98 protein-coding genes (2 of these 98 only partly in view) are annotated in these 115343 nt (G+C 35.6%); 54 read left to right on the top strand and 44 right to left on the bottom strand.

Annotated elements, in window-relative coordinates:
- Positions 1–473 carry the end of a zinc-dependent metalloprotease gene (locus tag ACZ1AQ_RS03410; protein WP_489631543.1) on the top strand. 2083 nt of this gene lie to the left of the window's left edge, so 473 of the gene's 2556 nt are visible here — the last part of the coding sequence; its start codon lies beyond the left edge, outside the window; the stop codon is at positions 471–473.
- A 478-nt stretch (positions 474–951) separates the two neighbouring features.
- Here ACZ1AQ_RS03410 and dnaK read toward each other — a convergent pair whose 3' ends face one another.
- Complete coding sequence (dnaK, locus tag ACZ1AQ_RS03415; RefSeq protein ID WP_489631544.1) at positions 952–2835, bottom strand: molecular chaperone DnaK; 1884 nt, start codon at positions 2833–2835, stop codon at positions 952–954.
- 761 nt (positions 2836–3596) lie between these two features.
- On the opposite strand from dnaK, the gene ACZ1AQ_RS03420 reads away from it, so the two are divergent.
- From ACZ1AQ_RS03420 to ACZ1AQ_RS03440, 5 genes are all read left to right on the top strand, one after another.
- Positions 3597–4205, top strand: coding sequence for a hypothetical protein (locus ACZ1AQ_RS03420; RefSeq protein ID WP_489631545.1), 609 nt, complete (start codon positions 3597–3599; stop codon positions 4203–4205).
- A 134-nt stretch (positions 4206–4339) separates the two neighbouring features.
- Positions 4340–4888, top strand: coding sequence for a hypothetical protein (locus ACZ1AQ_RS03425; protein WP_489631546.1), 549 nt, complete (start codon positions 4340–4342; stop codon positions 4886–4888).
- Positions 4889–5265: 377 nt separating this feature from the next.
- On the top strand, positions 5266–5928 hold the full coding sequence (locus ACZ1AQ_RS03430; RefSeq protein ID WP_489631547.1) for a DUF1349 domain-containing protein: 663 nt from the start codon (positions 5266–5268) through the stop codon (positions 5926–5928).
- Between the two features lie 493 nt (positions 5929–6421).
- The gene (locus tag ACZ1AQ_RS03435; RefSeq protein WP_489631548.1) at positions 6422–10897 is read left to right on the top strand and encodes a starch-binding protein; all 4476 of its coding nucleotides are present in this window, start codon (positions 6422–6424) and stop codon (positions 10895–10897) included.
- A gap of 202 nt (positions 10898–11099) precedes the next feature.
- Complete coding sequence (locus ACZ1AQ_RS03440) at positions 11100–11558, top strand: nuclear transport factor 2 family protein (RefSeq protein ID WP_489631549.1); 459 nt, start codon at positions 11100–11102, stop codon at positions 11556–11558.
- A 4-nt stretch (positions 11559–11562) separates the two neighbouring features.
- Here the strand turns inward: ACZ1AQ_RS03440 and ACZ1AQ_RS03445 are convergent, their stop codons facing one another.
- Positions 11563–11940 (bottom strand): winged helix-turn-helix transcriptional regulator, encoded by a 378-nt coding sequence (locus tag ACZ1AQ_RS03445; RefSeq protein WP_489631550.1) that lies wholly within the window; start codon positions 11938–11940, stop codon positions 11563–11565.
- A gap of 130 nt (positions 11941–12070) precedes the next feature.
- On the opposite strand from ACZ1AQ_RS03445, the gene ACZ1AQ_RS03450 reads away from it, so the two are divergent.
- From ACZ1AQ_RS03450 to mgtE, 3 genes are all read left to right on the top strand, one after another.
- Positions 12071–12940 (top strand): SDR family oxidoreductase, encoded by an 870-nt coding sequence (locus ACZ1AQ_RS03450; RefSeq protein WP_489631551.1) that lies wholly within the window; start codon positions 12071–12073, stop codon positions 12938–12940.
- A 168-nt stretch (positions 12941–13108) separates the two neighbouring features.
- Positions 13109–13897, top strand: coding sequence for a PhzF family phenazine biosynthesis protein (locus tag ACZ1AQ_RS03455; RefSeq protein WP_489631552.1), 789 nt, complete (start codon positions 13109–13111; stop codon positions 13895–13897).
- A 75-nt stretch (positions 13898–13972) separates the two neighbouring features.
- Entirely contained in the window at positions 13973–15289 is a 1317-nt protein-coding gene (gene mgtE / locus ACZ1AQ_RS03460; RefSeq protein ID WP_489631553.1) for a magnesium transporter, read from the top strand.
- 165 nt (positions 15290–15454) lie between these two features.
- On the opposite strand, the gene ACZ1AQ_RS03465 is transcribed toward mgtE, so the two are convergent.
- Positions 15455–17047 (bottom strand): L,D-transpeptidase family protein, encoded by a 1593-nt coding sequence (locus ACZ1AQ_RS03465; protein ID WP_489631554.1) that lies wholly within the window; start codon positions 17045–17047, stop codon positions 15455–15457.
- 74 nt (positions 17048–17121) lie between these two features.
- Positions 17122–17964: an AraC family transcriptional regulator gene (locus ACZ1AQ_RS03470; protein WP_489631555.1), complete on the bottom strand. Its 843-nt coding sequence runs from the start codon at positions 17962–17964 to the stop codon at positions 17122–17124.
- 91 nt (positions 17965–18055) lie between these two features.
- Here ACZ1AQ_RS03470 and ACZ1AQ_RS03475 point away from each other — a divergent pair, with 91 nt between their 5' ends.
- From ACZ1AQ_RS03475 to ACZ1AQ_RS03495, 5 genes are all read left to right on the top strand, one after another.
- Positions 18056–19006, top strand: coding sequence for a polysaccharide deacetylase family protein (locus ACZ1AQ_RS03475; RefSeq protein WP_489631556.1), 951 nt, complete (start codon positions 18056–18058; stop codon positions 19004–19006).
- A 10-nt stretch (positions 19007–19016) separates the two neighbouring features.
- A complete protein-coding gene (locus ACZ1AQ_RS03480) occupies positions 19017–19445 on the top strand; it encodes a cupin domain-containing protein (RefSeq protein WP_489631557.1) in 429 nt (142 codons plus the stop codon).
- Between the two features lie 46 nt (positions 19446–19491).
- Entirely contained in the window at positions 19492–20148 is a 657-nt protein-coding gene (locus ACZ1AQ_RS03485; protein WP_489631558.1) for an NAD(P)H-dependent oxidoreductase, read from the top strand.
- Between the two features lie 264 nt (positions 20149–20412).
- On the top strand, positions 20413–20676 hold the full coding sequence (locus ACZ1AQ_RS03490; RefSeq protein WP_489631559.1) for a hypothetical protein: 264 nt from the start codon (positions 20413–20415) through the stop codon (positions 20674–20676).
- A gap of 69 nt (positions 20677–20745) precedes the next feature.
- The gene (locus ACZ1AQ_RS03495) at positions 20746–21861 is read left to right on the top strand and encodes an alkene reductase (RefSeq protein WP_489631560.1); all 1116 of its coding nucleotides are present in this window, start codon (positions 20746–20748) and stop codon (positions 21859–21861) included.
- Positions 21862–22037: 176 nt separating this feature from the next.
- On the opposite strand, the gene ACZ1AQ_RS03500 is transcribed toward ACZ1AQ_RS03495, so the two are convergent.
- The 5 genes from ACZ1AQ_RS03500 to ACZ1AQ_RS03520 are packed head-to-tail and all read right to left on the bottom strand — an operon-like array spanning position 22038 to position 28985.
- Entirely contained in the window at positions 22038–24398 is a 2361-nt protein-coding gene (locus tag ACZ1AQ_RS03500; protein ID WP_489631561.1) for a DUF2357 domain-containing protein, read from the bottom strand.
- Between the two features lie 6 nt (positions 24399–24404).
- A complete protein-coding gene (locus ACZ1AQ_RS03505) occupies positions 24405–26351 on the bottom strand; it encodes an McrB family protein (RefSeq protein ID WP_489631562.1) in 1947 nt (648 codons plus the stop codon).
- Positions 26352–26362: 11 nt separating this feature from the next.
- Positions 26363–27529, bottom strand: a complete 1167-nt coding sequence (locus ACZ1AQ_RS03510) for a phospholipase D-like domain-containing protein (protein WP_489631563.1) — start codon at positions 27527–27529, stop codon at positions 26363–26365.
- A gap of 2 nt (positions 27530–27531) precedes the next feature.
- Complete coding sequence (locus ACZ1AQ_RS03515; RefSeq protein ID WP_489631564.1) at positions 27532–28767, bottom strand: DNA cytosine methyltransferase; 1236 nt, start codon at positions 28765–28767, stop codon at positions 27532–27534.
- Positions 28764–28985: a helix-turn-helix domain-containing protein gene (locus tag ACZ1AQ_RS03520; protein WP_064714879.1), complete on the bottom strand. Its 222-nt coding sequence runs from the start codon at positions 28983–28985 to the stop codon at positions 28764–28766. Before ACZ1AQ_RS03520 ends, ACZ1AQ_RS03515 begins: the two co-directional genes overlap by 4 nt.
- Positions 28986–29153: 168 nt before the next feature.
- On the opposite strand from ACZ1AQ_RS03520, the gene ACZ1AQ_RS03525 reads away from it, so the two are divergent.
- Both ACZ1AQ_RS03525 and tamL read left to right on the top strand, forming a co-directional pair.
- A complete protein-coding gene (locus ACZ1AQ_RS03525; protein ID WP_489631565.1) occupies positions 29154–34100 on the top strand; it encodes a translocation/assembly module TamB domain-containing protein in 4947 nt (1648 codons plus the stop codon).
- A gap of 26 nt (positions 34101–34126) precedes the next feature.
- Positions 34127–36415, top strand: a complete 2289-nt coding sequence (gene tamL / locus ACZ1AQ_RS03530) for a translocation and assembly module lipoprotein TamL (protein ID WP_489631566.1) — start codon at positions 34127–34129, stop codon at positions 36413–36415.
- A 223-nt stretch (positions 36416–36638) separates the two neighbouring features.
- On the opposite strand, the gene ACZ1AQ_RS03535 is transcribed toward tamL, so the two are convergent.
- Positions 36639–39140 carry a M14 family zinc carboxypeptidase gene (locus ACZ1AQ_RS03535; protein WP_489631567.1) on the bottom strand — a complete coding sequence of 834 codons (2502 nt, stop codon included), beginning with the start codon at positions 39138–39140 and terminating at the stop codon, positions 36639–36641.
- 257 nt (positions 39141–39397) lie between these two features.
- Between ACZ1AQ_RS03535 and ACZ1AQ_RS03540 the strand changes: the two genes are divergently transcribed.
- The gene (locus tag ACZ1AQ_RS03540; RefSeq protein ID WP_489631568.1) at positions 39398–40339 is read left to right on the top strand and encodes a polyphosphate kinase 2 family protein; all 942 of its coding nucleotides are present in this window, start codon (positions 39398–39400) and stop codon (positions 40337–40339) included.
- A 56-nt stretch (positions 40340–40395) separates the two neighbouring features.
- Here the strand turns inward: ACZ1AQ_RS03540 and ACZ1AQ_RS03545 are convergent, their stop codons facing one another.
- Positions 40396–41466: an AI-2E family transporter gene (locus ACZ1AQ_RS03545; RefSeq protein WP_489631569.1), complete on the bottom strand. Its 1071-nt coding sequence runs from the start codon at positions 41464–41466 to the stop codon at positions 40396–40398.
- 282 nt (positions 41467–41748) lie between these two features.
- Between ACZ1AQ_RS03545 and ACZ1AQ_RS03550 the strand changes: the two genes are divergently transcribed.
- Positions 41749–43176, top strand: a complete 1428-nt coding sequence (locus tag ACZ1AQ_RS03550; RefSeq protein WP_489631570.1) for an L-serine ammonia-lyase — start codon at positions 41749–41751, stop codon at positions 43174–43176.
- A gap of 5 nt (positions 43177–43181) precedes the next feature.
- Positions 43182–43553 carry a ribosomal maturation YjgA family protein gene (locus ACZ1AQ_RS03555; RefSeq protein ID WP_489631571.1) on the top strand — a complete coding sequence of 124 codons (372 nt, stop codon included), beginning with the start codon at positions 43182–43184 and terminating at the stop codon, positions 43551–43553.
- Positions 43554–43683: 130 nt separating this feature from the next.
- Here the strand turns inward: ACZ1AQ_RS03555 and ACZ1AQ_RS03560 are convergent, their stop codons facing one another.
- The 11 genes from ACZ1AQ_RS03560 to ACZ1AQ_RS03610 all read right to left on the bottom strand — a co-directional run bounded on the left by ACZ1AQ_RS03560 (position 43684) and on the right by ACZ1AQ_RS03610 (position 55418).
- Positions 43684–45402: an ATP-binding protein gene (locus ACZ1AQ_RS03560; RefSeq protein WP_489631572.1), complete on the bottom strand. Its 1719-nt coding sequence runs from the start codon at positions 45400–45402 to the stop codon at positions 43684–43686.
- Between the two features lie 19 nt (positions 45403–45421).
- Positions 45422–46549: a sensor protein KdpD gene (locus ACZ1AQ_RS03565; protein WP_489631573.1), complete on the bottom strand. Its 1128-nt coding sequence runs from the start codon at positions 46547–46549 to the stop codon at positions 45422–45424.
- A 93-nt stretch (positions 46550–46642) separates the two neighbouring features.
- Positions 46643–47713, bottom strand: coding sequence for a porin (locus tag ACZ1AQ_RS03570; RefSeq protein WP_489631574.1), 1071 nt, complete (start codon positions 47711–47713; stop codon positions 46643–46645).
- Positions 47714–47834: 121 nt separating this feature from the next.
- On the bottom strand, positions 47835–48389 hold the full coding sequence (locus ACZ1AQ_RS03575; protein WP_489631575.1) for a K(+)-transporting ATPase subunit C: 555 nt from the start codon (positions 48387–48389) through the stop codon (positions 47835–47837).
- 54 nt (positions 48390–48443) lie between these two features.
- A complete protein-coding gene (kdpB, locus tag ACZ1AQ_RS03580) occupies positions 48444–50492 on the bottom strand; it encodes a potassium-transporting ATPase subunit KdpB (RefSeq protein WP_489631576.1) in 2049 nt (682 codons plus the stop codon).
- Between the two features lie 96 nt (positions 50493–50588).
- Positions 50589–52310 carry a potassium-transporting ATPase subunit KdpA gene (gene kdpA, locus ACZ1AQ_RS03585; protein ID WP_489631577.1) on the bottom strand — a complete coding sequence of 574 codons (1722 nt, stop codon included), beginning with the start codon at positions 52308–52310 and terminating at the stop codon, positions 50589–50591.
- A 128-nt stretch (positions 52311–52438) separates the two neighbouring features.
- A complete protein-coding gene (gene kdpF / locus ACZ1AQ_RS03590; RefSeq protein WP_111410498.1) occupies positions 52439–52516 on the bottom strand; it encodes a K(+)-transporting ATPase subunit F in 78 nt (25 codons plus the stop codon).
- Between the two features lie 113 nt (positions 52517–52629).
- Positions 52630–52911: a DUF7674 family protein gene (locus ACZ1AQ_RS03595; protein WP_489631578.1), complete on the bottom strand. Its 282-nt coding sequence runs from the start codon at positions 52909–52911 to the stop codon at positions 52630–52632.
- 195 nt (positions 52912–53106) lie between these two features.
- Complete coding sequence (locus ACZ1AQ_RS03600) at positions 53107–54447, bottom strand: sigma-54-dependent transcriptional regulator (RefSeq protein WP_489631737.1); 1341 nt, start codon at positions 54445–54447, stop codon at positions 53107–53109.
- A gap of 33 nt (positions 54448–54480) precedes the next feature.
- Positions 54481–54912: a nuclear transport factor 2 family protein gene (locus tag ACZ1AQ_RS03605; RefSeq protein WP_489631579.1), complete on the bottom strand. Its 432-nt coding sequence runs from the start codon at positions 54910–54912 to the stop codon at positions 54481–54483.
- A 2-nt stretch (positions 54913–54914) separates the two neighbouring features.
- Positions 54915–55418, bottom strand: coding sequence for a hypothetical protein (locus ACZ1AQ_RS03610; RefSeq protein ID WP_489631580.1), 504 nt, complete (start codon positions 55416–55418; stop codon positions 54915–54917).
- A gap of 151 nt (positions 55419–55569) precedes the next feature.
- Here ACZ1AQ_RS03610 and panB point away from each other — a divergent pair, with 151 nt between their 5' ends.
- The 7 genes from panB to ypfJ all read left to right on the top strand — a co-directional run bounded on the left by panB (position 55570) and on the right by ypfJ (position 65035).
- Positions 55570–56388, top strand: a complete 819-nt coding sequence (gene panB / locus ACZ1AQ_RS03615) for a 3-methyl-2-oxobutanoate hydroxymethyltransferase (protein ID WP_489631581.1) — start codon at positions 55570–55572, stop codon at positions 56386–56388.
- Between the two features lie 6 nt (positions 56389–56394).
- Positions 56395–57084: an RluA family pseudouridine synthase gene (locus ACZ1AQ_RS03620; protein ID WP_489631582.1), complete on the top strand. Its 690-nt coding sequence runs from the start codon at positions 56395–56397 to the stop codon at positions 57082–57084.
- Between the two features lie 71 nt (positions 57085–57155).
- On the top strand, positions 57156–58484 hold the full coding sequence (locus ACZ1AQ_RS03625; protein WP_489631583.1) for an aldehyde dehydrogenase: 1329 nt from the start codon (positions 57156–57158) through the stop codon (positions 58482–58484).
- Positions 58475–59206 carry a nitroreductase family protein gene (locus tag ACZ1AQ_RS03630; RefSeq protein WP_489631584.1) on the top strand — a complete coding sequence of 244 codons (732 nt, stop codon included), beginning with the start codon at positions 58475–58477 and terminating at the stop codon, positions 59204–59206. The genes ACZ1AQ_RS03625 and ACZ1AQ_RS03630 overlap by 10 nt, the downstream gene beginning before the upstream one ends.
- A 24-nt stretch (positions 59207–59230) precedes the next feature.
- Complete coding sequence (locus tag ACZ1AQ_RS03635; protein ID WP_489631585.1) at positions 59231–59983, top strand: hypothetical protein; 753 nt, start codon at positions 59231–59233, stop codon at positions 59981–59983.
- A 131-nt stretch (positions 59984–60114) separates the two neighbouring features.
- Positions 60115–64134 carry a PAS domain S-box protein gene (locus tag ACZ1AQ_RS03640; RefSeq protein ID WP_489631586.1) on the top strand — a complete coding sequence of 1340 codons (4020 nt, stop codon included), beginning with the start codon at positions 60115–60117 and terminating at the stop codon, positions 64132–64134.
- 37 nt (positions 64135–64171) lie between these two features.
- Positions 64172–65035, top strand: coding sequence for a KPN_02809 family neutral zinc metallopeptidase (ypfJ, locus tag ACZ1AQ_RS03645; protein ID WP_438060211.1), 864 nt, complete (start codon positions 64172–64174; stop codon positions 65033–65035).
- A 192-nt stretch (positions 65036–65227) separates the two neighbouring features.
- On the opposite strand, the gene ACZ1AQ_RS03650 is transcribed toward ypfJ, so the two are convergent.
- The gene (locus tag ACZ1AQ_RS03650; RefSeq protein ID WP_489631587.1) at positions 65228–66763 is read right to left on the bottom strand and encodes a YifB family Mg chelatase-like AAA ATPase; all 1536 of its coding nucleotides are present in this window, start codon (positions 66761–66763) and stop codon (positions 65228–65230) included.
- Between the two features lie 221 nt (positions 66764–66984).
- Here ACZ1AQ_RS03650 and ACZ1AQ_RS03655 point away from each other — a divergent pair, with 221 nt between their 5' ends.
- The 4 genes from ACZ1AQ_RS03655 (at position 66985) to ACZ1AQ_RS03670 (ending at position 73338) form a co-directional block, all read left to right on the top strand.
- Positions 66985–69984, top strand: coding sequence for an amidohydrolase family protein (locus ACZ1AQ_RS03655; RefSeq protein ID WP_489631588.1), 3000 nt, complete (start codon positions 66985–66987; stop codon positions 69982–69984).
- Positions 69985–70025: 41 nt separating this feature from the next.
- Positions 70026–71330, top strand: a complete 1305-nt coding sequence (locus ACZ1AQ_RS03660) for an amidohydrolase family protein (RefSeq protein ID WP_489631589.1) — start codon at positions 70026–70028, stop codon at positions 71328–71330.
- Between the two features lie 5 nt (positions 71331–71335).
- Positions 71336–71710 (top strand): PH domain-containing protein, encoded by a 375-nt coding sequence (locus tag ACZ1AQ_RS03665; protein ID WP_489631590.1) that lies wholly within the window; start codon positions 71336–71338, stop codon positions 71708–71710.
- A gap of 302 nt (positions 71711–72012) precedes the next feature.
- Positions 72013–73338, top strand: coding sequence for an ammonium transporter (locus ACZ1AQ_RS03670; protein ID WP_489631591.1), 1326 nt, complete (start codon positions 72013–72015; stop codon positions 73336–73338).
- Between the two features lie 274 nt (positions 73339–73612).
- Here ACZ1AQ_RS03670 and ACZ1AQ_RS03675 read toward each other — a convergent pair whose 3' ends face one another.
- From ACZ1AQ_RS03675 to ACZ1AQ_RS03690, 4 genes are all read right to left on the bottom strand, one after another.
- Complete coding sequence (locus ACZ1AQ_RS03675) at positions 73613–75460, bottom strand: CocE/NonD family hydrolase (RefSeq protein WP_489631592.1); 1848 nt, start codon at positions 75458–75460, stop codon at positions 73613–73615.
- An 84-nt stretch (positions 75461–75544) separates the two neighbouring features.
- Positions 75545–77581 carry a protein-disulfide reductase DsbD family protein gene (locus tag ACZ1AQ_RS03680; protein WP_489631593.1) on the bottom strand — a complete coding sequence of 679 codons (2037 nt, stop codon included), beginning with the start codon at positions 77579–77581 and terminating at the stop codon, positions 75545–75547.
- Between the two features lie 8 nt (positions 77582–77589).
- Positions 77590–78897 carry a tRNA lysidine(34) synthetase TilS gene (gene tilS / locus ACZ1AQ_RS03685; protein WP_489631594.1) on the bottom strand — a complete coding sequence of 436 codons (1308 nt, stop codon included), beginning with the start codon at positions 78895–78897 and terminating at the stop codon, positions 77590–77592.
- A gap of 191 nt (positions 78898–79088) precedes the next feature.
- Entirely contained in the window at positions 79089–80375 is a 1287-nt protein-coding gene (locus ACZ1AQ_RS03690) for an anthranilate synthase component I family protein (RefSeq protein WP_489631595.1), read from the bottom strand.
- 204 nt (positions 80376–80579) lie between these two features.
- Between ACZ1AQ_RS03690 and ACZ1AQ_RS03695 the strand changes: the two genes are divergently transcribed.
- Together ACZ1AQ_RS03695 and ACZ1AQ_RS03700 are read left to right on the top strand one after the other, a co-directional pair.
- Complete coding sequence (locus tag ACZ1AQ_RS03695; protein WP_489631596.1) at positions 80580–81500, top strand: DUF4349 domain-containing protein; 921 nt, start codon at positions 80580–80582, stop codon at positions 81498–81500.
- Between the two features lie 195 nt (positions 81501–81695).
- Positions 81696–82070, top strand: coding sequence for a DoxX family membrane protein (locus ACZ1AQ_RS03700; protein ID WP_489631597.1), 375 nt, complete (start codon positions 81696–81698; stop codon positions 82068–82070).
- A gap of 63 nt (positions 82071–82133) precedes the next feature.
- Here ACZ1AQ_RS03700 and lpdA read toward each other — a convergent pair whose 3' ends face one another.
- The 4 genes from lpdA to ACZ1AQ_RS03720 all read right to left on the bottom strand — a co-directional run bounded on the left by lpdA (position 82134) and on the right by ACZ1AQ_RS03720 (position 85587).
- Positions 82134–83537: a dihydrolipoyl dehydrogenase gene (gene lpdA / locus ACZ1AQ_RS03705; protein WP_489631598.1), complete on the bottom strand. Its 1404-nt coding sequence runs from the start codon at positions 83535–83537 to the stop codon at positions 82134–82136.
- A 158-nt stretch (positions 83538–83695) separates the two neighbouring features.
- The gene (locus ACZ1AQ_RS03710; RefSeq protein ID WP_489631599.1) at positions 83696–84511 is read right to left on the bottom strand and encodes an SDR family oxidoreductase; all 816 of its coding nucleotides are present in this window, start codon (positions 84509–84511) and stop codon (positions 83696–83698) included.
- Between the two features lie 45 nt (positions 84512–84556).
- The gene (locus ACZ1AQ_RS03715; protein ID WP_489631600.1) at positions 84557–85003 is read right to left on the bottom strand and encodes a hypothetical protein; all 447 of its coding nucleotides are present in this window, start codon (positions 85001–85003) and stop codon (positions 84557–84559) included.
- Positions 85004–85125: 122 nt separating this feature from the next.
- The gene (locus ACZ1AQ_RS03720) at positions 85126–85587 is read right to left on the bottom strand and encodes an Lrp/AsnC family transcriptional regulator (RefSeq protein ID WP_489631601.1); all 462 of its coding nucleotides are present in this window, start codon (positions 85585–85587) and stop codon (positions 85126–85128) included.
- A gap of 364 nt (positions 85588–85951) precedes the next feature.
- Here ACZ1AQ_RS03720 and ACZ1AQ_RS03725 point away from each other — a divergent pair, with 364 nt between their 5' ends.
- Complete coding sequence (locus ACZ1AQ_RS03725) at positions 85952–87160, top strand: aminotransferase class I/II-fold pyridoxal phosphate-dependent enzyme (RefSeq protein WP_489631602.1); 1209 nt, start codon at positions 85952–85954, stop codon at positions 87158–87160.
- A gap of 149 nt (positions 87161–87309) precedes the next feature.
- The gene (locus ACZ1AQ_RS03730) at positions 87310–87870 is read left to right on the top strand and encodes a DUF6642 family protein (protein ID WP_489631738.1); all 561 of its coding nucleotides are present in this window, start codon (positions 87310–87312) and stop codon (positions 87868–87870) included.
- Here ACZ1AQ_RS03730 and ACZ1AQ_RS03735 read toward each other — a convergent pair.
- Positions 87854–88396, bottom strand: coding sequence for a DUF4442 domain-containing protein (locus ACZ1AQ_RS03735; RefSeq protein ID WP_489631603.1), 543 nt, complete (start codon positions 88394–88396; stop codon positions 87854–87856). The two genes, ACZ1AQ_RS03730 and ACZ1AQ_RS03735, sit on opposite strands and share 17 nt — an antisense overlap.
- A gap of 1 nt (position 88397) precedes the next feature.
- On the bottom strand, positions 88398–89348 hold the full coding sequence (locus ACZ1AQ_RS03740; protein ID WP_489631604.1) for an NAD(P)H-dependent flavin oxidoreductase: 951 nt from the start codon (positions 89346–89348) through the stop codon (positions 88398–88400).
- A 370-nt stretch (positions 89349–89718) separates the two neighbouring features.
- Between ACZ1AQ_RS03740 and ACZ1AQ_RS03745 the strand changes: the two genes are divergently transcribed.
- Complete coding sequence (locus tag ACZ1AQ_RS03745) at positions 89719–90438, top strand: DUF547 domain-containing protein (RefSeq protein ID WP_489631605.1); 720 nt, start codon at positions 89719–89721, stop codon at positions 90436–90438.
- Between the two features lie 70 nt (positions 90439–90508).
- On the opposite strand, the gene ACZ1AQ_RS03750 is transcribed toward ACZ1AQ_RS03745, so the two are convergent.
- Positions 90509–92089: an amidase gene (locus ACZ1AQ_RS03750; RefSeq protein WP_489631606.1), complete on the bottom strand. Its 1581-nt coding sequence runs from the start codon at positions 92087–92089 to the stop codon at positions 90509–90511.
- Between the two features lie 152 nt (positions 92090–92241).
- On the opposite strand from ACZ1AQ_RS03750, the gene ACZ1AQ_RS03755 reads away from it, so the two are divergent.
- From ACZ1AQ_RS03755 to arsB, 4 genes are read left to right on the top strand one after another with little or no spacing between them, the layout of a single operon-like run.
- Positions 92242–92595 carry an ArsR/SmtB family transcription factor gene (locus tag ACZ1AQ_RS03755; RefSeq protein ID WP_489631607.1) on the top strand — a complete coding sequence of 118 codons (354 nt, stop codon included), beginning with the start codon at positions 92242–92244 and terminating at the stop codon, positions 92593–92595.
- 19 nt (positions 92596–92614) lie between these two features.
- A complete protein-coding gene (locus ACZ1AQ_RS03760; RefSeq protein WP_489631608.1) occupies positions 92615–93085 on the top strand; it encodes a DUF6428 family protein in 471 nt (156 codons plus the stop codon).
- A gap of 27 nt (positions 93086–93112) precedes the next feature.
- The gene (locus ACZ1AQ_RS03765; protein WP_489631609.1) at positions 93113–93727 is read left to right on the top strand and encodes an arsenate-mycothiol transferase ArsC; all 615 of its coding nucleotides are present in this window, start codon (positions 93113–93115) and stop codon (positions 93725–93727) included.
- Positions 93728–93730: 3 nt separating this feature from the next.
- Entirely contained in the window at positions 93731–94798 is a 1068-nt protein-coding gene (arsB, locus tag ACZ1AQ_RS03770; protein WP_489631610.1) for an ACR3 family arsenite efflux transporter, read from the top strand.
- A 114-nt stretch (positions 94799–94912) separates the two neighbouring features.
- Here the strand turns inward: arsB and ACZ1AQ_RS03775 are convergent, their stop codons facing one another.
- Positions 94913–95977, bottom strand: a complete 1065-nt coding sequence (locus tag ACZ1AQ_RS03775; RefSeq protein WP_489631611.1) for an outer membrane beta-barrel protein — start codon at positions 95975–95977, stop codon at positions 94913–94915.
- 565 nt (positions 95978–96542) lie between these two features.
- Between ACZ1AQ_RS03775 and ACZ1AQ_RS03780 the strand changes: the two genes are divergently transcribed.
- The 4 genes from ACZ1AQ_RS03780 to ACZ1AQ_RS03795 all read left to right on the top strand — a co-directional run bounded on the left by ACZ1AQ_RS03780 (position 96543) and on the right by ACZ1AQ_RS03795 (position 99755).
- The gene (locus tag ACZ1AQ_RS03780; protein ID WP_489631612.1) at positions 96543–96827 is read left to right on the top strand and encodes a hypothetical protein; all 285 of its coding nucleotides are present in this window, start codon (positions 96543–96545) and stop codon (positions 96825–96827) included.
- A gap of 66 nt (positions 96828–96893) precedes the next feature.
- Entirely contained in the window at positions 96894–98528 is a 1635-nt protein-coding gene (locus ACZ1AQ_RS03785) for a SulP family inorganic anion transporter (RefSeq protein ID WP_489631613.1), read from the top strand.
- 14 nt (positions 98529–98542) lie between these two features.
- Positions 98543–99178, top strand: coding sequence for a carbonate dehydratase (gene can, locus ACZ1AQ_RS03790; protein WP_489631614.1), 636 nt, complete (start codon positions 98543–98545; stop codon positions 99176–99178).
- 130 nt (positions 99179–99308) lie between these two features.
- A complete protein-coding gene (locus tag ACZ1AQ_RS03795) occupies positions 99309–99755 on the top strand; it encodes a GNAT family N-acetyltransferase (RefSeq protein ID WP_489631615.1) in 447 nt (148 codons plus the stop codon).
- 66 nt (positions 99756–99821) lie between these two features.
- Here ACZ1AQ_RS03795 and ACZ1AQ_RS03800 read toward each other — a convergent pair whose 3' ends face one another.
- The 4 genes from ACZ1AQ_RS03800 to ACZ1AQ_RS03815 are packed head-to-tail and all read right to left on the bottom strand — an operon-like array spanning position 99822 to position 102393.
- Entirely contained in the window at positions 99822–100295 is a 474-nt protein-coding gene (locus ACZ1AQ_RS03800; protein WP_489631616.1) for a copper resistance protein NlpE, read from the bottom strand.
- Between the two features lie 32 nt (positions 100296–100327).
- On the bottom strand, positions 100328–101416 hold the full coding sequence (locus tag ACZ1AQ_RS03805; RefSeq protein WP_489631617.1) for a calcium:cation antiporter: 1089 nt from the start codon (positions 101414–101416) through the stop codon (positions 100328–100330).
- A gap of 14 nt (positions 101417–101430) precedes the next feature.
- Positions 101431–101943, bottom strand: coding sequence for a DUF4251 domain-containing protein (locus ACZ1AQ_RS03810; RefSeq protein WP_489631618.1), 513 nt, complete (start codon positions 101941–101943; stop codon positions 101431–101433).
- 18 nt (positions 101944–101961) lie between these two features.
- Complete coding sequence (locus ACZ1AQ_RS03815; RefSeq protein ID WP_489631619.1) at positions 101962–102393, bottom strand: META domain-containing protein; 432 nt, start codon at positions 102391–102393, stop codon at positions 101962–101964.
- Between the two features lie 115 nt (positions 102394–102508).
- Here ACZ1AQ_RS03815 and ACZ1AQ_RS03820 point away from each other — a divergent pair, with 115 nt between their 5' ends.
- The 4 genes from ACZ1AQ_RS03820 to ACZ1AQ_RS03835 all read left to right on the top strand — a co-directional run bounded on the left by ACZ1AQ_RS03820 (position 102509) and on the right by ACZ1AQ_RS03835 (position 105710).
- On the top strand, positions 102509–103033 hold the full coding sequence (locus tag ACZ1AQ_RS03820) for a DUF8685 domain-containing protein (protein WP_489631620.1): 525 nt from the start codon (positions 102509–102511) through the stop codon (positions 103031–103033).
- 36 nt (positions 103034–103069) lie between these two features.
- Positions 103070–103846 (top strand): superoxide dismutase, encoded by a 777-nt coding sequence (locus tag ACZ1AQ_RS03825; RefSeq protein ID WP_489631621.1) that lies wholly within the window; start codon positions 103070–103072, stop codon positions 103844–103846.
- An 11-nt stretch (positions 103847–103857) separates the two neighbouring features.
- Entirely contained in the window at positions 103858–104433 is a 576-nt protein-coding gene (locus tag ACZ1AQ_RS03830; protein WP_489631622.1) for a YdeI/OmpD-associated family protein, read from the top strand.
- Positions 104434–104510: 77 nt separating this feature from the next.
- Positions 104511–105710: an LETM1-related biofilm-associated protein gene (locus tag ACZ1AQ_RS03835; RefSeq protein ID WP_489631623.1), complete on the top strand. Its 1200-nt coding sequence runs from the start codon at positions 104511–104513 to the stop codon at positions 105708–105710.
- Positions 105711–105776: 66 nt separating this feature from the next.
- Here ACZ1AQ_RS03835 and ACZ1AQ_RS03840 read toward each other — a convergent pair whose 3' ends face one another.
- Positions 105777–106247, bottom strand: a complete 471-nt coding sequence (locus ACZ1AQ_RS03840) for a Dps family protein (RefSeq protein ID WP_489631624.1) — start codon at positions 106245–106247, stop codon at positions 105777–105779.
- Positions 106248–106350: 103 nt separating this feature from the next.
- Here ACZ1AQ_RS03840 and ACZ1AQ_RS03845 point away from each other — a divergent pair, with 103 nt between their 5' ends.
- A complete protein-coding gene (locus ACZ1AQ_RS03845; RefSeq protein WP_489631625.1) occupies positions 106351–107298 on the top strand; it encodes a hydrogen peroxide-inducible genes activator in 948 nt (315 codons plus the stop codon).
- A 29-nt stretch (positions 107299–107327) separates the two neighbouring features.
- Here ACZ1AQ_RS03845 and ACZ1AQ_RS03850 read toward each other — a convergent pair whose 3' ends face one another.
- Both ACZ1AQ_RS03850 and mnmC2 read right to left on the bottom strand, forming a co-directional pair.
- Entirely contained in the window at positions 107328–107525 is a 198-nt protein-coding gene (locus ACZ1AQ_RS03850) for a hypothetical protein (RefSeq protein WP_489631626.1), read from the bottom strand.
- A gap of 131 nt (positions 107526–107656) precedes the next feature.
- Positions 107657–108325 carry a tRNA (5-methylaminomethyl-2-thiouridine)(34)-methyltransferase MnmC2 gene (gene mnmC2 / locus ACZ1AQ_RS03855; protein ID WP_489631627.1) on the bottom strand — a complete coding sequence of 223 codons (669 nt, stop codon included), beginning with the start codon at positions 108323–108325 and terminating at the stop codon, positions 107657–107659.
- Between the two features lie 378 nt (positions 108326–108703).
- Here mnmC2 and ACZ1AQ_RS03860 point away from each other — a divergent pair, with 378 nt between their 5' ends.
- Positions 108704–109771, top strand: a complete 1068-nt coding sequence (locus ACZ1AQ_RS03860) for a branched-chain amino acid aminotransferase (RefSeq protein ID WP_489631628.1) — start codon at positions 108704–108706, stop codon at positions 109769–109771.
- Positions 109772–109823: 52 nt separating this feature from the next.
- Here ACZ1AQ_RS03860 and ACZ1AQ_RS03865 read toward each other — a convergent pair whose 3' ends face one another.
- Entirely contained in the window at positions 109824–110225 is a 402-nt protein-coding gene (locus ACZ1AQ_RS03865; RefSeq protein WP_489631629.1) for a pyrophosphohydrolase domain-containing protein, read from the bottom strand.
- Positions 110226–110610: 385 nt separating this feature from the next.
- Here ACZ1AQ_RS03865 and ACZ1AQ_RS03870 point away from each other — a divergent pair, with 385 nt between their 5' ends.
- The 4 genes from ACZ1AQ_RS03870 to ACZ1AQ_RS03885 all read left to right on the top strand — a co-directional run bounded on the left by ACZ1AQ_RS03870 (position 110611) and on the right by ACZ1AQ_RS03885 (position 113253).
- Entirely contained in the window at positions 110611–111717 is a 1107-nt protein-coding gene (locus ACZ1AQ_RS03870) for an SRPBCC family protein (RefSeq protein WP_489631630.1), read from the top strand.
- Positions 111718–111782: 65 nt separating this feature from the next.
- The gene (locus ACZ1AQ_RS03875; RefSeq protein WP_489631631.1) at positions 111783–112325 is read left to right on the top strand and encodes an RNA polymerase sigma factor; all 543 of its coding nucleotides are present in this window, start codon (positions 111783–111785) and stop codon (positions 112323–112325) included.
- A gap of 32 nt (positions 112326–112357) precedes the next feature.
- Positions 112358–112771 carry a hypothetical protein gene (locus ACZ1AQ_RS03880; RefSeq protein WP_489631632.1) on the top strand — a complete coding sequence of 138 codons (414 nt, stop codon included), beginning with the start codon at positions 112358–112360 and terminating at the stop codon, positions 112769–112771.
- 29 nt (positions 112772–112800) lie between these two features.
- Complete coding sequence (locus tag ACZ1AQ_RS03885; RefSeq protein WP_489631633.1) at positions 112801–113253, top strand: sensor of ECF-type sigma factor; 453 nt, start codon at positions 112801–112803, stop codon at positions 113251–113253.
- A 51-nt stretch (positions 113254–113304) separates the two neighbouring features.
- On the opposite strand, the gene ACZ1AQ_RS03890 is transcribed toward ACZ1AQ_RS03885, so the two are convergent.
- Complete coding sequence (locus ACZ1AQ_RS03890; RefSeq protein ID WP_489631634.1) at positions 113305–114363, bottom strand: WD40/YVTN/BNR-like repeat-containing protein; 1059 nt, start codon at positions 114361–114363, stop codon at positions 113305–113307.
- Between the two features lie 119 nt (positions 114364–114482).
- Between ACZ1AQ_RS03890 and ACZ1AQ_RS03895 the strand changes: the two genes are divergently transcribed.
- On the top strand, positions 114483–115343 hold the 5' portion of the coding sequence (locus ACZ1AQ_RS03895; RefSeq protein WP_489631635.1) for a hypothetical protein. 315 nt of this gene lie beyond the right edge of the window; 861 of the gene's 1176 nt are visible here — the first part of the coding sequence; it begins with the start codon at positions 114483–114485; its stop codon lies beyond the right edge, outside the window.

Genomic DNA, 115343 nt, shown 5'->3' on the forward strand with positions numbered 1-115343 from the left:
GTCCAGAAAGTGGTGTAGAAGCCATCAAAGCGATGCAAGACGGAACCCTTTCTAACTTATTAGCTGGAGACAGAATGGTACGTTTGATGGAAAGCGCAAGTAATAGTCCTGAAAACTATTCTGTAGACGAGTTAATGACCGACTTGAAAAAAGGCATCTTCTCAGAATTAGCAGGTGGAGCCAAAATAGACATTTACCGCAGAAACATCCAAAAACTGTATGTGGATAAAGTAATTGCTATGCTAAAACCAGGTAATGCAGTAGTACGTTCTAACAGTGTAGGTGCGGCTTACGGTATGAATTCAAGAACTGTAAATTTAGCCCAAACCGATTTACCTTCTATCGCTAGAGGACAATTGGTAGGATTGAAAAACGAAATGAAAGTCGCTGCAGCGAGAATGGACCGTTTGAGTAAATTTCACTTATTGGATTTAGTAGCTCGAATCGATGCTGCTTTGAATCCAAAATCATAAGCAACCCTTTCGTGCAATATCAAAAGGTCTCGTTACAAGCGAGACCTTTTTTTTGTATGAATAAATATCTTTTATTTAACCTGCAAGGTTTTCAAAACCTTGTAGGTTTGCATGCTGAAGCCCCTTCAACCCAAAAAAAAAAACTAATAGGAAAACCATAAAATAGTCCATCTTGTCAGTTCGAGCGCAGTCGAGAACCCTCTTTAAATCTCTACTGCGATACCATTGACGTTTTTTGTTTTAAGAAGGGTTTCGACTGCGCTCAACCTGACAAAGTTAATATCATTTTATAGCATAAAAACACCTCGATATGACAAAAAAACGATAAGACTATATTCAAATAACAGTTGTATTACTTCTCCTTTTTCTACATCATCAAAAGCAAAACATTGGTATCAAAATTTGAGACTATAACACAAAAAAACCGAGCCATTACTGACTCGGTTTATCTTACTACCTAGTACTAGGTACTAAATACTTACTTTACTTCTTCGAATTCAACGTCTTCAACATTGTCTCCTTGTGCTTGAGCTTGTGGCTCAGCAGCAGCTTGACCTTGTTCACCTTGAGCATACATCGCTTCAGTTGCTTTTTTCCAAGCAGCGTTGATGTTATCCAAAGCTGTTTGAATAGCTGGAAGATCTTGAGATTGGTGTGCCATTCTCAATTCAGTTAAAGCGTACTCTACAGCCACTTTGTTATCGTCAGATAATTTATCACCAAGCTCTTTCAATTGAGATTCTGTTTGGAAAATCATCGCGTCAGCTTCGTTCAATTTTTCTGCTTTTTCTCTTGCTTGTTTATCAGCTTCAGCATTTGCTTCAGCATCTTTTTTCATTTTCTCGATTTCTTCAGCAGTTAAACCAGAAGAAGCCTCGATACGAATATCGTGAGATTTACCAGTTCCTTTGTCAGTAGCCGATACTTTGATGATACCGTTAGCATCAATGTCAAAAGTAACTTCAATTTGAGGAACACCTCTTGGGGCTGGTGGAATTCCGTCTAAGTGGAAACGACCAATAGTTTTGTTATCCGCAGCCATTGCTCTAGCTCCTTGCAATACGTGGATTTCAACAGATGGTTGAGAATCAGCAGCCGTAGAGAAAACTTGAGATTTTTTAGTTGGGATAGTCGTATTAGCTTCGATCAAAGTAGTCATTACACCACCCATAGTTTCGATACCTAAAGCCAAAGGTGTAACGTCAAGCAACAATACATCTTTTACATCTCCAGACAATACACCACCTTGGATAGCAGCACCAATAGCTACAACCTCATCAGGGTTAACACCTTTTGACGCTTTTTTACCGAAGAATTTTTCAACTTCTTCAACGATTCTTGGGATACGAGTAGAACCACCCACCAAGATAACTTCGTCAATGTCAGAAGTAGACAAACCTGCATCTTTCAAAGCTTGTGCTACTGGAGCCATAGAACGTTTTACCAAACTGTCAGACAATTTTTCGAATTGTGATCTAGTTAATTTTTTCACTAAGTGTTTTGGTCCTGAAGCCGTAGCTGTAACGTATGGCAAGTTGATTTCAGTTTCTGCAGAAGAAGACAATTCAATTTTTGCTTTCTCAGCAGCTTCTTTGATACGTTGTAAAGACATTGGGTCTAAACGCAAATCAATACCTTCTTCAGCTTTGAATTCGTCTGCCAACCAATCAATGATTACTTGGTCAAAGTCATCACCACCTAAGTGAGTATCACCATTAGTAGACAATACTTCGAAAACTCCGTCTCCTAATTCCAATACAGAGATATCAAAAGTACCTCCACCTAAATCGTAAACAGCAATTTTTTGATCTGTTCCTTTTTTATCCAATCCGTAAGCCAAAGCCGCAGCAGTTGGTTCGTTGATGATACGCATTACTTTCAAACCAGCGATTTCACCAGCCTCTTTTGTAGCCTGACGTTGTGCATCGTTGAAGTAAGCAGGAACAGTAATAACTGCTTCAGTTACTGTTTGACCTAAATAGTCTTCAGCAGTTTTTTTCATTTTTTGAAGTGTCATAGCTGACAATTCTTGTGCAGTGTATAAACGACCATCAATATCCACACGTGGCGTATTGTTGTCTCCTTTTACTACTGTGTAAGGAACTCTTTTTGCCTCTTCTTCAGTTTCAGCAAAAGTGTGTCCCATAAAACGTTTGATAGAAGCAATAGTCTTAGTTGGATTAGTTACTGCTTGTCTTTTTGCAGGATCACCCACTTTAATTTCTCCACCTTCTACAAAAGCGATGATAGATGGCGTTGTTCTTTTTCCCTCTGCGTTAGGAATAACAACTGCTTCATTACCTTCCATTACAGAAACACAAGAGTTGGTCGTACCTAAATCAATTCCGATTATTTTACCCATTTTTAATATATTTAATTTTTATTGTATACTCGTTTTAACAACTCGAGGTCGGTAAGTCAAGGACTGTGCCAAGCCGATGTCAGTCTATAAATTGTCAGTTTACCCCAAAAATGGCGGAAAAAAATATGACAAGATGACATTTTTAATTTCAAAAATCAAAAAGCAAAAGGCAAAAGGCAAAAAGCAAAAAGCAAAAGGCAAAAAGCAAAAAGCAAATTACAAAATTTCAAAAACGTCACCCTGAGCGCAGTCGAAGGGCAAATCCTAAATCCTAATTCTTAAATCCCAAATCCCAAAAACGTCACCCTGAGCGCAGTCGAAGGGCAAATTCCTCCATTACACTATTTTTTAGGAGCTAATCCTGCTGTCCGCTATATCTGTGGCTCTGAACCCCAGAGCCACAGGATGCCGCTCCCATCAGGGCTAGAAACGTTATGCGAAGAAATTCCAATTTATAAATTCCAAATCCCTTTTTTAGCAGTTACTACTCCCCACTTGAAATCGAAGATTCAACGACTCCAAAGCAAATAAACAAATGGAGTTATAGGGGCTGGGGGTGTGTTTTTTTTTAACAACAACCATAAACTCCAAACCATAAACCAATAACAACAAACCCTAAATAATCAAAAAATTTGTAATGAAAATTCTATATATTTGAAAAAACAATAAAACGAGATAAAACTGTGATTATCTACCCAAGTTTGGCCGTATAGTAGCGACTATACACTAGTTAGCTGTAATGTTAAAGAAAGAAACTTAAATTGAAGCATTTTAATATTTTCGAGGAAAAATTTGTTTGGACTAGAACAAGAATAATTAATTACACAATCTTAATTATTTTTCTGGGTGTTGCTTCTATTGCTCTAATATTTAAAATTGAAAAATCCCCAATATTTAATTTTCTACTTATACTCTGCTTTTTTTTGTATTTAATCGGAGGATTTTTAAAATTTAAAGGAATTAATCAAAATGAGCAGTTGAAAGGCAAACTAAATGGGAAGATTATTTTTGAGAAAGAATACATTGTTATCAACGACCAAAAAATTAATCTAAGTGATATAAAGAAGATTGAAATAGAGGGCGTAGATTGGTTAGATTTAAGAAAAACTAATTACTTAATGGGTTTTAATTACGAAAATGGATTATCTAACGGGACTAAAAATTATCTGATAATTAAATTTAATGATAATAAAAAACAAAAAATACAATTTCAAAAAAATAATGCTTGTGAATTTAAAGAAATTGAAGAAGTAATAAAACACTATTATGTAAATAACAAAATAGGATACTTGAATTGTGTTGATATTCTTTGCTTATCTGAACAAAAAGAATGGAACGAATTTAAAAACCTGAATAAACACCACAGCTAACACACGCTACAAGCAAGCTGGGCAATGGGCTTAATTTGAAAATAGTTTATATTTAAAACATTTGTTTTTAACCGAAAGAATACGCATCTTTAATCCCAGCCTGCGTGTAGCGCTGGAACGTTACCACCAATATTATGAAACACTCTACAAAAATTCTAGTTTTTATATTTTTAACGCTAATAGGGTGTAAAAACACTGAGCCAGATAAGGAAATATCTGCCGATGAGTTTGAACAAAATGTATTTAAACAAGTTTTTATAAATATTGTTGACTCAACTTATCTTGACAGACGAATTTATGCAAGTCCACCAACAAAAGAAGAAGCAAAAGACCCGAATTGGATAGCAAAAAATGAAGCGATAAAAAAAGATACCTTCAATATAGTTATTGCAGTAGACAAGAGATTTAGAGATGTAAAACAACTTAAATTCACAAAGTTTATTTTCAAAGATTTTAAAGAACTTCCAGAAATAGAAGATTATAGAAACTGGTCAGAAAAATATAAAAAGTTTGCCGCTGTAATGTCGTTTGCTTACATAACATTTGATAAAGCCAAAGAAAATGGAAGAATAGAAGTTTCTTGTCGTTGTGGTTGGAAAGCTGGAATTGGATATATAGTATATTTGAAAAAAGTAAATGGAAAATGGAAAGTGGTAAAGAAAGAAGAAACGTGGATGTCGTAAAATACTGCTGTAACTCAAGCTACAAACAATTTGAGCATTTAGCTTAAATGGTAAAAAAACCAAACCTCCTCGCCTAGCCCTGATGGTAGTGGCATCCTTGCTGGGCGGGGTTCGCACAGCAAGATATAACGGACAGCAGGACGACTCGTGTGGTACGCAAGAATGTGGTGCTCCTAAAACAAATTGGGATGGTAAACTGCTGTAGTTGTTATCCGTTCAAAAACTGTTTCCTATTCTTTTTATTGCGCAATTTTGATTATTTTTGAGAGACGACGGTGGTGCACAACGGACCAATTGTGGTTCTTTGAATGGGATTTAGCGCTTTTTTACCGCTAGCATTTTACACGAACGAAATAAACTTTTTAATGCATATACCTATGAAAAGACTTTTTATTTTCTCAGCTTTTTGTTTTTTTGGTGTTGTAGCTTTTGGGCAGCCTAAGGACAAACTAAAAATTTCGACTATTCCTCATGATTTGCATTGGGACAATACGCCAGTGTCGTTTTCGATAAAAAATAACGAACTCGTGATGCTCGCAGGTGAAAAGACAGATATGTTTCGGGACCCCAATGTGACGTACAACACAGACAATGCTCCAAAATTACTATTCAAAGCGGATGAAAATTTTGTACTGACGGCTGGTATAGAGCATTCTTTTTCTAACAAATGGGACGGTGGCGCCTTGGTTATAAAAAGCGACAATGTAAACTGGATTAAGTTTTGTTTTGAAAAAGATTATACCGGAGCCAAAAGAGTGGTTAGTGTGGTCACAAAAAACATATCTGATGATTGTAATTCTGTCGAACTTACTACCAATAAAGTGTTTTACAAAATAGCAAAAGCGGACAATGTGATTACCTTGTATTATTCAACCGATGGTGAGCATTGGTTTTTGGTGAGACATCTACAATTTGATGCCAAAGCTGGCTTTGAAGTTGGATTTTTGGCACAATCGCCTGTAGGTTCAAAATGCGAAGTGAAATTTTCAAATATTCAGTACCAAGCTAAAAAGATAAAAGACCCTTATTTGGGCGAATGATTCTTCACAACAGTTCAAAATAAAACTTTTTAAACAGCACTATTCACTAAAGAATGTTGCTGTTTTTTTTTATGTTATGAAAACCAAAACCTCCTTGCCTAGCCGCGATGGTAGTGGCATCCTTGCTGGGCGGGGTTCGCACAGCAAGATATAACGGACAGCAGGACGACTCGTGTGGTGCGCAAGAATGTGGTGCTCCTAAAGCCTATTTTAATTCGAAATATCATGTTGAGTTTCGTTTATAGATTTTCTAGAAAAAACGTGATTTTAGCTTTAAAAACAGATGCAACTATTAAAAAATTAGCACATTCTTATTATGATGTTAATTTTTTAAGAATCTGCAAATCCATTTGTTATAAAAAATGTTTTTAAAATAAAGTTGTAAACACTAAAACGTTGTAGTAAAAACACCAACTATGACATTCATAATTTGGACTGTATTTTTTGATAAATTTAACAAAATTTTAATGTTTTAATTACCAAAAACTAAATTATGAAAAAACTAGTACTATGGCTTTTACCCCTACTCGTCTATGGTTTGGGAGCGCAAGCACAAATAAGCACTTCTTATTTGTGGCATTTGCACCAACCTACTTATTGGGGTGATGTCAGCAAGAAAAACCCCAATCGCTACCAGATGGTCAAAGAATCACAAGATTTGAAAACATCGGGAGCTAACAACGACAAGAACGGACTAGCCCATCCTACTAATAACTTAGTGGAGATTTTTAGTACCGGTGACCGTGTAGCCGCCTACCAATTTGCCCCAAAAAACGCCATTTCCTCGATAGCTGATTTGCCCAAAGCAGGGGCTCAAATCACTTACGGAGGTTCGTTGATGGAAAACGTACAGGAATTAGCCCAAGCCAACCAATGGGGCTATTCGACCTCTTGGACGCAAAACATCAAGGATGCCAAAAGCTGGAAAACTTCGGGTGGATTCCCAAGAATGGAAGTGGTTTCTTTTACAATGCATCACGCCTTATCGCCTTTGCTGAGCGACGAAGCCTTGACCAAAGAAATCAAAGCACACCAATACTACAGTGCTCAATTGTTTGGCACCCACGATTCTAAAGGCTATTGGCCAGCAGAATGCGCTTTCTCAGAAAGAATCATCAAAACCTTAAAAGAGTGTGGCATTGAGTGGTCTGTGATTGCGAATAGCCATCTTTCAAGAACCTTATCCGACTATCCTCTAAAATACGGTTCTGGTGGAACGATGTGTGATGTTCCCAACAAAGCCGACCAAGTAGACACGAAAGGGAATACGTGGTTTTCTGCGCAAAAAGATGCCCGAGGAGGACAATTCGCTATTCCTTACTCCTATTTGCCCTACAAAGCCAAATACATCGATCCTGAAACCGCTCAGGAATACAAAATCACCGTGGTTCCTATGGCGGATTACGAAAGTTATGAAGATGGCTATTCTGCCATTGGCACTACTCTAATTGACCCTATTGCAGCCAAAGCTTCAACCTCTCCAAGACAACCTTTGGTTTTATTTGCTCATGATGGTGATAATGCTTGGGGTGGCGGTTCTTCTTATTATAACGAATCGGTTACTGGTTTTTCGCATGCTTCGGCTGCCAAAGGAAATAACGCTACAACTATTCCACAATATTTACAAGATCATCCTGTCCCAGAATCTGAAGTAGTACACGTAGAAGACGGTGCATGGGTGAATGCCGATGGTGATTTTGGTCATCCACAATTTACAAACTGGCTTTGGCCTTTTTTTGATCCTGTTACCAAAAAATTCAATCCTAATGGCTGGACAGAAGATATGATGAACCAAGCCATAACTACCGCAGGTGAAAACCACGCCATTATGGCCGAACAACTCGAAGGAAGCAATCTCCGCATTAGCGAAATCGTTAATCCAACAGCAGCCATAAGTCCAGCTGAAAAAGCATGGCATTTTTTGATGGCTGGATACGACAGTGGTAATGCGTATTATGGATTAGCCGAGGATTTAGAAATCAAAACCACCTTGGCTGTAAACCGCTGTGTAGAATTTGCACAACCTACCCTTAACGCACACCCAGGCGTTGACAACACCAAACCTTCTGTTTTTATTCCACAGCGATGGCCTTATAATCCTGGAGAAAAAGGATACGGAGCTCCGTATGCTTACAAAGAATTTTTAAATTCTGCCGACTTTACGGTGTACACTTTTGCTTATGATGTAAGCGGTATTGAAAGAGCTGAGCTAAAATACCGTATCGATAATGACGGAAAAAACAATCCGAACTCAAATCATAACGATACATACGCCGGTGGAACCGAAGTGGGTTCTTGGGTAAGTTTACCCATGACCGAAAGAGTTTTCCCTAAGGGCAATGTAACCAATAGTACCCAAGCCGATTTGTACATGCTGCCTACCGTAATTGCCAATCAATACCATGCAGAAATTGCAGGACTTTCAGAAAAATTAGTGGATTATTATGTAGAAGTAACTGATAAAAAAGGCAATGTCACCAAATCGAAAATTCAACACGTTTGGGTTGGAAAAAATCTAGATGTGGCTCCAAAACTTACGTTTACACCAGACATTACAAATTCACCAACAACGGTAGACGTAACCATAAAAGCAACCGATAGTACCGATCCTTCACCAAAAATCTACTACACCACTGATGGTAGTGTTCCAACCACTGCATCGGCTAGCGCTATTAGCAGTAAAACCATTAGCATCACCGAGACAACAACTATAAAAGTGTTTGCCGTGGATAATGAAGGTAACATTTCAGAAACTATCACCAAAACTGTCTCAATTGGGGCCTTACCAGAATTTACGGTGTATTTCAAAAAACCAAGCAATTGGAATGCAGCTGTAAAAATCTATTATTGGTCACCAACAGGAACAGCTCCAGTTGCAGCCTATCCCGGAGTAGCTATGACAAATGATTGTGGCGATTGGTATAAATACACCTTCCCAAGTACAGTATCTGCTTCGAACTTACTTTTTAACGACGGAACTTTAAAAACTGCTGACTTATCGGCAACCGCAGGAATTAAATTTTATGATGGCGCTTGGCTAGCTAGCGAACCAGCTAATCGTTGCAACGTCACTCCTATTGCACCTGATTTGACCATTGCACCAGTGGGCGGTAATTTTACTACAGGCGCCACAGTGTATGCAACACTTACAGCAAATGATGCAACTTCTACCATTTACTATACTTTAGATGGTACAACACCAACCACCGCTTCGCCATCAGCCTTAGGCAGTAAAAGCATAGCCATTACTGCAAGTACAGTACTTAAAGCCTTCGTGAAAAACACCGCTGGAACTAGCTCTGCTGTCAAAACAGAAACCTACACTTTTAGCACGCCTAGTACCTTTACGGTCTATTTCAAAAAACCAGCCAATTGGAATGCTGCAGTAAAAATTTACTATTGGTCACCAACAGGGACAGCCCCAGTAGTAACTTGGCCTGGAATTGCAATGACTAAAGATTGTGGGGATTGGTACAGTTATACTTTCCCATCAACAGTTAGTGCTTCAAATCTATTGTTCAACGATGGGACTTTAAAAACCGCCGATTTATCTGCTACAGCGGGAATCAAATATTATGATGGGGCTTGGTTAGCTGGAGAACCTGCCAACAGATGCCCTGTTATCTTACCTGATGTAACTATTGCGCCAGTAGGTGGCAACTTTACGACTGGAACTACAGTAAATGTAACCTTTACAGCCAACGAAGCTACATCAACCATCTATTACACCATCGATGGAACAACGCCAACAACAGCTTCACCTTCAGCAGTTGGTACTAAAAGTATTGCCATTACCAACACTACAACGCTTAAAGTTTTTGTAAAAAACACCGCTGGAACTAGCTCTGCTATCAAAACAGAAACGTATACGTTTAGCACTCCCTCAACTTTTACAGTATATTTCAAAAAACCAGCCAATTGGAATGCTGCAGTAAAAATCTACTATTGGTCGCCAACAGGAACTGCTCCAGTTGTAACTTGGCCGGGAATTGCGATGACCAAAGATTGTGGCGATTGGTATCAATACACTTTCCCGAGTACGGTTTCGGCTTCCAATTTACTGTTCAATGATGGGACCTTAAAAACTGCCGATTTATCTGCTACAGCGGGAATCAAATACTACGATGGGGCTTGGTTGAATGGTGAACCTGCCAACAGATGTCCTGTCATCGCTCCTGATTTGACCTTTTCGAAACCTGGAGGCAATTTTACTACAGGGACTACAGTAAATGTAACCTTAACGGCCAACGAAACCACTTCGACCATTTACTACACCCTCGATGGAACAACGCCAACTACAGCTTCGCTATCAGCAGTGGGAAGCAAATCTTTTGCAATTACTTCAACCACCGTATTGAAAGCTTTTGTTAGAAACACAGCTGGAACCAACTCAGCCATCAAAACAGAAAGCTATACCTTTAGTGCCGTACCAACAATTACTGTATATTTTAAGCCACCAACAAACTGGACCGTAACTCCAAAAGTATACTATTGGGGTGCTACACCGACTGGCAGTGTGGCCAATGCCGTTTGGCCTGGGGTAAATATGACAGCTGACGCCAATGGTTTTTATAAATATACGATTACAGGCCCTACAGCTATAAATGTAATTTTTAATAATGGCTCAGGTGGAAGCACAAATCAAACCCCAGATTTAATGAATAAAACAGATGGTTTTACTTATACTTGGGGCGATCCAGCTAACAAAACTTTGGGAGTAACAACTAATAAAGTAGAAACAACCAATGTAATTCGTGTCTATCCGAATCCAGTGAGTCAAACTTTGCAAATAGAATCTACCTCAGCGGTATCGAGTTTTAGCATCTTTTCTCCACAAGGTAATACTGTTTTGGAAAGCAACACAAACGCTAACACTATTGATGTCAGCCGATTGAGCAGTGGTTTATATTTTGTTCTGATTCGCTTTGAAAACGGACAAGAAACTATGCAAAAAATTATCAAGAAGTAATTCAATTGAATTCCATGTAAAGCTGTCCTTATAAAAGGGCAGCTTTTTTTTGGTCTAAATATTTCTCAAAAATTACCCAAAGCCATACAACTTAAAGTCATACTATACTAAAAAAACACAAAAAAAAGTATGAGTTAAAGTCGGAATAATTTATTCATTACTTTTACAAATAATTGAAAAACAAAACACTAAATATCCACTTATGAAAAAACTAATAGCACTTGGTTTCGCAATTTTGGTATTCTCTTCTTGTCTTAATTCCAATTCATCAGCTATCGATAATGAGAAAATAGTACAACAATACTATGTGTATTTCAATCAACACCAATGGCAAAAAATGGCACAAATGTATCGTGAAAAAGCGCTATTCAAGGATCCGAGTTTGGGTTCAGGAACGGTAGTTCAAACAAGACAACAAATTGCTCAAAAATATACAGAATTGGCATCGCTTTTTCCAGATGTACACGACTCCATCGTAGCCATTTATCCTTCGAGTGACAAACATATCGTAGTGGAGTTCATATCAACTGGTACTGCGCCAGATCAATCTAAATTTAGCCTGCCCATTTGCACTATTTTCACGATCGAAAACGGGCAAATCACCAAAGATTTTACATACTACGACAATTTTGAAGCACCTGCTGCAAACGAAAAACAATAGTATTTTAACTATTTTTAAATCGTTCTCGGGAAGTTTTAATCTTTTGCATGTTTACTGCTGCCCATTGTGCTAGATTATCAATGTGTGGTACTAAAGACGCCCCCAAAGGTGTAATTTCGTACTCTACTCTTGGCGGTACTTCAGGATAAACAGTACGGAGTACCAAACCATCAGCTTCAAGAGTTCGCAAGGTAACCGTCAGCATTTTTTGCGAAATATCGGTTCCAATTTCTTTATTAATGGCATTAAAACGAAGCTTCTTCTTTTCGCCTAAAATTAACAAGACCAAAACCGACCATTTATCTCCAAAACGATCTAAAATCGTTCGTATAGGACAATTCAATAAATTAAAATCTTCTTTTTTTATTTTTTTTTCTTCCATAAACCATTGAATTTCAACAAAAGTAACTTTAAAGTAAGTTATGCACTAAAAAGTACCGTCTTGCATCATAACACTAACTAAAAGATATTTGCTATACAAAAGTAAGTATTAATATTAAAAGAAGTAACAAATGAATAAATTATTAATTACAGGAGCCACTGGCCAACTTGGCAGTCAAATCGTTTCAGAACTAACGAAAACTTATCCTATTGCTCAACTTTCGGTACTCGCAAGAAGTATCGAAAAAGGTCTTCCCTTTTCTGAAAAAGGAATAACCGTAAAAATCGGGAACTATCAAGATCCATCAAGTCTTGTAGAAGCCATGCAGGGAATCGACAGCGTTCTTTTAATCTCATCAAGTGATTTTAATGATCGAATTGGTCAACACAAAAATGTGATTGATGCCGCAAAAGCTGCTGGAGTACAACATATTTATTACACTGGAGTTGCAATAAAAAATATCGAAACTTCTCCCTTAAAACCGTTACTAGGAGATCATTTTGAAACTGAAGAACACATCAAACAAAGCGGACTAACCTATACTTTTTTACGCAATAGCTTGTATGCCGATGTGGTACCAATGTTTATTGGAGCCAACGTACTCGAAACAGGAGTCTTTTTCCCTGCTGGGGAAGGGAAAGTAGCTTTCGCAACCCGAAACGATTTGGCCAAAGCTATTGCCCAAATTATAGCAAGCAATGGACACGAAAATAAAACGTACCATCTTACTGGAAGCCAAGCACATTCTTTTTCAGAAATTGCTAGCTTTTTATCGGAACTCTCAGGAAAGGAAGTACCCTACATCAGCCCTTCCACGGCCGATTTCGAAAACGCTCTGAAAGGATTTGGACTTCCAGAACCCATCATTACCATGTCGGTACTTTTTGCAGCAGGAATAAAAAACAATGACTTTGAAAAAGTAGATGGCAGTCTAAAAACGTTCATTGATCAAGAACCAACTTCTTTAAAAACATTTTTGAAAGAAGCGTACCAATTATAAACTATCCCGCCCAAAGAAAATGAAACCTGATCCTCAAAACGTCAGGTTTTTTTTATGGAAATAAATAGCATTAGAAAGTCATCCATCGGTAAGAATAGTAACCATAAAAACCACAGAAATCCTTATTTTTGATAAATTTTAAAATACTACCCAACAAATTGTATCCCTATGAAATTAGACTTTTATCAAATTGATGCTTTTACCGATACTTTATTTGGAGGAAATCCAGCAGTAGTCGTTCCTTTGAAAGAGTGGTTACCCGATGCCCTTTTATTAAAAATCACCCAAGAAAATGCCGTTGCCGAAACCGCTTTTTTTGTGGACAAAGGCGAAAAAATTCACCTTCGTTGGTTTACTCCCGAAATCGAAATGGATTTGTGTGGTCATGCTACTTTGGCTACTGTTCATGCCTTAAAAACAATTTTGAATGACACGAGAAACACATTTGTCTTCGAAACCTTGAGCGGAGATCTCACTGTTTTAGTAGAAGGCGAATACTACTTCTTGAATTTCCCCTCTAGAATGCCTGTTCCTTCCACTCTTCCTGACACCCTACAAGCTGCATTGAGCGTCACTCCAAAAGAAGTTCTAAAATCTAGAGACTATGTTTTAATATATGAGAATGAAGAAAGTGTTAGAAACATTCAAATTGATCGCAATTTATTCGACCAAATCAATATGGAAACTGGAGGGGTAATTGTAACCGCACCTGGTAAAAACAGTGATTTTGTCTCTCGCTTTTTTACACCGCAAGCTTCGATACTTGAGGATCCTGTAACTGGTTCAGCACATTGCTCTTTGATTCCGCTTTGGGCAGAAAGATTGGGTAAAAATAAACTTTATGCGCTTCAAGTTTCTGAAAGAGTTGGTAAACTTAACTGTGAATTACGCGGCGATCGCGTTATCATTAGCGGTCAAGCCAAGACCTATGCGATAGGCTCTTTTTGGACAGAATAACAACATTCTTTTCAATCCTCTATATTGCTTGTTGTTGTAACACGAGCTTTTCAAAAACGATTAAATTCTATACAAATGGATCACATCACCTCCAAACATCCAGCCGATATAGCCGACCAATTGACACAACAAAGCAGCAAAGATCGCTTGCTTTCCTTTTTACTCTTGGCAGGTGAAGCCAAAGCCGAAGTGTTTCCGTATTTTGACAGTGAAATTCAACAAGAGCTCATTTTGAATTTGGGAGATGAAGCCACAAAGGAACTGTTTAACGAATTAGCTCCCGATGACAGAACGCTTCTTTTGACGGATTTCCCAGATAGCATCATCAAGGAAATTATCAATTTGTTGGACCAAAAAGAAAGAGAACAAGCGCTGAATTTATTGGGTTACGAAAGTGATAGTATTGCCCGATTGATGACGCCTCATTATATTCAGGCGAAAAAAGATTGGACGGTAAAACGAGTACTTGAATCGATTAAGATTTATGGCAAAAAAGCCGAAACACTCAATTTTGTGTATGTAGTGAATGACAAAAATAAGTTGATTGACGATTTACGTATTGGTCAGTTGCTTATGGCAGAAGACTCGACTTTGATTGAGGAGTTGATGGATAAAAATTTTATTGCCATTCGCACTACCGAAAAAATTGAAGAAAGCTTGGCTATTTTTGACAAATACGACCGTGAAGCCTTGCCTATTGTGACCGAAAAAGGCATTTTGGTGGGCATAGTGACTTTTGACGATTTATTAGAACAAATCGAGCAACGAGATACCGAGGACATGCAGAAATTTGGGGGTATGGAAGAATTGGATGTTTCGTACACCAAAACTACACTCTCCGATTTGGTAAAAAAACGTGCGGGTTGGTTGGTCGTTTTGTTTTTAGGCGAACTACTCACCGCCTCGGCTATGGGACATTATGATGACGAAATCGCCAAAGCCGTAGTTTTGGCCTTGTTCGTTCCGTTGATTATTTCTAGTGGAGGAAATTCGGGGTCGCAAGCGGCATCTTTGATAATTCGTGCTATGGCGCTAAAAGAATTGCAATTGCGTGATTGGTGGTATGTGATGAAAAAAGAGTTTGTTTCTGGACTGTTATTGGGAGGTATTCTTGGACTCCTAGGCTTTATCCGAATTGTGATTTGGCAAGAAGCAGGAATTTATGATTACGGTCCGTATTGGTTGTGGGTTGCGCTAAGTGTATCTACTTCGCTCCTATTTATCGTTTTATGGGGAACGCTTTCGGGCTCTTTGATTCCGTTTTTGTTACGCAAAATGAAACTTGACCCGGCAGCAGCTTCGGCTCCGTTTGTGGCTACCTTGGTGGATGTTACGGGATTGATTATTTACTTCTCGGTTTCGGCATTTTTCTTGGCGGGAAAACTGTTGTAATTTTTTTTAATCTCTTTTTTAATAACTATTTCCAAAAAAGCAACCCTATAACCTTATAGCCCCGGCAGCAATGGCATCCTTTGCCTTTTTCCTTTAAAAAGGCAAAGATATAATGGATGACGGGACGATGTTGCCAAAAAAGCCCCATTGCTCCCGCTCCAAAAACTACTCTTCTTTGAATAGTAAATTAGCCAATCGCTGGTCTCTTTCGTAGACGTCTTTGTAGAAGTAGATTTGCCCATCGTCTTTGACTACAGCGGTGAAATAGCCAATGTAAACTGGGATTTTGTTCTTCAAAACATAGCTATTTTCTTTGCCTTTGTGCATAGCGGCATCTATTTTTTCGGGTGTCCACGCTTTGTCGTTTTCGAGGATTTTGATGGCCAATTCACGAGGTTTTCCCACGCGGATGCAACCGTGACTGTAAGCGCGCTCTTCGTTGGCAAACAAGCCTTTGGATGGGGTATCGTGCAAATAAATATTGTTGGAATTGGGAAAAATAAACTTAACCAATCCCAAAGAATTGCTGTTTCCAGGCTTTTGACGCACGCGACCACCATTCCATTCCATATTGTGGCTGGCTAAATAATTGGGATTTTTGGCCATTCCGGGTTTTACCTCTTTGTTGATGATGCTGGTAGGAACATTCCAATACGGACTAAAGACGATATAACTCATTTTACCGCTAAAAATTACGGTTTTATTCATAGCTTTACCTACTACAACTGGCGAATCGAAGATTTTTTTGCCTCCGCGACTCAGGAACATATAGTATGACGGAATATTGACTACGATGAATTCGTTGGCCTTTTCTAAGTCGGGTGAAATCCAGCGACAACGCTCCATATTGACCATAATTTGCTCGATACGTTCTTCAATAGGTACGTTCATCGCCTGAATGTGTTTGGGCAACAAAACCACATCTTCTTTGAATCCGTTTCTGACCAAATAATTGGCCACACCTTTTTGAAGTTCTTCGTCGTAAATCGCGCTTTTAGAATCGGATGCAAGATCTTGCGAAAGGAACAAACGGCTTCGAATTTGCTGGATGGCTTGTGCGCTATCGCCGGGCTTGAAGGACTTGAAATCGGGGGCAACGGTAATCGTACCCCAGCCGCCTTTTTTCTCGATGTCACGGTATTTTTGCAAAAAATTACGCAGTTTTCCGTATTGACTGAACATGAGTTTTTCCTCTTTTAAAGCCTTCTTAGGATGCAACAAAATGGAATCCAATAATTGGGTATAACCAATTTCTTTTCGGGGTAAAAGCCAACCTATATTCTCTGTTATTTTTTGGTCGATGCCATTATACACTTTGTTTGCATAAAACAAATACAAGTGACTAAGCAATAAATCATTGGTCTCATTGGACAAATTGGTTTCGGAATGACCGTCAAAAATAGTATTCAATTCCTTTTCGTAAGGGAATTTGGTTTTGACACCTTCTTGTTCTCTATTTTCGTACTTAGAGTATAAGGTGTTGCCAAACTCTACTAACCCTTTTTTGTCATACCAAATCGAAGTAAATTGTTGCCTAGCATACAAGGATTTGATGGCCTCTTGATACGTTTGAAGTTTGGGGAATTTTTGATAAAATGCAGCAATGACTACCGAATCAATAGACAATTTTGCATACAACAAAGTGCCAGTTGCGCTTTTTGGTGCAGCAAATTCGGCTTCTTTCTTAGAATTGCAAGCAACTAGTGTAAAGCAAATGCTAAAGGCAAAAAACACGAGGATAAGGAGCTGTTTTTTCATAGGAGCTTTTTTTGTTAAATATATAGAAATCAAGGCAATTAGAAAACAGTTCGAAAAAGAAAGACTAAAAAAAGCTATTGTTTATCCGACTTTCGAAAGACAGTAGGTGCCACACCTTTGTATTTTTTGAATAATTTATTAAAATGACTCGCATCATTAAATCCCAAACGGCTGGCAATTTCGCCCACAGTAAAATTATTTTGCTGTAACAGTTGCTCGGCTTGTTTGAGTTTAATTTGAATCACATACTGTTGCAACGAAAGTCCCGTATGCTTTTTGATGTAAGCACTAATGTAATACTCGGATAAATGAAAAGTAGCAGCCAGGTCGTTAATTTTCATCTTTTCAGCATCGAGCGCATGTAGTCGGATATAAGATAATAGGGCTTGGAGACGATCATTTCCACGAGTAGGCATAGTCTCTGAGTCGTTACGGTGGCGCGCCAAATACAACATTATCGCTTTGAAAATAGTCAAAACAATGGTGTATTGGTAGGGTTCATCATTGCGAAACTCGTGCTGAATCACTTTGAGCAAATGAAATAAATGTGCTTTATCGGTAGAACTTGTAACTAAAGAACCTGCAAGATTATTAGTATTCAAAATAGCATTCTTGATACTGCTCACTGCTTCTTTGGAATTTGGATTCTCAATCAAATCAAAAAACACCTGTTCTGTAAATTTTATAAAAGAGAAAATAGTAGTTGATTGAATTTCAAAAGCGTGAGCATCTTCAGGGGTTAGCAAAAAGATATCGCCAGCGGTGTACGCAAAACGTAACCCATTGAGCAAATGCATACCCGTTCCTTGCTCAATGAAAATAATTTCGTAAAAATTATGCGTATGCCATTCGTATTCCCAAACATCCAAATGAAGAGAAAAAACATTGAGGGTATGAAAATTGGTAAAGCGTCTCATAATACCATTGATTTTTACAAATATACCCTTGTTTTTTACAAAACAAAACGGTTCAACGCAGATTAATTTTGTCTAAACTAAATGTTCTATCATGAAAACAAAAACAATCTCACTACTTTGTTCTTTATTTAGCTTATTCATTTTTTCGAATTGTCAAAAAAGAACAGCAGAGAAGGCAACCAAATCCTATTGGCCTAATGGTGCACAATTAGTGATTTCGGTATCGATGCAATTTGAAACAGGTGGTCAACCCGAAGGCGCCGAGAGTCCATTTTCAGGCAATCCGCTTCCCAAAGGAAATCCAGATTTGGCAGCCGATAGTTGGTACCGCTATGGAGCGAATGAAGGTATATATAGAATGCTCGATTTATGGAAAAAACACGATATCAAAGTAACATCGCATGTGGTAGGTGCCGCCGCAATACGATACCCTGAAGTAGCCATTGCCATTGCCAATCAAGGTCACGAAATTGCGGCACATGGCATCGCCTGGGACAATCAATGGAATAAAAGCTACGCCGATGAATTGGATTTTGTCAAAAAAGGAGTTGATACTGTAGCTGCCATCACAGGACAAAAAGCGGTGGGTTACAATGCCAATTGGTTGCGTAGAAGTCCTAATACACTCAAAGTGTTACAAGAATTAGGCTTTTTATACCACATTGATGATTTAAGTAGAGACGAGCCCTTTATTACCAAAGTCAATGGTAAAAACTTTGTCGTGATGCCGTATACCCTTCGCAACAACGACATCGTGAATATTGAAGGTAAAAAATGGAGTCCAGATCAATTTTTAGCACAATTGAAACTCGAATTCGACCAACTCTATGCCGAAGGCGCTACCAAAAGACGCATGATGTCTGTGAGTTTGCACGACAGAATTGGCGGAAGTCCAGCCATTGTAAAAGCAATGGATGAATTCATCGTTTATGCCAAATCAAAACCAGGTGTAGTCTTTATGCGCAAAGATGCCATAGCCAAAATGGTGCAAAATGACCCTAATACACCAATTGACAATGCCGAAGCAAAGTACAACAACTAATAAAGCAATCATGAATAAAACAACAATAATCGGAATCACTCTCTTTCTAATAGGTTGGGGAGCAAAGGCACAAAAAGGCAACGAAGTCAATCATTTTTCGATGGACACTTTAAAGTATGAAAAAATGATGGACAAGGTAGAACGCAAATATGCTTATGGAAGTGGCGGGATGATAGCGTATTTAAAACTAGAAAAAGGAGCTCATATTCAGCAACACCAGCATCCCAATGAACAAATCACTCATATACTTGAAGGAAAGGTAAAAGTTAGAATAAACAATAAAGAATACATCGTAAAAAAAGGTGATGTTTTAATCATTCCACCTAATGTACCTCACGAATTTTGGGCCTTAGAAAATACACTAGATTTAGATATTTTCACCCCCATTCGTATGGATTGGATTACTAAAACCGAAAACTATTTGACTCCCAAAAAATAATTGCAAAAAAATATTTTATCTTTATAATTCTCAAAATCAGAATACTATGAATAAACAAGAAATATTGTCCGCTTTTCAATTCCGTCATGCTTGCAAAGAATTCGATACCAACAAAATCATCCCGAAAGAAGATTTTGATTTTATTTTAGAAACGGCCCGTTTATCGCCTAGTTCATTTGGATTTGAACCTTGGCATTTTGTGGTGGTACAAGACAAAAATTTGAGAGAGTTACTCAAACAAAATGCTTGGGGCGCTCCTAAAAAATTAGAAACAGCAAGTCATTTTGTATTGGGACTAACCATGAAAGCGCCTTTGACCAAATGGGATAGCGAGTACATTGCAAATTTCATGAAAAACGTACAACAACTCCCAGAAGAGACCATCAAAGGAAAAAGCAAATTCTTTGAGGACTTCCAAAAATCAGATTTTGACCTCAACAACGAACGTCACTTATTCGACTGGGCCACCAAACAAAACTATATTGCCTTGGGAAATATGATGACAGCTGCCGCTATGATTGGCATTGACTCCTGTCCTATCGAAGGCTTCAACCAAAAAATATCCGAAGGCATCTTAGCCGAACATTTTGGCATCGACACCACGCAATATGGTTTAGCTTATATGGTCGCTTTTGGCTACCGAGTAATCGACCCTCGCCCAAAAACCAGAAGACCCATCGAAGAAGTCGTAACGTGGAAATAGATTGAAGGCAGAAATTAGAAGTTAGAGGTTAGAAGAAAGAAAATAAAAAATAGAACACAGATTAAACCTTAAACTTTTAACAATTCCCCACAAACAACAAACCATAAACAACAAACCATAAACAACAAACCATAAACAATTAAACAATTAACCATAAACAATTAACCGATTAAACAAGTACCAAACAACCATAAACAATTAACCATAAACAACAAACCATAAACAATTAACCGATTAAACAGCAAACCATAAACCACACCCCTCATGACGTTCAAAAAAATCCTCTTAAGTGCTTGCCTCACCGTTTTAGTCATTTACCTTGTATCCTTGGTGGTCTTGCTGCTATCGAGTGGCGGTCCTACAAATTATTGGGAAGCATTTAATCCCATATACCAACACGAAACCTGGTTGTTTGTCTTTGGTTGGTCGCTCGGCAATTGGGGCTATGCTTTGATGGCGGTATTGTGGTTGTTGTTGTTTACGGTTGTGTATCAATTGGTAAACAAACCCTCTTACTCCAATAAATAACGCCAGTTGCTAGTAATGGTCAAATGCGAAAAACTGCAAAGTTACCGCTGAACAATTAAATATAAACACATGAAATTACCTCATCTATTCTCCAAATATTCCCTTGGTAACATCGTACTCAACAATCGTTTCCTAATGGCACCCATGACCCGTTCTAGAGCATCACAACCTGGAGACATTCCCAATGCATTGATGGCCGAATACTATGCCCAACGCGCCTCGGCTGGCATTATCATCACCGAAGCAACACAGGTTTCGTTGCAAGGTATGGGCTACGCCAAAACTCCCGGCATTTACTCGCCCGAACAAATCGAAGGTTGGAAACTAACCACCCAAGCCGTGCACCAAGCCGGAAGCACCATTTTCCTCCAATTGTGGCACGTAGGTCGTGTGAGTAGTGCGCAAGTCAACGGATTGCAACCCCTCGCCCCCTCGGCGATAACCGCTCAAAAAACCAACGTATACATTTTTGATGGCGCACCCAATGGCGATGCTACTTTTGTACCCGTAGACGAACCCAAAGCCATGTCGCAAGCCGATATCGACCAAGCAATTGCCGAATTCGTACAAGGCGCCAAAAATGCCATAGCAGCCGGTTTTGATGGCGTAGAAATTCACGCCGCCAATGGCTACCTCATCGACCAGTTTCTTAGAAGCAACAGCAACCAACGCACCGATGCATACGGCGGAAGCCAAGAAAACCGCATCCGATTCTTGATAGAAACCACCACAGCCGTTGCCCAAGCCATTGGGAAAGAAAAAACAGGCGTTCGCTTGTCACCTTTCATCAGTTTCAAGGACATGAACGACCCCGAAATCCTCGAAACCATTGCCCTAGCCGCCGCCCAACTCAACAAGCTTGACATTGCCTATATCCATTTGTCAGAAGCTGATTGGGACGATGCACCGCAAATTCCAATGGACTTCAGAATCCAACTCCGAAACGATTTCAACAACACCATCATCGCCACCGGCAACAAAACTCCCGAAGAAGGAGAGCAATTACTAGCTGCACAACTTGTGGACTTAATTGGTTTTGGTCGCAACTTCTTAACCAATCCCGATTATCCCCAACGCCTACTCCTAGACGCCCCACTCAATCCCATCAGCGACACCCACACGCTTTTTGGAGGAGGCAGCAGCCGTGGCTATACCGATTATCCTTTTTGGGAGCAGCCCGCCTAAGGACCGCAAGTACGTCCCCTCCCGTGATACGTTCTATCTTTGTAGCCTCGTTCAAAAAAACGAGGCCACAAAGGATGCCACTACTCCCGGGGCTAGCCAGAACGAATAAGGTTTCGAACAACTTCAAATAAATAACGCTTCTCTGGGAATGGAGAAGCGTTGTTGTTTTTATGACTTTAGCTTTTGTTTTTTTTATTCATTAACTCAGTAAGTGTTACTGTAAAAGGTAAACCTACTTTTGAATAAATATTTTTTTCTGTTTTCTGAATCTCGATATACTTATCTAACTCTTTAAAATTCCAACTTACGTTTTCAAACTCTGGTGCTGTTACCTTTTCAATTTCGATTGATAAATAATACTCTTTTGGATTACTAGATGCTGGATAATTTAAAGAAGCTAAATGTAAATTAGAAAATACTTTTAGACCTTTACTTTTAATCTCATATAAATCGGAAGCAAACTCTTCACCATTTCTCCTTAACAACAAATACTTAGCATTTACTACTTCATTATTTAACTCTAAAGAACCTTTTTCTTCATCCATACGGAAAATATATTTTCCCTTTTCTTCATACCATTTGAATCTTTGTGGAGTTCTTGAATATCCAACTAACACAAAAGTGTCATCTGGAATTAGCTTCTTCCCATTCAAATATTCAGGAATTGGTTCATGAAGAATATTTTTGTCATGCTTATCAATTTGATAAATTTGATGCGCTTTATGAGTAACATTCTCTCTTTGAGATGCTCTGTCTAATAAGTGGTCAATCACTAAATCAATAAATTTGGACAATTCTGATATGTCATCATTATTACCCGTGGGATTAATAGAAAAAGCTCCTAAACCTGGTATAATCTCATGAAATCCTCTAATTTCTTTTTTCTCTGTACCTGGATATAAAACATAAGCACCGCCTGATCTTCTTATGGCATCTTTATAAGCGTGCATTTTAAGTAAATCGGCATTTTTGTATATTCCTTTTCGCTCATTGTTTTCTTCTTGTTCTATTAAATCATTATCAACAGAAGTTTCAATTTGGAATTGGTTTACTTTATATTTTGCATCAAAATGAATATGTACAATTAATTCATCTCTTTCTGCATCTTTCTCACTTAAAAATGCTGGCCAAACTGATAATGTATAATCTGGACGTAGTGTTGTGGTATAACTACCCGCGAGCCCATCAGTATATTTTGTTCCTCCTTTAAAAGAACGATTGTATGAAAACTTAACTGTCAACTCTCTGTTTTGTGTAATGAAATCTCCATACAAAGCCGTATGTTTTCCTTGTTTCACCATTACATTCAAACCATCTTTGGTTGGTTCGAGTAAATGACTAGAAGATTGTCCTTCGTGCTCTATATCTTTTATTTTAAATTTAGCTTTGAATAAATCATACAAGGTAAAAAACAACCAATACTCGTACAAAGTAGCAATATCTCTTTTACCCGCTTTATAAACATCATCGCCACCTTTCCAAACTAATTTAGCGGCTAAGTCAAATTGTAACCAAGTACTTAAAACTTCACGATAACCACTTTTTCTCTGTAAAACAGGACTGTTTAACTTTAAAGAGGTTGGTCTAGAAATATCCTTAAAAAAAGATTGATTCAAATAACCATCCAATTTCGAAACTAAATTGAACGCTTCAATTGAAGGTCTGGCGTATCCTTTATCTTTGAAGTACTGTTGGCAATCTTCTGCTAATCTTATAAAAACATCTAAAGCATGTTTTATAAATCGATTTTCCGATGTGTCTGCATGTTCAACCTTTCTAAAACTATTTATCTTATTAGGTATCGATTGAATACCCGCTTTGTATAATGAATGTGATGTTTGTAAAGGCATTCGATTATAACCCGATGAAATTTGTTTAGAAGCCGCATTATTGAATCTTTTTATCCTCCGAATATCTACCACTTCTTCCTCCGTATCCCAATTGGTTTTCGGAGAAGCTATAATTTTTAGTACTGCTTCTTCAAATTCTTTGTTTTGAATGATGGCACTAATAAAACTAAACCGTTGGTAAATGGTTTCGTTGTCTCTTGAAAAGTCTGGTTCAAAATTTTGTTCTACTGGAGAATTGATTTGCATTAAAAGTTCAGTACACTTATCGGTTATGTCTTTTAACATAAAACGGTAGTTTTCACGGTAACTTTTATCGAGTTCTGTATCGAACTTTGTGGCTAAAACTTCAATAGTAATTACAAATTCTTTGCCCACTTGCGTACTATCAGAAACAAATAATGTAAGTGTTCCTACATAAATATTGGGTACAATTCTTCCCTGAGATGGCTCTCGCTTTGATGACGAAACTACCCCATCAATACTACAATTTAAGCGGTATTTTTTATTGGTAAAAGCATACTCATAACTATTTCCTTCCAAAATTTGAAAGACACTTTCACCATTTTCATTGGCTTCATCTTCTGAAATTTCAAAAAGTTTTGCCGAGTTTTCGGGATAGATCTCTAAATAGTCCGTCTCGCTAAAGCCTATTAACGGTACCTTAATATGTTGTTTGATTCCCTCCATATTTCTCTATGCTTCAGCATAACTAGTAAAACCATTAGCCAACACATTTTTGTACATTCTGATTAGTTTTTCGAAGGAAATAGGATATTTTTTTGCTATACCATCAAAGTTATTTTTACATAAATCATCAAATTGCTTTTCGAAATCTTCTTTTTTTATACCCTCAATACATAATCCCGCTAAGGAAATTAATATTTTCACCAATTTGCTTCTAGAACCATGTAATTTTGGCAACAATTTTTGCATAATCGCTATATCTAAACAATCGGCATCTGTAACTGATGGCTCTAGCATTTTTAATTTTGCTGCAAGTTGCATTATCTCCGTAGCAGAACGGTAACCGAACTCGGCACCTACTTTCTTAAGCTCGTTAAAAAAATAAACTAACTCTTTTGTTAATGATTCATTTTTCTCTATTTCTCCTTTTTCGGCGATTGACAAAAAACTTTCTGCCATTGCAATTCCTTGTCCTTTTAGTTTTTTTAAATCTGGAATACCTGGACTTGCTAAAAAACCATTGATTTCATCTTCTGTTATTCTGAATTCTATTACGTTTGCTCTATCAAGTACTTTTGGACTGAACATATATGTTGTTTCATCAATATTAACAGTGCCAATAATAAATACATTTTTAGGCCAGCCAATTTCAAATGGAACTTGTAAACCATCTAAACTTTGTCTTCTATTACCCGAATATAATTTTATGGTATCGTTAGATTCCATAATACTCAAAAAGTCTGCAAAATAACGCTCTACATGACTTAAGTTCATTTCATCCAAAATCAAAAAGTAAGGTTTACTTAGATCATTATTAGCCTTAATAAGTAAGTTTAACACTCCACTATCAGGTGTGATGTATTCTTCTGCCACTAAACCATTTGGATAACCTACTAAAGGTTCCCGATTGGTCCAATCAGCTCCTACTGGAACAATTTTATATTGATTATCGCTTTCACAAATCCATTGCACAAAGCTTTGTGCTATTTTGGTTTTTCCTGAACCTGATAAGCCACTAAGAATAACGAATGGTTTAGAAGTTAGGGATGCTATGAAACGAAGAACAAGTATTTTCGAAATATTTAAATTTGATTCTAATACTTTATTAAAAAAAGAATCTACACTAAATATTTCTTTTTCCTCAATAAATAAATCTATTTTGCTACCTGAATTATATGCATTCCAAGCGTTCCATGGAGAACTAAACCAATTTTTAATAGGTTTGTTTGTTGATGTCCAAAGTGATTTTAAATCGTTATTCAATTTTTTATCAATAAGCTCAATTTGATTAATATCCAACCAAATATTAAAACCTGGTTCTGTAATTTTGTTTTCAATAAACCAATTACCAACTTCTGTTAATTTTGAGATATACTGTTTTGCAGTTGTTTCAATTCTTCCATTTGATTTAAGGAAATTAAAAAAATCTTTTTTAACATCATCCTCATTCTTAGAATTTAATTTCAACTTGGCAATATTATAATCATTATCAACAATTGAATCATAATTAGACATGTTAAAATTGTTGGGTAAAATATCAAACAATGCTCTAATTATTGATTTACCAATAATTGGATCAATCTTGCGAAAAGCTTGATTTGGTGCTTGTTTAGTTTCAGGACCAATATTAGGTGCGTCTTTTAAAGATGGATAAATATAGAAATCTTCTTTCATAAGTGTTTTAGGAAGAAATTCAAATATTTCAACTTCCAAATTAAAGTGTTTTTCTCCTTCCTCATCTTTAGGCAGGTTTGCAACTTTACCAATTGCCCTGAGTCCATTATCATAAGTATGAATTTTTTTTGAGCTATCGCCACTAATAACAATGAAAACTATATCGCCTATGGAAATCTCATCTTTATGCCAAGACAATCTATCAAAAACAATTTTTTCAGTTCTTTTTAATATTTGACCAATTGTGTTTTGATCATTTGTTCTAATTGAGTAAAAATTCATTACTTAATATTTTAATTTTCTAATTGATCAATAAAGTCATAATATGAGTTTAATTTTTTAAAATCAATTTCATAATTTTCATTATCAATTTTCCTTACTTCTACGGAATCAATACCTGCCTCTTCTAGTATATTATATGTTACTAATTCCCCTTCAGGAACTTTAAGAATATCCCTTAAAATCCATTCACCTAACACTTTATTTGGATTACTCATTAAACCCTTTCCTTTATTTACAATCTTTCCTCCGATATTAGTCTTGTATTTTTGACACATACTTGCGACTAATACTTTTCCATTTGGTAGATGTAGATTAAAATAAATGCCTTTTTCATTAAGTGGAAAAAAAAATGGAAACTTTTGATGAATAATTGCTGGCACTGGAATATATACTTCATCTTGGTGTCTAGTTCGTCCATTTGCATTCCATTGATTTAATCCGCTACCTTCTGCTACATCATCATATTTTGTAGAAAATAAAGGAAGTATAACAAATTCTTTCTCCTTTTCATTTTTAACAAAATCTAGTTTGTATTTATCAAATACATTTTTTAAAATTTCATAAGGATCATTTAAAATATCAACTTTTAATTCAGTGACATTTGTAGTATTGAATCTTTTATATAAAGTACTTTTGCTTAGATTAAAATTATATTCATTTATTTTATCATTAAAATAAATCGAATTTGCCTTAAGTTTTATATCACGGATAGCTTCCAAATTAATTAAATCCATTTGCTCTTCAAATATCAAAAATCTATTTGCTTCTCTTGTTACACAGTGATAAACTAAATTGTCGAGAGAATGAATAACTTTTGTTGATTCGATTCTTTTATTTCTTAAATATGAAATATAGTTAATAAATTCCTCTGGTTTTTTTACAAGTTCATGATAATCAGACCTATCTTTGTTGAATTCAGCAACTTTCTGTAATGATTTACCGTTATAATTTAGAAATGTTTTAAGACCAATACCGGTAGAATTTTTTGAAGCATCTGCTGAACTATCTCCTCTAGATAAATTGTTAGCATCAAAAGCTTTGCAAAAAATATTTTCAGCTGCTCTGTAATATAAATACGGTACATCACTATCAGAAAAAAGATTTGAAATACCACCAACTATTTTCAGTAAATTATAATATTCGTTAATGTTGTCTTTTGGTTGATTTTCTAAGAACATATTTAATGATTTATTACTTTAATTATTTCTATGGAAATTCTTTCAATTAAAGTTGTTGTTACAGAATTACCAGCTTGCATATATAATTTACTATTAGCTATATTTGGTAATAAATACTTGTCCATTGGATAACCTTGAAAAGCGAAACATTCTTTTGGTGTTAATTTTCTTATTCCATAATCATCTAAAACCAAAGGAACATTGTGTCCACCAGCACCCATATTTGCTGTTAAAGTTGGGCATACATTACTTTTGTTTTCTCTAACATAAACTCTTCTCCATTGATATATTGTTTCCTTAGAAGTCATTGTTTTTTCTAACTCAGGATAATATTGATGATTCTTTTTATAATAAAGATTATCAGCTTGTTTCCCTTTTTCTAAAATATCATGGATTGTCTTAGTCAAAGGAATTGGCTCAGGAAATTTAAAATCACTATGATTCTCAACTTGTGACTCATCAAAAGCAACAATAAAAATTCTTTCCCTATTTTGGGGAACATTTGCATGAGTAGCTGAATTTAATACTTTAGTATATGCTTTATATCCTAATTTTTGTTCTAAAATTTCAAGAATAATTTTGAATGTATTTCCTTTATCATGAGAGACCAAATTTTTCACATTTTCTAGAAAAACTACTTTAGGTCTTTTCGTTTCAATAATCTTTTCTATATCAAAAAACAATGTTCCTCTAGTATCGTGGAATCCTTTTCGATAACCAGCAATGGAAAAAGCCTGACAAGGAAACCCTGCACACAAAACATCAAAATCATTAGGTATGTAATTTTTAGTATATTCTTTTGTGATATCGCCAAAGGGTACTTCACCAAAATTAGCTTTATATGTAGTTTTAGCACCATCATTCCATTCTGATGTAAAAACACATTTACCTCCTACATTTTGTAATGCCAATCTAAAACCTCCAATACCTGCAAATAAATCGATAAATTTGAATTTATAGTTTTTAGGATTTGGAAAAGGTACATTTTCAACTTCAAAAAGTAATTGTTGCAAAGCAACTTCATTTAGTAGACCTAAATCAGTTTGTTCATTTTTATATTCAACGATTTGATTCAAGTATTTCTTTGCTTCTTTCTCATAATGTTTTTTTACTCCATTATGATAATTATGCAAATAATGAGTGAGAACAGCTTTACGATTGTCCTCCTCTTCTATAAAGCGAATTTTGAATTTTTTACCATCAAATTCATCAATTGATATTGTCTCTTTCATTTTCATCTTTTAAACTTTTTATCATTGAAGAATGTTGCTAAATCCGTTTCAAGTGCAACAACTATTTTTTCTAAAATCTCTACAGAAACATTTCGTTTCCCTTTTTCTATATCTGAGATATAATTTCTATCCACATCAGAAATGTTGGCTAAATACTCAATGGTAATATCCTTTTCTAGCCTGAGAATCTTGACTTTGTCTCCTATTTTTTCTTTTATATTCATGTTTTTAAAAATACTTTTACGCCTACAATTGTACCGCCTACAATCGTAAGCAAGATTAGGTTAGTTGTTAACAAATTATACTTAATAAAGTAACCCCAATCCCTCCACCCCAACCCACCACTTGCTACTTTGTTTTAAAAAAGCTACTTTTATGCTAAAATCGAACGTTTGAAACCTAATATCCAAAAAAGTATTTCGGTGGTACGCAAAATAGTCTTGGGGGCTGTCCTCTTGCTATTGGTTTTGGGTACAGCGTTGCATTTGCCTTTTGTACAACGTTTCGCTAAAGACCAAGCGGTCGATTACCTACAAGAAAAAATCAAAACCAAAGTACACATCGACTCGCTTTCGTTTGGGATTTTTCAACCCCTACAACTGCACGGCTTGTATTTATCCGACCAAAAGAAAGACACTTTACTGGCAGGACAACACCTTGCTGTCGATTTTAGTCTAGTCGATTTGATGGGCAACCAACTAACGTTAAACAGCATTACACTAGAAGGCATCACGGCCAAAATAGACCGCAACCGTCAAGGTACTTTCAATTTTGATTACATCACCCAAGCGTTTGCTTCTCCAGAAAAACCAGAAGAAGAGCCTTCAAAACCTATGGCTATTGTGCTGCGTAAAATCAATCTGAAACAAATACGCTTCGTATACAATGATGCTAAAGAGCCCATCAAGGCCACGCTAAAACTCAAACATTTCGACACCGAATTCCAAACCTTCGACATAGAAAAACAAGAAATCGATCTGCCAAAAATCAAAGCCACTGGACTCACGGCAGACGTAACCCAAGCCCTAAAAGCAACTCCCAAAACGGTAGTATCCAACAAAATAGTTAGCGCCCCAACGCCAGTTTGGAAAATCAACCTTGGCGAGATTGATATTCGCAAAGTACAAGTCGATTACTTAGAATCGGTTCAAAAAACCAAAGCCCACGTTTCCTTCAAACGCTGGTACACCAAAATAGATTTGATTGATTTGGCCAACGAACTCGTGGTCATCAACACCCTGAATTTCGAAAACCTAAGAGGTGCTGTAGCTTTGGGTAAAGTGAATAAGATTGCAGCTCCCAAGCTCGCCAACCCTGCCGAAAAACCGAACCAATGGGAAGTAAAAATCAATCAAACCGATGTCGCTCAACTGTTTTTTCAGTTTGACAACAACAACTTTAACCATTTGGCCAAAGGAATTGATTACAACCATATCCAACTCAAAAAAGCCCATCTCAAAGCGAATAATTTTCATTACAAACCCGAATCGATTGCGGTCAACGTAGCCTCTTTTGCCGGAAAAGAACAAAGTGGTTTGGTTATAGACTCCCTTTCCACCGACTTTTTCTTTGGTCCCAAAAACAGCTATTTGAAAAAGTTGTACCTCAAAACACCTCAAACCCTTTTGCGCAACCAAGTGCTTTTGGGTTATCCTTCTATAGCGGCTCTAAGCAAAAATCCGGGTGAGATATCCGTAAAAGCGAATCTCAAAAAGAGTCAGTTGGGTTTCAAAGATGTGCTTTTGTTAGCGCCACAACTCGCCAACACCAATCCGTTTGCAAGTAATCCAAAAGGAATTTTGCTGATTAACAGTACCGTTTCGGGCAAACTCAATCGCATCGAAATTCCCAACCTTGAAGTGAGCGGCATTGGTAAAACCAAATTACAAGCGAGTGGTTCTATCGTCGGCTTACCCAATGTAGACCAAGCCCGATTCGATATCGCCATTCAAAATTTTGAATCATCGGCACAAGATATAAAGCAATTCGCCCCAAAAGGAAGTTTGCCTTCCAACCTTAGCTTACCCAATCAATTGAGCGGAAAAGGAAGTTTCAAAGGAACGATTCACTCCTTTTTTACCGATGTGGTACTGAATAGTAGTTTTGGCAAAGCCAAAGTAAAAGCCACCTTCGACCAACGCCAAAAAAACAAAGAACGTTACGACGCCCAAGCCGAATTGACGAATTTTGATATCGGTCGTTTGATTCAGAACAAAGATTTAGGAAAAATAAGTAGCCGCATCCGAATAAAAGGAACAGGATTGGACCCCAAAACAGCAACAATTGCTAGTACAGGAACCGTATCTAAACTGATGTACAACAAATACACCTATCAAAATTTGAGTTGGAATGGTGCAATGAAACAAGGGGTTTGTGAAGCCACAATGGATGCGAACGACCCCAATTTGACCTTTAATCTAACTGGTACTGGAGGTATGAGCGGTAATACTCCAAAAGGAAACGTAAAACTTCATTTGGACATCGCCGATTTAGAAAAACTAAACCTTCACGCAGGCCCTTTAAAACTAAAAGGCGAAGTGGACGCCAATATGCTTTCCGCCGATTTGGACAGACTCAACGGAACGGTAGTCGCACACCAACTCGTAATCACCAATGAAAAAGGAGCTTTCCCAGTAGATTCTGTTCAATTTAAAGCGGTATCGAATAAAGAAAAAACCGAATTGGTTTTGCATTCTAGCCTAATGGATGCGACTATGGAAGGACAATTTAAAATTAGCCAATTAGCAACGGCTTTACAAAACTCAATAGCGCATTATTACAATACGACACCAAAAGCCAAAAGAAAAACAACGGCTCCGCAACAATTCAGCTTTACACTCAATACCAAAGAAAGTCCTTTGTTTGCACAGTTATTACCCGACGTAAAGGAATTGGCTCCTCTTCAGTTTTCGGGACGTTACAATTCGGTAAACGACTCGATTGCAGTCACAGGAAAGATACCAAAATTGGTCTACGGCGACCAAACCCTAACCGATGCTAATCTCAACATTACTACTAATGACAATGCGCTGAACTATAGCATTACCATTGACGACATACAAAATCCACAAATGCAATTGCCTTTTACTTTACTGTCTGGAAAAGTAGCCAACAATCAAATCGATTATGCCTTGCAGCTTAAAGATAATAAAGACAAAGAGCGTTATTTCCTTTCAGGAAATGTAACAAGCAGTCAAGGTAATACTTTGCTACATTTGGATAAAAATGCCTTGCTGAATTACGAAAATTGGCAAATTCCAGAAAACAATCAAATCGTTTCTACGCCCAAAGGATTGATTATCTCGGATTTCAAATTAGAACACGAAGGGAGCAGTATAAGTGTGCAATCGCAAACGCCAAACGCCAATGCCCCTATCGCTTTGGCATTTGAAAATTTCGACATCCAAACGCTAAGTAGTATGGTCGAAAAAGATGACTGGCAAATGAGCGGAAAAATCAACGGAACGGCTGTGGTCAAAAACATAGCAACACAACCACTTTTCACCTCGGACATAAAAATCAACGCCTTTACTTTCAAAAAAGAAGCCGTGGGCGATTTTGTGATTCAAATTAAAAACGAAAAACAAAACCAATACGATGCGCACGTAGCACTTACCGGACAAGAAAATGATGTTCAACTAAACGGGACATACAGTAGCCAAAATGATAGTTTCGATTTGAAATTGGCCATAGCAAAACTCAATATGAAAAGTATACAAGGCTTTTCAATGGGACAATTAACAAAAAGCACTGGATTTTTATCCGGTAGTTTCGATATCTCTGGAACCACAGCAACTCCCAATCTGACTGGGCAAGTGCAGTTTAACAACGTTGGCTTCAATGTAAAGCAGCTCAATGCCAATTTTAATTCCATAAACGATGCCATCACTTTTGAAGATCAAAAAATCATCTTTAAAAAGTTTACGATAAAAGATGAAAAAGGCAACGATTTGAGTATTGATGGTAATCTCGATATGGCTACTCTTAACAACCTAGGGTTTGATATGACCATTGATGCCGAAAATTTCAAAGCCATTAATTCAAAGGCCAAAGACAACGAATTGTTCTATGGCGAATTATTCCTAGACAATCACATAGTCATTAAAGGAACCATGAAAAATCCAAACATCACTGGAAAAATAAAAGTCAATAAAGCTACTAAGTTTACCATTGTTGTCCCGCAATCCGACCCTTCGATAGCAGACAGAGAAGGCATTGTTGAGTTTATCGACCAAGACCATCCTGTTTTGGTGGCGACTTTAAATGGAGACAAAAAAGCCAGTCAAAGCGACATTATGGGCATCAATGCATCAGTAGATATTACGGTAGATAAAGAAGCCGAACTAACCATGATTATTGATAAAACAACTGGTGATTTTGTAAAAGCAAAAGGTACTGCCAACTTAAACGGTGGCATTGACGCCTCCGGAAAAACTAATCTCACCGGAAAATATGAGCTAGAAGAAGGTGAGTATGAAATGACGTTCAGTTCCTTGAAAAGAAAATTCGACATCAAAAAAGGAAGCTACATTTTATGGAAAGGCGAACCTATGGAAGCCGATATCAATATTACCGCAATATACAAAGTGACCACGGCGCCTATCGACTTGGTACTAAACCAAATTGGTAGTGTTTCAGAGGCAGAAAAAAACACCTATAAAGAGAAAATTCCGTTTGAAACCGAGCTGAAAATGACAGGAGAAATTATGAAGCCCGAAATTGCATTTGATATCGTAGTCCCAGAAAACAGTTCCGTTTCGTCAAAGGTGATAAGTACTACAAAATCAAAATTAGACCAACTGAGACAAGACCCGAACGAAATGAACAAACAAGTATTTGCATTATTGGTTTTGGGCAATTTTATGGGTGAAAATCCATTGTCGAGCGAATCAGGTTTCTCGGCCGAATCGATGGCAAGAGGAAGTGTAAGTAAAATTTTATCCAATCAGTTGAACAATTTTGCAGGCAATTTAATAAAAGGTGTTGAATTGAATTTTGATTTGCAATCCACCGAAGATTACTCTACAGGCAAAAAAGAAGAAAAAACAGATTTGAATGTAGCCGTATCCAAAAAACTATTCAAAGACCGAGTAAAAGTTACGGTGGGCAGTAGTTTCGAATTGGAAGGCAACCAACAAACCAATGAAAAAGCCACCAACATTGCAGGCGATGTCACCATCGATTACCAAATCACAAAAGACGGTCGTTACAAAATAAGAGGATATCGCGTAAATAAATACCAAGTGGCGCTTCAAGGAGAAGTGGTCGAAACTGGAGTTTCTTTCATCATTACGATGGATTACAATAAATTTAAGGAGTTGTTTCGGAGAAGTAAATAAGGAATCAAAACCAAAGTACAGTGAAAATGTATCACAAAATAGTATTCATTTTACTTGTCGCCATAGGGCTTCAAAGCTGTTCTTCTACTAAAAATCTAGCAGAAGGCGAATTGCTGTATACGGGTGCCAAAGTAAGGGTTGAAGGACCAACCAGCTCAAAAGAAAAAAAAGCATTGGCTACAGAATTGAGTACTTTAGTACGTCCGATTCCCAATCAATCTTTCTTAGGCATTTATCCAAAACTATCCATTTACAATCTGGCAGGAACACCCAAAACCGAAAAAGGATGGCGGAATTGGTTGCGTACCAAAGTAGGCGAAGCACCCGTTTTGAACACCAAACTAGATCCCGAATACAATCGATTAGTGCTCCAAAATTATTTGGAAAACAAAGGTTTTTTCAATGCAAAAACCAAAGCAGATACGATTATAAAAGGCAAAACGATTCAAGCGATATACACCGTCTCACCTTCCAAACAGTACCGCATCAAAAAAGTGGTGTTCCCGAAAGATTCCTCAGATCTGTCCAAAGCCATTAGCAGTACCGAAAGAAGAAGCTTGCTCAAAATCGGCAATACCTACAGCCTAGAAACCATAAAAGAAGAGCGCATTCGCATTGACGAACGCTTGAAAGAATTAGGGTTTTATTACTTCAGTCCCGAATATTTAAAAATTCAAGTAGAATCAACCGTTGCACAACAAGAAGTCGATTTGATTGTAAAAGTAAAAGAGGAAACACCCGCTCGCGCCCGTTTCATTTATAAAATCAACCAAATTGTAATTTATCCCAATTACACCTTGGGAGCCGATACCATCAGCGCCTCCAAAAAAGCGGTAACCCAATACAAAGATTTTACAATCGTTGATCGTGATTCTTTGTTCAAACCCAAAATTTTTGATCGTGCATTGTACTTCAAAAAAGGAGATGTGTACAACCGAAACAATCACAATTTATCTTTAAATCGCTTGGTGAATTTGGGCGTTTTTAAATTGGTCAAAAATGAATTTCAACCTTCGTTGATAGAAGGCAATTACTTAGATGCCTTTTACTACTTATCGCCTTTAGAACGAAAAGCCTTGCGATTTGAAGTTTTGGCTAAAACCAATTCGGCCAATTATCACGGAACAGAATTGAATGCCAATTGGATCCATCGCAATACGTTTAGAGGAGCTGAACTACTTTCGATTTCGGTATTTGGTGGATATGAAGTACAAATCTCTGGTCAAAACAATGGCTTTAATGTATACCGATTAGGAACCGAAGCCAATTTGATTTGGCCACGAATGATTTCCCCAATTCGCTTCAAAATGAGCAATCGCTTTACGCCAAAAACCAAGGCGACTTTGGGCTATGAATTTCAAGATCGCCAGCAATTGTACAGATTACAAACCTTTAAAGCGCTGTTTGGGTACAACTGGAAAGAAAATGCTAGAAGAGAACATACACTAAACATAGGTGAGGTCATTTTTGCGCGACCTCAAAACGTAACGCAATTGTACCTCGATGAAGTAGAACTAAATCCCTCACTAGGTAAAGTGATTGAGCGCCAGCTTATTTTTGGCCCCACTTACTCTTACACCTACTCCAACACGGCACAAAGAAGAAAGAAAAACACCATCTATTACAAAGGTACGGTTGACTTATCGGCTGCGGTTACAGGTTTGATTGCTGGTGCCAACATCGATAAAAAAGACACGCTAAAAGTATTTGGAGTACCCTTCAGCCAATATGTGAAATTCGAAAATGAATTCCGCCATTTTTTAAAACTAGGAAAGGAAGGCCAATTGGCGAGTCGGATTATAGTTGGTACCGCTTTGCCTTTTGGGAATTCAAAAGAAATGCCTTTTATCAAGCAGTTTTTTATTGGAGGAACCAACAGTATTCGTGCCTTTAGAGCGCGTTCTATTGGACCCGGAAGTTACTTAGATCAAGCAATAAATACCAACGGTTTTTTGGCGGATCAATCAGGAGATATCAAAATCGAGCTCAATACCGAATATCGCACTACCTTGTTTAGTTTTGTAAAAGGAGCTGCTTTTATCGATGCGGGAAATATTTGGTTACTCAATGAAAATAAAAACAAACCTGGAGCTAAATTTTCTAAAAACTTTATGAAAGAAATGGCAGTCGGCGCTGGACTTGGATTGCGTTTTGATTTGTCTTTCCTTATCCTCCGAACGGATTTTGCTTTCCCGCTTCGTAAGCCTTACCTGCCTGAAGGCAATCGTTGGGTCATTGACCAAATCAATTTGGGAAATGGCGCATGGAGAAAAGAGAACTTGATTTTTAACTTGGCAATTGGGTATCCGTTTTAGTGTGTTTGTTTGAAAGCAAAAAAAACTTAACCACAAAGAACACCAAGAAGGCTCAAAGCACACAAAAAAATTACCGCAATGAGCACAAAGGGTTATAAAAGGAGCAGAGAATAAACAATTAAACAGTTAAACAATTAAACAGTTAACCGATTAAACAGTTAAACAATCAACAAAAAAAGCGCGACCCTAAGAATCGCGCTTTGTTGTTTAAGATAAATAAAGGCTAGTTCACCAAGAACAAAGCATTGCTAAAGAGTAAATTTCCGTTTTCCCAGAACGCTCTAAATAATGGATTATCCACCATATAAATTACTTTTCCAGAACCTTTATAGTCTATGGCGAAATTTACCGTTTCTGGTAATTCTTTTCCAATTTCGTGACCTACGAAACCATAACTTTTGTAGCCTTTAGGAACATAAGCAATATTTGAAGCATTTTTCAATAAAGCATAATGACGGCTATCGGTTTTTAAACTGAAATATTTTTTACCTAAACCAAATGCCATCGGATGAGTAACATCCAAAACATTCTCGATAATCGCACCTGGTATAGCATCCGACATCGCGCGACGCTCTTCGTTGGCCGAATCTAAGAAACGTTTTTTCAATTCTTTTTCTTTGGCTGTTTTTTCTGCTTTTTGCTTGTCATCATCGGTCGCGTGCGCATTTAATGCAAAACCATCTTTTCCGTCAAAAATATCCAAAGCTCCGTTCATAGCAATAACTTTTCCACCGCTACTCACCCATTCGTTGATGCGTTTTTGTTCTCCATCAGAAAAATCATAATTACCATCTGCCAAAATCAAGGTGTTGAATTCGTGCAATCTTACTCTACGAAAACGATCTACATCTACAATACTTACAGGATAACCAACAGTTTCTTCTAAATAAAACCAAACCGAACCAAAATCAGTAGAACTTACTCCTCTTCCTGATAAGAACAAGATTTTCGGAGCCGTCAACAACGGAAAATTTTCTCCTCCTAAATCTCTTGCGTTTTTCGAGAATCCAGAAGATATAACAGAGAAATCTGATTTCTTTTTCACGATTTCACCCACTACTTTTTCAAAATCAACCACCTTTGGATTATCGCCTTTGCTCACGATTAATCCACCAGGTTCTACAGTCGTACTTCCAAAAACAGCTTGTTTCATTGCTGAACGTACTTTGATACCTTTTTGGTGCAATAATGCTACCACTTGAGCCGAAGTACGATTGTTCCAAGGAATATGAAACGCATACACTGAACTTGGTATAGAAGATGAAGTCGTTTCAATCGTAGGTTTTGTTTTGATATTAATAGCATTTTTTAAAGCATAGCCTTCAACACCATAAGCCAGTGGCAACGCCCAAGCCGTAATGTCATAAGACAAACTATCATTCAATTTGTGATTAGGTTCGAACAAAATTTGAGCAAAAACGGCTTTTTGTTGGTCCACTTTCACAATCATATCATTGGGTTCGATGGTAAAGCTGTTCTCTTTTTTCGTTTGGTAATTAAAACCACTTGCTGATTGTTTGGCATCGGCATAAGAAAATTCGATTTTGTTTTTTTGTAACAAATCGGCCAATTGCTCTAATTTAGGATTGCTTTTCATTACATAAGTTGCATACTTCCCTTTCATTGTTTTCCTAGAAGTATTCATAAACCCTCTAAATCCTTTCAACAAAGGCTCTACTTGAGAAGCAGCCGATTCCACTATCGTTAAAACAGTAGTAGCGTGATGTGTCAAACGGTCTTTGATAGTAACACTCGCTCCGTTTTCCATCGTTACTTCTCTACCTGCGCCAATACCTCCTTGTTCTACTGTCATACCTACAGCACCGTTATAGGTTGGATAGGTATCTCCATAACTTGGGTAAAACAAATCGAAACGCTCACTAGTGTTGTATAACCAATTTTGAGCATCGAATTTGGCAGCTATATTTTTTCCTAACAAAGCGTGAAAATTTCTTTGATACGGCTCAATAAACTCGTGCAAAGGTTCTGCCGAAGGTGGGAAAAAGTAAGGCGAATTATACCCTTGTTCGTGAACATCTGTATGCACTTGCGGCATCCATTGGTTGTACAAAGCAATACGTTGTTGGCTTTCTTTTTGGGTTTGCCAAGCCCAGTCTCTATTCAAATCAAAAATGTAGTGATTGTAGCGTCCGCCTGGCCATTCTTCCATGTGCTCTCTATCGGTAAGACCTGGATGCGTGTTTTTTCCGGCGATTTCATGCAACCAATTTCCGTATCTTGAATACCCATCAGGATTCACACAAGGGTCAAGAATTACCACGATATTTTTCAACCATTCTTTGGTCGTTTTATTTTCTGGATTAGTCAATTCATAAGCAACAGTCAAAGCGCTCTCGGTTCCAGACCATTCGTTTCCGTGAACGTTGAAACTCAACCAAACAATTAGCTTATCGCCTACCGTTTTGGATTGATTGGGTGCCATACCAATTGATGCCAAATTGTTCAAACGAATTTGCTCCAAATTGGCTAAATTCTCAGGAGTAGAAATATAATACACATTCAAGTTGCGGTGCTCTGCCGTTTGTCCGTATCTAAACGGTTTGATGTAGGACGTTTGTGCAACCAAATGTTCAAAATAATCTTCAACTTGATGATAAAAAGTAATGTGTTTACCATAATCAGGAATGAACTGAGAAGGGCTTTTTACTTGAGCCGAAACCCAAGCAGTAGTGGCTAAAAATAAAGATAGAATTAGTTTCTTCATACTGTTTTTGGTTTATTAGAACCCAAAAATAAGGAAACCATAGGTATTGACCTAAATAAATTACAAACTATCTCGAAGGTCGAATTTGAACCTCTTTTTTACCAAAAACAACAAGTAGACTGACACACAATAATTTAAGAAAACAACATCAAAATCAATCAACATAAATTTATTTTCATAGCACAAATAAAAAAAGTAAATTTGAGTGAAGCTATTGAAAAACAAATACTTAAAACCAATCCTAAAACTTGATATCCATGAGCAAAGAAGAAAAACCAAAGAAAAAAAAACTCCTTTTTGAAAAATTAAATCCAAAAGAACGAATCGAAAGAGCGAAGCAATTTTCGGCACAATTTAAAGTACCCGAAGAAGGTTCTTTTCAATTATCGGATTATAAAACCGATATGGAAGTTGAAATTAGCAACAAAAAATTAGCTAAAATTTTAGCCTTAGGTGTCGATGCCTTGGCTGATATGCAAGAAATTCTATATGCTCAGGACAAATGGTCATTATTACTCATTTTTCAAGCGATGGATGCTGCTGGAAAAGATGGCGCTATCAAACACGTGCTTTCGGGCGTCAATCCACAAGGGTGTCAAGTCTCTTCTTTCAAATCACCGAGTTCCGAAGAATTGGATCACGATTTTCTTTGGCGTTGCCAAAAACATTTACCCGAACGTGGTCGCATAGGTATTTTCAATCGTTCGTATTATGAAGAAGTATTGGTTGTTCGGGTGCACGAACAAATTCTGAAAGCCCAAAAACTTCCGCAAGAATTAATAACCGAATCAATTTGGGAGGAACGCTTTGAAGACATTCGCAATTTCGAAAAATACCTAAATCGCAATGGAACTATCGTGATTAAATTTTTCTTGAATGTATCCAAAGATGAACAAAAAAAACGTTTCATAGAGCGCATTGACGACCAAGATAAAAACTGGAAATTCAGCGCTTCCGATGCTAAAGAAAGAGCTTTTTGGGACGATTATATGAATGCTTATCAAGATTTAATTCAAAAAACCACCACTACACACTCACCTTGGTATGTGGTGCCTGCAGATAATAAATCGTATGCACGTATTGTTATTGCTTCAGCCATCATCAATGCTTTGGATGAAATGGGATTAGAATACCCAAAAGTAAGCCCAGAAAAAGTAGCCGAATTACAAGAAATTAGAAAGGCTTTACTAGAAGAATAAATCGAAGTTTCTTTGCCAAGTAATCAGACTTGGCAAAGATTTTCTTTTTTCTTGGGTTACTGATTATCGGTTTCTAGCCAAGCTAAAAATAATTTATATCCAATGGTCAAAATTACAGCCCCTAAAAACAGACCTAAAAACCCACTCAGCATAAAACCACCAATTGCACCTAAAAAAACCACTGGCATAGGAACAGGAGCGTTTTTACCCAACAAAATAGGTTTTAGAATATTGTCAGCCAAAAGGGTAATCAACAACCAAATCGTAAGTAATGTAGCCGTTGTTGTATCTGAAACCGAAAACATATAAATAGCAACCGGAATTGCAATAGGTCCTATTCCAATTTGAACCACCGCCAAAACCAAGCAAGCTACAGACCACAATCCTGCAAATGGTACCCCTGCACTAAAAAAACCAATTCCTGCCATAACCGCCTGAATAACGGCTACTCCTAAAAATCCTTTAACTACATTTTGAATGGTTGTTACTGTGATTGAGGCATAATGATCTCCTTTGTTGCCCGCTAACTTGATAAATATTTTACTAGAAATTACTTTTAAGTTTTCTGAAAAAGCTAATAAAAATCCCGCAATGATAATGGATAAATTAAATTGCAAAATTCCTTTTCCTATTCCTGCAAAGGCCGATAATATCCATGAACCAACCGTCGTGACTTCTTCAGAATATTTCAATACTGTTTCTTGAAGGTTGTCCGAAGCGTGTTGCCAAATGTCGATAATTGGTCTAGTAAAAGAAGGCCAATTGGCGGTAGCTTCATTTGGTGGTGGAATGATGGGCTCTCCAGCTTGATAACTTATGGTTAGATAACGAATGCCTTCATAGAGTGATTCTGTTACCAAAAAACTAGGTATGATAATCAAACTCAACAATACAAGTGTCAAAAGTATAATAGGCGTTTTGGTTCTACCTCTAAACAATTTTACTGCCGATAAATATATGGGATACATTGCAATAGCAATAACTACGGCCCAAATTAACATTAGTATGAAAGGTTTTAAGATAGAAAAACACCAAAATACAATTAAAAAAAGCATTCCTAGTCGAATAATAATATCAGTAATTTTTTCAAATTGATTTTCTTCTGGATTGGATTGTTGCTCTTCCATAGTTTTTGATTTATAAAAGTAAATATATCAATTTTATAACATTTTTCCTTTCAAAGCTATGGTAAAAATACCCCCAAAGCGCACAAGATAAGTAACAAGGAACACAAAAGTTGGTTCTGTTAAACAAATAAACAGCTACCCAATCTAATAGAATATTAAAAAATATTCAATATGAATCCTATATAAAAAGAATTCCACAATTGAACACTTATTTTGATATAAAATTATGCAGATTTAGCATTGATTCGTTTATCTTTGTTTTACAAATTTTACTTTAGAATCATGGAAGAATGCATTTCTGTTTTCGATATGTTAAAGATTGGCGTAGGGCCATCTAGTTCTCATACCTTAGGTCCGTGGCGTGCTGCCGAACGTTTCCTCGAAGAATTACGCCAGGATTTTGATTTGGAAAGAATCACTAGAGTAAAAGTAGATTTGTACGGTTCGTTGTCTTTGACAGGAAAAGGACACGCTACTGATTTGGCCGTGATGCTAGGTTTAAGTGGTCAAGACCCAGAGTACATTCCGGTGCAGGATATTGACGGCATCATCAAAGCTATTGAAAACAATCATTTGATTCAATTAGGCAACGAGAAAGCGCTACCTTTTTATATTTTACAAGACATTGTCTTTCATAAAGAGTTTCTTCCTTTCCATGCTAATGGATTAACCTTTACTGCTTTTTTTGAAAATGAAACCGAATATGCTTCCACTTTTTATTCCATTGGAGGCGGATTTGTAGTAAAAGAAGAACGTAGCAATGCCAAAAAGAAAGTCGCAATAAAATGTGCTTTCCCCTTCCCTATTAATAATGCCGCAGATTTACTAGACTATACTCAAAAAGAAAACAAAAGTATCTCTGAAATTGTCTATGCCAACGAGATTTCTATGCGACCAGAAGCCGAGGTGCATAGTGAGCTATTGCGCATTTGGCACACGATGTTAGAATGTATGTACATAGGTTGCCATTCCGAGGGTATATTACCTGGCGGACTTAATGTTCGCCGAAGAGCCTTTGATTTGCATCAAAATTTGATTGGTTTATCCAATTATGATTCGCCACAATCTTGGCTAGAAGTCATTCGTAAAACCGAAGTAAAGTTTCGTCAAATTCTGAAATGGGTAAGCTGTTTTGCCTTGGCGGTAAACGAAGTAAATGCCGCTTTGGGACGCGTAGTAACCGCGCCAACCAACGGAAGTGCTGGCGTTATTCCTGCCGTATTGATGTATTATATGGTGATTGAAAACCATCAAGCCGACGAAAAACAAATCAAACAATTCTTGATGGTAGCGGGCGAAATTGGAAGTATTTTCAAAAAAGGAGCCACGATCTCGGCCGCGATGGGTGGTTGTCAAGCCGAAATTGGTGTGTCATCAGCTATGGCTGCGGGCGCTTTATGCGAAGTAATGGGCGGAACCCCAGCACAAGTATTGATGGCTGCCGAAATTGCCATGGAGCACCACTTGGGCTTAACTTGTGACCCAATTGGCGGTTTGGTTCAAATTCCGTGTATCGAACGCAATACGATGGGCGCTATAAAAGCCATCAACGCAGCAGAATTGGCTCTCGAAACCGATTCGAAAAACGCCAAAGTGCCCTTGGATAAAGTAATTGATACCATGTGGCAAACCGCAAAAGATATGAACTCTAAGTACAAAGAAACCTCAGAAGGTGGTTTGGCGGTAGCGGTTAATATGGCCGATTGTTAATACAAATGAAACCTCGTTTCGTATACTTTATTCTTGCCCTTCTTACGATTGTATTAGGAATTGCTTCCCGAAAAATAGTGGGTATTCCCTTGTTTGTGGGTGATATCTTGTATGCCGCAATGGTCTATTTTGGTTTTCGGTGGGTGTTTCTGAAAAGCAAAAGACCTTGGCACATTGGACTTCCTTTACTATTTTGCTTCGCGATAGAAATCCAACAACTTAGTACAGCCGCAGCACTAGTGGCGATTAGAGAAACCACGTTAGGACATTATGTTTTGGGACAAGGTTTTTTGTGGAGTGATTTGTTGTGCTACTTAATTGGTATAGGTTTAGCCTATGTTGTAGACCAATTTTATATCCAACGAATTGTGTCTTAATCCTAAACTTTCTCGAAATAAAGACTGCCCTAGCCCTGATGGACACGAGCATAGCGAACTGACGAAGTAAACGGCATCCTGTGGCGCTGGGGTTCAGCGACACAGATACAGTGGACAGCAGGATTAGCTCCTAAACACTTCCTAATTTGAAATAAAACGTACAACCCAATCCGAGTTCACTTTTTACACCAATGGTTCCGTTTTGCGCCTCGATGAACTCCTTTGAAATGGCCAAACCTAGTCCTGTTCCTGTTTTATGGCTTCCTGGAATTTGGAAATATTTATCGAAAACTTTGTTTTTGTATCGAACATCTATTCCTTTTCCTTTATCGATTACCGAAAAAACAACTTGATGATTTTCGTTTTTTAACTGTATGGTAATCGTGCTTTTCTCGGAGGAATATCGTATGGCATTGGTCAAAAAATTAATCAAGACCCAAACGGTTTTTTCGCTGTCTGCTTTGATGCTTGGCAGATTTTCCTCTGCTTCAATAACTATTTCAATTTGCTTTTGTTCTGCTTGTACTTTTACGGCTTCTGTGGCATACTGAGCCATTTCGTATGGATTGCTTTTTTCGATATTCAACTGAATGTTTCCTGTTTCTACTTGTGAAAGTTCCAACAATTCTCCAGTAATTTTCAACAAACGCTCGCTGTCTTCTTTGATGCTGTCCACCAAATGTTTTTGTTCTTCGTTAATAGCACCTGTTCTTTCATTTTCAAGCAATTGCAAACTCATTTTTATCGAGGCAATAGGCGTTTTCAATTCGTGGGAAACGGTGGCAATAAAATTGGTTTTGGCAAAATCTAATTCTTTGAAAAAAGTAATATTTCTCAAAATGATTACATTTCCGATGGCTATCGCTTGGTCTTCGCCTGTTGGTTTTATGGTGATTTTTACAATTTCTTTTTCAAAATAGCTTTCCTTATCATCAGCGAAAATTTTCATTATTTGCGCTTTTTCATTTTCTGATTTCTCTACAAGCAAAGATTGCATCAAATCATTCGTCAAGCCCAATTTTTCAGCCGACTTTCCGACAACCTCCTCTTGTTTCAAGCCCATAATTTTGATGGCTTCATCATTGATAAACAAAATCACTCCATCATTATCTAGCCCTATAATTGGGTCGTGCATATTGTTGATTAAGGTCTCTAAACGCTTTTTCTCAAAAGACAATTTGTACAAATTGCTATTGTGGTATTCTTGCAATTTTTCAGCCATTGTATTAAAGGAATTGGCTAGGTCTCCAAATTCGTTATGGTGTCTAAAATGAACCCTTTCCGAATAATTTTTATTGGCAATTTGCTTGATACTTTCCGTCAATTCTTTGATGGGATTTGCAATATTGTTGGGCATATTGACCAATAAATTAAAAGCAATCAAAAAGCATAAGGTTCCCACTACAGCTATCCATAAATTGGCGGTTTCCGCAGTATGTTTGGCAATGTCACTTTTGATTTTTATGGCGTTCATATTGAGCTTCATTATCTCAAAAATGTTTTGTCGAATTTGTGCTTTTACCTTTTCATTATTACTGTCATTCTTTAAAAAATTGAAATTATCTTTCAACTTATGAGTAGCAATATCTTCATTCTTCTCAGTAATATTGGAAACTTGTTTATTGAGGTTAATTTCAAAAAGAGCAATAGCTTTATCTTTATTAACCATCATTTCATCGAGCGAAAGCAACATATTACGCGAATATTCTAAAGTATTATAATTTGCATTTAGAATATTACCAGTATCCTTTTTAATTGAAAAAACAGAATATGCACTTACCAATGAAAGGATAAATATTAAGCAAAATAGCAATCCTACGCCTAGATTTAATTTGGTTTTGATTCTCATTTTAGGATAGTATTATAAATTATGATAAAATTACTAAATCAACATTCGATAACGAAAGCGTATTCAATAATCGTCTGAAAAGTGAGGTTGATAAAATAGCGTTTAGTAAACTATAGTGTGGTTTTCCAATGCAAACAGTTGTAATTTGTTTTTGTTCGACTATGGCCAAAATAGCATCAGTGATTTTCTTGTTTTCTACTTTAATTACTTCCGCGCCTAGTTCTGTGGCTAACTTAAAATTATTAATCAAGCGTCTTTGTTTGTCTAAAGCAATTTTGTCGCTACTTTCTTTTGGCGTTTCAACATACAAAACATACCAATCGCTATTGTAATAAGTAGCCAAACGAGCCGTTTTTCGAATCACTATTTTGGCAGTTGCATCATTAGTACTGATGCAAGCCAATAATTTTTCGTGACGCAATGCGGTTTTTTTAGGAATTTCATTTTCCACTTTTCGAACGACTTGGCTCGCCACTTCCTTCAATGCTAACTCACGTAATTGCAAAATTTGGTCAGCTTTGAAAAAATTATTCAAAGCCGTTTGAATTTTATCCGCAGTGTAGATTTTACCTTCTTTTAATCTGGCAATCAAATCCTCCGAAGTCAAATCGATATTCACCACCTCATCGGCCATTCGGAGCACATTATCTGGCACTCTTTCTTTGACATCTATATTGGTAATCTGCTTTACATTTTCGTTCAAACTCTCAATATGTTGGATATTTACCGCCGAAATCACATTAATCCCTGCTTCGAGAATTTCCAAAACATCCTGCCAGCGTTTTTCGTTTTTACTTCCCTCAATATTGGTGTGCGCCAATTCATCTACAATCACCACTTCGGGACGCAAATTGATAATGGCTTGCACATCCATTTCTTCAAGCTGCTTTCCTTTATAAAAAATACTTCGACGCGGTATAATTGGCAAACCGCCCAGTAACTCGTGGGTTTCTTTGCGATTATGCGTTTCGATATAGCCAATCTTAACGTCAATTCCTTTCTTCAACAACGTATGCGCTTCTTGCAACATTCGGTACGTTTTGCCAACACCCGCACTCATTCCAATGTAAACCTTGAACTTTCCTCTACGCGATTTTTGGATTAAATCGAGAAAGTGCTTAACGTTATTTTCTTTTTCATTGTCCATACAAAACAATTTGGTTCTTAGTATTTAAACCATTAAGATGTTAAAACAAGTAACATCTTAATGGCAAATAAATAATTCATAGCAACTTCTCTTTTACAAAGAAATGGCAAGAGAAGAAGTCAAGAATACATTACTATTGGTTGGAGTATTGCTCTTTAAAAAGATATCGTCTTTGCTATTTAATGAACGTGCTTCCAATCGAAACATAATGTTATTGGCTACCAAATAATCAAAATTTGCAGAGAAACCATAGGTCTTAAACCCATTTGGCGTTCCCGTTGCAATGATTACACCATTTTTATCCTGATAATATTCTCCTCTAGCGGCCAACTGAATTTTGTCTGTTGGTTTGTATTGAACGATTACTGACGGATTGTACCAAACATCATAATCGCTACTTCCTTTTGCGGATTGCTGCGCTCCTATATCAAAACCTGCAACTAGACTTGTTTTTTCGGTCACTTTAAATGTTGCGAAAAAATCGTTGAAATAACGCCATTTTTTATCGACATCAGGTTGTTCGTTTCCAACATAAGTACTCCAATTTAAGGATAGACTTGCTGATGGTTTAAAAGTCACTTGAGTTCCAAAAGCAGGCGTTTGATTGCCATCAATTTTTTGAATACGTTGCCAACCATTCAAATACATTGCTGCCAAATACCATTTCTCTGATTTCGAAGTGTACCCTATTTTTACACCCGCTTCATAATAAGGCGTATTATCAGCACCCAAACTTCGGGTCAAAGTCATACAATCTTTCCCAATCGCACTCTCAAATCCAATATGCGAAGGCATAACTCCAGCATCAATCCAAAGATTGTGTTCTTTTGAAATTTTCACGCCTACATTCGCTTCAAACACATTTTGCAACAAGTCTTGCTCAGCCGCCATATTGTACTGAGCATAAGTTCCCGCCATTAAGGCAAAATTGGCACGAACATTCTCTTTCGAATAATTCACTTTGGCGATTCCCAAATTCAAATTCACTTCATTTGACCTATTATAATTGTAAATAAATTCCGATTTGGTATGATTCTCGGGTTTCCCAAAATCATAACTATAATATCCTTCTACATAACCCGAAAAGGTAAACGGACTTTTTTCTATATCTTGAGCTGTAGCAAAACCAAAAGCTAACAAAGCTGTAACTAGTATTTTATTCACTTGATTCTTATTTTTAATTAGGAGCTAATCCAGCTATTCACTGCAATCTTTAGTGCCAAACCCTGGCACTAAAGGATTTACGTTGCTATCTGGGCTAGGGCATTTCGTTTTTATAGACGTTTTATTTTAATTTATCTAAGGCTACATTCAACTCTAAAACATTTACCGTTGAAGTTCCCATTACAGATGGTTTATTGATGTTAGATTCCACCAAAGCTTTTACCTTTTCTTCAGACAATTTTCTTACTTGGGCAACTCTTTTAACCTGAATCAAAGCGCCTTCTGGTGAAATATTGGGGTCCAAACCACTTCCCGAAGCCGTTACCAAATCCGATGGAATATCCGCTTTTTTCAAATACGGATGCACGATTAAAAACGTGTCGATTCTTTTTTGAACCAAAGCAAGATATTCTGGGTTACTTGGTCCTTTGTTGCTTCCCGCACTTCCTGCAGCATTATAATCTACTGCCGATGGTCGCCCCCAAAAATAGTTGGCTTTGTCGAATTTTTGACCTATTTTTTGATACCCTATTACTTTTCCATCAACAGTAATAGTTTCTCCCTTTCCGTTATTGGGAGCAAATTGTGCAATGCCATAAATAGCCAATGGATAAATTACAGCGAATAAAATTACCATTAATACGGTGAATTTTAGTATTGAAAATATGTTTTTCATTTTGTTTTTGTTTTTTTAAACCTGACAGGTTTCAAAAACCTGTCAAGTTTGATTTTACATAAATAACGTCACCACCAAATCGATTAGTTTAATTCCTATAAAAGGCACAATTATCCCGCCCAAACCGTAAATCAACAGGTTTCTTCTTAAAATAGCTTCTGCACCAATTGGTTTGTAATCCACTCCTCTTAAGGCTAACGGAATCAAAATCGGAATGATGATGGCATTGAAAATCACCGCTGATAAAATAGCACTTTCAGGGCTATGCAATTGCATAATATTCAACCCTTGCAAGGCTGGAATTGCAGTGATGAACAAAGCAGGAACAATGGCAAAATATTTGGCCACGTCATTCGCAATGGAGAAAGTAGTAAGCGTTCCTCTAGTCATCAATAGTTGTTTTCCAATTTCTATAATTTCGATTAACTTGGTTGGGTCATTGTCTAAATCCACCATATTACCCGCTTCTTTAGCAGCTTGAGTTCCGCTGTTCATCGCTACACCAACATTGGCTTGAGCCAAAGCAGGTGCATCATTGGTACCATCACCCATCATCGCTACAAGCTTGCCTTGTTCTTGTTCGTTTTTGATGTAATTCATTTTATCCTCAGGCTTAGCCTCGGCAATAAAATCATCTACACCCGCAGCTTCTGCAATAAATTTGGCGGTCAAAGGATTATCTCCTGTTACCATCACGGTTTTCACACCCATTTTTCTTAAACGCTCAAAACGTTCTTTCATTCCCGTTTTGATAATATCTTGCAACTCAATTACCCCTTGAACAGCGTTATTTTTGATAACTACCAAGGGCGTTCCTCCATTAGAAGAAATCGAAATAACCGTATGGGCAATATCTTCTGGAAATACATTTCCTGCTTGCTGAACGATATTTTTTGCTGCATCTTGAGCCCCTTTTCTGATGTTGGTTCCGTCTCTTAAAACTACGCCACTAGTTCTTGTCTCGGCAGTAAATTTGATTAAAGTAGCCCCTTCAATAGATAATTTTTGTGCCACTTCATTTCCAGCCAATTCCACAATACTCTTTCCTTCTGGAGTATCATCTGCCAAAGAACTTAAAACAGCCGATTGAATAAATTCGTCTTGCGAAACTCCTTTTGCAGGATAAAAATTCGTTGCTTTTCTGTTTCCAATGGTGATGGTTCCTGTTTTATCCAAAAGCAATACATCAATATCTCCCGCAGTTTCTACTGCTTTACCTGATTTGGTAATCACATTGGCACGCAAAGCTCTATCCATACCCGCAATTCCAATAGCAGAAAGTAATCCACCAATAGTCGTTGGAATCAAACAAACGAAAAGTGAGATGAAAGCTGCGATTGTAATAGGTGCATTCGCATAATCAGCAAAAGGTTTCAAGGTCACACAAACAATCACGAAGATTAAGGTAAATGCTGCCAAAAGAATGGTCAAAGCAATTTCGTTTGGTGTTTTCTGACGGCTCGCTCCTTCTACCAAAGCAATCATTTTGTCCAAGAAACTTTCTCCTGGATTGGTTGTAACTCTTACCGTAATTCTGTCACTTAATACTTTTGTTCCTCCTGTTACCGATGATTTGTCACCACCTGCTTCTCTTATAACTGGTGCACTCTCTCCAGTTATAGCACTTTCATCAATAGTAGCTAATCCTTCAATGATTTCACCATCAATAGGGATTATATCACCAGCTTCACAGAAAAACAAATCGTCCATTTTTAGTTGTGAAGAAGGAATCATTTCAATTTCGTGTGAATAGATTTTACCAACTTCTGAAACTTTTTTAGCAGGTGTTTCTTCACGTGTTTTTCGCAAACTGTCTGCTTGAGCTTTCCCTCTGGCTTCAGCAATCGCTTCAGCAAAATTGGCAAACAAAAGTGTTGCAAATAAAATCAAGAATACTATGAGATTGTAAGCAAAACTACCTTGATTGGATGCGCCAAATAAAATGGCAAGACACACAACAAACATAATAGCAGTACCAATTTCAACAGTAAACATTACCGGGTTTCTGAACATTGTTTTTGGGTTAAGCTTTACAAAAGACTGCACTAATGCTTCTTTTACTTGCTTACTTTCAAACAATGATTTGGAATTATTTTTTGTCATTTTAAAACGAGTTAAATATTTAAATGTTATTCGATTATGGTTAGTGGTCTTCGTTTAATTACTTCTAACCGCTAACTTCTAACCTCTAACTTTTTTCTATTTTAATGTAAAATATTCTGCCAATGGTCCTAAAGCCAATGCTGGGAAGAAAGATAAGGCTGCAATAATCGCGATAACGGCAAAAATCATCACACCAAAAATGGTAGTATCAGTTTTTAAAGTTCCCGCGCTTTCTGGAATGTATTTTTTATTAGCCAATAATCCTGCGATAGCCAAAGGTCCAATTATGGGAAGAAAACGACTTAACAACAACACTATTCCTGTAGCAATATTCCAAAACGGATTGTTATCACCTAACCCTTCAAAACCAGAACCATTATTGGCCGCACTTGAAGTGAATTCATAAAGCATTTCTGAAAATCCGTGATGACCAGGATTATTCAACCAACCAGTAGCATTACCGCTAAACCAATAGCCCATTGCGGTATCATTCGCCGCAAAATAAGTAGCCAAAGCAGTGCCTGCTAAGATTAATAAAGGATGAAGTATCGCTATAAAAGCAGCGATTTTTACCTCTCTTGCTTCGATTTTCTTTCCTAAGAATTCAGGAGTTCGACCTACCATTAATCCAGAAATAAATACAGCCAAGATGATAAAGATGTAAAAATTCAACCAACCTACTCCACAACCGCCATAAAAAGCATTGACCATCATAGCCAACAATTGCATCGTTCCTGAAACTGGCATCGAACTATCGTGCATACAGTTCACAGAACCTGTAGAAATTACGGTCGTAGCAATACTCCAAAAACCAGAAATAGCAGCACCAAAACGCACTTCCTTACCTTCCATCGCGCCGGTTGTTTGGGCAATTCCCATTTTTTCGATAGCTGGATTTCCGTTAATTTCGCTTATCACTGTTGGAATAACGAGTAGTAAGAAACCTACTGTCATTACTCCAAAAACGATATAAGAAAACTTTCTCTTATTAAGGAAAAAACCTAATGCAAAAATCATTGCAAACGGGATAATTAACTGCGACCACAATTCAACCCCATTGGTTAAATACGTAGGATTTTCTAATGGATGAGCCGAATTCGCTCCAAAAAAACCACCACCATTTGTACCAATATGTTTGATACCAATAAATGCGGCGGCTGGACCACGAGAAACTTCAACAGTATCTCCTTGCAAGGTCATTATTTTATCTTTTCCTTCAAATGTCATTGGAGTTCCACTAAATACTAGAACTACAGCAACAATAGCAGAAAGAGGCAATAAGATACGAGTACAACTTTTGATGAAAAAATTGTAAAAATTCCCAAGTTTATCTGTGCTTTTCTCTCTCATAGCTACAAAAACCATAGCAGCTGCCGCTATTCCTGTTCCCGCAGAAACAAATTGCAAGAACATTAAAAATAGTTGACCTAAATAAGAAAGACCAGATTCGCCTGAATAATGCTGTAAATTACAGTTCACTACAAATGAAATGGCGGTATTAAAGGCCAAATCTGGAGACATAGATGGGTTTCCGTCTGGGTTTAATGGTAAACTACCTTGGAAAAGTAGCACAAAAAAGCAAAGGAAAAACCAAACCATATTCACACTCAAAAGCGCTTTTAAATGTTGCTTCCAATTCATTTCTTCGGTAGCATTGATGCCACTTATTTTGAAAATAAAGTTTTCAATAGGATTAAAAATGGCATCAAGCATTGTTTTATCTCCCAAAAAAACTTTAGCTATATATCTTCCAACAGGAATTGCCAAAACGATAGAGAGGATAAAAATACTGATGACGCCAAAAAATTCTGTGTTCATATTTTATTGATTAGAAATTAAATAAATTTTTAGCTTTTATAAAAAAACTACAAGCACAATAAAAGCGAAAGTCCAAGTCAAAATGGCTACTACTAAGGGTCTATTATTCGTTTTTATCTTTTTCATTTTTAAAATTTTTCGGGTTTGATTAGTACATAAACCAAATAGCCAAATACGGCAAGTGCGACAATAAATAGTGCGGTCATAATTTTAGATTTTTTCAAAGAATTCGACGGATTTAAAACAAATCGCAAAGAGCAAGGCGCCTAAAGCGAGTAAAAGAATAGTGGTTATCATTTTATTAAAATTTAGATTAGATTTAAACTCCTGAAGTATTGATTTGTTTAACGTATTCCGCTTTTAACAAGGGAGGAAAAAAGTTCGCTATACTACAATGACGCAGTTCCATAAACTGAGAAATAGAAAACACATAGACATTTGTAATGGCATTTTGGGTTTCTTTCGTTCCTGAAACAATAAGAGATTCTGCCACTGAAAGGCATTTTTTAGCCCTTGAAATATTTCCTAAAATGATAGCCGTTTTGGTAATCGCTGCGAAACGTTCGGCTTGTTTGTATACATTGGTAATCTGATTTTTCATAACAATGATTTTAATGTTGTGCTGTGCTTATGCCAAAAGTTATTCCGAAAAAACAACAAACACACTAAAGCATTGTTAACAAAAGGATTGGGATGTATCGCTCAAAATAAAGCATAAAAAAAGCCTATCAAAATGATAAGCTTTTATTGAAATGATAGGATTGCATGGTAGTAACTACACTAAATAAAGGCAGTTTTACAGCTTGTATTCTTCAATCTTTCGGTACAAAGTGGCAATTCCAATTTCGAGTAATCGGGCTGCTTCCGCTTTGTTGCCTTTGGTATAAACCAATACTTTTTGAATATGTCCTTTCTCGATGGTTTGCATCGCCAAAGCCGAAGTACTTTTATTAGAATGTTCTTGCTGGTGCTGAATCTCATAAGGTAAAACGTCTTGGGTCAAGGTATCGCCATTGACCAAAATCACCGAACGTTCAATCACGTTTTTCAATTCGCGTATATTTCCAGGCCATTGGTATTCCTCTAATTTTTGGATAAAATCGGCACCAATATGTAGCTTTTTCTTATTGGTTTTTTCGGCAAACTGCGCCACAAAAAAGGAAGTTAAAACAGCGATATCTTTTACTCTCTCTCGCAATGGTGGAAGGTGAATTTCAAAAATATTCAAACGGAAATACAAATCCGAACGAAAATGATGCGCTTCACTTTCTTGTTTCAAATCACGATTGGTCGCCGCAATCAACCTGAAATTCGATTTTCTTGGAGTAGTGTCTCCCAAAGGAATGTATTCATTGGTTTCTAAAACCCGCAATAATTTGGCTTGCAACTCGAGTGGCATTTCGCCTATTTCGTCCAAAAATAGTGTCCCACCGTTGGCTTCTTCAATGAATCCTTTTTTGTCTTTTAGCGCCCCAGTAAAAGCCCCTTGTTTGTGACCGAACAACTCACTTTCTAAAATTTCTTTACCAAAAGTACTGCAATTCAACGCCACAAAGGATTTACCTACGCGCTTGCTATTTTCGTGAATGGCTTGCGCAAAAACTTCTTTCCCTGTTCCCGTTTCACCAGTTAACAAAACGGTAGAATCGGTTTGAGCTACTTTCTTGGCCAAGTCAATTACTTGTTCCAGAGCTTTGGATTTTCCAATAATCGATTCAAAAGAAAATTGTGCTCCAATACGTTGCTCTAGTTGTTGGACTTTTTTCTGTAGCTGTACTTTTTCTAGCGCTTTGTACAATAGCGGAATAATTTTGTCATTGTCATCTCCTTTGACAATATAATCAAAAGCACCGTTTTTCATAGCTTGCACACCATCGGCAATATTGCCATATGCGGTTAGCAAAATAACTTCGATTAATGGGTCTGCTTTTTTTAATTGAGGAACAAAATCGACTCCACTCCCATCGGGTAATTTGACATCGCACAGCACCACATCGATGGCATTTTGCTCTAGTTTTTTCAAACCAGATTTTAAATCACCTGCTTCAAGAACGTCAAAATTTTCAGCTTTTATGATGCGAGCAAGTAAACCACGTAGTTTTTCTTCGTCGTCTATAATTAGTATTTTTTTCAAAATAGGTAGTGAATTAAAAAAGCAAAATTACTGTATTTACTTTCGTCTTGTATCGATAATCGCTACAATTTTCCATTGGCCATTGTCTTTATATAATGTAAAAACATTGACGCCCGAATGGCTTTTTTTCCCATTGACGTAAAATTCATAAGGCGTCCAATCGATAGCCATAGCGCCATCTATATGAATGGTATGACCTAATAATCGCTCTTCAAACTGCATTGTATTGGGTATTGAAGCAATGGATTTATAAAATTTTGATGCCGTGTCTGTTGAAAATTGACTGCCTTTCGCATTCTCTGCTATAGATTGCAAACCCATTTTATCGGAACACACTTTTTGAATCGCAAGTGAATCTCTAGAATGAAATCCCTTGAAAAAAATTTCTATGGTTTGTTGTACTTCCTGATTTTGAGCCTGGGTAGTCATTCCGAACAACACCAACATTCCTACAATAAATTTTCGCATAATTAAGTCATTAATAAGGTTAGAAAAACAAAAGAATCTCCCATATTTTCTTGGGCAATAGGCAAAAATGAATACCAAAGTAAAAAATCGAAAAGATAATCTATGTCACCATTAGAATGTATAGCAACTTTGCATTGATGATTTTCTACTTTCAGACCATACGTCAAGAGTTCGTTTTGATTTTTATCAAAAATAACATATTCTGCCAAAGGATTGTTCCTAATTTTCAATCTAAATTTTTGCCCTTTATATTCCAAAATAGAAGAGTTGGCATACCACTTTTCGGTGTACGAACCCAAAACTATCGCCTCGTTTTCATCTTTTACAGTAATCGACGAGCTCCAAAAGCCGTTATACTCTAGTGTGTATTTTTTGTCTTCGATTTCAAAAAAAGCTTTTCTTTCAAAATTGGCATAGCTAATAGTAAGATTTCCAATGACTTTGCCCGCAACTTCAAAAGAGTACTTTAGTTCCTCCTGTTTTATCCATTTTTTATCTAGTTTCATAGCGCTCAAATTTTAGATACAATTACATTTTAATCAATCGGTTAGTAATTAAAAAACACCGAACGTTACAAGAAAAAATATAAAAAGAAGATAGTGCTGAGAAACCTACACAATTTTAGTACTTTTGCACCCAAAATTAAACACACAAGGTATGTCAGTAGCCAAAAAAGATTACAAAAGAATTACGACCAAATCCTTAATAGAGATGAAAGCCAATGGCGAAAAAATCTCAATGCTTACGGCTTATGATTACACTATGGCCAAAATAGTTGATACCGCTGGTATCGATGTTATTTTAGTAGGCGACTCTGCTTCCAATGTGATGGCAGGTCACGAAACCACTTTGCCTATTACTCTAGACCAAATGATTTATCACGCTTCTTCTGTTGTTAGAGCAGTAGAACGAGCTTTGGTTGTAGTTGATTTACCATTTGGTAGCTACCAATCCGACCCAAAAGAAGCCTTACGTTCTTCTATCCGAATTATGAAAGAAAGTGGCGGACACGCTGTAAAATTAGAAGGAGGAAAAGAAATAAAAGAATCGATTAAGAAAATATTGAATGCTGGTATTCCTGTAATGGGACACTTGGGTTTAACTCCACAATCCATCTATAAATTTGGAACTTATACAGTAAGAGCCAAAGAAGAAGCTGAAGCTGAAAAATTAATCGAAGATGCTCAAATGCTTGAAAAATTAGGCTGTTTTGCTTTGGTACTTGAAAAAATACCCGCACACCTAGCTGAAAAAGTAGCCAAAAGTATTGCTATTCCTGTCATTGGGATTGGTGCTGGTGGTGGTGTTGACGGACAAGTATTGGTCATTCACGATATGCTGGGAATGAACAACGAATTCAGCCCTAGATTCTTACGTCGTTATTTGAATTTATATGAGCAAATGACTACTGCAATTAGTCGCTATGTAAACGATGTAAAATCGCAAGATTTCCCTAACGCAAACGAACAGTACTAAATCCAAATGAAAATTATCTCTACCAAAAACAATCTTCAAATCCTTCACGAAGACAATCATTTGATTGTAGTGAACAAACGAGTGGGCGATTTGGTTCAAGGAGATAAAACAGGCGACAAACCGCTTTCGGAAGTAGTCAAAGAATACCTTAAAGAAAAATACAACAAACCAGGAGAAGTTTTTCTAGGTATTGTGCATCGGTTAGACAGACCTACTACGGGAATTGTAGTTTTTGCTAGAACCAGCAAAGCGTTGACCCGAATGAATGAACTGTTTAGCAACCGAGAGACAAAAAAAACCTATTGGGCTGTGGTTAAAAACAAACCCGAAAAACCGCAAGCCCAATTGGTTCATTACCTCAAAAGAAACGAAAAAAACAACACTTCGAAAGCACATAGCAAAGAAGTTCCTGATAGCAAATTGGCCAGTTTGGACTATACCATTATCAAAGAACTTACCAACTATTTCGCTTTAGAAATCAATCTACACACTGGAAGACATCATCAAATTAGAGCGCAATTAGCCGCTATTGGCTGTCCGATCAAAGGCGATTTGAAATATGGTTTTGACCGAAGCAATCCTGATGGAGGCATTCATTTGCACGCGCGACAATTAGTTTTTGTACATCCAGTTTCAAAGGAACCACTATCTATTATAGCGCCAGTTCCAGAGGATGTTATTTGGAAAGCCATTTGATTTTAATAAAAAAAATTCTTTTTTTAGTTTTTAAAAATTAACTTGCATTACCTAATTTCATCGTAATAGAAATGAATTACAAAACTAGTTTAGCTTTTAGAAAAGAAACCTTAGTAAAGCTCCTCAATGCCATTGTCTTGCTAGAAGACGAAATCGTAGACGCATTGTATAAAGATTTCAAAAAACCCGCTTTTGAAGCCGTATTGACCGAAACGAATTATGTCATTACTGAACTAAAAGACACTATAAAAAATCTCAATAAATGGGCTAAACCGGAAAGGATATGGCCTTCTATTTTAAATTTTCCTTCAACGGATTACATTTTAAGAGAGCCCTACGGAAAAGTTTTAATTATTGCTCCTTGGAACTATCCCTTTCAGTTGGCTCTTTGTCCATTAGTAGCAGCAGTAGCCGCAGGAAATCAGGTCGTTCTAAAACCCTCAGAACTAACACCAAATACAGCTGCAATAATTGAAAAAATAATTGAAAAAGTTTTTCACGTAAGTCACGTAAAAATAGAGAATGGTGGCGTAGATGTCGCACAAAAACTCTTGTCACAACGATGGGATTATATCTTTTTTACTGGAAGTGTACCTGTAGGCAAGGTAGTAGCCAAAGCTGCCGCAGAACATTTAACACCAGTAACACTAGAACTAGGCGGAAAAAATCCATGTATTATTGATGAAACTGCCAATTTAAAGCTTGCTGCAAGGCGAATTGTTTGGGGTAAATTCATCAATGCAGGACAAACTTGTATTGCTCCCGATTATATCCTGATACAAAAAGACATGAAGAGTCATTTTGTAGATTACATGAAAGTAGAATTGCAAAAAGCTTACGGAGAAGATCCAAAAAAATCACCCGATTTTGCTCGAATTGTAAATGAAAAAAACTGGCTTCGATTGGTGAACATGATCGAACCACAAAAAGTTCTTATTGGTGGAGAATCAGACATTGAAGATTGTTACATTGCTCCTACCCTCATCGAAGAAACTACATTGGATAGTTTGGTCATGCAAGATGAAATATTTGGTCCATTACTTCCGCTATTAACCTATGACAATCCCAAAGAAATTGAGGCGATTATTGCAAAATATGAAAAACCTCTAGCACTGTATGTCTTTAGTGAAGACAAATCATTTGGAAAAGAAATTATGAAAAAATATTCATTTGGTGGCGGATGTATCAATGATACCGTGGTACATTTTTCTAACCAAAGACTTCCTTTCGGTGGTGTGGGGCACAGCGGAATAGGAGCCTATCATGGAAGATTAAGTTTTGATGTTTTTTCACATAAAAAAGGAATTGTCAAAAAAGCGAATTGGCTAGATTTACCCATGCGTTACGCCCCTTACAAAGACAAATTACAATCTATAAAAAAACTATTACAATGGCTTTAGAAAAAACAGTAAGTGAGGCAATTCACTACCGTAGATCAGTTCGCGTTTTTAAAAAAGAAGCTATTGATGAAGAAAAAGTTAAGCAATGTATTGCTCAAGCTACTTTAGCTCCCACAAGCAGTAACATGCAACTATGGGAGTTTTATCATGTTGTAAATCCCGAAAAAATACAGGAAATAGCCAAAGCAAGTTTTGACCAAAATGCAGCAAAAACAGCCAATCAATTGGTAATTGTTGTAGCGCGAAAAGATTTATGGCGAAAAAGAAAAGAAGCCAATATCTCCTTTTTAAAAACACAATTCGGTAATAAAAAAGAATCTGAGTACTCCAAAAGAGAAAAATTTGCTTTGAACTACTATCAAAAAATTATCCCGACCATTTATACAGATTTTTGGGGTATTCTTGGTCGTATAAAATATGTAGCTTTTCAGTGTATTGGTATATTTCAACCCATTTACAGACAAGCAAGACAAAGCGATATGCGAATCGTAGCACACAAAAGCGCCGCGCTTGCAGCTCAAAACTTTATGATTAGTATGGCGGCCATTAACTATGACACTTGTCCTATGGAAGGATTTGACTCTTTGCGTGTAAAACAAAGCTTAGGATTACCAAATAGCAGTGAGATTAATATGATTATTGGTTGTGGAATTCGTGATGAAAACGGTATATACGGAGAACGTTTTAGAGTGCCCTTAGAACAAATCTATTTTAAACTATAAATAATCAACATAAAAACTAAAATTATGCTTACCCATAAACCAACTGAACCTAATAAATATAACAACACCTTAGATTTCGAAACCGTTTTGAATCATTCTTTTACCAATTATAAAAAAATAGCTTTGTATGCTGGATTAGCGCTTTTCGTTTTTCTCTTTTTCTTTGTTATTTTTTTTAGTGCAGTATCTATAAGCCTAATTGGTGAAGAAAATATCAACGAAAGAGCCATTCAAAATTTTCAGAAATTATTAATGACCAAGCCTTATATTTGGTACTATACAGGATTTTCAGTTCTTATATCCTGCCTATTGAGTCCATTTATGGCTGGTTTTTACAAAATGGCCGATGCTGCTGAAAAAGACATCTCTTTTGGTGTGTCTGGTTTATTTTCAGTATACAGTTCTCCTCAATTTATACCTGTATTTTCCGTGACCTTTCTCATAAGCTTAGCAACAAATGGTTTAAGTCTCGTTTTTGAGGAAATCGGACTTTCATTTGTTGGAATAATGTTTACAATCATTATTAGTTTCTTCACCATATTGACAATTCCATTAATTGTTTTAGGAAATTGTTCTACCATCGAATCCATAAAAACAAGTACAGCAATCGTAGCCAAACAACCCATCGTAATTTTAATGTTACTAATTATTGCCATTCTGGGCGCTTGCCTCGGCGTATTTGCTTTTTGTATTGGAGCATTTTTCACCTATCCCTTTTTAATTTCGGTTATTTACACTATTTACAATCAACTTATTGATTCTGAAAAAACTGAGTAATAATTAAAAAAAATATTTTTAAACATATTTTTAACTATTTTAGTAAACATATATGGCATAATATCCTATTTTTAGCATCTTTTTTTTAGGCAAAAACAAAGTACCACAACCCCAAAACCAAAGTGATAGCATTGTATACCAACACTTTATATACTATCATACAAAAACTAACCTTCAACAGTTGGTCTTTATTGCTATGGGGAAGAGACGTGCAATCTATATTGAATTCTATCAATCATTCAGATTTTCAGTTATTAGTATTTATTTTTTTTCTGATACTACTTCTATGTATCTATTTCTCCTATAGAAAGATTAATAACAACAGTGATTTACGCGCTAACGATTTATTAAAATCAGAGTTTCAGTTGTATTTACTACTTTTCGGCACCTTCGTGATTGCCTTAGAGTTATTTTTTGACTACTTCCAAATCCGCCCAAAAAGCTTACTATATCAAAATACAGCAGTAGCTTTAATCATACTACTTACCTACTTTTTTTCAAAAAAAATCCCCTATTTCTATAAAAATAGTAAAACCGTTTTCATTGCAATTTTTATCTTTTATTTCATCTATGTAACTAAAAATGTTATTGAACATCGAACCGATTTTATTCCAAAAGTTGCTTATACCATACTGTTTTTTTTATCATTTGACATTTTAAAAAACACCAAACTCTACACGTATTTTGTTGGTATAACAATAATTACATTGAGTATATGTACTTTCTCAGAAATAATTCCAAAAATAGCAGGTATAAATTTGTTGAGTAACTCATTTATAGTAATAACGGTAAACTTTATCAGAAAAAAAATAGATAATGCACAATCCAAAGAGAGCAATTTCATCAAAGAAATCATCAACAAAGGAAACTCACTTACCATAGCTTGTAATCATAATGGCGAATTGATTTATTGTAGTGAAACTATTGCCTCAATTCTAGGCTATACTCATGAAGAGGTAATGGGTTACGAATTTTGGAGATTAACAGAAGATCCCGATTTTATTGGATTGCCCTATCACGATGTATTTGTTGATGGTCAAATTTATATTCGAAAATTAAAATGCAAAGATGGCTCATACAAGTTCATACAATGGACGGACAAAAAGTTTGCAGATAACATCATAGTAGGCATCGGACAAGATGTAACAGAACAAAGAAACTTAAACAACAAATACAAAGACATCATTCAAAATGCGAATGATTTAATTTTTGAAGCAAGTCCAAGAGGAAACTTCACTTTTATCAATGATTTTTCGGTAAAAACTCTGCAATACGATAAAGATGAACTTTTAGGGAAAAATTTCATTTCAATAATTCGCGATGATTATTTTGAAGAAATCAAAACGCTTTTTATTAGAAATACAGATTACCCATTGGTTGAATTTCCAATCAAGACCAAATTTGACGAAAGTATTTGGATTTCTCTTAAAGTAATTGTTAGAAAAGATGAAAACGGTCAAATTATAGGCTATTCTGGAATTGGCCGTGATATTACCAAACTAAAAACCAATGAAATAAAAAACAACAGAAGACAACAAAAGATTGAGCTATATAACTCGACCATAAAGAATTTATTCACCATTAATTTTAGAGACTTTGAACATATTGACAGTATCATAAAACTAATCATTGAAAATGCAGCAACTATTTCAAAGTGTGACCGAGTAAGTTATTGGAAATACAGAGAAAAAACCATCATTTGTGAATGCATTTATTTTCTTAACTCCAATTCTTTTGGAAAAAAAATTATTCTAAAAAAAGAAGATTACCCAATACACACACAAAAGATAAAGCAAGGCATTCAATTATACAAAAATGATATCAATACAAATATTGAAAACAACGAGTTTTACGAATCGTACTATCGAGTATATAACATTAAATCTGCAATAGACACGCCCATTCTTCTCAATGGTGAATTACTTGGTGTGCTCTCGTTTGAAACCACCACTTCGCAACGAAATTGGGATCAGGAAGACCTTACTTTTGCCAGAACAATAGCCGATATACTCTCGCTTGCTATCGCAACACAAAAACAATTTGAAGCCGAAAAAAAATTGCAAAAGAAAAGCGATCTTCTTGCAGAAATGTCACTTTGTACCGAAAAATTCTTATTAAGCAAAAGCTTAAACGAAATGTTTACGGATACATTTGAAATCATGGGAAATGCTACACAAGTAGATCATTTGTTTTATTATGAAAAAGACAACAACACACAATTGATCAGTCAAAAATTCAAATGGGCCAGAAAAGGCGTTCCCTTACAAATAACCAAATTACAAGAATTTACAGAAGAACATTTAGACGAAATTGTTAGTAAAGCTAACAAGAAAAAAATATTCAAAAACAAAACAAGTAAACTAAAAAATTCCTTTCTAAAACGATTACTCATTGCCAACGAAATCAAATCTATTTTGATTGTACCAATTTATTACAATGACGAATTCAGCGGGTTCATTGGAATGGATGATTGTACTTTTGAAAGAAACTGGTCCAAAGAAGAAAGTTTTATCCTAAAAACATTGGCTAGTAATATTTCTTATGCATTAGAGCGTGATAAAAACGAAAAGCTAATTCACAAAAGCGAGGAAAAATTTAAACTCATCGCTAATAATATTCCGGGAACAGTTTATCTCTCAAAGTTTGATGAATATGCCTCCAAAGTATATTTGAACGATTCCATACAAAAACTAACAGGCTATTCAAAAACTGATTTTTTAAACCAAAAAATCTCTTTAATCGATTTGCTACATCCTGAAGATAAAGATCTTGTTATTGAACAACAAAACCGAAATTTCAACAGTGGCAAACCCTATCATGATAGGTACAGAATAAAGAAAAAATCAGGGCAATATGTGTGGATTGAAGAGTTTAGCGATGCTATTAAAAAAGACAATACTATAGAATACATTGGTGGAATTTTATTTGATATTACTAATCAAATCGAAACAGAAGCCATACTCAAAGAAAAAGAATTGGCTGAGGCTGCTAATAAAGCCAAATCTGATTTCTTGGCCAATATGAGTCACGAAATCAGAACTCCACTAAATGGAATAATAGGATTCACAGATTTACTGATGAAAACCCACCTCAATCGCACACAAGAAAAATACATGACGACGATTAACCAATCGGCACTCTCACTACTTGACATCATCAACGATATCTTGGATTTTTCAAAAATTGAAGCTGGCAAACTTGATCTTTTTATTGAAAAACAAGAATTAGTAGACATTTTAAATCAAACCATAGATCTAATATTTTACGAATCAAGTCAAAAAAAATTAGATTTATTCCTAAAAATTGCTCCAGAAGTACCCAAATTTGTATGGGTAGATGCCGTTCGACTAAAACAAATTCTAATTAATCTTTTGGCCAATGCCGTAAAATTTACAGAAAAAGGAAGCATCACGCTTGAGGTTCATGTAATGTCCAAAAATAGTGACTCACAACAAACCCTTCGTTTTGCGATTATTGATACTGGTATTGGAATTCTAGAAAAAAATAAGAAAAAAATATTCTATGCCTTCTCACAAGAAGACAGCTCAACCTCCAAAAAATTCGGAGGAACAGGACTTGGACTCACTATTTCGAATCAGTTGTTGAGTTTAATGAATAGTAAACTTCAATTAGAAAGCCAAATCAACAAAGGAAGTACTTTTTACTTTGATATAGATTTAGAAACTTCTAACGAAATTGCTTCTTCTGAAACTGAAACCAATACCAAATCTCAACTCCTTACAAATACCTCAAACAAAGTAAAACACGAGTTTCCTAATCTCAAGATAATGATTGTCGAAGACAACAAAATCAACATGTTGTTGCTCAAAACAATCATCAAAAACCTATTTCAAGATGTAGAAATCTTTGAATTCCTAAATGGAAAAGAAGCCATTGAACAATTTGAATTCCTAAAGCCAACACTTGTATTTATGGACATTCAAATGCCAATCATGAATGGATACGAAACCACAAAAGCTATTAGAAATCTAACAAATGGAAAAAATACACCCATTATAGCCATTACTGCGGGAACTGAAAAAGAAGAACGCAAAAAATGTCTAAAGGTAGGAATGAATGATTACATCCCAAAACCTATCATAAAAGGAGTTATTGAAGAAGTAATCTTGAAATGGATTAAAAAAAATTAACTAACTTTATTCCTAAACAAATAAAAATCAACACACTATGAAATGGCAAGGTAGAAGACAAAGTGATAACGTAGAGGATCGCCGTGGCATGTCTACTGGTGGAAAATCAATCTTAGGAGGTGGAATTATCGGTATAATCATTTTACTAGTCAATATTTTTGGTGGCGAGAATGCTCAGATGATAACTCCTGTTTTAGAGCAATTCAATAACCAATCACAAAGTGCTCCCACAGAGCAAAGAGCATTAACGCCAAGTGAACTAGAAGAAGGAAAATTTGTAAAAACTATTGTAGCTGATAATGAAGAAGTTTGGAACAAAATTTTTCAAGAAAACAACCTAAGGTTCGAACCTGCACGATTAGTACTCTTTAGTGGGCAAGTTAATACCGCTTGTGGTGGAGCCAGCTCAGCCTCTGGACCTTTTTATTGCCCCGGCGACAAAAAAATCTATATGGACATGTCATTTTTCGAAGAATTAAGAACCAAATTTGGTGCACAAGGTGGCGACTTTGCTGTGGCTTATGTTATAGGCCATGAATACGGGCACCACATTCAGAATCTTTTAGGGACTTCAACTAAAATGCGGCAACTCCAACAAGGAAAAAGCGAAGCCGAAGCCAACAAACTCTCTGTCGCTCTAGAACTTCAAGCCGATTTCTATGCTGGTCTTTGGACACATTATAACGAAAAACAAAACGCAGTGCTAGAACCCGGGGATATAGAAGAAGCACTAAGTGCCGCAAATGCTGTTGGTGACGATGCCATCCAAAAGAAAATGCAAGGGCAAGTCATACCCGATTCCTTTACTCACGGCACCTCTGAGCAACGTATGTATTGGTTTCAAAAAGGATTGCAATCCGGAGACATCAAGCAAGGCAATACCTTCAATTACATTCAGTAACACATAAAAAATCAAAAAGAGCTATTTATTCAATAAGTAGCTCTTTTTTTGAAGCGGCATCAATAGGCATTCTTGTAAAGAGGGTACCCGCTCTCCGCTGTAATCTTTGCTGCCGAACACCGGCAACAAAGGATTTCCTCTACGATCGGGACTAAAAGAAAACAATTTACCTTATCAGTAATCATTCAAAAATTACCCCAACCAACCTTCTCTATCCAAACTTCGATACTGTATAGCTTCGGCTATATGCGAGGACATTACATTAGGAGATGCTTCAAGGTCAGCGATAGTCCTAGAAACTTTCAAAATACGATCATAAGCTCTAGCCGAGAGATTTAAGCGCTCCATAGCCGTTTTCAACAACTCTTTTGAAGTAGCATCCAAAGCACAAAACTCTCGAATATGCTTCGTGTTCATTTGAGCATTGTAATGAATATGCTCTAACGATGCAAAACGTTGACTTTGCAATTCTCTGGCAGCTGTTACACGTTTTCGTATATCCACACTACTTTCTGCTTTTCGATCATCCGACAATTTCTCAAAAGGCACCGGAGTTACTTCTATATGAATATCAATTCTATCCAAAAGCGGTCCCGAAATCTTACTCAAATAGCGTTGCATTTCGTGTGGAGAAGACGTTTGTGGTGCACTAGGATCATTAAAAAACCCACTTGGACTCGGATTCATACTCGCTACCAACATAAACGAGGAAGGATAAGTCACCGTAAACTTCGCTCTAGAAATGGTTACTTCTCTATCTTCCAAAGGTTGTCGCATCACTTCCAAAACATCTCGCTTAAACTCTGGTAATTCATCCAAAAACAACACCCCATTATGCGCCATCGAAATCTCTCCCGGCTGAGGATAACTGCCCCCACCTACCAAAGCCACATTAGAAATAGTATGATGAGGACTCCTAAAAGGCCTTTGGTTCATCAATCCTACTTCTTTCAATTTCCCTGCAACACTATGAATTTTGGTAGTTTCAAGAGCTTCGCGTAAAGTCATCGGAGGCAAAATACTAGGTAAGCGTTTCGCTAGCATTGTTTTTCCCGCACCTGGAGGTCCAATCAAAATAATATTATGTCCACCCGCAGCAGCGATTTCCATACAACGCTTAATACTCTCTTGCCCCTTCACATCCGAAAAATCAAATTCGGGAAAATCTAAGGTTTTATAAAACTCTGCTCTTGTATCAATTCTAGTGGGTTCAAGCGTTCCTTTTCCTTCCAAAAAATCAATAACTTCTTGAACATTTTCAACACCATACACATCCAATCCAGCAACTATAGCGGCTTCTTTTACATTTTGCTTTGGCAGAAAAAAACCTTTAAATCCTTCTTCTTTGGCTTTTATAGCAATGGGTAAGGCACCTTTTATGGGTTGTAAACTTCCATCCAAAGACAATTCACCCATTATAATGTATTCATCTAAAACTGCCGTCGATATCTGCGAGGAAGCTACTAAAATACCCACTGCCAAGGTCAAATCATAAGCTGAACCTTCTTTTCGTAAATCGGCAGGAGCCATATTGATGGTAATCTTTTTTCCGGGCAAGGCATACCCATTATTTTTGAGCGCTGCCGCAATGCGATAACTACTTTCTTTGATCGCATTATCTGGCAAACCCACCAAATGATATCCTACCCCATTATCAATATTAACTTCTACTGTAATAGTGGTAGCTTCCACCCCAAATACAGCACTTCCAAAAACTTTAACGAGCATATAAATAATCTTTTAAATAAAAGTAAAATAATTCGTAAAACTATAACAGTATTCAACTTGTTAAATTTAAAAAGTATTCTCAAAAACTTAAAAAAAATAATTACAAAAAAATAAAATTTTAGCAAAAAATAATCCCCCATACTAAAACCAACGTTAAAATCAACATTGCAATACAAAGTGTGATTAATTTTAGTATTTTTAAAAAAATTAACTAACCCATTATGAAAAAACTTCTAATCCTACTCTTTTTTAGTGTTTTTATAGCGAAAACACAAGCACAAGAGTACTTTCCGAATAACGAAAGTATTCCAAACAAAAACAACTATTACACTGCATTTACCAACGCAAAAATCTACATCACCCCTACTCAAATCATTGAAAAAGGGACTTTACTCATTCAAAATGGCAAAGTAGTAGCATCTGGTACTACAGTAGCTATTCCTAAAAATGCCATGATCATAGATGCAGAAGGAAAATCAATTTACCCTTCATTTATTGATATGTATACAAGTTTTGGTGCCGAAAAACCCAAAAGAGCGGCATCGGCAGAAAGAGGCTCTTCCTATGATACCAAACGCACAGGCTATTATTGGAACGAAAACATTCGCTCAGAAATCAATGCTTACGAAACTTTTGCTTATGACGAGACTAAAGCAGAGGAATTATTAAAAGCCGGATTTGGAGTAGTAGGTACTCATATTCAAGATGGAATTGCCAGAGGAACTGGAGCCATAGTTGCTTTGAATAACAGCGATAAAACGAATCGTATCTTGAGTAACAAAGCTACTCAACACTTCGGCTTTACTCGTAGTGTAACCACTAATCAGTCCTACCCTTCTTCTTTGATGGGTATGATGGCTTTGCTTCGTCAAATGTATCACGACAAAGAATGGTATAAAAACGGTAACGCCTCAAACAAAGACTTATCTTTAGAAGCTTTGATTGCTAACGAAAAACTGGTTCAAATTTTTGCAGCAGAAGACAAACTGAATAGTTTAAGAGCCTCAAAAATCGCAAAAGAATTTGGATTGAATTACATCCTAAAAGGAGCTGGAAACGAATTTGAGCGCATTCAAGAAATTAAAAAAACAAATGCTAGTTTTATCATCCCAATTAACTTCCCAGAAGCTTACGATGTTTCAAATCCGTTCAATGCCAACCAAATGGAATTGGCCGACTTACGCTTTTGGAATCAAGCACCAAGTAACCTAAAAGTTCTAGCTGAAAACGGCATTACATTCGCTTTAACTACAGACAAATTAAAAAAAGTAGAAGACTTTAGAGGAAATTTATTAAAAGCCATTCAATTTGGTTTTGATCCAACCAAAGCACTAGAAGCATTAACTACAGTACCCGCAGCTCTACTTGGAAAAAGCAATGAAATTGGAAGCTTAAAAACAGGAAGTTATGCCAATTTCATCATTACTTCAGGTGCTATTTTTGACAAAAAAACCATCGTTTTCGAAAACTGGGTACAAGGCAATAAGTATGTAATTAACGATTGGACCGTAAAAGACATTCGAGGAGAATATGATTTGACCGTTAGCAACGAAACGTACAAATTAAAAATTGAAGGAGAAGTTGCTAAACCAAAATCAGATATTACTACTTCTGATAAAAAGAAAGTAAAATCAAATATAAGCTATGCTAATCAATGGGTTACCCTACTAATCAAACCTAATGATGATACAAAAACAAGTTTCACAAGATTGAATGGTTTGGTAGACAATACAGAAAACCTTTCAGGTAAAGCTATTTTAAACAATGGATCAGAAGTGACTTGGTACGCTAAGAAAACGGCACCATTCAAAATTGCAAAAGACTCAAGCGCCGTTGAAAAGCCATTCGCTGTTCAGCCTGTTACCTACCCTAACATCGCTTACGGAAATACTGAATTACCAAAAGCTCAAACACTATTATTCAAAAATGCAACCGTTTGGACCAACGAAAAAGAAGGAATTTTGGAACAAACCGATGTCTTGATCAAAAACGGAAAAATTGCTGCTATCGGAAAAAACCTTTCTGATGGTGGAGCTACTATAATTGATGCCAAAGGAAAACATTTAACCAGCGGTATCATTGACGAGCATTCTCACATTGCTATTTCAAATGGTGTAAATGAAGGCGGACACAACTCTAGTGCCGAGGTAACTATCGAAGACGTAGTTAACTCCGAAGACATCAATATTTACAGAGATTTAGCGGGAGGTGTTACTACATCACAATTACTTCACGGTTCTGCTAATCCAATCGGTGGACGTTCTGCTATAGTAAAATGGAAATGGGGAATGGAACCAGAAGAATTGTTATACAAAAACCAACCCAAATTCATCAAGTTTGCCTTAGGTGAAAACGTAAAACAATCTAATTGGGGCAATGTAAATCCAACACGTTTTCCACAAACTCGTATGGGAGTAGAACAAGTATTTACAGATTACTTTCAAAGAGCTAAAGAATATGACTTAGCTTGGAAAAAATTCAATGCAAGCGGAAAAAAAGACAAAGCAAAAGCACCAAGAACCGATTTGGAATTACAGACTTTAGCAGAAATTTTGAACAACAAACGATTCATAACTTGTCATTCATACGTACAATCGGAAATCTTAATGTTATTAAATGTAGCAGACAAAATGGGTTTCAAAGTAAATACGTACACCCACATTCTTGAAGGATACAAAGTGGCTGACAAAATGAAAGAGCACGGTGTTGGAGCCTCAACTTTCTCTGACTGGTGGGCTTATAAATTCGAAGTAAACGATGCTATTCCACAAAACGGGCCAATCATGCACAACCACGGATTAGTAGTAGCCTACAATTCAGATGATGCCGAAATGTCAAGAAGATTGAACCAAGAAGCTGCAAAAGCGGTGAAATATGGTAATATCTCCGAAGAAGAAGCTTGGAAATTCGTGACTTTAAATCCTGCAAAATTATTACACATTGACGACAAAGTAGGAAGTATTAAAGTAGGAAAAGATGCCGATGTAGTACTTTGGAACAACAATCCTTTGTCTATTTATGCTAAAGCAGAAAAAACGTTAATCGAAGGTGTGGTTTATTTTGATAGCCAAGTTGACGAAGTTAAGAGAGCTGCAAATGCTAAAGAAAGAGCCGAATTAATTGGTCAGTTATTGTTAGAAAAAAACAAAGGGATGGCCACACAAGCTCCTAAAAAATCAATCAAACCAGAGTACGAATGCGATACTATGGAAGAATTGTAATTCAATTTAGTATGCACTACAAACACCAAATTTTAAAGAAAATGAATATAAAAATAGCACTTTTATTGGCCACTGTGGGTTTTTCAACACTTAGTCAGGCCCAACAAATACCTGCACCACCTCAATCTCAATCAATACTTATCCTTAATGCAACAGCACATTTAGGAACAGGTGAAGTGATAGAAAACGCAGCCATTGGTTTTAAAGACGGAAAAATTACTTTGGTAGCCAATGCCCAACAAATAAAATTAGCCAAAGATGCCTACAACACAACAATAGATGCCACGGGAAAACACGTATATCCTGGATTTATTGTACCCAATTCTACTTTAGGATTAGTAGAAATTGACGCGGTAAAATCGTCGGATGATGAAGAAGAAATTGGAACCTACAACCCAAACGTAAGAAGTATTGTTGCCTATACAGCCGATTCAAAAGTGATTGAAACCGTACGCCCTAACGGAATTTTGATGGCTCAAATCACTCCTAGAGGAGGAAGAGTTTCTGGTACTTCTTCTATAGTTCAATTGGATGCATGGCATTGGAAAGATGCTCTAATAAAAGAAAGTGATGGTATCCATATCAATCTTCCTGCTACCTTCAGAAGAGGTGGATGGTGGGCTGAGCCAGGTTCAATCGAACCCAACAAAGAGTACAACAAACAACTACAAGAATTAAATACTTTTTTCAAAAGTGCCAAAGCGTATTTAGGCGGTACCTCTGATAATAGAAATTTAGTCACTGAAGCTACGAAAGGTTTATTTGATGGCACACAAACATTGTTTATCCATGCTGACGAGGAAAAACAAATTGTAGATGGTATTCAATTGGCCTTAGAAAACGGAATCAAAAAAATAGTAATTGTTGGTGGGTTCGAAGCCTATAAAGCAGCTCCACTTTTGCTTAAAAATAATATTGGTGTACTTTTAAGAAGAATTCACGACCTTCCTACAAACGAAGACCAGGATATTGATTTGCCCTATAAAATGGCAAAAATCTTAAGCGATAAAGGAATTTTAGTAGGTTTAGAAAATAGCGGCAGCAAAGAGCGAATGAGCTCACGAAACCTTCCTTTTTTGGCAGGAACTTGCGTGGCTTATGGCTTAGACAAAGAAAAAGCGTTACAATTAATCACCTTGAATACCGCAAAGTTATTAGGAATTGACCAACAATGTGGTTCTCTAGAAGAAGGAAAAGATGCCACTCTTTTTATCTCAGAAGGTGACGCTTTGGATATGAGAACCAATAAATTAACACATGCCTTTATACAAGGTAGAATGATTAGTTTAGCTACACATCAAACAAAACTTAGCGATAAATACAAAGCTAAATACAATCAAAAATAATCAATATGGGACTATTCAATGCCATTTTAGGAAACGCCTCTGAAGTAACTATCGAAAGTGCTTCTAAAGAGTTTGAACCAATACTAATTGAAGGCGAAGTAATCGAAAAAGCCTTTCGATTAGTAAAAGATATGTTTGTTTTTACGAACAAAAGATTAATTCTTGTCGAAAAACAATTAGTGGGCTCAAAAGTGGATTACTTATCCATTCCCTACAAAAACATCAAAAAATTCTCAAAAGAAAGTGCTGGGATACTTGATTTGGATGCCGATTTAAAAATTTGGTTAAACAATGATAGCGAACCTATTTCAAAACAATTTGGAAAAGGAAGTAATAATATCAATGAAGTATATCGAATTTTGAGTAAACATACTTTGTAGTAAATCGAATACTTTAATTTAAAAAGGAGACATTTCTTAAAATGTCTCCTTTTCTTTTTTTAAATCAAAACAAAGAGCGTATCAAGACATAAAACGGCTCAAAATTTTACTTTTTTTATACATACAGACAGAAAAGCACATTAACAAAATGAAAAATAAACAACAATATTTGAGACATACCCTCAAAATTGATGGGGGTAAAATATCAAATTAATAAAAATTAATTTTTAATTATGATTTTTTATAGGGGTTAGAAATGATTTTATATTTTTAACCCATAATTAACAAAAAAACTATAAACTATGCGAAAGATTATTTTGAGTGTGATACTGATCACAATTTTGGTATTATCCGTTTTTTCAATTTATTTCCAAAGCGAAGCTGCTACTCTTGGTGCTCATGTTGTAGCCTTAAAACTAGACACAGGTGACACTGCTTGGATGATTGTAGCTTCTGCCCTAGTATTAATTATGACACCAGGTCTTGGTTTTTTCTATGGAGGTATGGTTGGAAAAAAGAATGTAATTAGTACCATGTTACAAAGTTTTATGGCTATGGTCATTGTAACTGTATTATGGGTATTAGTTGGATTCGGATTATGCTTCGGACCTTCTGTAGGAGGAATTATTGGAGATCCATCAAGCAACTTTATGTTTCAAGGGGTAAATGCAACAACTGCTTGGGAATTAGCACCAACTATCCCATTCATTTTATTTGCCTTCTTTCAAGCAAAATTTGCAATTATCACACCCGCTTTAATCACTGGTGCATTTGCAGAACGCGTTCGTTTCTGGGCTTACTTATTATTCATGGTTTTATTCATATTAGTTATCTACGCACCATTATGTCACATGACTTGGCATCCTGATGGATTATTCTTCGGATGGGGAGTATTAGACTTTGCAGGAGGAACTGTAGTACATATGAGTGCAGGTTGGGCTGCTTTAGCTGGAGCTATATTCTTAGGTAAAAGAAAAGTACAAAAAGTTAACCCAGCTCGTATTACTTATGTATTATTAGGAACTGGTTTATTATGGTTCGGATGGTTTGGATTCAATGCAGGTTCTGCTGTTGGAGCTAGCGGTTTAGCTGCTCAAGCTCTAGGAACAACTACTGTAGCTGCTGCCGCTGCTGCAATGGCTTGGGTTTTCTTAGACAAAATATTAGGACACAAATTATCAGCAATGGGTGCTTGTATTGGTGCAGTTGTTGGACTAGTTGCTATCACACCAGCTGCAGGTTTCGTAACTATTCCTAGCGCTATCGCTATCGGTATTATTGCTAGTATTATCAGTAATTTCGTTTGCAGCAAATTCCCTAAAGGAAAAATTGATGATGCATTAGACGTTTTTGCTTGTCACGGTGTTGGTGGTATGGTAGGAATGCTTTTAACTGGTGTTTTTGCTTCAAAATCTGTTAACTCAATTGTTGGTGACAACCAAGGATTAATCTACGGTGATGCCACCCTATTCTTAATCCAATTAAAAGCTTTAGTATTGGTTTCTATCTTTGCCTTTGCTGCTTCTTATGCTTTATTCTTTATTGTAAACAAAATCACTCCTTTACGTGTAAGTGAAGATAAAGAAGAATTAGGATTAGACATTACACAACACGGAGAATACCTATAAAAAAAACTGCCCCAAAATCAAAAAATGGTTGTTTCAGATGAAACAACCATTTTTTTTTTACACATTAAATTAATTTTGTAATTATTCATTATCCAAACTTAAGTCAACTTCTAACTACTTCCCCAACCAATCTAAAGATTCCGCAAAGTGCTTTTACAGAAAAAAAAAAAAAAACAATTAACCAGTTAATAAAAACCAAAAGCAAACATTGGTTTTAACCACAAAAAAACCTCCAAAACTAGTTGGAGGTAATTACAAACAAAAGAATCAATATTTATTTCAAAACGGTGAATTCAATAGCTGAGTCTGAATATACACGATGGGTTTGTTTTTTGAAATCCTCTGGCTTAGCATAAAATATGTTTGGCACAAAAGTTTGAGGATTCAAATCTATCAGAGGAAACCAAGTACTCTGCACTTGAATTTGAATTTTATGTCCTTTTTTGAAGGTGTGAAAAACATCTTGTAATTTTACATTTACTGGAGTTTTCTCATTGGCCACAAAAGGCTCAGGCTTTATAAAACTATTGCGAAAACGTCCTCTCATCACCTCACTGCGCACCATCATATGATAATTACTCATTTTTAAATACGGCTGCACTTCTTTTGTTTCAGGTTCATCATTCGGGAAAACATCAACTACTTTAACTACCCAATCCGCATCGGTTCCAGTGGTAGCTACTTGCAATTTGGCTAAAATATCTCCAGCCAAAGTAACATCTTCTGCTAAAACATCGGTTTCAAAAACCAAAACATCAGGTCTCCTAGCCGCAAATCGTTGGTCATCGGTCATATATTTTCTTGGCGTCAAACCTTGCTGTTTGATATCTTCAGAATGTGGTACTGGCTTCTTTGGGTCGCTGATAAATTCCTCAAAAGAAACTGCTCCAGCATTTTTAGTTAACTTCTGTTGCGGTTGCAAATAGAACTGTTGTTTTTCTGTATTTTTTGGAGGCCAAGCATCATAGGTTTTCCATTCTTTTCTTCCCGTATCAAAAACGTAAGCTTCGGGCAATTTGTTCTCCCCTTTCCCATTATTTTTCAAGAAATGACGGAAAAAATTAGCCTCAATATTCTTTTGATAAAAACCAGAAATACTGTCACCAAAATTAATATTACCTATAATTTGTTTTTCTGAATTTCTAGCCCAATCGCCGTGGCTCCAAGGCCCCATAACAATAGTGTTATAATTCTTACTACTTTTTTCTATGGTTGAATACGTATTCAATGGACCATACAAATCTTCAGCATCGAACCAACCGCCAACAATCATTACAGCTGGTTTGATATTTTTTAAATGCTGCAACAAGCCTCTTTTTTGCCAGAATTCATCATAGCTAGAATGTTCCTTAAGTTGTTGCCAAAATTCATTGGAAGAATCGTAATATTTGTCCAAATTCACTAAAGGCCCAGCATTCAAAAAGAACTGATAATCATCATTGGTACCAACATTTGGAAACTTAAACCAAGCTTCTGTAGTTGGCTTTGTTTTTTGAGGGCCAAAAAGTGGCGTCACCTTCCAATAACTCAACAAATAAGCCCCATTATGATGAAAGTCATCAAAGAAAAAATCACTAATACAAGCCTGAGGAGAAACCGCTTTTAAAGCAGGATGTCCGCTCAACAAAGAATAAGAAGCATAATAACCTGGATATGAAATTCCCCAAGTTCCAACATTTCCGTTGTTATTGGCTACATTCTTAACTAACCAATCAATAGTATCATAAGTATCTGAAGCCTCGTCAACCTCTGTTTTTACTTTTTTATTTGGAATATAGCCTCTCATATTGTCGTATAAGCCATCGCTCATATAGCGACCTCTCACATCTTGATACACTACGATGTATCCTTCTTTCATCATCGTTTCGTTGGGGCCAATGCTTCTTTTAAATTGGTCTGGTCCGTAAGGCGCGCAATTATAGGGAGTACGTTGCATTACTATAGGATACTTTTTAGAAGTATCTTTTGGGGAATAAATAGCTGTAAATAATTCTAAGCCATCGCGCATTTTAATTCGCACTTCCTGCTTGGTATAATTTTCAGCTACATAGTTGGGTTTCTTTTCTTGCCCTAATGCCGAAAGACACAATAACAAAAAAGGGAGCATCAGTAATTTTTTCATGTTAGTTTAGTTTATTGGATAATTCGTAAAAATATAAAATCCCATCTGTTTTCACAGATGGGATAACAAAAAATATAGTCTTTCTTAAAACTTAGCGATACCAGACTTCAACCATGATTCATACTCATGAACACCCACATAACTTATAGTTGGTTGTGCAGTATTCAAACTTTTTCCTTCTAAATCTGTTAGTACATACAAAGGTTGTGTGTTTGTTTTATATCGAGTAATCATAAAATCCGTCCATTTATCGCCAATAGTGACAATTTCAGAATCAGTTGCTTTGGAGAAAAATTGTTCGTTTTTTGGCAATTCTCTCTTGTCATCCACGTATAATGAAATTACGACCACTTTTTCTTTTAAAATAGATAAGACGTTAGGATTCGACCAAACATTGTTTTCCATTTTACGGCAATTAACACAAGCAAAACCTGTAAAATCGAGCATAATGGGTTTATTTACTTTTTTGGCATAAGCCAATCCTTTATCATAATCGTCAAAAACTACAATTCCGTGAGGGCCTATTTTAGCTCCATCAGGCAACTCTTTTGTAGCTACACTTGTAGATGAACCACCAAATCCCATTGGACTCTCACTATATTCCATCGGTGGAGGGAATGCACTAATAAATTTCAATGGAGCACCCCATAATCCAGGAATTAAATAAAAAGTAAAAACTAAAGAAAGTAAACCCATATACAATCTACCCACAGAAATATGCCCTACTGGACTATCGTGTGGCAGCGTAATTTTTCCAAAAAGATACAACGATAACGCTCCAAAAATAGCAATCCAAATGGCGATAAAGACTTCGCGTTCTAGCAAATGCAATTGCAAAACCAAATCTGCATTGGATAAAAATTTGAAAGCCAAAGCCAATTCTAAAAATCCAAGAACAACCTTTACAGTATTCAACCAACCTCCAGATTTGGGTAAAGAATTTAACCATCCCGGGAACATCGCAAACAACATAAAAGGTAAGGCTAATGCCAATGAAAAGCCTAACATTCCTACTACTGGTGCAATTCCACCCTTAGAAGCTGCTTCTACTAATAAAGTTCCAACAATAGGACCCGTACAAGAAAATGACACAATGGCCAATGCCAATGCCATAAACAAAATACCTATGATTCCACCGCGGTCGGCTTGACTGTCTACTTTGTTTGCCCACGAATTCGGTAACATAATTTCGAAAGCACCTAAAAAAGATGTGGCGAAAATGATCAACAAAATAAAGAAAATAAGGTTAAACCAAACATTTGTAGATAAAGCATTCAACGCATCGGCACCGAAAATCCAAGTAACCAATAAGCCCAAGCCTACATAAATAACGATAATTGAAATTCCGTAGATAATGGCGTTTCTGATACCTGCTGCTTTATTTTTACTTTGCTTAGTAAAGAAACTTACCGTCATTGGAATCATTGGGAAAACACAAGGCGTTAACAATGCTGCAAAACCAGATAAAAAAGCAATAAAGAAAATTGCCCACAACCCGTGTTCTGTAGCTGTTGTTTTGGCAGCAACTGTTTTAGAGTCAGCAGTAGCAAGAGACTCTTTTTCTGTAGAAGAAGAAACCACTTTTGAAGTATCTATAGCAGCCGACATGGTAGTATCTTTTGCAGTTGCAGTCAAGTCTGTTGCTACAGGCGCAGTAGCAGTAGCGCTTTTCAACTCAGGAATGGCAATGCTAAATTTCTTTTCGAGATTGATACAAACTTCTTTGCAAGCTTGAAAATTCAATTCTACTTCTATGGTCTTAACACCTTTATTTACTAGACTTATCTCTTGTGTAATTTGCGCTTTCTTCTCAAAAAAAGTTTCATTTACCTCAAAAACATCATTATAAGCGGTTCTTGTTTTACTCTCTTTGGCTTTGCCTACTAAAGTGTAATTCCCTTTTTGATTCTTGAAATTAACTTCTAAAGGTAGTGGTCCTCCATCTGGAGTAAACTGTGAATATACATGCCACTCGTTTTCGATAGTCGCATTAAATGTTACAATAAAATTGGTTGCTGATTTTTGTTCGATTTTGGTTGTCCATTTTACTGGGTCCAAAATTTGGGCGTTACCCAAACTACAAAAGAAAACTAAAAGTCCTAAAAGAAGGTGTTTTTTCATTACTAAACTTATATTATTGCTATTTTTAAAATTGTGTTGGTAGTATTTTCTACTTTAAATCGTTCGTCAGCTCTCATTCCTATTAGCCAAACAATGGCATCATTGGAACACAAAAGCCAAGTGTTTTCTTTGTCTAAAAGTGAGATTTTTTCATCTTTAAAAAACTTGCTCACTTTCTTGCTTTTGCCATTCATTCCCAAAGGATAAAAGACGTCGCCTTCTTGCCATTTTCTGAGCACCAAAGGATAGGCTAACTTTGATTCATCGACAAAGATAGTACTTGAATCTGCTTTGTTAATGTCTGCTACTTTACAAAACTGGAGTTTTAAGGGAATCTTAACTTTGTCTTGATTTTTTTCGATGAAATATAGCTCCTTTTCAGATTCTTGTATTGGACTCAAAATAAAAAAATCGCGGTCTTTTAGCAATCGGTATTCTGATGAAAAAACTTGTTTTCCTGATTGACTATCAACCAAATTATAAATATCATCCCAAGCCGAAAAGCCATATTCTTTAAGCCATTGATACAAATAAGAGGCATAATTAGGCAAGCGCAATAATTGCTTTAAATCAAAATAAATGGTGTCCCCGTCTTCTCTTGCTACTTGTTGATAAACCATACTAGCCGCATCTGCAACCAATTCTTGTGCTTGTTGCAAATACTCTTGCGTCATTCCAAAAGCTTTTAAAAAATCAGGATTTAGTTCTTTGAGTATGGGCACCAAATGATGACGAATTTGGTTACGTAAATATTTATCCGAAGCATTGCTACTGTCTTCGCGCCACTGTAAATTATTAACTTTGGCATATTCCTCAATAGCTGCTCTGGAAAAAGGCAACAATGGCCGAAGTACCGCATCATTTTGAGCAGGTATACCCGATAAACCATCTAAACCTGTGCCTCTTGAAAGGTTGATTAAAAAAGTTTCCAGATTATCATCGGCGTGATGGGCTGTTAAAACAAAATCGAATTGATGGAGCTCTAGTTGTTCGTAGAACCAATCGTATCGCAGTTCTCTTGCGGCTACTTGTGTCGAAAGTTTATAATCATTGGCAAATGCCTGAGTATCGAATTGAGTGTAATAAAAGGGAATTTGATGTTGAAGCGCATAATTTTGCACAAAACTTTGGTCTTCAAAACTTTCAATACCACGGAGTTGAAAATTACAATGAGCAATAGCAATGGTGTAAGGCAATTGCTGCAACAAATGCAAAAGTACCATACTGTCTAAACCACCGCTTACGGCCAACAATAATTTTTTGTTTTCGAGAAACGGAAATTGCGTTTGTAGATGTTGGTAAAAGAGGTTTTGCATACTCAAATTTACTTTTTTTTAATTAGATGCTTTTTTTGTCTCCAAAAATAGACAATTGTTACTCATTAGCCCAGATAGTAGCGGCATCCTCTTGTATGGCGGAAGCCAATACAAGAGATATAGCGGATAGCTGGAAACCCTCTTGCCCAAAAAAGCCTATTGTTAGCGCTCCTAAATCGTTCAAAACTTTTTTATTCTAATACGCTTTTCATTGCTTTGGCTTTGAGCAAACATTCTTCGTATTCTTGCTCTGGTACCGATAAGGCTGTGATGGCACTTCCGACCGAAAAAGAAAGGTATTGCTTCTTTTGGTTGTACAAAATACTGCGAATCACAACATTGAAATCGAAATCGCCTTCGGGAGTGAAATAACCTACTGCCCCGCTGTACAAGCCTCTTTTGGTCGCTTCTAATTCTTCGATAATTTTCATTGCCGAAATTTTGGGAGCTCCCGTCATACTTCCCATTGGAAAAGTAAGGCGCAATACATCAATCACAGCATATTTTTCGTCCATTTTTGAGGTGATGGTTGAAATCATTTGATGGACTTGCATAAAAGAATAAATGCCACAAAGTTCTTCTACTTGCACCGAACCTTTTTGGGCGGTTCGCGATAAATCATTGCGAACCAAATCGGTAATCATTATATTTTCAGCACGCTCTTTTGGATTGGTAGCCAAATCTTCTTTTGCTTTTTCGTCAGCCACAGGGTCTTCATAGCGTTTTGCGGTTCCTTTTATGGGTTGCGAAATCAAATCTTCTCCTTCTTTTCTCAAATAGCGTTCTGGTGTGGCAGACAACAAATACTGTTGGTTATTTTTTAGGAAAACTGCAAAAGGTGGTTGCGAAATGGCATTTAACTTTTGAAACTTTTCGAGCGGTTGAATGGTTGCGTTTTCTGCATAAAATTCCATACAAAAATTGGCTTCATAAATATCGCCTTTATGAATGTATTCCTGCATTTTTTGTACTTGCTCGAGGTATTTTTTTTGGTCTATTCTAGCTTGTACCACAACAGAATCCGAAGCGGTACTTTGTTGAGGAACAATAGTCGTGATATCTTGATAATCTTCTTGCAACTCGTCATCACATAAATGCAAATACCTTGTTTCAAGTTGATTCCCTTTTAGCAAAAAAATCTTTTTGGGCTGAAAAAAGAATAAATCTGGAAAATCCAATCCGTCAAAATTATTGGATTGCAAGCGCTCGCTATCGTTTTTTAAATCATAAGACAAATAACCAAACAGCCAGTCTTTGGTGATTTGCTGGTACTGCTTTAAATCTTCAAAAGCATTATGATAATCGGTTTGAAGCAAAGTAAAAGCGTCTACAGCCAACATACAATCATAACTAGAATAGGCTTGTGGATAACTATTGCTATCCAAAAAAGCTACTTCACGAAACTGCTGTGCCCAATGCAAAAGTTGTTCCTTAAAAAGTGAAGGATTGTCTATCGTATAAAATTCAGAGACTCTCAATAATCATTATTTTAAGCTCCAAAATTACGACAAAAAATTCCCTTCTGCCTGCTTCCTCAAAAAAATTGGCACACTTTTTAATAGGTAAAAAAAGTACTACTTCACTAAATAAAATTAAATATTGATTAAAAAATTACGCTTACTCCATTTTGGAACATTTATTTGAATTTTAACCCTTTTTTAATCTATTAAACTATTTTATTTATGAAAACAATTGCAAAAGCAAGCACCCTAGCTGTTATCATCGCAGTAGTACTATTTTCGTGTAAAAAAGCCGAGGTTTCGGCAGAAGAAACCTTAGATTACGCCACAGCTGTTGCCGATAGTGCCACCGTTAGCAACACCCAAGAAAAAACCGCCGAAACTCCAAAAACTGTAGAAAAAAGGAAGCTCATTCGAACAGCAGATATCAAATTCAAAGTAAAAAGCGTCGTACAATCGACCAACTTAATCGAGAATACCACCAGAAAGTGGGGCGGTTTGGTTACATACTCCAACCTTCAAAGCACCATAAATGACCAAATAAGTACTAAAGTTAGTCAGGATAGTACGCTAGAAACCACTAAATACAAAGTTGAAAACACCATCACCCTTCGTGTACCTCAACAAAATATGGATACCGTGGTAAAAGAAATTGCCAAAGAAATTGATTATTTAGACTACCGATTAATCAAAGCTGATGATGTTGCGCTTCGATTATTATCGAATGAGTTGTTACAAAAGAGAAGCGCTACCAATGAAAAAAGAATGGCCAATGCTATTGATACAAAAGGCAAAAAAATCAATGACATTATGAATGCCGAAACGCAACTTGAGAACAAAAAAGCGCAAAGCGATAGCAGTGCTATTGAAAATTTATCTCTTCAAGACCAAATCAATTACAGCACTATTACCCTTCAGTTGTACCAAAGAGAAGTGGTCAAACAAGAATTGGTAGCCAATGAAAAACAAGGCTATCATTTTGAGCCAGCTATTGGAATTCAAATCTTGGATGCGTTGCAATCTGGTTGGTTTCATTTGCTGACGTTGGTAGTTTTCCTTTTAAAATTATGGTGGTTAGCGCTAATTGGTTTAGTAATATACTGGATATTCAAGAAAGTGCCTTTCATAAAAAACATAAAATAAAGTCTGTATATTCATTCGCTTAAAAAATCAAAATCCGAAAAACAAGACTTGCAATTCATTATTTATCAATATTTTACTTAAATTTGATAGACAATTAAACATTTCCTAAAAATTATAGTTTTAGAAGTATTACCCAACCAAGAAATGATTAGTTGTTGATTTCAAAAAAAGTAACCCCTAAAATGTATTGTAAATATGAAAATAGCCACTACTATTATTCGGATTTTGATTGGACTACTATTATTGTTCGCATCCATCAGTTATTTTTTTCATTTAATGCCTGAGCCTGAAACAACAGGAAATTTTAAAGCATTCAATGTAGGACTTGTAGCTGCGACCTACATTATGCCACTCGCCAAAGGAGTTGAACTGCTTTGTGGATTAGCTTTTGTGAGCAATCGTTTTGTGACTTTGGCCAATATTTTAATTCTTCCCATCACGATAAACATTTTGTTCATCAATATCTTTTTAGCTCCCGAAGGCATCCCGATTGCTGGCGCTTTATTCTTGGGGAATTTATTTTTGATTTATCGCTATTGGGACAATTACAAAAGCGTTTTTACTCCTTGATTTAAACAACAAAACCCGTCTCATTATCACGAGGCGGGTTTCTTATTTTTGAAAGTTACGCTTTTATACGTGTAATGCTCTATTGTCTGTAGCAGCTAATGCCGCTTCTTTAATCGCTTCCGCAAAAGTAGGATGCGCGTGTGACATTCTAGAAATATCTTCGGCTGAAGCTTTAAATTCCATAGCAGTAACGGCTTCTGCAATCAAATCGGCTGTTCTAGCTCCAATCATATGCACACCAAGAACTTCATCCGTTTTCGCATCAGCAAGGATTTTTACAAAACCGTCTAAATCGGCACTAGCGCGCGCACGACCCAAGGCTTTGAATGGAAAATTCCCCACTTTATATGAAACACCTGCCGCTTTTAATTGTTCTTCTGTTTGTCCAACAGCAGCAACTTCTGGCCAAGTGTAGACAACACCAGGAATTAAATTATAATCGATATGTGGTTTTTGACCTGCTAAAATTTCAGCTACCATTGTACCTTCTTCCTCCGCTTTGTGAGCCAACATCGCGCCACGCACCACATCACCAATAGCGTAGATGTTTGGAGTAGACGTTTGCAAGTGGTCATTCACTTCGATTTGTCCTCTGTCAGAGATTTTAACACCTGCTTTATCTGCATTCAATCCGTCAGTATAAGGACGACGACCTACAGAAACTAAAGAGTAATCTCCTTCTAAAGTGATGATTTCACCTTTAGCATTTTCAGCTTTCACAGTTACTACATCACCTGCTCTTTCTACTGACTGTACTTTGTGAGAAGTATAGAACTTCATACCTTGTTTTTTAAGGACTTTGGTCAATTCTTTAGACAAAGAAGCATCCATTCCTGGGGTGATTCTGTCCATAAATTCAACAACAGATACTTGTGCACCTAGACGTAAATACACTTGCCCTAATTCAATTCCAATTACACCTCCACCAATAATTACAAGGTGTTTAGGCACTTCTTTTAATTTTAACGCTTCGGTTGAAGTAATAATTCTTTCTTTATCGATTGAGATAAAAGGCAAAGAAGAAGGTTTTGAACCTGTTGCTATGATGATATTTTTGGCTTCAATGGTTTCTGAAGTTCCATCTGCTTTGGCAACCGCAACGTGAGTCGCGTCTACAAATGAGCCCAAACCATTAAAAACTGTGATTTTATTTTTATCCATCAAAAACTGAACACCTCCAGAAGTTTGATCGACAACTGCTTGTTTGCGAGCAATCATTTTTTCTAAATTCACCTTAACCTCACCAGAAAGTTCAATTCCGTGATCGGCAAAATGTTTAATTTCATCGTAATGATGTGAAGAAGCTAGAAGCGCTTTGGAAGGAATACATCCTACATTTAAACAGGTTCCTCCAAGTGTGGAGTATTTCTCGATAATAGCGGTTTTGAAACCTAATTGTGCACAACGAATAGCCGACACATATCCTCCTGGGCCAGAACCTATAATGACTACGTCAAATGAATTCATAGTATGTTGTTTATTTTTTTGTGCGTCAAAATTAAGCAATAAAGTTTTGTTTAAGCGCTAATTTTAAGGTTTTTTTAGGTAGAATTTTAATAAAGAAACTGACCATGAAAAACTCAAACCTTTTTTCATTTAATTTATTTAGTACTTGACAACAATACTTATAATTTACCAAAATCCTCAAAGCTCACATCCCATGTTTTTGGATGATCATTTCCTCTCCAAGTAACTTCGGCCCCACCGTCAATTACAATATATTGACCGATTATAAATCGAGAATCGTCAATCAATAAAAACTTTACCAAAGGAGCTATATTTTCGGGTTTACAGAAATCTCCCAAAGGCCTTGGTAACTTGTTAATACCTTCTGCTTTTCGAGGGTCTTTTAAATCATGTTCTATCATCGGAGTAAGAACTACCCCTGGAGCAATACAATTCATAGAGATATTACTACCTGCCCACTCCTTCTTGAAAGCATTTTGCCGCACCCATTTGGTAATGGCAACTTTACTAACTTGATAAGTCCAAAATGGACTTTTCTGAATTAATTTGAATGCTTTTTCTTCGTCAAAAGAAACTAATGCATCTACTACATCATCAGGAATACCTGGAGTAATAACCACAGAATTAGAAGCGTTAATAACAATTCTTCCATTTTCTGAGGCTTTCAAATAAGGCTGCAATCCGTTTAACATTCTTACAATACCAAAAAAATTCAAACCAAAAACTAATGGTGCATTTTCTCCTCCCACACCTGCATTCGCAAAAATGCCATCGATTTTGCCTTTACTCAATTCAATAATTTTTTGAACCGCTTGATCAACTCCTTCACTAGTCGACAAATCGGCTTGGATTTCAGCATCATTAGTATTAGAAACCCCAATTATTCTAACGCCATTTTTTTCTAAAAAAAGTCTTGTGGCTAAACCCATTCCGGATTGAGAGCCTGTAATTACAATTGTCTTATTGATTTCCATTTTATTTCGATTTAAATTCATCCTTAAGTATAAACATTCAAAAAATTAATAATTTGAATACAAACTTTTCTTTGTTTCAAAATCAACCAAAGAAGCGACCATTCCTGATACAAGACCTGTAATCATTGAAGCATAAGTGTGAGAAACCTCAATTGCACCAGCAAATTTTTGAAGAAGCAAGGCAAACATGGTAACCAAACCAAAAGCATATATGCAATGCTTGAGAGCTTTGAAAAAATACTTAGGAAAATAAGAAGGCTTATTTTCCATTTTTGTTGTTAAAAAAGCAATAGACGTAACAAATAAACACAAAGAAACAGCTAGAGGAACGGCTTTAGAAAATACGGTTGGTATATCGGATGAAATACAATCGTTGGTCAAAAAAATAGTGGGATAGTTATCCTTCATTGAAAACCAATATCGAGTTGAGTTAATAATAGCATTGACGAGACCTGCTATAAATGAACCAATAATTAAACGTTGTCGAATCATCCTGTTAAATTTAATTAGTTTATAGTACTGCAACCATGTAAAGAATTAATAAAAATCTTTAAATAAAAGTAACAAAAAATACTAAACCGTAGGACTAAAACACTGAATACAAATAAACTAAATCAAGAAAAATTCAAAACATTAGTATTTTTTACTTCGCTTATCATAAAGGTGCTTTGCGTACTGCCAATATGTTGAAGCGATGTAAGCTTGGTTACCAAAAACTCGCGATAAGCTTCCATATCTTTTACTAAAACTTTGAGGATGTAATCATAATCGCCACTCACGTGATGGCATTCTAACACTTCGTGCAATTGCACCACTTCGTTTTCGAAACGGGTGAGGAATTCTTTGGTGTGTTGTACCAATTTTAAATGGCAAAAAACAACAAATCCTTTTTCTACTTTGGATTTATCTACTAAAGCGACATACTTGCTAATGATGCCCTCGCGCTCTAACTTCTTGATGCGCTCGTAGACTGCGGTTACCGAAAGATTAAGTTTTAAAGACAATTCTTTGGTTGTTTTTTTACTATCGGTTTGGAGTAAAATCAAAAGTTTTTTATCGATTGTATCTAAGGTCATAGCATTTTTTAAGGGTTTAAAGGTTTAAGGTTTAAAAGTTATGGGTTATGGGTTATGGGTTATGGGTTATGGGTTTTGGGTTATGGGTTGTTTCTGTTATGAAAAAAAATCCATTGACAAAGGATTTGAAAGACAAAAATAGAAATATAATCTATATTAATACTTATTAAAAGATTTAAAAACTATAATTATTAATGACTATTGATTAATAATCTATCTATTCTTTATTTTGGTGTGGTTCTCAACAAAAAATCCTAGCCCCGATAGCAGCGGCATCCTTTGCCTTTTTCCTTTAAAAAGGCAAAGATATAGCGGATAGCGGGATGAGCTCCTAATAAACATAATAACTAAAAACCTATTGACTATGAAAAATAACGATTTTAATCCAGCAGATAATATTCAGGATTTACAGTACTTTGGGGAATTTGGAGGCGTAAACCCTTCGATATCTGACTCGTCAACCTACACTTTTTTATCGGCCAAGACAATGTTTGACACCTTTGAGGGTAATATGGAAGGCTGTTATTTGTATTCGCGTCACTCCTCGCCCAGTAACTTGTATTTAGACCAAGCACTTGCTGCGATGGAAGGAACGGAAGCAGCGAATGTTTCGGCTTCGGGAATGGGGGCGATTACGCCTACTCTTTTGCAATTGTGTGGCTCTGGCGACCATATTGTATCAAGCCGCACGATTTATGGCGGAACCTATGCTTTTCTAAAAAACTTTACGCCGCGTTTAGGCATTGAAACGACCTTTGTGGACATCACAAAACTAGAGGTAGTTGAAGCTGCAATTACGGCAAAAACCAAAGTGTTGTATTGCGAAACGGTAAGTAACCCTTTGCTAGAAGTTGCCGATATTGCGGGATTGTCTGCAATCGCCAAAAAACACAACTTGACTTTGGTGGTCGACAATACTTTTTCTCCACTTTCGGTTTCTCCTGCCCGTTTGGGAGCAGATATTGTGATTCATAGTTTGACCAAATACATCAATGGAAGTAGCGATACGGTTGGTGGTGTAACTTGTGCTAGTCGCGAATTTATCAATAGCTTGAAAAATGTAAACACAGGTGCAAGTATGCTTCTAGGACCTACTATGGACAGTCTTCGCTCGGCTAGTGTGATGAAAAATCTTCGTACGCTTCATATTAGAATGAAACAACATAGCTACAATGCACAGTATTTGGCAGAACGATTTGAAAAAGACGGTTTAAAAACGGTTTATCCTGGTTTAGCCAGTCATCCGAGTCATCAACTGTACAAAAATATGATTAATCCCGAATACGGCTTTGGCGGAATGATGACTATTGATGTTGGAAATTTAGCCACCGCTAATGCCTTAATGGAGTTGATGCAAGAGCGTAATCTGGGCTATTTGGCTGTGAGTTTGGGCTTTTATAAAACCTTGTTTAGCGCACCAGGCACCTCAACATCCAGCGAAATCCCATTAGAGGAACAGGCCGAAATGGGACTTACCGATGGATTGATTCGTTTTTCGATTGGACTTGATAACGACATCGAAAGAACCTACCAAAGTATGAAACAATGTATGCTCGACTTGAATGTTTTATAATACTCTCGATAACTTTTACACATCCGTTACTTCACCGTAACGGATTTTTTTTTGATAAAAAATTCTCATTTGAAAGAAGAATGATTGGTACAAAAAATCAGAATCCCAAAAAGAAAGAATATTTTTGTACGACATTTAGAAACTATGTTATGCACCAAGAAAAGTTTATTTTCTGCCTCGAAGGAGTTCCCGATGTTGCCTTTGAACAAGAAACAGCCGTAATCAAAAACCTTGAAAGAATGGCTTTTGAACAAGGTTTAACGAGTATTTATAAGTCTTGTGATACGATTGAAGGTCTTGAAGAAAGCTTAAGTACCTTGCTCTATGACGACAATAATTTTCAGGCCTACGAAATCATTTATTTGGTGATGCCTGGAGAAGCCAATACGATTTGCCTGAATGATTACTTTTATAGTTTGGAAGAAATTGCAGAACTATTTGAAGGCAAAATGAAAGGTAAAATCATTCACTTTGCCAATGCAAAAATATTGGACTTAGACGAAGAAGAGGCCCAATACTTTTTGGACATTACAGGAGCAAGAGCAGTTTCGGGCTACGGTATAGCCTCGACCCAGATAAGCAGTCATTTGCTCGACAAAACTTTTTTTGATTTGTGCCAAAAGGAAGACGACATAACAGACGTAGTCGAAAGATTGTTCGAGAAACAATACGCCTTGTGTCAGCTTTTGGATTTTAGGCTGTACTATTAGAAGCTTCTTTTGAGGCTTTCTTTTTTTGAAGTTTTTGCTTGTAGTGTGCTTTGCTACTGATATAAATGGTTTTTTCTAATTCTGTAAACACCTCTTGATTAGCATTGGTAATCAACAATTGTTTGACGTAGTTCACTTCATTTTCTTCGGCAACTCTTTGTTGAATTTCTGCAATTTCATCGCTAGAAAAATGAAAATCAGCATAAGCCACACTGAAAGCAGGTTTACGAAATCGAATAACAGAAGCTTTATCCCAAACTACATAGTCTTTTCCTAAAATTTGCATAAGCTGAATCATGTATATTGGATCGGTTGCAGCGAACAAACTTCCGCCAAAGATGGAACCAACATAATTCTTGTTTTTATAACTCAAAGGAATCTTGATGCGAACCGTGTGCAAATCTTTAGAAACGTAAATGATTTTTCCGCAACTTCTTCGGTACATTGGTGACCAGTTGAACAAAACCTTAAACAAGGTTGCCTTTTCTACAAAACGATTAAGAACAAAATAAATCTTTTCGTACATACTAACCAACCAATTTTTGAACAATCTGTTGCACTGGTAAAATAGCCGTTGTATTTTCGATACTAGGTCCAGCAACCCATACCGTTTTGTAAGTAACCTGAGTTGCTGCTTTTTCGGTGGCTTTCATTCCGATATAGAAACGAATCATTTTTACCCATTTTTTCAAACTCTTATTTTTATTCAAAAGTGTTTCAAGCCAAGTTTGTTTGGTACCTACTTTTTGTACATAAGGCGTATTGATTACTGTACACGGTGTTCCCGAAATACGTTCTGTCATAACAATATCTTTCGCTCCATAATCTACACAAGCTTGTTTGTATTCTTGAGAAACGCCCGCTTCGTTTGAAGCTATAAAAGGACTACCAACAGATACACCAACAGCACCATAACCGAGCATTTTATCCAAATCGGCTTTGCTTCCTACTCCACCAGCAGAGATTACGGGCAAGCTTGTTTGCTCATTCAACACTTTAATTAAAGTTTCGGGATCAATATTTCCACGGTGTCCACCTGCTTGATTATTAACAGCAATAATAGCATCAGCACCTAAACTTTCTACTTTCTTGGCAAAAGCTAAATCCGTAACGTCACAAAAAACCTTAATTCCAACTTTATGAGCCTCAGCAATTGTTTCCTCAGGCGAACCCAAAGAAGTAATGATAAAATCTACTCCTTCTTCGCACAAAACACGTAGTTGTTCTTTGTACTTTACATTAGACTTGTTTACAATCAAATTGTACCCAAAACTACCTCCCGAAACTTTGGCTTGCTTTAACTCAATGATAGAAGTACGTAACTCCTCTAGCGTGCGATAATTCAATGCAGGAATGCAAGCTGCAATTCCACTTTTCATTCCTTCGATTACCATTTTTGTATTAGACACCAAAAACATAGGAGCCATAATCACTGGATGAGTAATTTGTAAAAGTGATTGTAAAGATTGTTTTTCCATTATTTATAGATTTTATTGGAATCAAAAATAGCAAAAGAAAACGATATATTATGCATGCATACAAAATAAATGAAATCGTTTTCGCTTATGATACATCAAAACCTAAAAAACAAAAAAAAAATAATTTACTATTTGATGTCAAAACAAGACAAAACTATTATAATTATATGTGATTTTTAGAAATTTAAAAACAATACTTCAACAAAAAAATGAAATTAAAAACAGATATGCAGTAGCCCAAAATTGCTTTTCATTTGAGCTCTAAATATTATATCTATTTAATCATAATTTGTTCAAAAAAAATTAGTTTATTTGCTCACTTATTCGTAATTGATTGTAACAACCCAAAACCAAGAAAATCAAAATTTATATGAAGAAAATTTTACTACTTATCTCATTTTTAATTATTACCTCTTATTCTCAAGCACAAACTTTAAATGATTTCTTCGAACAAACCAACGAATTTTTAAAGAAAAATGTTTCTCCAGAAGGAAAAGTAAATTACGCTCAATTAAAGAAAAGCCCTGGAGAATTAATTTATATTTTGGACAACATTTCTAAGTTAAAAACAGAATTCAAAACCAAAGAAGAAGCCAAAGCTTTCTGGATCAACGCTTACAACTTATCAGTAATTAAAGCTGTGGTAGAAAAACTCCCAATTGTATCTGTGAACACCATTCCTGGTTTTTTTAACGAAAGAACTTTTATCATAGCCAAACAAGAATTGACTCTTAACGATATTGAAAATACAATTTTAAGAGAAATCATTGCAGACGCTGGGGTTCATTTTGTATTATGCAAAGGAACAAATGGTGATGCTCCACTTTTGAACGCTGCCTATACTCCAGAACAAGTGAACGACCAAATAAAACAACGTGCTAAGCTGTACATAAACGACAAAGATTTTTACAGAATTTTCAAAAACACCAATTCTATTGAATTACCTAAAATGTTCGAAACCTACAAAGGTGATTTTGTAACAGGTTATTTTAACGAAATAGATTTCATCAATATCTTTTTAGAGAAAAGAATCGAAACTACCTACAAAGTTATGACTCGTGCATATGACTGGTCTTTGAATGGAAAGTAATCTCCAAATCATTATAAAAAAAGGGCAGTTCTGATTATGAACTGCCCTTTTTCTTTTATAAAAATCAAGATTAGTTAGCTACTAAATTCGGAGCATGTCTGTGTTTTGTGTTTTGTTCATAAGCATAAGCTAAATTCAACAAAGTCGCTTCGCTCCATGCTTTACCAACAAATGAGATTCCTACTGGCAAACCATTAACATATCCCATAGGCACCGTAATACTTGGATAACCCGAATGTGCGGCTGGACCAGAAGTACCAAAAGTAAATTGATCGCCATTTTTCAAATCTGTTATCCAAGCTGGAGTTCCAGTAGGAGCGATAATAGCATCTAGTTTAAAATCATTCATCACTTTATCAACTCCTTTTTCTTGACTATTGATTCGCAAGGCTTCCAAGGCTTTTTTATATTCGTCAGAATTTAAATCCCCTTTCGATTGAGCCATTTCAAGATACAATTGATTAAAGTGTTTTAATTCTACTTCATCTTTTTTATTAAACTCAATCAAATCGGCTACACTTTTTATGGCTGCATTTGGTCCTAATGATTTAAAATAATCATTCAAGCCTTGTTTGTATTCATACAACATCACCGTAAAAGATTGCATATTAACTTCTGGAGGCGTAATTTCAGGAATTTCAACCAAAGTAGCACCTTGAGCTTTTATATCTTCAATGGCCTTTTGGTATAGCGCATCAACTTCCTTGTCTTTACCTTTAACGCCATTATAAACACCAATACGTTTACCTTTCAAACTATTACTATCCAAAGCACTTGCATAATCTTTAGAAGCTATAGTCGCACTTGCAGTGGTTTTACTATCCCTACTATCAACACCCGTAAGCCTCCCCAAAACAATCGCAGCGTCCTTAACTGTTCTCGTCATTGGTCCTGCAGTGTCTTGTGTAAAAGAAATTGGAATAATACCTCCTCTACTAATTAAACCTACTGTAGGTTTAAGTCCAACAATCCCATTAGCATGTGCTGGACAAACAATCGAACCGTTCGTTTCTGTTCCTATAGCAAACAAAGCCAAATTAGCAGCTACAGCCACAGCCGAACCCGAACTAGACCCACATGGATTACGAGCTACATCGTAAGCATTTTTGGTTTGCCCGCCTAACCCACTCCAACCACTAGTTGAGGGTGCACCACGGAAATTAGCCCATTCACTTAGATTCGTTTTTCCGATGATTACAGCACCCGCCTCTCTTAATTTTTGTGCCACAAAACTATCTTGCAAAGGAAAAGAAGTTGCCAAAGCTCTAGAACCAGCGGTAGTTGGCATTTTGTCTTTAGTATCAATATTGTCTTTAAGCAAAACAGGAACACCGTGCAAAGGTCCTCTCCATTTTCCCGCTTTTAGTTCTTTATCTAAAGCTTTTGCAATAGCTATAGCGTCTGGGTTAATGGTTATAACTGAATTCAATTGAGATCCATTTTTATCTACAGCCTGAATTCGATCTAAATAAGCTTGGGTAATCTCTTCAATAGAATACGTTTTTTTGCGATAGCCTTCTTGTAAAGTTGTAATATCTATTTCATCTTTTAATACTACCGCTTTCTTTTGAGCATATAAATCACAGCTAAATTGCAAAAGAATAGTCATAAAAAACAAAACAAATTTTAGAGTATAAGCAGTTTTTTTCATGTTTTACGTTTTAATTTTTAATAAAAATAGAAAAAAAGTATCCCATTCCCAATACTCAAACTTCGCCTTAATCAAAATAAACTTTTTTTATTAAAAAAAAAATAGATTAATTCATTACAATATCGTAATATTGCGATATTAAAATACAAACAATGGGCGCATCAAAAACAGAACATTTTACAGAACATCAAAATCAAATTGCACTTTTAGCCAAAGCTATGGGACATCCAGCTCGTATAGCCATTTTAGAATTCTTGCTAAAATCTAAATCTTGTATTTGTGGAGACATCGTCAATGAACTGCCATTGGCACAACCTACAGTTTCTCAGCATTTAAAAGAATTAAAAAATGCTGGACTGATCAAAGGAAGTATTGAAGGAAATGCTATTTGCTATTGTATTAATGAAGAAGGATTTGAAAAAATCAAGGCCTTTTTTGAAATCGTAACGTCAAAATCAAATTCTGGCTTACCAAACGATTGTAATCCAAACGAAACATGTTGCTAAACTTTTAAATCAAATAATCATGAAACTTTCAGAAGTAAAAACAATCTTAGAGAAACTAGAGGATGTCAACTTTAGTTTACCCAACGGACAAATGGTGCCGATTCATTTTCACGTGACCGAAGTTGGAATCATCACCAAAAAATTTATCGATTGCGGCGGAACAGTACGCGAAGAAAAAGTAGTTAACTTTCAATTATGGAACGCCAATGATACGGATCACCGACTAAAACCAAACAAATTACTAAACATCATCAATCTTTCAGAAAAAGTACTTGGAATTGAAGATCTAGAAATTGAAGTAGAATACCAAAACGAGACTATCGGAAAATATGACTTAGGATTCAATGGCAATCATTTTTTATTACTAAGCAAACAAACCAATTGTTTAGCGCAAGATAACTGTGGCATTCCAGCCGAAAAACAACCTATTTCTCTACAAGAACTGACTACTTCTAAAAACACTTGCATTCCTGGAGGAAGTTGTTGCTAATACATATCACATTTTAAATTCTATTTTATGTTTCCAAAAATTAAATCAACTATCGAACAACTCAGTTTTGATACCATTTCCGAGGAAAGGAAACAGGTTTTAGCGCCGCTTGTTCAATTTATCCAATCTAAAACAAACAGTGGATTAGCCATTCGCCTCAACTTCATTTGTACCCATAATTCTAGAAGAAGTCATTTGTCTCAAGTTTGGGCACAAACCGCAGCTGCATACTACAACATCAAAAATGTATATTCCTATTCTGGTGGAACTGAAGCCACTGCTTTATTCCCAAAAGTAGCTGAAACCCTCAGTAATTCAGGATTTGAAGTAAAAGTTATTAGCAAAGGTGATAATCCAATTTACACTATAAAATACAACCCCAATGATCAACCTATAATCGGATTCTCAAAAAATTATGAAGACGATTTTAATCCTCAAAGCGAATTTGCCGCCATTCTAACCTGCTCACAAGCAGATGGTGGATGTCCTTTCATTGCAGGAGCCGAAAAAAGAATCCCCATCACTTTTGAGGACCCAAAAGCTTTTGATAATACTCCTTTGCAAGCAGAAAAATATCAGGAAAGAAGTCTGCAAATTGCTACCGAGTTACTGTATGTTTTTAGTCAAATTAAATCATTATAATTTATGTCAGCAAATAATTGCACACCCGTTGTTGAAAGAAAAAAACTTGGTTTTTTAGATAAAAATTTAACCCTGTGGATTTTCTTAGCTATGGCTTTGGGCGTAAGTATTGGATATTTTATTCCTTCTAGCAGTACTTTTATCAATTCCTTTTCAAGCGGAACCACCAATATCCCATTAGCCATTGGATTGATAATTATGATGTATCCACCTCTAGCCAAAGTAAATTATAACAAAATCAACGAGGTCTTCCAAAACACCAAAGTACTTGGAACTTCTTTATTTTTAAACTGGATTATTGGGCCCATTTTGATGTTTTTCTTGGCATTACTTTTCTTAAATGGCTATCCAGAATATATGATTGGTGTTATCCTAATAGGACTAGCAAGATGTATTGCAATGGTAGTCGTTTGGAATGATTTGGCCGACGGAAACCGAGAATATGCTGCTGGATTGATTGCCTTAAACAGCATCTTTCAGGTCTTATTGTATAGTGTCTACGCTTACCTATTTATCTCGGTACTTCCGCCTTATTTTGGCTATACAGGTTTTGAAGTATCCATTAGTATTAGTCAAATTGCAGAAAGTGTTGGTATCTACCTAGGAATTCCATTTGCATTAGGAATCATAAGTAGATATCTTTTAATTTCAATAAAAGGCCAAGAATGGTTTGATAAAAAATACATCCCAACCATATCACCACTAACCTTAGTGGCATTATTATTTACAATTATTGTAATGTTTAGTCTTAAAGGAGAATTGATTGTTCAAATCCCTTTAGACGTTATTAGAATCGCTATTCCTTTAGTGGTATACTTCAGTCTAATGTTTATTCTTAGCTTTTTTGCAGGTAGATATTTTGGAGCAGATTATTCTAAAGCCACTGCGATTGCTTTTACTGCCACAGGAAACAATTTTGAACTAGCTATTGCGGTTAGTATTGGAGTTTTTGGCATCAATAGTGGTCAAGCTTTTGCAGGAGTTATTGGACCTTTAGTAGAAGTTCCTGCACTAATAGCATTAGTTAATTTAGCCTTTTGGCTTAGAAAGAAATATTATACCCTATCATAAAAGTAAGCAAAAAAAATACTGCTTATTTTTTATTTAAAAATAAGCAGTATTTATAAAAAACTGTCACAACACTTTATACAAAAGTGTCATGACAGAAAAAAAAATAGATTGTAATTAGAAGGAGTATGTTGTTGCAAATAATATATTCCCCGCAGAGCCTGAGGCTGCACCATTACTTTTGAAGAAAATATCTTTTGAAGAAGAATCTAATCTAATCTCAGGAATGAAAGTAAAATTTCCTTCTTTGAAGTTAAGTGACAATGTATTGGCAAAAATATTATTATCAACTACACCATATTTGGCAGCATCTTTATCGTCGAAATATTCAATTCTGTAAGCTAAACTTACTTTGTCTGAAAAAGCATAATTCGCATATCCAACCAAAGCAAACCAACTAGCATCTAGTGAACTATCAGCATCATCTTTTAAAGAAGCGTAAGTCCCGTTAAATCCTAACGCAAATTTATCACCTAATTTCTTAGTAGCTACAATATCGTATTGAGTAGCATTAGTTTCAGAAGCTGGGTTGTTACTACCTGACGTAAAGTTCAAGTAAACTGCTCCTGTCTCACCAGTGTATGAAAGTTGCGCTATGTAAGTTTTTTGATCTGTTCCACTATCCAATGCTGTTTTAAAGTCTGTTGGATTGGTAATCCCAGCCATTATTCCAAATTTACCGGCAGTATATTGCGCTTTTACCCCAGTATTAAAGAAAGGTCCATTAGTAAACGCATATGACATACTGTAGTTTTTATTGTCAACTGCATCTACTAATTCATAACCTACGTGAGTAGCAAAACTACCTGCAATTATTTTAAACTTATCTGAAAATTCATAAGTAAAGTTCAATTGTTTGATTAAGAAAGTAGCATTATCATTTGGAGATGTATCATTATATGAAAAATCAGCAGCTCTTTTACCAAATCCTAAGTCAACAAATACAGAAGCTTTGCCAAACTTATGAGATGCCTCAATAGAAGCCATTCCAAGTTCAAAAGAATTACTAGAATTAGTAAAACTGGTTTTATTATTTAATGGATCGTTAGCAAAATCATATTTATAGTATGCATCGGCTGAACCGGCAAAAGTTGTTGCTGGAGGTGTTTTTGTTCCTTCTTCTTGTGCTAAAATAAAATTTGACGAAAGCAATAAAGCTAAAAATAAAGTGGCTTTTTTCATGTGCATTTAATTTTGGTTAAAACTTCAATTATTTGGTTATTGTTTTTTGGTATACGAAATGACTTTAGCTAAAAATCGAACCTAAAAAAAGGTACCATTTGTAGGTTTTTTTTCCTTTTTCTTTGACGAATTTATTACCTTTTTTTCGAACAACTTCTAAAAAAAAATAACTTTTTAACGATTTTGATGAAGAATTATCAAATCCAAAATTTGACTAAAAAATAATATCAAAATCCTATTTTGAAGGACTTATTTTGAAAAAATGATAATGGCTAGGAATTAAATTTTTTAACTTTTTGTTACACAAACCCCTTAAAAAATAGGGTTTTGTTTTAAAAATAATATTTTATAAAAAACAACACCCATAAAAAATAGGGGGTGTTTATTAAAAAACAAAATCAGATCATAAAAACATCTCAAAAAAAAGCTTTTAAAAAAACCAATAATCATAAAACAAAAAAAACTCCTTTTTAGAAACCAAAACAAAACCAGATACTACATTTTTTTATTCAAGAGACAACCCTTTATTTAATTGTGTATTTTTACAATTCAATTATCACAATAAATGAAGCCAATTACTCCCATATTATTATTTTTCATCTTATTTATATTCAAACCCTCAATAGCTTCAATTATTGAAAAGAAAACGACTATGAGTTTCACAAAGGAAGCAATAGAAAAGGATGACAATAATGAAGAAAAAAAAATAGCTTCTTTTGAGCAAGTAATAGAATTTGAAATTCTAAAAAAACCTACAAACACATCTTCCAACACAAGTAATATGGAAGTGTTTTCATTTTGCAATAATCCCTTTCAGAAGATCAACACTCCTCCTCCTCGGAAAATCTAATTAGTACCCCTAGACCTTTTTTTTAGATGCAACAACATCTTTTAAACTAATTTATTTCTGAGTAAAATGTCAAAAAAAATAAATTTATTCGCCAACCTTAACTCTGACTTCGCCGCAGGGTTAGTGGTTTTTTTAGTAGCCCTTCCATTGTGTTTAGGTATCGCAATGGCATCGGGTGCACCATTGTTTTCCGGTATTATATCTGGTGTAGTTGGTGGAATTGTTGTTGGCTACTTGAGCCAATCACATATAAGTGTATCTGGCCCTGCCGCAGGACTAACCGCAATCATTCTAACAGCTGTAACCGACTTTAAAGCTTTTGATGTCTTTTTATTAGCTGCTTTTTTAGCAGGTGTTATACAATTAATATTAGGTTTTATTAAAGCTGGAAGTATTTCTAATTATTTTCCAAACAATGTAATTGAAGGCATGTTAGCAGGTATTGGCATAATTATCATTCTAAAACAACTACCTCATGCTGTTGGATACGACGCTGACTTTGAAGGAGACGAAGCCTTTTTTCAAACTGACGGAAACAATACTTTTTCATCACTTTTAGGCTTTTTTGATTATATTCAATTAGGCTCAATAATCATAACCCTTATTTCACTTACCATTTTAATTGTTTGGGACAAACTTCCCGCTTTAAAAAAACTAAAACTAGTTCCGGGCGCATTAGTTGCTGTAGTTGTATGTGTAATTTTAAACGAAGTATTCATAGCTAGCAACAGTTCTTTAGCCATTCAAAAAGAGCATTTGGTTTCTTTACCTATCCCTACCACATTTGAAGAATTCAAAAACATTATTATTACCCCAAATTTTTCCAGCATAACCAATCAAAAAGTCTGGGTCGTTGCTGCTACAATAGCAATTGTTGCTTCAATAGAAACTTTATTATGCATTGAAGCCGCCGATAGAATGGATTTTCAAAAGAGATATACTAATCCAAATATAGAACTCAAAGCCCAAGGAGTTGGAAATATAATAAGTTCTCTTTTAGGAGGTTTGCCAATGACATCCGTTGTTGTAAGAACATCAGCCAACAATAATGCTGGCGCTAAATCAAAAATGGCAGCTGTTATTCATGGTATTTTATTACTTATAAGCGTCTTAGCAATTCCATCTATTCTAAATAAAATCCCATTAGCAACTCTAGCTTCTATTCTTTTATTAGTAGGATACAAATTAGCCAAACCAGCTACTTTCCTTCATTTTTGGCATTATGGAAAATATCAATTTGTTCCATTTATAGCTACTTTACTAGCAGTAGTTTTTACCGATTTACTCAAAGGTGTTGCCTTGGGCATCATAATTAGCATCATTTTTGTACTACGAGGGAACCTCAAAAGAGCCTACAGTTTTAGAAAAGAAACTTACGAAGACGGAGATATAATCCACATTGATTTAGCCCAAGAAGTTTCTTTTTTAAACAAAGCTGCCATCAAATCAACTTTAGCAAAAATACCCGAAAACTCAAAAGTAGTTATAGACGCCAAAGACACCGTTTATATCGCACATGACGTTTTAGACTTAATTACTGAATTCAAAGAAATCAGATCTAAAGACCTCAACATTAAAGTAAAGCTAAAAAATTTCAAAGACGAATATCGCCTTGAAAATACCGAAGACACTAATCATGTCTCTGTTGAGCATCATTATGATTTCGTAAAACGAAAAATCATAAAAAAAGAAACCTTTTAAATTAATTAGTAAAAATGGATGATTTTTATAAAAAAATATTAGACAACAACAAGGAGTGGGTTGAACAATCATTAGCCAAAGATCCGAACTATTTTCAAGATCTAGCCAAAGGACAAACCCCTCCTCTTTTATGGATAGGATGCTCTGATAGTCGTGTTCCTGCCAATGAAATAATTGGAGCAAAACCAGGTGAAGTATTTGTACACAGAAACATTGCAAACATGGTGGTTCATACTGATATGAACATGCTTAGTGTTCTTGACTATGCAGTAAACGTACTAAAAGTCAAACATGTTCTAGTTTGCGGTCACTATGGTTGTGGCGGTATTAAAGCAGCAATGGGAAACAGTTCGATTGGAATTATAGACAACTGGATACGACACATAAAGGATGTATACCGATTACACAATGAATACCTCGACTCAATTCAAGATGAAGATAAAAGATTTAATACTTTCGTAGAACTAAATGTAAAAGAACAAGTCTTTGATTTAGCTAAAACATCTATTGTTCAATCGGCCTGGAAAAACGGACAAGAGCTTACTTTACACGGATGGGTTTACGGCTTAAACTCTGGATTTGTAACAGATTTGCAAGTTAATATTAGCTCTAACAAAGATTTAGACGAAGTATACCAATTAAAATTCTAAACACATATCACCCTAACCTACTAAGAGAAATTTTAACAATTTCTCTTTTTTTTTGATGTTTATTTAATTTTTTGGTTAAATAAAAATAAAATTGTAACTTTATTAACAAACCAAATATAAATAAACTGTTATGATTAGAAGAGCTACCCTTACCGACATTGATGCATTAGCCGTTTTATTTGATCAATATTTAGTTTTTTACAAAAAACCATCCGATATCAAAACACATAAAAACTATTTAACAGAACGACTAGAAAACAACGAAGCAATAGTATTTATGGCTTTCGATGAACAAAATAAAGCTATAGGATTTGCTTTGAATTACATTACTTTCTCCTCATTACTATTGAGCAAAATTGTGATTCTAAACGATATATTTGTTGATTCTTCTATCCGAAAAAAAGGTACAGCAAGAGCATTAATTGAAGAAACTAAAAAATTAGCACAAGAAATTGACTCACCAATTATTCGCCTTCGAACTGCTAAAAATAATTTTGTAGCTCAAAACTTGTATCATAAAATGGGTTTTGTACGCGACGAACATTTGTACGGTTACGATTTAACTTTAAACAAATAAAACTTCTTCATAAAAAAGCTCAACACCTGATTTCAAATGTTGAGCTTTTTTTTTAAAACAAAAGATTTACTTCTTTTGAAGAATATATTTTGAGGCCAAACTTCCTTCCACAATTTTACCCTGCATATCCATTTGAACCAAATGATTTTCACCAACTTTATAATGATTAGGCTTATGTTCTAAACCATTCAAAATAATAACAGACCCTGATTCATCCCAAGAGAAAGTTCCTTTTTCAGTATTAATCTTTTCAGAACCTTTACCTATATATTTCGTATTCAAAACAAAAGTTTTGTCTTTTCCTAAAGTCAACTCAGTCTCTATACCTTCACAATTAGCACAAGGTGTAGTACCTACATAAACCCCATCCCAATCCAATGACGTTTCTGAATTATCGCCAGTATGAATAGTATCAATTGGCATTCCTGCAACCGAATCTGCTTTAATTTCGGTAAGGCTATTAGTAACATCTTTATCTTCTTTTTTACATGAAAATAAAACTAAACTGAACACAGATAGTAGTAGGATTGTTTTTCTCATTTTAAAATAATTTAATTGTTGATAATTAAAAATTAGGGGATAATTGTAATAAACAAATAAACCGAAAACACTACTAGCAAAACTACACCTTGAATCATAGTGGTTTTTCCGGTACGTAGTGATAACGATACAATAAATAAAGATAGAAAAAATAATACCGTCGATTTCAAATCTATTCCCAATGTTAAATCAAGATCAAAAAAAATAGACACTACTGCAACAGCAGGTATAGTTAAACCAATACTTGCCAAAGCAGATCCAAACGCTAAATTCAAACTTGATTGCAAACGATTTGCCATAGCCGCCTTTAAAGCCGATAAAGCTTCGGGTAATAAAACTACACAAGCAATCACAATTCCAACAACTGATTTTGGGGCTCCAAGCGCCTCGATACCATTCTCAATACTCGGTGACAAAGTTTTTGCCACCAACACAACCAATACAAGAGTTAGTATCAATAAAAACAGACTTACATAACCCACCATATTTGTTGGAGCAGCCTCATGTACTTCTTCTACTTGAGAACCATTTGTTGGCAAAAAATAATCTCTATGCTTAACCGTTTGCATCAACAAAAAAGAACCATAGAGTATCAAAGAAACAATAGATACAAAAAAAAGTTGCTGATTGTTATAAATAGGCCCTTCAATACTTGTGGTATAATTTGGTAAAATCAAGGTCAAAACAGAAATCGCTATCAGTACAGTTAATGCCGCACTAATGCCATCTAAACCATAAATTTGTTCTTTAAATTTTATCCCCCCAATCAACAAACAGCCACCCACAATACCATTGAGTATAATCATTTCTGTTGCAAAAATGGTATCTCGAGCCAAAAACTCGGTTCCATCACCACCTGCAAGCATCAAAGACACAATCAGTGCCACTTCTATGGTTGTGATAGCTATAGCCAATACTAAAGTCCCAAGCGGCTCTCCTACTTTTAAAGCAACAACTTCGGCATGATGAACGGCCGCTAAAATTGTCCCAATCAACCCGATCGACAACATCAGAATAAACGATAAGCTCATTGAAGAAGGCTTAATCAAAAACCCAATTCCTGTCAAAATAGGTATAACTATTGACCAATAAGGCAGATGTGGAGCAATTTCTTTTTTCATGCAATCGAGTTATTCTATTTTACAGCTGAAATACTTCCCATGTAGGATATACTCGATCTATTATTACTATTAATAAGTAATGATGCTCCTCCATCAAAAAAGATTGTCAACTGAATCGTATAGTTGTCATTTTTATCCTTCACCTTAGCTTTGAGTAGATAATTTTTTTTCTGTTTATCTATGGAAAATCCATCTGGAGCACCTTCAAATTTTAAACCACCATCTCCCCCGCCATAAGGAATACTTCCTGTAGCTCTGCCAAAAAAAGGCATATCACTCTTAATTAAATTTGGGGTAAAAGAAATAGAATTAGGATTGGTAGTCAAGTCTATACTTCGATATCCTGTTGGAAAAGCTCTATTCGCCTCGAAAATAAAACTTTTAGATGCTACAAGAGCATCAATTTGTTTCTGTTTTTCTAATTTCCTCTCTTCTTTTAACTCTTTCTTTGTTTTTTGCTGTGCAAAAGAGGTATTAGTAACCCCCAGTAAAACCAATACTATTAAAATATTACAGATTCGTTTCATTTTTTTTGAACATTAAAATTATTTTTTCTCAAATCGTAGTAAAGAAACATTATTTCCTGTCATTACCAATTCTTTTCCATCTGCAGAAACAGAAAAACTATCTACTTTTTCGAGCATATTCATATAAACACTATCGCCATTTCCTGGACATGCCATCATAGTAACAGCTATTTTGCTTTCCTTGAAACTTATCTTATTTCCATCTAAATTAAGCATACCCGAATAACTATTACAACTGTTTTTTCCAAACACTTTTTTAGACGGTACATCAAAATTGATAGTAGGCTTTTGATCCGGATAAAGCCCATTAAAAGCAATTCTTGGTCCACTAATATAAGTTAACACCCATTCTCCTTGTAGAGAATCTGAGGATTTTGTTGTATTTTTGGTTGTCTGGCAAGCGGTCAAAGTCAAAACTATAAATGTGACTATCAAACTCATTTTTTTCATATCATTTTATTTTAGGCTTGAACGTAAATTTACGAAAACCATACCAAAAAATGACTTTTAAAATACTTTTTAGTTCAATTTAATATTATTTTAAGAAAATAAATATCAAAACATCATGAAAATACTAGGAATTGGATCACGAATTCAACACGAAAAACTAGGTAAAGGCGTAATTACCAATGTAACTTCAACCGATTATTGGGTCACATTTATCGACTCTGGATTAGAAACCATATCATTAGACAGCACCTTTGAAATCATTGAAGCAGCAGAAAATGAAGTCGACACCATAAGTTTTTATGAAGTTGAAACAACATTAAAAAAATTATTACAAAAATGGTCTGACGTATCCGAAATTGTTCCGATAGCTGATAAATGGAAAGGCGGCAAAATTATCCTTGAGCCAGGACAAGCAGGATTGGCTTCAAAAGAAATACCAATCGACACCTTTTTTCATAAAATAATAATGGTAAGAGACCGTTTGAGAGTCATGGAGCAAAAAATCAATTCAAGTAAAATTGAAGAACTCGAAAAAATCGAATTACAACAATATCTTACTCGAATTTATGGTACATTAACCACATTCAATGTTCTTTTTAAATCTCCCAATCATAATTTTGTAGGAGAAAAATCAAAATAACACCAAAAACACACTTAATCAATTAATTCAAAAAAAATGGAAAACAACAGCAGCAGAAGAGATTTTATCAAAAAATCAGCTCTTCTATCAACAGGAATTTTCATGGGAACCTCAATTATTAATTCGACTTTAGCTGCAAACACAAGTGATTCAGACTCGTCTATTTTTCATGAAGACTTGCTAAAATCACAAGAAGCGGCCTATACTTTACCCAAATTACCCTATACCTACAATGCTTTGGAACCACACATAGACAAACTGACTATGGAAATCCATTATTCAAAACACCATCAAGCTTACGTTACTAATCTCAATAAAGCGATTGAAACATTAGATAAAGCTATTGCAGATAAGGCTAAAAACCTGTCAACTATTTTCGAGAACATGAGTTTATTCCCTGAAGCCATTCGCAACAATGGTGGAGGACATTACAATCATAGTTTGTTTTGGAACTTAATGAAACCCAACGGTGGTGGCGAACCAAAAGGAAAACTAGCACAAGCCATAAATACAACATTTGGCTCATTTGACGCCTTCAAAAAACAATTTGCCGATGCAGCAGCAAAACGATTTGGTTCAGGTTGGGCATGGTTAGTTGTTAGCAACGGAAAATTAACCATTACTTCTACCCCAAATCAAGACAATCCATTAATGAATTTACCTACAATTGTTGCTAAAGGAAAACCTATTTTAGCATTAGACGTATGGGAACATGCTTATTATTTGAAAAACCAAAACAGAAGAGCCGATTATATAGCTTCTTTTTGGAACGTTGTAAACTGGGAAGCAGCTGAAGCTCTCTTTATCTCTTAATCTTAAAACTTTTGAAAGAAAAGGAACATTTGTATTTTAAAAATGCTGACGAATGGCGGACATGGCTTCATGAAAATCACCATTCGTCAAAAGGTATTTACCTCATATTTTATAAAGTAAATAGTAATTATGAGAGTATGCGCTGGGAAGAAGCGGTGCAAGTTGCCATATGCTATGGATGGATAGACTCTACTGTAAAAAAAATTGACGAACATCAACGCAAACAACTCTTTACACCAAGAAAAGACAAAAGTGTTTGGAGTAAATTGAATAAAACCTACATAGAAAAACTGATTCAAGAAAATGCAATGCATGAAAGTGGTTTACGAAAAATCGAAATTGCAAAGCAAAATGGTTCTTGGAACACACTTGACGATGTAGAAAACCATATCATTCCAGAAGATTTACAACTTGCATTTGATGAAAGCCCAAAAGCATGGAGCAATTATCAAGCTTTTAGCCCTTCTTATCGAAAAAGCTATTTATACTGGCTTAATCAAGCCAAAAGAATTGAAACTAGAGCCAAGAGAATAAAAGAAATCATTCTTCTTTGCGAACAAAATTGTAAATCAAGGGAATCCTATTAATTTTTAAACTAAAGTTTAACTTTTACTAACCATTGTCGTTGTAAAAAAACATAGCTTTGCAACTTCAAAAGATAACAATGATTAACCCATCTGCTCCTGGTTGGATAGACAAATTTTTTATAGAACAGCCGTTTTCTAAAGAACTTTCATTAGAAAACAGCACCTCTTTTTATCTAAAAACAAGAGATACAGGATTTATTTATGGCCATATAATATCCTTCAACACAATAAATCCAATTGATTCTAAAAGATGGTTTAAGGAAGAAATCTCAAAAGTTGCCTTACTCAACACACTCTATGGTGCTTATTGTTTGAGAGAATCCAATAAAGCACCAGAACTGTTTATAGCAAAAGCCTTAGAGTTCTATAACCAAATGAACCCGCAAAGTTTTAGCCTGCTCAAAAAAATATTACCCAAAAATAGCAGGTCTTTGACTTTAGAAAAATTTATTGACGAAAGAGTGCAAACCAACGATGGTATTATCAATAAGAACTTTTCTCACTTAGTAACCAATGCACTTTTATTCATAGATGTTTTGGCTTTTTGCCAATATCTGAAACACGGAGAAATCCCTGAAAAATACTTAAAACGTATTGAAGAAACTGTTGTCAATATTGTGGCTTTAGCCTTAAAAATAAAAAGCAACAAAACGCAGTATGACGACTTACTTATCAAACTTTTCGAAGCTTCGATTCGTTATACTAAATTTTCAAAAAAAGCTTCTTTGTCGCTTGAATCGTTAGAACTCGATTATTTTACACTTGATTTAGAAAAAAAATACCTAATCGACATTACTAGTATGGCGCTTTGGAGCGATGGTGTAATTGAAAAAGAAGAAGCTTATTTTTTACATACTTTAGGAAGCATCCTTAACGAAACCGATGAATTTGTTGTAGCATCAATTCATCACACCAACGATTTCATCACAAAATACAAAAATGAAATCCCTTATTTCAATTATTCCAACCCTGTTAAACACTTTTACGACCAAACTACCGAAAGTGTGGTAACTTTAGTTACTCGAAACAAAAACAGATTGGTTAAAGAAATTATGGAGAGCAAAGAGTTGATGATTCTCCTAGCACATTCTACCCATCGTGATCTAGATGAAAAAGAAAAGAAAAAAATCAGAAAACAAATTTTAGACATTTGTAAAACAATACCTTCTCTTACCATCTTTCTATTACCAGGCGGAAGTTTATTGCTACCAATTTTAATTAAATTTATACCAACCTTACTACCTTCTTCATTCAATGAAAATTTAGAAGAAGATTAATAACAAGACATAAAAAAAACAGAAGCTTTTGTGCTTCTGTTTTTTTATAACTAAAATTTAGAATGATTAAGCCAACCAAGCTTGCATCATCCAAATTGTTTTTTCTTGTTCTACGATAAAATCACTCATCATCGAACTCGTACCTTCATCATTAATAGCCGAAGCTTTTTCTAATATCTTCCTTTCGATTGCTAGTAAACTAGCCAAAGAATCAACAATCAATTGAATTGCTTTTTCGTCATTAGAAATATCTTTACCTACTTCTAACTGGTTGTGCTTTATATAATCTTCAAAAGTATGCAATGGTGTTCCTCCTAATGTGAGTACACGCTCCGCAATTAAATCAATTTTTACTTGAGAATCATTGTATAATTCTTCAAATTTAAGGTGCAAGTCAAAAAAACGTTTACCTCTAATATTCCAATGCATTCCTCTCAAACTTTGGTAATACACTTGAAAATTAGACAACAAAACATTCAACTCCACTACAATTTTTTCTGTCTCTTGTATTGGTAAACCAATAGTATTTAGTTTCATAACAATTCATTTTTAAATATGTTGCAAAATTACCCATAATTTAAGGCAAAAGCAGTATCAGTTAAATTGATTGTTTTTATATTTACATCAAATATTACTATCAATGACAATCACTCAACTTAAATATGTTCTTGCTGTTGCCGAACATAAAAATTTCACCCTTGCTGCTGAAAAATGCTTTGTTACTCAGCCCACATTGAGTATGCAAATTCAAAAAATAGAAGAAGAATTAAACATTCAAATATTTGACCGAACCAAAAAACCCATTCAACTTACTGACATTGGTCAAAAAATTGTTAGTCAAGCTAAAAACATTGTAAACGAAGCCGATCGTATTCAAGATATCGTCGAACAACAAAAAGGTTTTATAGGAGGTGAATTCCGATTGGGAATAATTCCAACGATAATGCCTACTTTATTACCAATGTTCTTGAAAAATTTCATCAAAAAGTATCCAAAAATACGTTTGATTATCGAAGAACTCAATACCGCTGATATCATTACCAAACTTAACAATGGTCATTTAGATGCTGCCATTGCAGCTACACCTCTTTTAGAAGATAAAATAAAAGAAATTCCATTATACTACGAACCTTTCGTGGCCTATATCCCAGAAGGTCATCAACATTTTTCAAAAAAAGAAATAGAAGTAAACGATTTGAATTTGGATGAAATCTTATTGTTACAAGACGGACATTGCTTTAGGGATGGGATTTTGAATTTGTGTAAAAATAACAAATCGAACGAAGTAAATCACTTCACGATTGAGAGTGGTAGTTTTGAAACATTGATCAAATTAGCCGATGAAGGCCTAGGTACTACATTACTGCCCTACCTTCATACGTTGGATTTAAAGGAAAGCGACAAACTAAAACTAAGACATTTTATTGAACCAAAACCAGCAAGAGAAATTAGTTTAATTTACCCTAAAAATGAGCTAAAAATTCAAATAATAGATGCCTTACGAAACACAATCGCTGGCGTCATAAAAGGAGCAATTGTTTTTCAAAATGTAGAAATAATAAGTCCAATCCAGAAAAAACAAGCATAAAAAAAAGGAACCAATTTGGTTCCTTTTTTTTATCTATTTACTATAACTAGACATTGTTTTAATTCTGGCTTTTCATAAGTAAAATCAAACAACCATTCTTTTAATTGTTCTAATTCATACGGTAATAATGTTCGTATGGCTTTTTCTAATTCTTTACAAAAAAGGATGGGATCAAAACTTACTCTTTCTAACACTGATTTAGTGTAATCAAACATTACTTTCGACATAATTAAATAAGATTTTTGGGGTTATCTTGCAGTAAATTTAATCTTTTTCTTTTTAGCTTTTACATAATTAACTAAGATTTATTCTTTTTTTATACTGATTTTTCATAGCCAAAATCGTTTTCGTAGTGTTTTCAAGGGACGAGCTTCGTTGCACGAAACATTTCTCTTTTACCCGGAGGTCCAGCTAATTTTTCAACTTTAAAACCTACTTCAATCATACTTCTTTTGACCACCCCTCTTGCAGCATAAGTCACCAATACTCCATTGTATTTGAGGGCTGCAAACATTTTTTGAAAAATTTCCGTGCTCCACAAATCGGGTTGAACTCTGTACCCAAAAGCATCGAAATAAATCAAATCATACTGTGCAACATCATCAATATTTTCAAAAAATTGTTGCCTTTTGGTTAAACAAAAATCTTCATCAATTACATTGGGCTGTCCCCAGTTCTCCTGATGCATTTTTTTAAAAACATATTCGTACTCCAACGCTTCAAGTTCCTCTACATAATTCATTCCTCTTAACTCCTCAACCGAAACAGGATAAGCCTCTACTCCAACATAATCAATAGATTGGTTACGTTTTTTGGCTTCCAAAAAAGTTATAAAAGCATTAAGTCCAGTTCCAAAGCCAATTTCTAGAATTGAAACCTTCTGATCAGGAAACAATGCCAAGCCATTCTTGATAAAAACATGTTTAGCCTCTTGAATAGCTCCATGTTTAGAATGATAACATTCGTCCCAATCCTTTATTTGAATAGTAGTTGAGCCGTCTGAAGTTTGAATAATTCTTCTTTTCATATTTTTTAAAAATTGATGAGGATTGGATTCTTGCTAGATAATCTAATATTGAATGATGTAAAGATAACACCATTGAGGATTTCAAAACAAATTCCTGTTTATTTGTGAATTTATAATTTCATTTTAAAACAAAATTTATCAATAGTTAGGTTCTTTAACGGACAAAAACGCAAGTATTTATTAGATATTTCATATAAAATCATACTAAATAAATCTGATTTTTAGAAAATACACAAATCTCAGTTAAACGAAATATGTCTTACAATTTTCGCATCGTTTTTAGGCTTTTTTACTTAATTTTGTAAAAAAATAAAATCAAATGAGAAAATTCATTTTTTTTTGATTTTGATTATCGAATCTAACTATTAATAAATAATCATGAGTACTTCTCAAACAACAGCAATTGATATCACAAAAGCAGCTACTTCTAAAATAAACGATGTAGATTTTGATAATTTAAGTTTTGGAGCCGTTTTTACGGATCATTTATTTGAGTGCGATTTCAAAAATGGCGCTTGGCAACAACCAGTCATTAAGCCTTACCAACCTTTTTTACTAGATCCTTCAGCTAAAGTTTTTCATTATGGACAAGCTATTTTTGAAGGTATGAAAGCATACAAAGATGATAATAATGACTTATGGCTTTTTAGACCAGATGAAAACTACAAGAGATTTAATGCATCGGCAGTAAGAATGGCAATGCCCGAAGTTCCAGAAGAAATTTTCATGAATGGACTTAACGAACTTTTGAAAATAGACGAAGCATGGGTAAAAAAAGGATTAGGAAACACGATGTACATTCGTCCATTTATGATTGCAACTGGTGAAGGTGTAGTTGCTAACCCATCAAGCGAGTACAAATTTATGATCATACTTTCCCCAGCAAAAGCTTACTATTCTGGAGAAGTAAAAGTTTTAATTGCAGAGCATTACAGTAGAGCTGCAAATGGGGGTATTGGAGCTGCTAAAGCTGCCGGAAACTATGCTGCACAATTTTACCCTACAACATTGGCAAACAAAGAAGGTTTCCAACAAGTAATTTGGACAGATGATGCAACACATACAAAATTAGAAGAAGCAGGTACAATGAATGTGTTTTTTAGAATAAACGACACGTTATTAACTGCTCCTGTAAGTGAAAGAATTTTGGATGGAATTACCAGAAAAAGTTTAATTGAACTAGCTAAAAAAGAAGGCATCAATGTAGAAGTACGTCCTGTTCTGGTTAATGAATTAGTGGAAGCTTCTAAAAATGGAACTTTAAAAGAAATATTTGGTGCAGGTACTGCTGCAGTTGTAAATCCAATTGTTGGGTATTCTTATAAAGAAGAATATTATGAATTACCTAAAATTGAAAATTCATATGCTGAACAGTTAAAAAGTAAACTTACAAACATGCAACATAAATTAGAAGCTGATCCATTTGGTTGGACAGTAAAAATCTAAGTAGTCTCTATATCAACTAAAAAGGCGATTTTCATAGTGAAAATCGCCTTTTTTATTTTGAATCAGCTACAATCTGAAGAATCTTGGAGAAGTCAGGTTTGAAATAATTGGGTCCTTTCATAACTTTTCCATCTTCTCTATAAATTGGTTTTCCATCTTCACCCAACTTACTCATATTACTTCGTTGAATTTCATCAAAAACAGCTTCGATATGATCTTGCAGTCCATGTTCTATGATAGTGCCACATAAAATATACATCATATCTCCCAAAGCATCTGCAATTTCAATAATATCATTATTTTTTGCTGCTTCAAGATACTCCTCATTCTCTTCTTTCATTAAGTTAAATCGAAGTAAATTCTTTGCTTCTCCTAAATCAGCATGTGGTTGTTCTTTATGCCCAATGGCAAAAGCCGTATGAAATTCCTTTACCGCTTCTATTTGTTTTTGCATAATTAGATAAGTTAATTGAAGGAGCAAATTAGCAATAAATCCTATTCATTTACTTAAATTTGTAGAAAATTTATCATTATGTTTAGTCAAGGACAATTAATTTTTGGAGCTTGTTTCGCCATTGCATTCATTTTTGCTATGATTATTGCTTATCGAAAAGATGCCAATTTACATCGTATATTTTATAAAGGAAATTATAAAATTCTGCTAGGATTCCTTCTTTTTATTGGACTTTTGTTTCTTATAAAAATTTATCTTAAGCATTAAAACGACTATTCTTTCTAGATTACCAAGCATATCATTACAAAGTAGGTATGATTTCTAAAAAGACTCTTACTTTTTGAATAAAATTTCTAACTTTACGGAAGTTTATACCCAAATTCACATGCAAATCCTTAAATATATTTTTCTTTTATTCCTTCTTACAGTTGTTGCAACTACCATTTTTGTAGCTACTCAAAAAGGAGCATTTCAATTAGAACGCAGTAAAGTCATTAATTCTCCAAAAACAGCCGTTTTTAATTACGTAAACGACTATCAAAACTGGCCTGATTTTAATACTTGGATGCTCGAAGATGAGAGTTTAAAAATGAGTTACGCTACTATTACCTCAGGAAATGGAGCTTCTTGTTCATGGTCTGGAGAAGACGGTACTGGAGACATTCAAACTTTGAGTACAAAATTCAATGAAAGTATTACTCAAAAATTGAATAATAACGGCACAGAATCTGAAGTTTTTTGGCACTTCAAAGATACAGTTGGAGGAACAAAAGTTACTTGGAAAACCAAAGGAAACTTGAGCTTTGAACTAAAAATGTTAGCTGCATTAAAGGGAGGCGTAGAAAGAAATCTAGGTTCAATTTATGAAAAAAGCCTAAAAAACTTAGATAAAATTTTAGATTACGAAATGAATACTTACTCAATAAAAGTTGTTGGCGAAGTTCGAAAGACAGCAACAAATTATATAAGTCAATCCTTTAGCAGTAAAGTAATCAATATTAATAAAAACAGTAGAATTGTTTTCTCCAACATCATAGAATATTGCACTAAAAACGGGATTGAAATCTATGGAAAGCCATTTATTATCTATCACTTTTATGATGCAAAAAAAGAAACAGCTAAACTTTCTTTTTGTATTCCAGTAAAAAATGATATCATTCCAACTTCTGAAAGCGGATTTTTATCTGGTAAATTACCTTCTTTTCCTGCCATTAAAACAGTACTTAAAGGAGACTATTCGCACCTACAGAAAGCAATTGAGCAAACCAATACTTATTTCAATACAAAAGTAATTCCTAGAGAAGCAAAATTCTCTCACATAGAAGTGTATACAATTGGAAGAAATGAATTGAGACAACCTTCAAAATGGGTTACTTACATATACACACCTATAAAACCAAAAGTTGTTCCTACCGCCACCCCAGTTCGTCCATTGACTCCAAAAAAAGAACCTGTAACTACAATTGAGGAGGAAATTCCATCAGAATTCTAAAAGAGAAAAAAGTTGGATTAAACCTTTTAATAAAATGCTATTCTAACCCTAAAAAAAGTGAAAACTTGCAAGAAGAACAAGCATTTATCCAGCAATTATTAGATCCGAAAACGCAAAATAAAGCGTTCGAACAATTATTGAAGGAATATCAAAAACCATTATATCATCACATTCGAAACATTGTTTTGAATCACGATGATGCGGACGATGTTTTGCAAAATACCTTTATCAAAGTTTTTCGCTATTTAAAGGATTTCAAAGGCGAAAGCAAGCTTTTTTCATGGATGTATCGCATTGCAACCAATGAAGCTTTAACTTTTTTGAGCCAAAAAGCTAAAAAAAACAATTTGTCGTCTCAAGAATTACAAGAAAAAACAATCGAAAATCTACATGCAGACACATACTATGAAGGCGATGAAATTCAATTGAAATTACAAAAAGCAATGGCACTTTTGCCAGAAAAACAACAATTGATATTTAAAATGAAATATTTTGAAGATCTAAAATATGAAGAAATTTCAGAAATATTAGGAACTTCAGTAGGTGGTTTGAAAGCCTCATATCATCATGCTACTAAAAAAATTGAGGCATATATAACAGAAAATTAAACCTTTTGACATAGTTATAGTCTAAATACATTATGAAAGAATTTAAATTAGATAACGAACCGAAAATAAGTCCTGGATTTAGTATCCCTGAAAATTATTTTGAAAATTTTTCAGCAAAACTTCTTCAAGAACTACCCAAAGAAGAACCCAAAGTTGTTTCTTTATTTCAAAAGAGAAAAAAATTACTATTTGCTGCTGCAGCAGTCCTTATTTTAGCTTTGAGTTTACCTATTTACAATAGTTTTTTCAAAACATCACAAGAATTAGATAATACAAGTATTGAAAACTACTTGACTTATCAACCGAATATTACACAATATGATTTAATCAGCGAACTCGAAGCCGATGATTTGGTTTCTCTCAACGAAACTTCATCAGCAGATAAAGCGGTTATTGAAGAACATTTACTTAAAGAAGGTAACTTAGAACAACTTATACTCGAATAATAACATCGTCACAACAAAACAAAACACTCATGACAATTAAAAAACTTTTTCCGTATTTATTTTTACTACTATCGGTAACAATCTATGGTCAAAATGAAAGATTAAAAGAAAAGAGAGATCAAATCAAAGCTATGAAAGTAGCGTTTTTGACTAGTGAACTCAACTTAACTTCAGACGAGGCTGAAAAATTTTGGCCCGTTTACAGTAGTTATGATGACAAACAATTTGAGCTAAGACATCAAAAAATGAAAACATATGCCAAAAAACTTAATGATGGTTCACTTGATAACATGAGTGACAAAGAGGCTTTGGCATTTTTAAATCAGATAGAAAGCACTGATGAAGAACTATATTTAATTAGAAAGAAATTCAATTCGGCATTACGAAATATATTACCTCCAACAAAAATCCTAAAACTAAGAAAATCCGAAGTAGATTTTGATCGAAAATTACTTCAACAATACCGCAACAGAAACAAATAATTGATTTGTAATTAGTTTTACCTCATACATTCAACTTGAATTTATGAGGTTTTATTTTTTAAATGAAAGACGAATCATTTTATTTTTACCTGCCGCAATAGCTGTAGAAGCATCGATAAAACGCAAGGTAAACAATGATGAATCTGTACTCATTTGCTTCCAAGTTAGACCTCCATCCCATGAATAATGAATACCTGTAGCACCAACCGTTACAAGCCCATTTCCTTTACTTTTGGGAATAAATTGTACACATGAAATATAACCTGGACCACTATTCTCGGCTATTAATCGCCAGGTTTTCCCGCCATCTCTTGTAATTGCTTTATTGCCAAAATTTTGGTTTGGCAATTCATAATTTCCTCCTGCAATACAACCAATAGATTCATTATAAAAAGCAGCCGTATAAATTCCCGTCATTTGTTGGCCTTGAATAATTGGCGTTTCGTTTACACTCCACGATTTTCCTTTATCCGCCGAGTAAAAAATTCTTGCTTTTTTTCCTCCAGAAACTATCCAAGTATGATTTCCTTTAATAACGATATTAGTATTACTTGCAGCAAAGGCACCTTCATCTTCAAAATTTTTAAAAAAAACTTCTTTTGGTAACGATTGCCAAGTTTGTCCTCCATCTCTCGTTATGATAATGCTAAAATAGTTGTCAATAGGGTCACCTAAGGCTATTCCTTCATTTGAATTCCAAAACTGCAAACTGTCAAAAAATATTTTTTCATTTGAATTCTGATACACCAATTCTGTACTTCTATTTTTTTTATCAATCTTAAACAATAATGCTGGACTTGCAATGGTCAGAGCAAAAAAGTGTTGCTTTGTAATAGCACTACTTCTACATTCAAATTTCAAATTATCCTTTGCCAGCTTATGGATGAGTTTTTCTCTTTTACTTAAATCATAAAAACCATACCTATTTTGGTCGGCTACAAACCATACTTTGTTGCGATCTATATTTAGAGAACGAATATTTAAATAGTCTTGAAACAATGTTTCTATCTCCATTCTTTGAAAAAAAGAAACTTTTTTTTCAATATCCTGAGCTTTTGCACAATTGAAACATAACACACTAAAAAACAATACAATTACTTTTTTTTTCATGATTCCAATTTATTTTATACAAGCTAAAATACGATTATAATTAAATATTGTAAGCATAAAAAAAAACTTATTGGCACAGTAATTGAATTATCCGTTTCAGAACTTTAAAACTAACCGCTATGAAAACTAAATTACTTTTATTTGCAATGCTTTCAACGCTTGTAACCGGATGTTCGTCTGCGCAAGACCGAACAACAATCTATGCTAAGAATGGAGAAATAAGCGATAATTTAGATTTGAAAGCAGTGGCATCTGTTTTTGGAGAATCATCAAACTTACAAGATTTCGAAAGACGGCTAAACGACCCAAGGCTTCAACTTTCTAACTTAGACTTGAATTATGATAACCAAGTAGATTATTTACGTGTAATTGAATCCGTAGAAAACAGAACTCATGTTATTGTGATACAAGCAGTATTAGGAAGGGATATATTTCAAGATGTAGCTACTATCGATGTTGAAAAAGACCGCTATAATAATGTAAGCGTTCAAGTAGTAGGAGATGTTTTTATGTATGGCCCTAATTACATTTATGAGCCAGTATATTACAGGACTCCTGCAATCTATGCTTCTTTTTGGATAGGTAATTATCGTCCTTACTATTCAAGATGGAATTGGAATTATTACCCTACTTATTATTATGCTTGGAATCCGTTTCCGGTGTATCGATATAGAAGCAATATTAACCATTGTATCAATGTACACAACTCATATCGTTATGTATCATACAGAAATAGCTATAGAGCTCCACAAATCTATGCTTCCAGACGCAATAATGCTTTTGAAAGAAGATATCCAGACTATTCATTTTCGAGAAGAAACAATGATGTGATTAATCGTTATGAACTAGACCGAAGAAGAGATAATAGAGAAGTGTATAGCGAGAATAGAAACAGTACACGCTACCAAACGAATGCAGACAGAAACTATTCGGCCAACAGAGTTGAACCCTCTAGGAGATATGCAGGAAATAATAACTTT

Source organism: Flavobacterium sp. UM26 (assembly GCF_057922445.1).

Bases quoted from the DNA above. Each gene is read 5' to 3' on its own strand.
- dnaK (WP_489631544.1), bottom strand. From the start codon at position 2,835: ATGGGTAAAATAATCGGAATTGATTTAGGTACGACCAACTCTTGTGTT.
- ACZ1AQ_RS03425 (WP_489631546.1), top strand. From the start codon at position 4,340: ATGAAACACTCTACAAAAATTCTAGTTTTTATATTTTTAACGCTAATA.
- ACZ1AQ_RS03430 (WP_489631547.1), top strand. From the start codon at position 5,266: ATGAAAAGACTTTTTATTTTCTCAGCTTTTTGTTTTTTTGGTGTTGTA.
- ACZ1AQ_RS03435 (WP_489631548.1), top strand. From the start codon at position 6,422: ATGAAAAAACTAGTACTATGGCTTTTACCCCTACTCGTCTATGGTTTG.
- ACZ1AQ_RS03440 (WP_489631549.1), top strand. From the start codon at position 11,100: ATGAAAAAACTAATAGCACTTGGTTTCGCAATTTTGGTATTCTCTTCT.
- ACZ1AQ_RS03445 (WP_489631550.1), bottom strand. From the start codon at position 11,940: ATGGAAGAAAAAAAAATAAAAAAAGAAGATTTTAATTTATTGAATTGT.
- ACZ1AQ_RS03450 (WP_489631551.1), top strand. From the start codon at position 12,071: ATGAATAAATTATTAATTACAGGAGCCACTGGCCAACTTGGCAGTCAA.
- ACZ1AQ_RS03455 (WP_489631552.1), top strand. From the start codon at position 13,109: ATGAAATTAGACTTTTATCAAATTGATGCTTTTACCGATACTTTATTT.
- mgtE (WP_489631553.1), top strand. From the start codon at position 13,973: ATGGATCACATCACCTCCAAACATCCAGCCGATATAGCCGACCAATTG.
- ACZ1AQ_RS03465 (WP_489631554.1), bottom strand. From the start codon at position 17,047: ATGAAAAAACAGCTCCTTATCCTCGTGTTTTTTGCCTTTAGCATTTGC.
- ACZ1AQ_RS03470 (WP_489631555.1), bottom strand. From the start codon at position 17,964: ATGAGACGCTTTACCAATTTTCATACCCTCAATGTTTTTTCTCTTCAT.
- ACZ1AQ_RS03475 (WP_489631556.1), top strand. From the start codon at position 18,056: ATGAAAACAAAAACAATCTCACTACTTTGTTCTTTATTTAGCTTATTC.
- ACZ1AQ_RS03480 (WP_489631557.1), top strand. From the start codon at position 19,017: ATGAATAAAACAACAATAATCGGAATCACTCTCTTTCTAATAGGTTGG.
- ACZ1AQ_RS03485 (WP_489631558.1), top strand. From the start codon at position 19,492: ATGAATAAACAAGAAATATTGTCCGCTTTTCAATTCCGTCATGCTTGC.
- ACZ1AQ_RS03490 (WP_489631559.1), top strand. From the start codon at position 20,413: ATGACGTTCAAAAAAATCCTCTTAAGTGCTTGCCTCACCGTTTTAGTC.
- ACZ1AQ_RS03495 (WP_489631560.1), top strand. From the start codon at position 20,746: ATGAAATTACCTCATCTATTCTCCAAATATTCCCTTGGTAACATCGTA.
- ACZ1AQ_RS03500 (WP_489631561.1), bottom strand. From the start codon at position 24,398: ATGGAGGGAATCAAACAACATATTAAGGTACCGTTAATAGGCTTTAGC.
- ACZ1AQ_RS03505 (WP_489631562.1), bottom strand. From the start codon at position 26,351: ATGAATTTTTACTCAATTAGAACAAATGATCAAAACACAATTGGTCAA.
- ACZ1AQ_RS03510 (WP_489631563.1), bottom strand. From the start codon at position 27,529: ATGTTCTTAGAAAATCAACCAAAAGACAACATTAACGAATATTATAAT.
- ACZ1AQ_RS03515 (WP_489631564.1), bottom strand. From the start codon at position 28,767: ATGAAAATGAAAGAGACAATATCAATTGATGAATTTGATGGTAAAAAA.
- ACZ1AQ_RS03520 (WP_064714879.1), bottom strand. From the start codon at position 28,985: ATGAATATAAAAGAAAAAATAGGAGACAAAGTCAAGATTCTCAGGCTA.
- tamL (WP_489631566.1), top strand. From the start codon at position 34,127: ATGTATCACAAAATAGTATTCATTTTACTTGTCGCCATAGGGCTTCAA.
- ACZ1AQ_RS03535 (WP_489631567.1), bottom strand. From the start codon at position 39,140: ATGAAGAAACTAATTCTATCTTTATTTTTAGCCACTACTGCTTGGGTT.
- ACZ1AQ_RS03540 (WP_489631568.1), top strand. From the start codon at position 39,398: ATGAGCAAAGAAGAAAAACCAAAGAAAAAAAAACTCCTTTTTGAAAAA.
- ACZ1AQ_RS03545 (WP_489631569.1), bottom strand. From the start codon at position 41,466: ATGGAAGAGCAACAATCCAATCCAGAAGAAAATCAATTTGAAAAAATT.
- ACZ1AQ_RS03550 (WP_489631570.1), top strand. From the start codon at position 41,749: ATGGAAGAATGCATTTCTGTTTTCGATATGTTAAAGATTGGCGTAGGG.
- ACZ1AQ_RS03555 (WP_489631571.1), top strand. From the start codon at position 43,182: ATGAAACCTCGTTTCGTATACTTTATTCTTGCCCTTCTTACGATTGTA.
- ACZ1AQ_RS03560 (WP_489631572.1), bottom strand. From the start codon at position 45,402: ATGAGAATCAAAACCAAATTAAATCTAGGCGTAGGATTGCTATTTTGC.
- ACZ1AQ_RS03565 (WP_489631573.1), bottom strand. From the start codon at position 46,549: ATGGACAATGAAAAAGAAAATAACGTTAAGCACTTTCTCGATTTAATC.
- ACZ1AQ_RS03575 (WP_489631575.1), bottom strand. From the start codon at position 48,389: ATGAAAAACATATTTTCAATACTAAAATTCACCGTATTAATGGTAATT.
- kdpB (WP_489631576.1), bottom strand. From the start codon at position 50,492: ATGACAAAAAATAATTCCAAATCATTGTTTGAAAGTAAGCAAGTAAAA.
- kdpA (WP_489631577.1), bottom strand. From the start codon at position 52,310: ATGAACACAGAATTTTTTGGCGTCATCAGTATTTTTATCCTCTCTATC.
- kdpF (WP_111410498.1), bottom strand. From the start codon at position 52,516: ATGACCGCACTATTTATTGTCGCACTTGCCGTATTTGGCTATTTGGTT.
- ACZ1AQ_RS03595 (WP_489631578.1), bottom strand. From the start codon at position 52,911: ATGAAAAATCAGATTACCAATGTATACAAACAAGCCGAACGTTTCGCA.
- ACZ1AQ_RS03605 (WP_489631579.1), bottom strand. From the start codon at position 54,912: ATGCGAAAATTTATTGTAGGAATGTTGGTGTTGTTCGGAATGACTACC.
- ACZ1AQ_RS03610 (WP_489631580.1), bottom strand. From the start codon at position 55,418: ATGAAACTAGATAAAAAATGGATAAAACAGGAGGAACTAAAGTACTCT.
- panB (WP_489631581.1), top strand. From the start codon at position 55,570: ATGTCAGTAGCCAAAAAAGATTACAAAAGAATTACGACCAAATCCTTA.
- ACZ1AQ_RS03620 (WP_489631582.1), top strand. From the start codon at position 56,395: ATGAAAATTATCTCTACCAAAAACAATCTTCAAATCCTTCACGAAGAC.
- ACZ1AQ_RS03625 (WP_489631583.1), top strand. From the start codon at position 57,156: ATGAATTACAAAACTAGTTTAGCTTTTAGAAAAGAAACCTTAGTAAAG.
- ACZ1AQ_RS03630 (WP_489631584.1), top strand. From the start codon at position 58,475: ATGGCTTTAGAAAAAACAGTAAGTGAGGCAATTCACTACCGTAGATCA.
- ACZ1AQ_RS03635 (WP_489631585.1), top strand. From the start codon at position 59,231: ATGCTTACCCATAAACCAACTGAACCTAATAAATATAACAACACCTTA.
- ypfJ (WP_438060211.1), top strand. From the start codon at position 64,172: ATGAAATGGCAAGGTAGAAGACAAAGTGATAACGTAGAGGATCGCCGT.
- ACZ1AQ_RS03650 (WP_489631587.1), bottom strand. From the start codon at position 66,763: ATGCTCGTTAAAGTTTTTGGAAGTGCTGTATTTGGGGTGGAAGCTACC.
- ACZ1AQ_RS03655 (WP_489631588.1), top strand. From the start codon at position 66,985: ATGAAAAAACTTCTAATCCTACTCTTTTTTAGTGTTTTTATAGCGAAA.
- ACZ1AQ_RS03660 (WP_489631589.1), top strand. From the start codon at position 70,026: ATGAATATAAAAATAGCACTTTTATTGGCCACTGTGGGTTTTTCAACA.
- ACZ1AQ_RS03665 (WP_489631590.1), top strand. From the start codon at position 71,336: ATGGGACTATTCAATGCCATTTTAGGAAACGCCTCTGAAGTAACTATC.
- ACZ1AQ_RS03670 (WP_489631591.1), top strand. From the start codon at position 72,013: ATGCGAAAGATTATTTTGAGTGTGATACTGATCACAATTTTGGTATTA.
- ACZ1AQ_RS03675 (WP_489631592.1), bottom strand. From the start codon at position 75,460: ATGAAAAAATTACTGATGCTCCCTTTTTTGTTATTGTGTCTTTCGGCA.
- ACZ1AQ_RS03680 (WP_489631593.1), bottom strand. From the start codon at position 77,581: ATGAAAAAACACCTTCTTTTAGGACTTTTAGTTTTCTTTTGTAGTTTG.
- tilS (WP_489631594.1), bottom strand. From the start codon at position 78,897: ATGCAAAACCTCTTTTACCAACATCTACAAACGCAATTTCCGTTTCTC.
- ACZ1AQ_RS03695 (WP_489631596.1), top strand. From the start codon at position 80,580: ATGAAAACAATTGCAAAAGCAAGCACCCTAGCTGTTATCATCGCAGTA.
- ACZ1AQ_RS03700 (WP_489631597.1), top strand. From the start codon at position 81,696: ATGAAAATAGCCACTACTATTATTCGGATTTTGATTGGACTACTATTA.
- lpdA (WP_489631598.1), bottom strand. From the start codon at position 83,537: ATGAATTCATTTGACGTAGTCATTATAGGTTCTGGCCCAGGAGGATAT.
- ACZ1AQ_RS03710 (WP_489631599.1), bottom strand. From the start codon at position 84,511: ATGGAAATCAATAAGACAATTGTAATTACAGGCTCTCAATCCGGAATG.
- ACZ1AQ_RS03715 (WP_489631600.1), bottom strand. From the start codon at position 85,003: ATGATTCGACAACGTTTAATTATTGGTTCATTTATAGCAGGTCTCGTC.
- ACZ1AQ_RS03720 (WP_489631601.1), bottom strand. From the start codon at position 85,587: ATGACCTTAGATACAATCGATAAAAAACTTTTGATTTTACTCCAAACC.
- ACZ1AQ_RS03725 (WP_489631602.1), top strand. From the start codon at position 85,952: ATGAAAAATAACGATTTTAATCCAGCAGATAATATTCAGGATTTACAG.
- ACZ1AQ_RS03730 (WP_489631738.1), top strand. From the start codon at position 87,310: ATGCACCAAGAAAAGTTTATTTTCTGCCTCGAAGGAGTTCCCGATGTT.
- ACZ1AQ_RS03735 (WP_489631603.1), bottom strand. From the start codon at position 88,396: ATGTACGAAAAGATTTATTTTGTTCTTAATCGTTTTGTAGAAAAGGCA.
- ACZ1AQ_RS03740 (WP_489631604.1), bottom strand. From the start codon at position 89,348: ATGGAAAAACAATCTTTACAATCACTTTTACAAATTACTCATCCAGTG.
- ACZ1AQ_RS03745 (WP_489631605.1), top strand. From the start codon at position 89,719: ATGAAGAAAATTTTACTACTTATCTCATTTTTAATTATTACCTCTTAT.
- ACZ1AQ_RS03750 (WP_489631606.1), bottom strand. From the start codon at position 92,089: ATGAAAAAAACTGCTTATACTCTAAAATTTGTTTTGTTTTTTATGACT.
- ACZ1AQ_RS03755 (WP_489631607.1), top strand. From the start codon at position 92,242: ATGGGCGCATCAAAAACAGAACATTTTACAGAACATCAAAATCAAATT.
- ACZ1AQ_RS03760 (WP_489631608.1), top strand. From the start codon at position 92,615: ATGAAACTTTCAGAAGTAAAAACAATCTTAGAGAAACTAGAGGATGTC.
- ACZ1AQ_RS03765 (WP_489631609.1), top strand. From the start codon at position 93,113: ATGTTTCCAAAAATTAAATCAACTATCGAACAACTCAGTTTTGATACC.
- arsB (WP_489631610.1), top strand. From the start codon at position 93,731: ATGTCAGCAAATAATTGCACACCCGTTGTTGAAAGAAAAAAACTTGGT.
- ACZ1AQ_RS03775 (WP_489631611.1), bottom strand. From the start codon at position 95,977: ATGAAAAAAGCCACTTTATTTTTAGCTTTATTGCTTTCGTCAAATTTT.
- ACZ1AQ_RS03780 (WP_489631612.1), top strand. From the start codon at position 96,543: ATGAAGCCAATTACTCCCATATTATTATTTTTCATCTTATTTATATTC.
- ACZ1AQ_RS03785 (WP_489631613.1), top strand. From the start codon at position 96,894: ATGTCAAAAAAAATAAATTTATTCGCCAACCTTAACTCTGACTTCGCC.
- can (WP_489631614.1), top strand. From the start codon at position 98,543: ATGGATGATTTTTATAAAAAAATATTAGACAACAACAAGGAGTGGGTT.
- ACZ1AQ_RS03795 (WP_489631615.1), top strand. From the start codon at position 99,309: ATGATTAGAAGAGCTACCCTTACCGACATTGATGCATTAGCCGTTTTA.
- ACZ1AQ_RS03800 (WP_489631616.1), bottom strand. From the start codon at position 100,295: ATGAGAAAAACAATCCTACTACTATCTGTGTTCAGTTTAGTTTTATTT.
- ACZ1AQ_RS03805 (WP_489631617.1), bottom strand. From the start codon at position 101,416: ATGAAAAAAGAAATTGCTCCACATCTGCCTTATTGGTCAATAGTTATA.
- ACZ1AQ_RS03810 (WP_489631618.1), bottom strand. From the start codon at position 101,943: ATGAAACGAATCTGTAATATTTTAATAGTATTGGTTTTACTGGGGGTT.
- ACZ1AQ_RS03815 (WP_489631619.1), bottom strand. From the start codon at position 102,393: ATGAAAAAAATGAGTTTGATAGTCACATTTATAGTTTTGACTTTGACC.
- ACZ1AQ_RS03820 (WP_489631620.1), top strand. From the start codon at position 102,509: ATGAAAATACTAGGAATTGGATCACGAATTCAACACGAAAAACTAGGT.
- ACZ1AQ_RS03825 (WP_489631621.1), top strand. From the start codon at position 103,070: ATGGAAAACAACAGCAGCAGAAGAGATTTTATCAAAAAATCAGCTCTT.
- ACZ1AQ_RS03835 (WP_489631623.1), top strand. From the start codon at position 104,511: ATGATTAACCCATCTGCTCCTGGTTGGATAGACAAATTTTTTATAGAA.
- ACZ1AQ_RS03840 (WP_489631624.1), bottom strand. From the start codon at position 106,247: ATGAAACTAAATACTATTGGTTTACCAATACAAGAGACAGAAAAAATT.
- ACZ1AQ_RS03845 (WP_489631625.1), top strand. From the start codon at position 106,351: ATGACAATCACTCAACTTAAATATGTTCTTGCTGTTGCCGAACATAAA.
- ACZ1AQ_RS03850 (WP_489631626.1), bottom strand. From the start codon at position 107,525: ATGTCGAAAGTAATGTTTGATTACACTAAATCAGTGTTAGAAAGAGTA.
- mnmC2 (WP_489631627.1), bottom strand. From the start codon at position 108,325: ATGAAAAGAAGAATTATTCAAACTTCAGACGGCTCAACTACTATTCAA.
- ACZ1AQ_RS03860 (WP_489631628.1), top strand. From the start codon at position 108,704: ATGAGTACTTCTCAAACAACAGCAATTGATATCACAAAAGCAGCTACT.
- ACZ1AQ_RS03865 (WP_489631629.1), bottom strand. From the start codon at position 110,225: ATGCAAAAACAAATAGAAGCGGTAAAGGAATTTCATACGGCTTTTGCC.
- ACZ1AQ_RS03870 (WP_489631630.1), top strand. From the start codon at position 110,611: ATGCAAATCCTTAAATATATTTTTCTTTTATTCCTTCTTACAGTTGTT.
- ACZ1AQ_RS03880 (WP_489631632.1), top strand. From the start codon at position 112,358: ATGAAAGAATTTAAATTAGATAACGAACCGAAAATAAGTCCTGGATTT.
- ACZ1AQ_RS03885 (WP_489631633.1), top strand. From the start codon at position 112,801: ATGACAATTAAAAAACTTTTTCCGTATTTATTTTTACTACTATCGGTA.
- ACZ1AQ_RS03890 (WP_489631634.1), bottom strand. From the start codon at position 114,363: ATGAAAAAAAAAGTAATTGTATTGTTTTTTAGTGTGTTATGTTTCAAT.